The 115,343-nt window shown below is 41.3% G+C and carries 110 protein-coding genes, 3 tRNA genes and 1 pseudogene (1 of these 114 running past the window's edge); 23 read left to right on the top strand and 91 right to left on the bottom strand.

Annotation, left to right across the window (positions count from 1 at the left end):
• Together AC27EF_RS08525 and AC27EF_RS08520 are read right to left on the bottom strand one after the other, a co-directional pair.
• On the bottom strand, positions 1-1,587 hold the 5' portion of the coding sequence (locus tag AC27EF_RS08525) for an ATP-binding protein (RefSeq protein WP_487110291.1). 567 nt of this gene lie to the left of the window's left edge; 1,587 of the gene's 2,154 nt are visible here — the first part of the coding sequence; it begins with the start codon at positions 1,585-1,587; the stop codon falls past the left edge of the window.
• Between the two features lie 98 nt (positions 1,588-1,685).
• Complete coding sequence (locus AC27EF_RS08520) at positions 1,686-3,680, bottom strand: recombinase family protein (protein WP_487110289.1); 1,995 nt, start codon at positions 3,678-3,680, stop codon at positions 1,686-1,688.
• A 288-nt stretch (positions 3,681-3,968) separates the two neighbouring features.
• Between AC27EF_RS08520 and cptIN the strand changes: the two genes are divergently transcribed.
• A complete protein-coding gene (gene cptIN, locus AC27EF_RS08515) occupies positions 3,969-4,457 on the top strand; it encodes a type III toxin-antitoxin system CptIN family toxin (RefSeq protein ID WP_015528542.1) in 489 nt (162 codons plus the stop codon).
• A 39-nt stretch (positions 4,458-4,496) separates the two neighbouring features.
• Here the strand turns inward: cptIN and AC27EF_RS08510 are convergent, their stop codons facing one another.
• Entirely contained in the window at positions 4,497-4,631 is a 135-nt protein-coding gene (locus AC27EF_RS08510) for a hypothetical protein (RefSeq protein ID WP_004844681.1), read from the bottom strand.
• A 249-nt stretch (positions 4,632-4,880) separates the two neighbouring features.
• Here AC27EF_RS08510 and AC27EF_RS08505 point away from each other — a divergent pair, with 249 nt between their 5' ends.
• Positions 4,881-7,133 (top strand): tetratricopeptide repeat protein, encoded by a 2,253-nt coding sequence (locus AC27EF_RS08505; protein ID WP_487110286.1) that lies wholly within the window; start codon positions 4,881-4,883, stop codon positions 7,131-7,133.
• Between the two features lie 62 nt (positions 7,134-7,195).
• On the opposite strand, the gene AC27EF_RS08500 is transcribed toward AC27EF_RS08505, so the two are convergent.
• The 15 genes from AC27EF_RS08500 to AC27EF_RS08430 form a co-directional block, all read right to left on the bottom strand.
• Positions 7,196-7,963: a carboxymuconolactone decarboxylase family protein gene (locus AC27EF_RS08500; protein ID WP_195601721.1), complete on the bottom strand. Its 768-nt coding sequence runs from the start codon at positions 7,961-7,963 to the stop codon at positions 7,196-7,198.
• A gap of 15 nt (positions 7,964-7,978) precedes the next feature.
• The gene (locus AC27EF_RS08495) at positions 7,979-8,533 is read right to left on the bottom strand and encodes a flavin reductase family protein (protein WP_195601722.1); all 555 of its coding nucleotides are present in this window, start codon (positions 8,531-8,533) and stop codon (positions 7,979-7,981) included.
• Between the two features lie 21 nt (positions 8,534-8,554).
• A complete protein-coding gene (locus AC27EF_RS08490) occupies positions 8,555-9,400 on the bottom strand; it encodes an aldo/keto reductase (RefSeq protein WP_195601723.1) in 846 nt (281 codons plus the stop codon).
• Between the two features lie 97 nt (positions 9,401-9,497).
• Positions 9,498-10,013: a flavodoxin gene (locus AC27EF_RS08485; protein WP_330622266.1), complete on the bottom strand. Its 516-nt coding sequence runs from the start codon at positions 10,011-10,013 to the stop codon at positions 9,498-9,500.
• A gap of 14 nt (positions 10,014-10,027) precedes the next feature.
• Positions 10,028-10,756, bottom strand: coding sequence for a flavodoxin (locus AC27EF_RS08480; RefSeq protein ID WP_252198881.1), 729 nt, complete (start codon positions 10,754-10,756; stop codon positions 10,028-10,030).
• Positions 10,757-10,789: 33 nt separating this feature from the next.
• Positions 10,790-12,418: a flavodoxin gene (locus AC27EF_RS08475; protein WP_487110283.1), complete on the bottom strand. Its 1,629-nt coding sequence runs from the start codon at positions 12,416-12,418 to the stop codon at positions 10,790-10,792.
• A gap of 12 nt (positions 12,419-12,430) precedes the next feature.
• The gene (locus tag AC27EF_RS08470) at positions 12,431-13,432 is read right to left on the bottom strand and encodes an aldo/keto reductase (RefSeq protein WP_487110281.1); all 1,002 of its coding nucleotides are present in this window, start codon (positions 13,430-13,432) and stop codon (positions 12,431-12,433) included.
• A 112-nt stretch (positions 13,433-13,544) separates the two neighbouring features.
• Positions 13,545-14,735: an iron-containing alcohol dehydrogenase gene (locus tag AC27EF_RS08465; protein WP_215634580.1), complete on the bottom strand. Its 1,191-nt coding sequence runs from the start codon at positions 14,733-14,735 to the stop codon at positions 13,545-13,547.
• 30 nt (positions 14,736-14,765) lie between these two features.
• On the bottom strand, positions 14,766-15,452 hold the full coding sequence (locus AC27EF_RS08460; RefSeq protein ID WP_487110279.1) for a flavodoxin: 687 nt from the start codon (positions 15,450-15,452) through the stop codon (positions 14,766-14,768).
• A gap of 45 nt (positions 15,453-15,497) precedes the next feature.
• Positions 15,498-16,130 (bottom strand): flavodoxin family protein, encoded by a 633-nt coding sequence (locus AC27EF_RS08455; RefSeq protein ID WP_006427000.1) that lies wholly within the window; start codon positions 16,128-16,130, stop codon positions 15,498-15,500.
• A gap of 18 nt (positions 16,131-16,148) precedes the next feature.
• Positions 16,149-17,036, bottom strand: coding sequence for an aldo/keto reductase (locus tag AC27EF_RS08450; protein ID WP_215634682.1), 888 nt, complete (start codon positions 17,034-17,036; stop codon positions 16,149-16,151).
• Between the two features lie 117 nt (positions 17,037-17,153).
• Positions 17,154-18,080 carry a prolyl oligopeptidase family serine peptidase gene (locus AC27EF_RS08445; RefSeq protein WP_215634681.1) on the bottom strand — a complete coding sequence of 309 codons (927 nt, stop codon included), beginning with the start codon at positions 18,078-18,080 and terminating at the stop codon, positions 17,154-17,156.
• Positions 18,081-18,101: 21 nt separating this feature from the next.
• Entirely contained in the window at positions 18,102-18,788 is a 687-nt protein-coding gene (locus AC27EF_RS08440; protein WP_215634680.1) for a DUF4405 domain-containing protein, read from the bottom strand.
• A 3-nt stretch (positions 18,789-18,791) separates the two neighbouring features.
• Positions 18,792-19,850, bottom strand: coding sequence for an alpha/beta hydrolase (locus AC27EF_RS08435; protein ID WP_487110276.1), 1,059 nt, complete (start codon positions 19,848-19,850; stop codon positions 18,792-18,794).
• A gap of 114 nt (positions 19,851-19,964) precedes the next feature.
• A complete protein-coding gene (locus tag AC27EF_RS08430; protein WP_215634678.1) occupies positions 19,965-20,855 on the bottom strand; it encodes a LysR family transcriptional regulator in 891 nt (296 codons plus the stop codon).
• 234 nt (positions 20,856-21,089) lie between these two features.
• Between AC27EF_RS08430 and AC27EF_RS08425 the strand changes: the two genes are divergently transcribed.
• From AC27EF_RS08425 to mobQ, 6 genes are all read left to right on the top strand, one after another.
• Complete coding sequence (locus AC27EF_RS08425) at positions 21,090-22,007, top strand: ParM/StbA family protein (RefSeq protein WP_226815565.1); 918 nt, start codon at positions 21,090-21,092, stop codon at positions 22,005-22,007.
• 3 nt (positions 22,008-22,010) lie between these two features.
• Positions 22,011-22,394, top strand: a complete 384-nt coding sequence (locus AC27EF_RS08420) for an adenylate cyclase (protein ID WP_487110273.1) — start codon at positions 22,011-22,013, stop codon at positions 22,392-22,394.
• Between the two features lie 24 nt (positions 22,395-22,418).
• A complete protein-coding gene (locus tag AC27EF_RS08415) occupies positions 22,419-23,135 on the top strand; it encodes a replication initiator protein A (protein ID WP_226815567.1) in 717 nt (238 codons plus the stop codon).
• Positions 23,132-23,989 (top strand): ATP-binding protein, encoded by an 858-nt coding sequence (locus AC27EF_RS08410; protein WP_487110271.1) that lies wholly within the window; start codon positions 23,132-23,134, stop codon positions 23,987-23,989. The genes AC27EF_RS08415 and AC27EF_RS08410 overlap by 4 nt, the downstream gene beginning before the upstream one ends.
• Before the next feature lie 173 nt (positions 23,990-24,162).
• On the top strand, positions 24,163-24,384 hold the full coding sequence (locus tag AC27EF_RS08405; protein WP_005362330.1) for a DUF3847 domain-containing protein: 222 nt from the start codon (positions 24,163-24,165) through the stop codon (positions 24,382-24,384).
• 137 nt (positions 24,385-24,521) lie between these two features.
• On the top strand, positions 24,522-26,231 hold the full coding sequence (gene mobQ, locus AC27EF_RS08400) for a MobQ family relaxase (RefSeq protein WP_487110269.1): 1,710 nt from the start codon (positions 24,522-24,524) through the stop codon (positions 26,229-26,231).
• Positions 26,232-26,308: 77 nt separating this feature from the next.
• On the opposite strand, the gene AC27EF_RS08395 is transcribed toward mobQ, so the two are convergent.
• The 10 genes from AC27EF_RS08395 to AC27EF_RS08350 form a co-directional block, all read right to left on the bottom strand.
• A complete protein-coding gene (locus AC27EF_RS08395) occupies positions 26,309-26,680 on the bottom strand; it encodes a TnpV protein (RefSeq protein WP_487110267.1) in 372 nt (123 codons plus the stop codon).
• Between the two features lie 31 nt (positions 26,681-26,711).
• Positions 26,712-28,343 carry a 23S rRNA (uracil(1939)-C(5))-methyltransferase RlmD gene (rlmD, locus tag AC27EF_RS08390; RefSeq protein WP_487110312.1) on the bottom strand — a complete coding sequence of 544 codons (1,632 nt, stop codon included), beginning with the start codon at positions 28,341-28,343 and terminating at the stop codon, positions 26,712-26,714.
• Between the two features lie 142 nt (positions 28,344-28,485).
• Positions 28,486-28,992 (bottom strand): metallophosphoesterase, encoded by a 507-nt coding sequence (locus AC27EF_RS08385; RefSeq protein ID WP_487110266.1) that lies wholly within the window; start codon positions 28,990-28,992, stop codon positions 28,486-28,488.
• A gap of 10 nt (positions 28,993-29,002) precedes the next feature.
• A complete protein-coding gene (locus tag AC27EF_RS08380; protein WP_487110264.1) occupies positions 29,003-29,587 on the bottom strand; it encodes an XTP/dITP diphosphatase in 585 nt (194 codons plus the stop codon).
• Positions 29,584-30,732, bottom strand: a complete 1,149-nt coding sequence (locus AC27EF_RS08375) for a THUMP domain-containing class I SAM-dependent RNA methyltransferase (protein ID WP_487110262.1) — start codon at positions 30,730-30,732, stop codon at positions 29,584-29,586. Before AC27EF_RS08375 ends, AC27EF_RS08380 begins: the two co-directional genes overlap by 4 nt.
• A gap of 74 nt (positions 30,733-30,806) precedes the next feature.
• Complete coding sequence (locus tag AC27EF_RS08370) at positions 30,807-31,124, bottom strand: rhodanese-like domain-containing protein (protein ID WP_487110260.1); 318 nt, start codon at positions 31,122-31,124, stop codon at positions 30,807-30,809.
• Positions 31,125-31,457: 333 nt separating this feature from the next.
• Positions 31,458-31,607 carry a hypothetical protein gene (locus AC27EF_RS08365; protein ID WP_487110257.1) on the bottom strand — a complete coding sequence of 50 codons (150 nt, stop codon included), beginning with the start codon at positions 31,605-31,607 and terminating at the stop codon, positions 31,458-31,460.
• Between the two features lie 230 nt (positions 31,608-31,837).
• Positions 31,838-32,761 (bottom strand): DMT family transporter, encoded by a 924-nt coding sequence (locus AC27EF_RS08360; protein WP_487110255.1) that lies wholly within the window; start codon positions 32,759-32,761, stop codon positions 31,838-31,840.
• Positions 32,762-33,382: 621 nt separating this feature from the next.
• The gene (locus AC27EF_RS08355) at positions 33,383-34,210 is read right to left on the bottom strand and encodes a DUF1189 family protein (protein ID WP_487110253.1); all 828 of its coding nucleotides are present in this window, start codon (positions 34,208-34,210) and stop codon (positions 33,383-33,385) included.
• A gap of 4 nt (positions 34,211-34,214) precedes the next feature.
• Positions 34,215-34,766 (bottom strand): DJ-1 family glyoxalase III, encoded by a 552-nt coding sequence (locus tag AC27EF_RS08350; RefSeq protein WP_487110251.1) that lies wholly within the window; start codon positions 34,764-34,766, stop codon positions 34,215-34,217.
• A 174-nt stretch (positions 34,767-34,940) separates the two neighbouring features.
• Here AC27EF_RS08350 and AC27EF_RS08345 point away from each other — a divergent pair.
• Positions 34,941-35,014 (top strand) — tRNA-Arg (locus AC27EF_RS08345).
• Between the two features lie 252 nt (positions 35,015-35,266).
• Here AC27EF_RS08345 and AC27EF_RS08340 read toward each other — a convergent pair.
• Positions 35,267-37,486 carry a bifunctional diguanylate cyclase/phosphodiesterase gene (locus tag AC27EF_RS08340; RefSeq protein ID WP_487110249.1) on the bottom strand — a complete coding sequence of 740 codons (2,220 nt, stop codon included), beginning with the start codon at positions 37,484-37,486 and terminating at the stop codon, positions 35,267-35,269.
• A 168-nt stretch (positions 37,487-37,654) separates the two neighbouring features.
• On the opposite strand from AC27EF_RS08340, the gene AC27EF_RS08335 reads away from it, so the two are divergent.
• The gene (locus AC27EF_RS08335) at positions 37,655-38,569 is read left to right on the top strand and encodes a diacylglycerol/lipid kinase family protein (RefSeq protein ID WP_487110247.1); all 915 of its coding nucleotides are present in this window, start codon (positions 37,655-37,657) and stop codon (positions 38,567-38,569) included.
• Positions 38,570-38,590: 21 nt separating this feature from the next.
• Here AC27EF_RS08335 and AC27EF_RS08330 read toward each other — a convergent pair whose 3' ends face one another.
• The 3 genes from AC27EF_RS08330 to ung are packed head-to-tail and all read right to left on the bottom strand — an operon-like array spanning position 38,591 to position 41,195.
• Positions 38,591-39,709, bottom strand: coding sequence for a D-alanyl-D-alanine carboxypeptidase family protein (locus tag AC27EF_RS08330; RefSeq protein ID WP_487110245.1), 1,119 nt, complete (start codon positions 39,707-39,709; stop codon positions 38,591-38,593).
• A gap of 17 nt (positions 39,710-39,726) precedes the next feature.
• Complete coding sequence (locus tag AC27EF_RS08325) at positions 39,727-40,509, bottom strand: Cof-type HAD-IIB family hydrolase (RefSeq protein ID WP_487110243.1); 783 nt, start codon at positions 40,507-40,509, stop codon at positions 39,727-39,729.
• Between the two features lie 11 nt (positions 40,510-40,520).
• Complete coding sequence (ung, locus tag AC27EF_RS08320) at positions 40,521-41,195, bottom strand: uracil-DNA glycosylase (protein WP_487110242.1); 675 nt, start codon at positions 41,193-41,195, stop codon at positions 40,521-40,523.
• Between the two features lie 95 nt (positions 41,196-41,290).
• Here ung and AC27EF_RS08315 point away from each other — a divergent pair, with 95 nt between their 5' ends.
• Both AC27EF_RS08315 and AC27EF_RS08310 read left to right on the top strand, forming a co-directional pair.
• Positions 41,291-42,859: a ClC family H(+)/Cl(-) exchange transporter gene (locus tag AC27EF_RS08315; RefSeq protein ID WP_487110240.1), complete on the top strand. Its 1,569-nt coding sequence runs from the start codon at positions 41,291-41,293 to the stop codon at positions 42,857-42,859.
• Between the two features lie 81 nt (positions 42,860-42,940).
• Positions 42,941-43,153, top strand: coding sequence for a FeoA family protein (locus tag AC27EF_RS08310; RefSeq protein WP_487110238.1), 213 nt, complete (start codon positions 42,941-42,943; stop codon positions 43,151-43,153).
• Here the strand turns inward: AC27EF_RS08310 and AC27EF_RS08305 are convergent.
• Positions 43,086-43,898, bottom strand: a complete 813-nt coding sequence (locus tag AC27EF_RS08305) for a MurR/RpiR family transcriptional regulator (protein ID WP_487110236.1) — start codon at positions 43,896-43,898, stop codon at positions 43,086-43,088. The two genes, AC27EF_RS08310 and AC27EF_RS08305, sit on opposite strands and share 68 nt — an antisense overlap.
• A 46-nt stretch (positions 43,899-43,944) precedes the next feature.
• Entirely contained in the window at positions 43,945-46,527 is a 2,583-nt protein-coding gene (gene clpB, locus AC27EF_RS08300; protein ID WP_487110234.1) for an ATP-dependent chaperone ClpB, read from the bottom strand.
• Between the two features lie 119 nt (positions 46,528-46,646).
• On the opposite strand from clpB, the gene AC27EF_RS08295 reads away from it, so the two are divergent.
• Complete coding sequence (locus AC27EF_RS08295; protein ID WP_487110232.1) at positions 46,647-47,117, top strand: hypothetical protein; 471 nt, start codon at positions 46,647-46,649, stop codon at positions 47,115-47,117.
• Here the strand turns inward: AC27EF_RS08295 and AC27EF_RS08290 are convergent.
• Both AC27EF_RS08290 and AC27EF_RS08285 read right to left on the bottom strand, forming a co-directional pair.
• Positions 47,114-48,073, bottom strand: coding sequence for an L-lactate dehydrogenase (locus AC27EF_RS08290; protein ID WP_487110230.1), 960 nt, complete (start codon positions 48,071-48,073; stop codon positions 47,114-47,116). The genes AC27EF_RS08295 and AC27EF_RS08290 overlap by 4 nt on opposite strands.
• Positions 48,074-48,187: 114 nt before the next feature.
• Complete coding sequence (locus AC27EF_RS08285) at positions 48,188-49,120, bottom strand: alpha/beta hydrolase (protein ID WP_487110228.1); 933 nt, start codon at positions 49,118-49,120, stop codon at positions 48,188-48,190.
• 161 nt (positions 49,121-49,281) lie between these two features.
• On the opposite strand from AC27EF_RS08285, the gene AC27EF_RS08280 reads away from it, so the two are divergent.
• Positions 49,282-50,091: a DUF6612 family protein gene (locus AC27EF_RS08280; protein WP_487110226.1), complete on the top strand. Its 810-nt coding sequence runs from the start codon at positions 49,282-49,284 to the stop codon at positions 50,089-50,091.
• 55 nt (positions 50,092-50,146) lie between these two features.
• Here the strand turns inward: AC27EF_RS08280 and AC27EF_RS08275 are convergent, their stop codons facing one another.
• The 4 genes from AC27EF_RS08275 to AC27EF_RS08260 all read right to left on the bottom strand — a co-directional run bounded on the left by AC27EF_RS08275 (position 50,147) and on the right by AC27EF_RS08260 (position 53,854).
• On the bottom strand, positions 50,147-51,520 hold the full coding sequence (locus AC27EF_RS08275) for a citrate/2-methylcitrate synthase (RefSeq protein ID WP_487110224.1): 1,374 nt from the start codon (positions 51,518-51,520) through the stop codon (positions 50,147-50,149).
• Positions 51,521-51,551: 31 nt separating this feature from the next.
• Positions 51,552-52,313, bottom strand: a complete 762-nt coding sequence (locus AC27EF_RS08270) for an amino acid ABC transporter ATP-binding protein (RefSeq protein WP_487110222.1) — start codon at positions 52,311-52,313, stop codon at positions 51,552-51,554.
• A 12-nt stretch (positions 52,314-52,325) separates the two neighbouring features.
• Complete coding sequence (locus tag AC27EF_RS08265) at positions 52,326-52,982, bottom strand: amino acid ABC transporter permease (RefSeq protein ID WP_487110220.1); 657 nt, start codon at positions 52,980-52,982, stop codon at positions 52,326-52,328.
• Between the two features lie 71 nt (positions 52,983-53,053).
• Positions 53,054-53,854 carry an amino acid ABC transporter substrate-binding protein gene (locus tag AC27EF_RS08260; protein ID WP_487110219.1) on the bottom strand — a complete coding sequence of 267 codons (801 nt, stop codon included), beginning with the start codon at positions 53,852-53,854 and terminating at the stop codon, positions 53,054-53,056.
• A 208-nt stretch (positions 53,855-54,062) separates the two neighbouring features.
• Here AC27EF_RS08260 and AC27EF_RS08255 point away from each other — a divergent pair, with 208 nt between their 5' ends.
• On the top strand, positions 54,063-55,418 hold the full coding sequence (locus AC27EF_RS08255; RefSeq protein ID WP_487110217.1) for an N-acetylglucosaminidase: 1,356 nt from the start codon (positions 54,063-54,065) through the stop codon (positions 55,416-55,418).
• Positions 55,419-55,474: 56 nt separating this feature from the next.
• Here AC27EF_RS08255 and AC27EF_RS08250 read toward each other — a convergent pair whose 3' ends face one another.
• The 11 genes from AC27EF_RS08250 to AC27EF_RS08200 form a co-directional block, all read right to left on the bottom strand.
• Positions 55,475-56,812, bottom strand: a complete 1,338-nt coding sequence (locus AC27EF_RS08250; protein WP_487110215.1) for a sensor histidine kinase — start codon at positions 56,810-56,812, stop codon at positions 55,475-55,477.
• Positions 56,812-57,489: a winged helix-turn-helix domain-containing protein gene (locus AC27EF_RS08245; protein WP_487110213.1), complete on the bottom strand. Its 678-nt coding sequence runs from the start codon at positions 57,487-57,489 to the stop codon at positions 56,812-56,814. Before AC27EF_RS08245 ends, AC27EF_RS08250 begins: the two co-directional genes overlap by 1 nt.
• Positions 57,486-58,139, bottom strand: coding sequence for a phosphate signaling complex protein PhoU (phoU, locus tag AC27EF_RS08240; protein WP_487110310.1), 654 nt, complete (start codon positions 58,137-58,139; stop codon positions 57,486-57,488). Before phoU ends, AC27EF_RS08245 begins: the two co-directional genes overlap by 4 nt.
• Before the next feature lie 5 nt (positions 58,140-58,144).
• Positions 58,145-58,897, bottom strand: a complete 753-nt coding sequence (gene pstB / locus AC27EF_RS08235; RefSeq protein WP_487110211.1) for a phosphate ABC transporter ATP-binding protein PstB — start codon at positions 58,895-58,897, stop codon at positions 58,145-58,147.
• Positions 58,898-58,903: 6 nt separating this feature from the next.
• Entirely contained in the window at positions 58,904-59,806 is a 903-nt protein-coding gene (gene pstA / locus AC27EF_RS08230; RefSeq protein ID WP_487110209.1) for a phosphate ABC transporter permease PstA, read from the bottom strand.
• Positions 59,807-60,655 (bottom strand): phosphate ABC transporter permease subunit PstC, encoded by an 849-nt coding sequence (gene pstC, locus AC27EF_RS08225; protein ID WP_487110308.1) that lies wholly within the window; start codon positions 60,653-60,655, stop codon positions 59,807-59,809. It abuts the gene before it with no gap.
• A gap of 40 nt (positions 60,656-60,695) precedes the next feature.
• Positions 60,696-61,568, bottom strand: a complete 873-nt coding sequence (locus AC27EF_RS08220; protein WP_487110207.1) for a substrate-binding domain-containing protein — start codon at positions 61,566-61,568, stop codon at positions 60,696-60,698.
• Between the two features lie 206 nt (positions 61,569-61,774).
• Complete coding sequence (locus tag AC27EF_RS08215; RefSeq protein WP_487110205.1) at positions 61,775-63,040, bottom strand: dihydroorotase; 1,266 nt, start codon at positions 63,038-63,040, stop codon at positions 61,775-61,777.
• 16 nt (positions 63,041-63,056) lie between these two features.
• Positions 63,057-63,512 carry a hypothetical protein gene (locus tag AC27EF_RS08210; protein WP_487110203.1) on the bottom strand — a complete coding sequence of 152 codons (456 nt, stop codon included), beginning with the start codon at positions 63,510-63,512 and terminating at the stop codon, positions 63,057-63,059.
• 21 nt (positions 63,513-63,533) lie between these two features.
• The gene (gene ppk1 / locus AC27EF_RS08205) at positions 63,534-65,678 is read right to left on the bottom strand and encodes a polyphosphate kinase 1 (protein WP_487110201.1); all 2,145 of its coding nucleotides are present in this window, start codon (positions 65,676-65,678) and stop codon (positions 63,534-63,536) included.
• A 173-nt stretch (positions 65,679-65,851) separates the two neighbouring features.
• Entirely contained in the window at positions 65,852-67,240 is a 1,389-nt protein-coding gene (locus AC27EF_RS08200; RefSeq protein WP_487110199.1) for a glycine--tRNA ligase, read from the bottom strand.
• Positions 67,241-67,489: 249 nt separating this feature from the next.
• Between AC27EF_RS08200 and AC27EF_RS08195 the strand changes: the two genes are divergently transcribed.
• Positions 67,490-67,786, top strand: coding sequence for a helix-turn-helix domain-containing protein (locus tag AC27EF_RS08195; protein ID WP_487110197.1), 297 nt, complete (start codon positions 67,490-67,492; stop codon positions 67,784-67,786).
• A gap of 169 nt (positions 67,787-67,955) precedes the next feature.
• On the opposite strand, the gene recO is transcribed toward AC27EF_RS08195, so the two are convergent.
• The 7 genes from recO to AC27EF_RS08160 form a co-directional block, all read right to left on the bottom strand.
• Complete coding sequence (recO, locus tag AC27EF_RS08190; protein WP_487110195.1) at positions 67,956-68,678, bottom strand: DNA repair protein RecO; 723 nt, start codon at positions 68,676-68,678, stop codon at positions 67,956-67,958.
• A 2-nt stretch (positions 68,679-68,680) separates the two neighbouring features.
• On the bottom strand, positions 68,681-69,586 hold the full coding sequence (gene era / locus AC27EF_RS08185; protein WP_487110193.1) for a GTPase Era: 906 nt from the start codon (positions 69,584-69,586) through the stop codon (positions 68,681-68,683).
• 15 nt (positions 69,587-69,601) lie between these two features.
• A complete protein-coding gene (locus AC27EF_RS08180) occupies positions 69,602-72,502 on the bottom strand; it encodes an insulinase family protein (RefSeq protein WP_487110191.1) in 2,901 nt (966 codons plus the stop codon).
• A 59-nt stretch (positions 72,503-72,561) separates the two neighbouring features.
• Positions 72,562-73,479 (bottom strand): SufB/SufD family protein, encoded by a 918-nt coding sequence (locus AC27EF_RS08175; RefSeq protein WP_487110306.1) that lies wholly within the window; start codon positions 73,477-73,479, stop codon positions 72,562-72,564.
• A gap of 13 nt (positions 73,480-73,492) precedes the next feature.
• Complete coding sequence (locus AC27EF_RS08170) at positions 73,493-74,230, bottom strand: ABC transporter ATP-binding protein (protein WP_487110189.1); 738 nt, start codon at positions 74,228-74,230, stop codon at positions 73,493-73,495.
• Positions 74,231-74,917: 687 nt separating this feature from the next.
• Positions 74,918-75,634 (bottom strand): RNA polymerase sporulation sigma factor SigE, encoded by a 717-nt coding sequence (gene sigE / locus AC27EF_RS08165; RefSeq protein ID WP_487110187.1) that lies wholly within the window; start codon positions 75,632-75,634, stop codon positions 74,918-74,920.
• A 1-nt stretch (position 75,635) separates the two neighbouring features.
• Positions 75,636-76,427: a sigma-E processing peptidase SpoIIGA gene (locus AC27EF_RS08160; protein WP_487110185.1), complete on the bottom strand. Its 792-nt coding sequence runs from the start codon at positions 76,425-76,427 to the stop codon at positions 75,636-75,638.
• Between the two features lie 152 nt (positions 76,428-76,579).
• Between AC27EF_RS08160 and AC27EF_RS08155 the strand changes: the two genes are divergently transcribed.
• Positions 76,580-77,062 (top strand): DNA-deoxyinosine glycosylase, encoded by a 483-nt coding sequence (locus tag AC27EF_RS08155; RefSeq protein WP_487110183.1) that lies wholly within the window; start codon positions 76,580-76,582, stop codon positions 77,060-77,062.
• Here the strand turns inward: AC27EF_RS08155 and AC27EF_RS08150 are convergent.
• Both AC27EF_RS08150 and AC27EF_RS08145 read right to left on the bottom strand, forming a co-directional pair.
• The gene (locus AC27EF_RS08150) at positions 77,059-77,733 is read right to left on the bottom strand and encodes an MBL fold metallo-hydrolase (RefSeq protein ID WP_487110181.1); all 675 of its coding nucleotides are present in this window, start codon (positions 77,731-77,733) and stop codon (positions 77,059-77,061) included. The genes AC27EF_RS08155 and AC27EF_RS08150 overlap by 4 nt on opposite strands.
• A complete protein-coding gene (locus tag AC27EF_RS08145; RefSeq protein ID WP_487110179.1) occupies positions 77,730-78,632 on the bottom strand; it encodes a deoxyribonuclease IV in 903 nt (300 codons plus the stop codon). Before AC27EF_RS08145 ends, AC27EF_RS08150 begins: the two co-directional genes overlap by 4 nt.
• Before the next feature lie 183 nt (positions 78,633-78,815).
• On the opposite strand from AC27EF_RS08145, the gene AC27EF_RS08140 reads away from it, so the two are divergent.
• From AC27EF_RS08140 to AC27EF_RS08130, 3 genes are all read left to right on the top strand, one after another.
• Positions 78,816-78,900, top strand: a tRNA-Leu gene (locus AC27EF_RS08140).
• Positions 78,901-78,904: 4 nt separating this feature from the next.
• Positions 78,905-78,988 (top strand) — tRNA-Leu (locus AC27EF_RS08135).
• 163 nt (positions 78,989-79,151) lie between these two features.
• Positions 79,152-80,021, top strand: coding sequence for a helix-turn-helix domain-containing protein (locus AC27EF_RS08130; protein WP_487110177.1), 870 nt, complete (start codon positions 79,152-79,154; stop codon positions 80,019-80,021).
• A gap of 36 nt (positions 80,022-80,057) precedes the next feature.
• On the opposite strand, the gene AC27EF_RS08125 is transcribed toward AC27EF_RS08130, so the two are convergent.
• The 10 genes and pseudogenes from AC27EF_RS08125 to AC27EF_RS08080 all read right to left on the bottom strand — a co-directional run bounded on the left by AC27EF_RS08125 (position 80,058) and on the right by AC27EF_RS08080 (position 90,749).
• Positions 80,058-80,426, bottom strand: a complete 369-nt coding sequence (locus AC27EF_RS08125) for a helix-turn-helix domain-containing protein (protein ID WP_487110176.1) — start codon at positions 80,424-80,426, stop codon at positions 80,058-80,060.
• A 219-nt stretch (positions 80,427-80,645) separates the two neighbouring features.
• Positions 80,646-81,776 (bottom strand): C40 family peptidase, encoded by a 1,131-nt coding sequence (locus AC27EF_RS08120; protein WP_487110174.1) that lies wholly within the window; start codon positions 81,774-81,776, stop codon positions 80,646-80,648.
• 175 nt (positions 81,777-81,951) lie between these two features.
• On the bottom strand, positions 81,952-83,235 hold the full coding sequence (locus AC27EF_RS08115) for an amidohydrolase family protein (RefSeq protein ID WP_487110172.1): 1,284 nt from the start codon (positions 83,233-83,235) through the stop codon (positions 81,952-81,954).
• Positions 83,236-83,238: 3 nt separating this feature from the next.
• Positions 83,239-84,081, bottom strand: coding sequence for a purine-nucleoside phosphorylase (locus tag AC27EF_RS08110; RefSeq protein ID WP_487110170.1), 843 nt, complete (start codon positions 84,079-84,081; stop codon positions 83,239-83,241).
• A 142-nt stretch (positions 84,082-84,223) separates the two neighbouring features.
• Positions 84,224-84,580: a 50S ribosomal protein L20 gene (gene rplT / locus AC27EF_RS08105; RefSeq protein ID WP_487110168.1), complete on the bottom strand. Its 357-nt coding sequence runs from the start codon at positions 84,578-84,580 to the stop codon at positions 84,224-84,226.
• A gap of 28 nt (positions 84,581-84,608) precedes the next feature.
• Positions 84,609-84,806, bottom strand: coding sequence for a 50S ribosomal protein L35 (gene rpmI, locus AC27EF_RS08100; RefSeq protein WP_412229924.1), 198 nt, complete (start codon positions 84,804-84,806; stop codon positions 84,609-84,611).
• 58 nt (positions 84,807-84,864) lie between these two features.
• Positions 84,865-85,359: a translation initiation factor IF-3 gene (infC, locus tag AC27EF_RS08095; RefSeq protein WP_487110304.1), complete on the bottom strand. Its 495-nt coding sequence runs from the start codon at positions 85,357-85,359 to the stop codon at positions 84,865-84,867.
• Between the two features lie 234 nt (positions 85,360-85,593).
• Complete coding sequence (locus tag AC27EF_RS08090) at positions 85,594-88,257, bottom strand: hypothetical protein (RefSeq protein WP_487110166.1); 2,664 nt, start codon at positions 88,255-88,257, stop codon at positions 85,594-85,596.
• A 192-nt stretch (positions 88,258-88,449) separates the two neighbouring features.
• Positions 88,450-88,578 (bottom strand): annotated as a pseudogene (locus AC27EF_RS08085) (group II intron maturase-specific domain-containing protein); the annotation flags it as partial.
• Between the two features lie 578 nt (positions 88,579-89,156).
• Complete coding sequence (locus AC27EF_RS08080) at positions 89,157-90,749, bottom strand: peptide chain release factor 3 (protein WP_487110164.1); 1,593 nt, start codon at positions 90,747-90,749, stop codon at positions 89,157-89,159.
• A gap of 140 nt (positions 90,750-90,889) precedes the next feature.
• On the opposite strand from AC27EF_RS08080, the gene AC27EF_RS08075 reads away from it, so the two are divergent.
• Both AC27EF_RS08075 and mnmL read left to right on the top strand, forming a co-directional pair.
• Positions 90,890-91,771: an aldose 1-epimerase family protein gene (locus AC27EF_RS08075; protein WP_487110162.1), complete on the top strand. Its 882-nt coding sequence runs from the start codon at positions 90,890-90,892 to the stop codon at positions 91,769-91,771.
• 68 nt (positions 91,772-91,839) lie between these two features.
• The gene (gene mnmL, locus AC27EF_RS08070) at positions 91,840-92,763 is read left to right on the top strand and encodes a tRNA modification radical SAM protein MnmL/YtqA (RefSeq protein WP_487110160.1); all 924 of its coding nucleotides are present in this window, start codon (positions 91,840-91,842) and stop codon (positions 92,761-92,763) included.
• Positions 92,764-92,856: 93 nt separating this feature from the next.
• On the opposite strand, the gene AC27EF_RS08065 is transcribed toward mnmL, so the two are convergent.
• The 21 genes from AC27EF_RS08065 to fsa form a co-directional block, all read right to left on the bottom strand.
• On the bottom strand, positions 92,857-93,567 hold the full coding sequence (locus AC27EF_RS08065; RefSeq protein WP_487110158.1) for an HAD family hydrolase: 711 nt from the start codon (positions 93,565-93,567) through the stop codon (positions 92,857-92,859).
• On the bottom strand, positions 93,568-94,353 hold the full coding sequence (locus tag AC27EF_RS08060; RefSeq protein WP_487110156.1) for an HAD-IIB family hydrolase: 786 nt from the start codon (positions 94,351-94,353) through the stop codon (positions 93,568-93,570).
• Between the two features lie 17 nt (positions 94,354-94,370).
• The gene (locus AC27EF_RS08055) at positions 94,371-95,168 is read right to left on the bottom strand and encodes a Cof-type HAD-IIB family hydrolase (protein ID WP_487110154.1); all 798 of its coding nucleotides are present in this window, start codon (positions 95,166-95,168) and stop codon (positions 94,371-94,373) included.
• A gap of 68 nt (positions 95,169-95,236) precedes the next feature.
• Positions 95,237-96,676, bottom strand: a complete 1,440-nt coding sequence (gene gatB / locus AC27EF_RS08050) for an Asp-tRNA(Asn)/Glu-tRNA(Gln) amidotransferase subunit GatB (RefSeq protein ID WP_487110153.1) — start codon at positions 96,674-96,676, stop codon at positions 95,237-95,239.
• Positions 96,676-98,148, bottom strand: coding sequence for an Asp-tRNA(Asn)/Glu-tRNA(Gln) amidotransferase subunit GatA (gene gatA / locus AC27EF_RS08045; RefSeq protein ID WP_487110151.1), 1,473 nt, complete (start codon positions 98,146-98,148; stop codon positions 96,676-96,678). The genes gatB and gatA overlap by 1 nt, the downstream gene beginning before the upstream one ends.
• Positions 98,149-98,158: 10 nt before the next feature.
• Positions 98,159-98,452, bottom strand: a complete 294-nt coding sequence (gatC, locus tag AC27EF_RS08040) for an Asp-tRNA(Asn)/Glu-tRNA(Gln) amidotransferase subunit GatC (protein WP_487110149.1) — start codon at positions 98,450-98,452, stop codon at positions 98,159-98,161.
• A gap of 40 nt (positions 98,453-98,492) precedes the next feature.
• Positions 98,493-98,999, bottom strand: coding sequence for a gamma carbonic anhydrase family protein (locus tag AC27EF_RS08035; RefSeq protein ID WP_487110147.1), 507 nt, complete (start codon positions 98,997-98,999; stop codon positions 98,493-98,495).
• A gap of 2 nt (positions 99,000-99,001) precedes the next feature.
• Positions 99,002-99,502: a hypothetical protein gene (locus AC27EF_RS08030; protein WP_487110145.1), complete on the bottom strand. Its 501-nt coding sequence runs from the start codon at positions 99,500-99,502 to the stop codon at positions 99,002-99,004.
• 8 nt (positions 99,503-99,510) lie between these two features.
• Positions 99,511-100,146, bottom strand: a complete 636-nt coding sequence (locus AC27EF_RS08025) for a thiamine diphosphokinase (RefSeq protein ID WP_487110143.1) — start codon at positions 100,144-100,146, stop codon at positions 99,511-99,513.
• The gene (rsgA, locus tag AC27EF_RS08020; RefSeq protein ID WP_487110141.1) at positions 100,146-101,021 is read right to left on the bottom strand and encodes a ribosome small subunit-dependent GTPase A; all 876 of its coding nucleotides are present in this window, start codon (positions 101,019-101,021) and stop codon (positions 100,146-100,148) included. The genes AC27EF_RS08025 and rsgA overlap by 1 nt, the downstream gene beginning before the upstream one ends.
• 18 nt (positions 101,022-101,039) lie before the next feature.
• The gene (pknB, locus tag AC27EF_RS08015) at positions 101,040-102,884 is read right to left on the bottom strand and encodes a Stk1 family PASTA domain-containing Ser/Thr kinase (protein ID WP_487110139.1); all 1,845 of its coding nucleotides are present in this window, start codon (positions 102,882-102,884) and stop codon (positions 101,040-101,042) included.
• Positions 102,885-102,895: 11 nt separating this feature from the next.
• A complete protein-coding gene (locus AC27EF_RS08010) occupies positions 102,896-103,615 on the bottom strand; it encodes a Stp1/IreP family PP2C-type Ser/Thr phosphatase (protein ID WP_487110137.1) in 720 nt (239 codons plus the stop codon).
• 12 nt (positions 103,616-103,627) lie between these two features.
• Positions 103,628-104,659: a dual-specificity RNA methyltransferase RlmN gene (gene rlmN / locus AC27EF_RS08005; protein WP_487110135.1), complete on the bottom strand. Its 1,032-nt coding sequence runs from the start codon at positions 104,657-104,659 to the stop codon at positions 103,628-103,630.
• Between the two features lies 1 nt (position 104,660).
• Positions 104,661-106,004, bottom strand: a complete 1,344-nt coding sequence (gene rsmB, locus AC27EF_RS08000) for a 16S rRNA (cytosine(967)-C(5))-methyltransferase RsmB (protein ID WP_487110133.1) — start codon at positions 106,002-106,004, stop codon at positions 104,661-104,663.
• A gap of 1 nt (position 106,005) precedes the next feature.
• Positions 106,006-106,935: a methionyl-tRNA formyltransferase gene (gene fmt / locus AC27EF_RS07995; RefSeq protein WP_487110131.1), complete on the bottom strand. Its 930-nt coding sequence runs from the start codon at positions 106,933-106,935 to the stop codon at positions 106,006-106,008.
• 1 nt (position 106,936) lies between these two features.
• On the bottom strand, positions 106,937-107,416 hold the full coding sequence (def, locus tag AC27EF_RS07990; protein WP_487110129.1) for a peptide deformylase: 480 nt from the start codon (positions 107,414-107,416) through the stop codon (positions 106,937-106,939).
• 22 nt (positions 107,417-107,438) lie between these two features.
• Complete coding sequence (gene priA / locus AC27EF_RS07985; RefSeq protein WP_487110127.1) at positions 107,439-109,664, bottom strand: replication restart helicase PriA; 2,226 nt, start codon at positions 109,662-109,664, stop codon at positions 107,439-107,441.
• Between the two features lie 3 nt (positions 109,665-109,667).
• Entirely contained in the window at positions 109,668-111,017 is a 1,350-nt protein-coding gene (gene glmM, locus AC27EF_RS07980) for a phosphoglucosamine mutase (protein WP_487110125.1), read from the bottom strand.
• Between the two features lie 335 nt (positions 111,018-111,352).
• On the bottom strand, positions 111,353-112,291 hold the full coding sequence (locus tag AC27EF_RS07975) for a transketolase family protein (protein ID WP_487110123.1): 939 nt from the start codon (positions 112,289-112,291) through the stop codon (positions 111,353-111,355).
• A gap of 1 nt (position 112,292) precedes the next feature.
• Positions 112,293-113,114, bottom strand: a complete 822-nt coding sequence (locus tag AC27EF_RS07970) for a transketolase (protein ID WP_487110121.1) — start codon at positions 113,112-113,114, stop codon at positions 112,293-112,295.
• 18 nt (positions 113,115-113,132) lie between these two features.
• Complete coding sequence (gene fsa / locus AC27EF_RS07965; RefSeq protein WP_487110119.1) at positions 113,133-113,789, bottom strand: fructose-6-phosphate aldolase; 657 nt, start codon at positions 113,787-113,789, stop codon at positions 113,133-113,135.
• A gap of 338 nt (positions 113,790-114,127) precedes the next feature.
• Here fsa and AC27EF_RS07960 point away from each other — a divergent pair, with 338 nt between their 5' ends.
• Entirely contained in the window at positions 114,128-115,216 is a 1,089-nt protein-coding gene (locus tag AC27EF_RS07960) for a LacI family DNA-binding transcriptional regulator (RefSeq protein WP_487110117.1), read from the top strand.
• Positions 115,217-115,343: the final 127 nt, after the last annotated feature.

Here is a 115,343-nt window from a genome sequence, read left to right as displayed (position 1 = left end):
TTCTTCATCATTCACAACATCCCAAAGTTCATACCGTTTTAGCGCTTTTATAATATACTCAACATTTTCATCAATACTATTTCTGTCATTATACATTTCATGTGCAATGGATGTCGCTTTTAGTCCAGAAGTTGCCAGCATATTCAACAGCCGAATATCATATTTATATCTTCTTTCTGTTTCATCCATCTGCTTTTTACTTTCTGTATTTTCTTTTTTCATCTGCTCCAATTCATCCAAAAACAACTTCTTTTCCTCTAATGACAGTTCTGTCAATTTTTCTGGATTTTTCATTACACTATCAATAACTTTAGGTTTGTTTTCTTCTTTTGACTCATTATACTTATTTGCAATACAGCGAACTATACTTTGCCGATATCTTTCAAAACAATTTATCCCTGCAATAATAATTGCAACAAATACCTTATAAATATCATTTTCTACTAACCCCTGTCTATTCATCAAATCAGATAACCCTCTATTTTTCTTTTTATCAATAATAATTTTACCCGATATTTGATTTTCACGAACGCGCCATGATCCTGTAGGATGACTGGCCGCTGCTGGAGACTTTCTAACTCTTTTTCCAAATCCAAGCCAGTCTTTCTTACCTTCATAAGATGAAATACTAAATGCGTTTCTGTACAAAACAACACCCGCTTCATACCGATTATCCAATATTCTATGCTTATAAAAATACTTTTCCGCATCAAATTTAGAAGGGTTTTTTAAGGAAAAATATAATTCTGCCGAAAAATCCCCTACATTTTTCAAGATCTCTTTCCATTCTTCAACGGTTGATTCTTCAGATAAATCATTTTTCATATCATCAAGTTCGTCTACAATATTTAGTTCTATCTTCTGTGCCTTTATATCAATCTCTGGGCATAAATCTCTTACATTGTCTTTAAATTCGTCTGATTCTATATCACATACTAACCTCTGAAATTCCGCAAGATACTGAAGCCGTATTAAACTAACACAATTAACGCCTAACTGTATTTTTCCAAAATATCGCATCACATCTTTTCTGTCTTCTTTATACTCTACTTGTATCTTCATCTTATCATCATTATAGGTTCTAGACAAAAACTCACGCAAATTACGCACTCGTGCTTCTGTCCAGTTATCCCGAAGTTGCTCTATGACTATTTTGGTACCTCTTTCTTTTGGATTCTGATAAGATTCCAAAGTATTGGTATTCCAATCCGTCTTCCACAAAACAGCTTCTTGTTCATCCATTTTTGTATAAACACTGGCTTTTGCACCCAAACGAGCTATGGCAAATCTACCAACTCCTTTAGAACCTGCCAAGATCCTTGCAGCATCTCCCTCACCTATGAGGTATTCCTTATCGCTTATACCAACATGCATCCATGCCTCAAGTATTTTTTGACGATTCATCCCCATTCCATTATCTTCAATTATAATCTGAGCTTTGGAAATGATAATTATAACATCTAATGCCTGAGCATCGTATGCATTTTTTACAAGCTCTAGTACTGCTGATTCTTCATTTGTAAAATTCTGTACCCCTAGTACCTCTGCAATAGTACTATCTTCAATAATATATTTTAACCTTTCCATGAATCACCCTCCGAATCAACATCCAATTCTTTTACAATAATTATACCCTTTATCAGAAATTGATACAATCCTTCATACATCTATCAAAATAATCATATTTAAATTAATCCAAAATATTTCAAAGCATCCTTTATAGCTTCTACCTTTTCTATTGTAGGATGTTTCCTCGGCTGTTTCAGTTCTTCTACCGCATTAGGTGCATCATACATCGGCAAGCCCAAACTTCTCTTTACCTCCGCAATATAAGCAGTATGTACCTTGAAGCCATATTTCGCTTCTATGTACTCCTTTATCATTTTGTAGGTAACTCTCTCTTTCGGCTTGTACGCTTCGGCTCTTTTAGCAATATTATCAAGCGGTACTTTGCCCTCACCCTCGCCAAACTCGACTTTTACATTGATTACACTGTCAGGTTTTTTGTGGGAAAGCATTACAACCGTCTCAACGGTACTTTCGTTGTCCCAACAAAGTTCCTGTGTCTCCCTGTCTCCAAAATACACCGGAAAACGGAACTTTATGTGCTTCAGGAATCTGCCATCTGGCTGCTCCTGCTCGTAAATGTCCACCCGTTCTACAAAGCTGTTAAGAAATTCTTTCTTCTCCAGATCGGTGAACTTATCATATAGTTTATCAAAATATAAAAGAAATTGATAGACGTTTTCTTCTGATATTTTCTGTTGCTGGATATTCAACAGGCGATTCTTTACTTCCTCTATACTATTCTCCACGCCTTCAATTTCATCATACAGACGGTATAACCTTGTCTCCATATCCTGATATTTCTTCTCATAAAATTTATCCATGATGTCCAGGCTATCCATCTGCTGTCCAAGTCTTGCTTTTGCTCCGGTCAACTGCTTGTGCTGCTTTTCCAATCCTTCAATCTCTTTTTCTATTTCCTCTGTATCTATTCTTGAACCGATTTTATTCAGAATTGCTTCTTCAAATTTAGGATTTTTCACCAGTTTCCGAATAACTTCTTCCACTGCATTGTTAATCTTCTCCTCGCTCCATTGTTTACGATATCCACATTTATGACCATCTACCAGGCGACGATGTTTGCAGGCATAATAGAAATAATCCTTATATAAGGTTCCGTCTTTCTTTTTCTTTCGGTTTACGTTTCCATACATACCGCTTCCACATAACGGACATCTCAATATTCCGGATAAAATATGCTCATGATCCAGACTATGCGTCTTTTCATATTTCACACCTGTTTTTTCCCGTTTTTGATGTGCCAGCTCCCAATCTGTTTCTGAAATAATTCCTTCGTGGATACCATCATGCAGCATATAATTTTCCTGTTTTACAATGCGATATTCATTTCTTGTTCCTGAAACTTTCTCGTTCTTCCTTCGTCCATAAGCCAACTTTCCACAGTATACCGGATTATCCAGAACGCCTTTTATAAACGAAGAGGCAAATGCGTCCAGTGTATTATTCTGTCGTTTTTTCTTTTTATATCCATGCTGGTTCAGCCATGCGGCAATCGCAGAGATTCCCATATTGGTATGAATAAATTTGTCATAGATCAGACGAATAATCTCTGCTTCGTCCTCTGCAATCTGCAATTCTCCATTTACCAATTCATAGCCATATGGAGCAAATCCACCGTTCCATTTTCCTTCCCTGGCTTTCTGCTTACGTCCCTCCATTGTCTGAACAAGGATATTCTCTCGTTCAATCTCTGCCACCGCAGACAGAACAGAAATCATCAGCTTTCCACTATCTTTTGAGCTGTCAATTCCATCTTCAACACAGATCAGATTCACTCCAAAATCCTGCATCCTCTGCAAAGAATTTAAAACATCTGCCGCATTACGACCGAATCTGGAAAGCTTGAACACCAGTACAAACTGTACCTCATCTGTTCCATTCTCAATATTATCCAACATTCTCTGAAATTCCGGTCTGCCCTCTACGCTCTTTCCAGACTTACCTTCATCTGAATACTCATTTACGATTTCCATATTCTGAAATTCCGCATATCTCTTGAGTTTTTCTTTCTGAGCATCCAGACTGTAGCCATCTACCTGCATGGTTGTGGATACTCTGGTATATATATCGCATTTAATCTTTTTATTCTTCATAATCTTCCTCGCAGTATAACTCTGTTTCATTGTCCCAACCTTATTTTAGTACTTGTTCCAACTATTTTCAATACTTCTTTTTATTTTTTATTGACATATTTTCGTTACAACCATATAATAATGATAGAGACAGGATTTCTGTCATCGAAAATATTGTTCGCCCACCGTTGGCGGCTTATAAGTGATCGGCTCGAAAATATTGTTCGCTCACCGGAAGCGTCTAATAAATGTCCGGCTCGAAAATTTCGGCCCTGCCGCATGGCAGGGCTTATTTTATAGGTGATAAACATGATATATCAAGAAGGATACGTTTACCATATTAAAGATGAATACTTTGAAAAAGTACAGGATTCCAACTTAATGCAGAACAAAGAGGGCGGTACATACCGTCCTACTTTTTACTGTCTGCGTGACAATAAAACTTCTCTGTTATGGATGGTTCCACTCAGTTCTCGTGTAGAAAAGTTTAAAGCAATACACGATAAACAGGTGGCTAAATACGGAAAGTGCCTAACGATTGTTTTAGGTGAATTTGATGGAAAAGAAGCTGCTTTTCTTCTCCAGAATATGTTTCCAATCAGAGAGTACTATCTTGACCATATACATACTCGAAATAATAATCCGGTTCCTGTTAAGCATTCCATTCACAGGGAAGTAACAACACGTATGAAAAAAATTCGTCAACTTCATTCCAGAGGCAAAAAAGTGGTATTTCCAGATATTGACCGACTAGAGCAGATTATGCTTGCAGAAGTAAAAGATAACGCAACCGAATAATTTCACAAAAAAGCGACAGTCTGATTTACATTTTGTATTTCAGGAAACTGCCGCTTCTTTTTCTTCCTTATTCTGTTTTTCTTCCTCCAACTCCCGGAGGACTTCTTCGCCGTACTTATCAATCATCCGTACCAGAAAATCAATGCACCGCTCAAATTCAATATTCTGTTGCATAAGCTCCTCCCGTTATTGTTTGTTCTGAGCTTATTTTACAGAACCTGCCTGAAAACCACATTGAATAGAAATTGATTGTAAATTGACACAATCACTTTAAAAATATCCGTATTTCCTTGAATCGAATGTATGTTCGTGTTATGATAGATATACTCAATCTTAACTACGAAAGGGGAATTTCTATTGAATCGATGCGATTTTTCTTCTATTAGCACTTGCTTAAAAAATCATATCAGCGAAAGTAATCAAATGAGTCAGCCTGATTTTTTATACGAATTATTTGAAGATTTTATGGATGATCCGGCAAATCAGGATTTTTCAATGGATAACGGTCTGGTTTGCCGCTGGATGACTGGTCAGGCTAAAATCAGTCCTAAAATATCCGCTTACTATTCCAAGCCATCCAATCAGGAAAAATTAGCCCATACCATCCACCAGAATCTTCTTCCACTGATGTCTGACTGTAATATGGCTATACAAGATATTTACACTTTATTCATTCAGGATGACAGCATCTCAGATGCGAAAAAGAAAAATCTGACTCCCTTATATAAACCAGCCAGTTCAAGACTGCTGTTTCTTGCAAAACTGATTTCTTTTGGCATGGAACGCCAATTCATCAAACGTAATACCAAAAATCAGAAGCTGCTCGCCGGAGGCGCTTTATCCCCCATTGTGCTGGATTATATTATGGACAGTGAGGTTCCGAAACCATGCCGTCATTTTATCGGAAGAGATAAAGAACTGGAAGAATTATATACCATGCTTGAGGAAAACCGTCATGTTTTTCTTTGCGGAATCGCCGGAATCGGAAAAAGTGAACTTGCCAAAGCCTACGCAAAGCGGTACATAAAGCAATACACCAATATCCTTTATGTAGAATATACCGGCAATCTTCATCAGGATATTACTGACATGGATTTTATTGACGATCTGCCGGAAAGCACTGAACAGGAACGGTTTCAAAGACATAACCGTTTCCTTCGTTCCCTGAAATCCGATACTCTGCTTATCATAGATAATTTTAATGTCACTGCGACACAGGACAGCTTTCTGTCAGTAGTATTAAAATATCGCTGCCAGATTTTGTTTACAACCAGAAGCAAACTGGATGAATACTGTACTCTGCCATTAAAAGAAATAGAGGATATGAATGCTCTCTTCCAGCTGACATCGGTATTCTATTCAGAGGCAGACACGTACCGGGCAACAGTTGAAAAGATCATCGAAACTGTTCACTCTCATACTTTTGCCGTGGAACTGGCAGCAAAACTTCTGGAAAATGGAATCTCAACTCCAGACCAGTTATTAACAAGACTTCAGATGGAAAAAGCATCTTTCCATAACGAAGATAAAATTAAAATAATCAAAGATGGACAAAGCAGCAAAGCCACCTATTACAGTCATATCCATACGCTGTTTTCTTTATACACTTTATCTCTTGAACAGCAGGATATCATGTGTAATATGTGCTTTCTTCCTTCCACCGGTATTTCTGCCCGTATATTTGCCAAATGGCTGGAACTGCCCACACTAAATGAAATCAACGATTTAATTGAGACTGGTTTTGTCCAGACAACAAAACGTCGCACTATCTCCCTGCATCCGATGATTAAGGAAATTGCCCTTTCAGAGACAAAACCATCTGTAAGTAGCTGTCACATATTACTGGATTCTTTACAGAAAATATGTTTAATGCATGGAATGGAAGTAGATTATTACAAAAAGCTATTTCAAACAATCGGAAATATCATAGAATTGATTGAAAAGGATGATATACCAAAGTATCTGCTTTTTCTGGAAAATGCATTTCCATACATGGATAACTATAACTACCACAAAGGTATGAATGGAATCATTCAGGAACTGAAGGGGCTGTTAAAGACAAAAAACATTGGAACCGACTCTGACCGGGCATTATTACTGGATTTTCAGGCAACTCTTGAATCCAAACCTGAAAAAGCAATAAAACTGGAAAAGGATGCACTTGCCCAGATAGAAACTATCACTGCTGACAATGCTCGCCTTGTTTCCAATCTTCATGCCAATCTCGGTGGACTTTACCGCATGAACGGTCATCACGATCTTGCAAGAGAACACATGGAAAAAAGTATCTCACTGCTTGACCAATTTAACCTGCTTCATATAAATGACAGCATACCTCAGATTGCCAATTATGCAATGTTTCTGGCAGAACAGCAGGAACCCGAAAGAGGAATCTCCGAATTGCAAAAATTATCCGGCATCATCAAGGAATACCATTCCGATGACTGTCTGGATTATGCCAAAGTTCAGGAAACCCTTGCAACTATTTATCTGATGACCGCTAATCTTCCGCAAGCCAAAACACATTTTAAAAGAGCTTTCAAGATATATGAAAAGATCTGGGCTGATGAACCAGAAATGATTGAAGCAAAATATCAGGAAGTCCAAGAGTTATATCCACAGGTTGGTTTCTTTCTTGGACAACAGCTATCAGACTTTTTAACAAAACAGACATAATTTTACGGCGGACATAATTGTCCGCCGTAAAATTTCTTTTTCCCACTTTTGGGAGAAAGTACTTATTTCAGTTTTCCATATATCTCATCCGTTACTATTTCACACCATTCTGACGATGTTTCTTCTCCCGGTACTTCAATTGCCAGATGTGAAAACCATTCATCCGGTGCTGCTCCATGCCAGTGTTTTACTTCTGCCGGAATATTGATACAATCTCCAGGTTTCATTTCTACTGCTTCTTTTCCTTCTTCCTGATAGTATCCACGTCCTGCAATGCAGATAAGAATCTGTCCGCCTCCGCTTTTTGCATGATGAATATGCCAGTTATTCCTGCAACCAGGTTCAAAAGTCACATTGAAGATTCCAACCTGTGACGTAGATACAGGCGTCAAAAAACTTTTTCCTGTAAAATATTGTGCAAATTTATCATTTGGCTCTCCAATCGGGAATATCATCTTTTTAGCATGAGCTCTCATTGCTTCATCTTCATATGAAAGATCACCTTCATCTATACTCCAGACATCTTTTGCAAGATTGAATGCCGCCCATCCTTTCGGCCACCCTGCATAAAATGCTATATGTGTAATCACGGCTGCAATTTCTTTCTGAGTCACTCCATGAGCTTTTGCATTTTCAAAATGATGTACTAAAGATGTATTAATCATTCCAGAAGCGATAAGTGCTGCGACTGTTATAATACATCTTGTCTTTACATCAAGATCCTGATTATTCCAGTTTTCTCCAAACAAAACATCATCATTAAAATGTGCAAACTGTGGTGCAAATTCATTCAGTGCGTTTCTTCCTGCTGTCTGTACAATTTTTTTCACTTTAATCACCTGTCCTTATTTTAACTGTGCTCCATCCTTAAAAGCATTTCCCACACGTTCTCCAAGTCCATAATATCCGTGATGTACCGGATCGTATGTAATCGGTGTAAACTTATTAAGATCAATTTCTCCGTCATCACCCAGATATTTCTCATCTGCACTCACATTTTTAATTTCTGCAAGATACTTGCTGCCATCAATGACTTTTACAAGCTCACACTCGAGAGTCAATGGAAGTTCGTTGATAATCGGTGCATTTACAAATTCACTCTTTGTTGTTGTAAAACCTGCTTTTTTCATTTTATCCGGTTCTTTATTCGCAGATACAATTCCGACATAATCGCAGGCAACCAGATGTTCAAGGTCTGCCACACCTACTGTAAAGGCTTTATTTTTTATAATATTGTCGGTTGTCTTATGGGCTGACAAATCTACAATAATTTCATTTGCTCCTACAATTCCACCCCATGCGGCATTCATAGCATTTGCATTCCCGTTTTCATCATAGGTTCCAAGTATCATAACCGGCTGTGGATATAAAAATGGTTTTGCTCCAAAATTCTTTCTCATTGTCTTGTCTCTCCTTATCCCTTATTTCTGCTCATCTACCGGCGGTACCATTTCGGCATACTTTTTCAGCAATTCCGGTGTACTTGTATAATATCTTACATTTTTATCAAGCCCACTGATTTTTTTCATTTCATCCTCAGTCAGAGCAAAATCAAATAAATCGAAGTTTGCTTTGATATGCTCTGGGTTTTTTGAGCCTGGAATTACAATATTTCCAGCCTGAATATGCCAACGGAGAATAATCTGTGCTGTACTCTTCTGGTATTTTTTACCAAGTTCTACGATAGTCTCATCATTTAAAAGTGCTGCATCTCCATGTCCAAGTGGATACCACGCCTGAATTTTAATGTCCTCTTTCGTTAAAAATTCTTTTAATTCCAGTTCCTGAAAATATGGATGCACCTCTGTCTGCAATACTGTCGGCTTTACTTCGCAGATATCAAGAATTTCCTGAATCTGTTCCTTTGTAAAGTTAGAAAGACCGATTGCTTTTACTTTTCCTTCTTTATATGCCTTTTCCATAAGGCGGTAACCTGCCACATAATTTCCAGATGGCTGATGAATCAGAAGCAAGTCAATATAATCTGTATCCAGTCGTTCCAGTGTTTTTTCTACAGCATCTTCCTGCATATAAAATGATGGCCAGATTTTTGTCTCTAAGAAAATATCTTCTCTTGTAAGTCCTGACTTTTTCATTGCACGACCTACTGCTTTTTCATTTACATAGGCATTTGCTGTATCAATCAGTCTGTAACCGTCTTTCAGTGCCTCTAAAACTGCACTTTCTGCCTGATCCGGAGTCAGAAGAAAAGTTCCAATTCCTGCCATTGGCATTTTAATTCCATTATTTAATGTTGTATATTCCATGTTTCATGTACCTCCATTCTTTATTTTCTGCATTTATTATAAACAACTTATGCGTCTTTCAGAAGTTCCTGTTTGTTTCTCAGTCTTAACCTTATGGTTATTTGTTTAGCTCTACCTTTACCTGCTCAATCCATTCTGTAATCACATCTTCCGAAGTTTCCAGATGGTCCTTCCCATTAGAATCAAACTGAATCTGCATTTCATGCGCAAAGGTAGCTCCTTTACAATTTTCCTTCATATCTTTTATAACATGCCCCGGCCATCCACCATTTGTCATAAATGGAATCACTGTCTTTCCTGTAAAATCATTTGTTGTCAAAAATGTAAGCACTGCCGGTGCCATCGTATACCACCACGTCGGCGTTCCGATAGCAATCACATCATAATCCGCAAGATTTACAGATAACGGATTGATCCGAGGCATAAAGCCTGCCTCTACCTCTTTTTTCCCTTGTTCAACTACATCTTCATGGCTGCCCCTATATGGCTCTGTTGTTTCGATTCTTGCAATATCTGCACCTGTCTCATCCGCCAGCTGCTCTGCAATTTTTTTGGTGTTTCCATTTGACCAGGAATAATATACAACCAACATTTTCTTCATTTTTATATCCATTCCTTTCTTTCCTATTACTGAAATCCTTTCGCCCAATCAGTAATCTCCTGTTCACTGTCAGCTACATCATTTCTTGAAATACTTAACCCATCATCTTTTACAGTCGCATTGGGCTGCAATTTTTTTATCTCTTCTATCGTGTTAGAAAATCCACTTCCTCCATGGGAATTAAAAGGAATAATTGTTTTTCCCGAAAAATCATACTCTTCAAGGAACGTATATAATGGCTGTGGCATATCTCCCCACCAATTTGGATAACCTAAAAAAATTATATCGTATTGTTCCACATTTTCAATATGTGTTGCCAGTTCAGGCCTTACTTCTTCATTTTGTTCTTCTTTTGCCTGATTGACCAATGTTTCATGCTCTAAAGGATATTTTTCCTTTGTTTCGATTCTGAATAGTTCTCCACCGATTGCTTCTTGTATTGTCATCGCCATATACTGCATATTTCCAAGTACGTCCTTATTTTTTACTACTATACTTGCTCCGGAATTTGCATCAATTCCATCTGTGTCAACATTCTCCGGAACCGAAAAATAAGCAATTAGAATATTCTCATTGTCTGTATTATTTTGTACCGCCTCCGTAACAGCATTTGAAGAACTATTAATATCACTACTTTTTTCTGCAGAATCGTTTTTTGTTGTTTGATTATTTTTTGCGGAAGATGAGCCACATCCGGTAAACATACTGCTTATCACCACAACTGCTAGCATAATGGAAAATAGTCTTTTCAGCATAAGTCATCACCTTTCTCTTCTTGTATTTTTTTCTTACTGTGCATTCCAGAAAAATCGAAGTCCATTATATGTGTACTCATCACATGCTTTCTGATCATGTTCATAGCCTTCTCTCTCCAAAAAAGATAGATTGCCGTCTGTCTCATTATTTGCAAATCGAAACATTCCATCCGAATCCTGCGCCATTGCCATGATCTGAGCCTTAAATGCATGATACGCAAAATCATTTGTTCCAGAGGCAGAAAAGATAAAGAAATCATCTGAGCCATATCCCTGCTGTCTAACCAGATCTGCCATATACTGTCCATCTGTGCTGTAACTTCCACTCATCGGCATAAAATATCTGAAATAGTCCAGGCAATACCGAAATGTGTTCCAGGTATTTACAGACCCCATAGAAAAGCCTCCGAATCCTCTGTGATCACGTGAAGCCTCTAATCCTTCTTCCGTTACATTTTCCGCATATGTACTGAATTTGCTCTCTACTGCCGGAATCAAGTCACTTACAAGCTCGTTATGAAATTGATTGGTAAGCTGAATTGCAAGACTGTAATCTCCACTATCCTCTTCACTTGTATTATTATAGGTTGGTAAAACAATAATAAGCGGCTTGATTTTTCCATCCTCAATTGCATGATCCATCACATTTTTAAAAGAATGCGGATCTTTATCTGTTCCCATAATCGTCGTCTCATTGCTCCAGCCACCATGACTCAGGTAGAAAACATTATACTTTTCATTTTCATCATATCCGTATGGAACATATACCCATGCTTCTTTTGTGAGTTTCTGACTCTTTTGATCGTAAGTAAAGGATTCCCATGTATCATAAGTGATTTTCTGGAGACTTCCTTGCTGATCTGCCGGAGCTTCATATCCATCGGGGATATATTCCAGTTCATCAGGGATCGTTGCACTCTCATAGTTTTTATCTGATTTTTTTGTTTTCATTTCCAAGCTTCCTTCTGCGTTTTGGTTTTCTGTATTGTTGTCGTTTAATACACCAATCCTCTGAAGCCACTCTTTCACATCATCAACATCCGCACCATGTATCCGATATCCGTCCAGCACATTTGCTCCACTTGCAACTTCTTTTATATAATCCATACTGACGCTAATATCATTATCCTGGCTTGTACAAAATGGAACTATCGTCTTACCTGACAGATCATAACTTTCCAGAAAACTTCCAATTGCCATCGGCGCATTAAACCACCAAATCGGATATCCCACGTAAATTGCGTCATAATCATCCAGATTGTCCGGCTTTGCTGCAAGCTTCGGTCTTAAATTAAGCTGCTCTTCAATCCATGCAGTTGCAGCTGTTCCCGCAAAGGATTTTCTGTAGTAATGCTCAGTGTATATCTGATACAGGTCAGCACCCGTAAGACTCTGTATCATACGTGCAGCTGCTTCGGTATCGCTTCCATCCATACCTTCATTAGAATTCTGTGTTGCTGATGAAACTGCATCTACATTCCCCGGGATTTCTCCCTGCCTCGTAAAATAAATAACCAGAGACTTGGTACCTTCCTCTCCTTTTATTACATCATTGCTTACATTTTTAATTTTAGAACCCGTAAACAGATATATGTAACCCACCAATACTACTACCAATAAAGCCACTATTATACCTATGATTATCTTTTTCCCTTTTTTCATTGCTCACCTCTTTTATTTCTTCTGTATTTTCGAGCCTCCAAACACCTGCGACATCGGCATATGATTAAGTCTATCGTCAATAGATTTTACTTCATCCTGCGTCAGCTTTATATCTGCTGATTTCATATTTTCTTCCAGCCTGTTCACTTTTCTTGTTCCCGGAATTGGTACGATATACGGTTTCTTTGCACGCATCCAGGCAAGAGAAATCTGTGCCGGTGTGGCATTTTTTTCTTCTGCCAACTGCCTGATCCACAACATAAATCTTTCATTTTCTTTCAGTCCTTCTTCTGTAAACTGTGGCATCATGCTTCGATAATCTCCCGGCCGTTCAAATTCTCCATGAGAATGATATGCTGCTGTCAGTAAGCCATTTGCGAGCGGTGAAAATGCAACAAATCCGATGTTTAATTCTTCAAGCACCGGGAATAATTTCTCGTAATCCCTGTACATCATAGAATATCTGTTCTGGATTGCTGTGACCGGGCATACTTTATGCGCACGGCGGATAATGTCCTCACTGGCTTCCGATAATCCCCAGTGTGTGATTTTTCCCTGCTCCATTAACTCCTTCATAGCTCCTGCCGTCTCTTCAATCGGTACTGTCATATCAATGCGATGAATATAATATAAGTCCAGATGATCGGTATGAAGTCGCTGCAAAGATCCATTAATCGACGCTTTTATCGTCTCCGGTCGTCCATCGGGGATTAACGGTTTATTTACAGTTGTTGCAGTTTCATCAAAACGTATCCCGCACTTTGATGCAAGAACAATTTTGTTTCTGTATGGGCTTAACACTTCCCCAAGCAGTTTTTCATTGTGATGCGGATCTTCTGTTGTTCCGTATACCTCTGCCGTATCAAAAAATGTGCAGCCACAATCGACTGCTTTTGCAATCAGTTCTTCCGCTTCGTTCTGTGTCGAAACTGTTCCATATGCATGACTCATTCCCATACATCCAAATCCGATTTCTGATACTTCCAAGTCTCTTCCTAAAATTCTTTTCTCCATGTTTTCCTCTTCCTTTGTCACATATTTTCAAATTCTATTGTAAGATAAGTATAAGAAAAAGAGACTCCTGACAGAAGTCTCTCTTTGTTAGGCAGTTTAAACCTAAAGGTTATTACTTATAAGATTCCTGATAAATTGTAACACAATCTTCATTCGTAAGCTTGTACATATCATTTTCAAAGTTGATTCCAAGTGTAGCCCTTGCATTCTCTGCCATTTTCGGGAATTCTTCCGGTGTGATTCCGTAATCAGACATTTTCAGTTCTGCCACATTACAATCTTCCTGTAATTTTACAAGCATAGTAATAAAGTCTTCTGGCTTACTTGCATCTTCCATTCCCATCAGTTTTGCCATTTCAATGAAACGATCATCGCAGACATGTTTATTGATAAAAAAGCTGTAAAATGCTTTTGAGATCATAATCAGACCGGCACCATGCGGAAGTTTCTCATGATACGCAGAAAGCGCATGCTCAAGAGGATGTGCGCTGACGCACGTTCCGACTGTCATCTGAATGCCTGACAGATAACTTCCGAACGCAACATTGCTCATTGCCTCAATATTTTCAGGTTCACGGATTGATGTAACAAGATTACGGCTTACATTCTTAATCGCCTCTGCTGCAACCATTTTGCTGAATTCATTTCTATTTGCAGAAATATATCCTTCTGTAGAGTGGAATAAAGCATCAAATCCCTGATAAGCCTTGAATGCTGACGGAACACTTGTCATTAATTCCGGATCAACAATTGCAAGAACCGGCATCGTACCTGTACCGAATACTCCTGTTTTCTCCTGAGTTTCAGGGTTGGTAATCACACCACCTCCATCAGTTTCTGATCCTGTTCCGGCAGTTGTAGTGATGGCAACAATCGGAAGGGATGGCATTGGTGGCCACTGTTTCTTTCCTGTTCCAAACATTACATAGTCCCACAGATCATCGCTTTCATTGGTTGCCATAATACCGATTGCTTTTGATGCATCCATAACACTTCCACCACCTAAAGCAACGATAAAATCGCACCCATTTTCTTTTGCAAATCTTCCGCCTTCTTCTACAACTGGTTTCGTAGGATTGGAGCCAATCTTATCAAAAATCACATACTCCACATGGCTTTGCTTTAATTCATTTTCAAGCCTGTCTAAATATCCATTTACGCGAGTAGATTTACCATTGGAAATAACAACCAATGCTTTCTGACCATGTACTGCTCCCATTGGTGTATTGATCTGTGTATGTAGTTCTCCAAGTTTTCCAGATCCGAATAGTGCATTTGTTGGTACTGAAAAATTAAAACTCATTATGATTCCTCCAAATATTTTTATATTCTTTTATAATCCAAGACTGTCTATCCATGAACTGATATCTGATTCAGCCGCTCCACCATGGAATCGTTCCCCTTCTTTCCAGTCACCTGTTCCTGTCATCTCTTCCAGAAGATTACCGCTGTCACCGATTCCCGAGGTCGCTGCTGTACAGAATGGGATGACTGTTTTTCCTGTAAAGTCATTCTCTTTTACAAAGTTATCTACTGGCCATGCTGCAATTCCCCACCAGATAGGATAGCCAATGTATACCGTATCATATGAATCCCAGTTATCAACTGTTGTAGATACCAGTTCCACATCTCTTAAGCTCTCATCATCATGTTCTCTTGACACCCGGCTGTCATCATCTGTCCAGTCAAGGTCATCATCTGTATATGGCTCCACAGGCTCTATTTCAAACAGATCTGCCTCTGTAATTTTTGCTATCTTTTCAGCAACATCTTTTGTATTTCCTGAAGCTGAATAATATACAACCAATGTTTTTCCATTTCCTGTTGATGTATTTTCTGTTGTATCTGTAGTGTTTTCGGAATTTGTATCCGCTTCTTCATTTCCAGACTGGTTTGTACTTGTAGACTGGCTGTCATTATTAGAAGCAGACTGGTTGGTATTGCTTGCTCCACATCCTGCCATCAAACCGATTGCCACGATGCATGTTAAGAGTACTGCTGCTATTTTCTTTGTTTTCATTCTAAGGTCACCTCCTGTCGTATAAAATGTTTGTCACGCTAATTTCTATCGGATGAAATTGGTAAATACAAAATCCGGTGCCTTTGGCATTTCAATTCCCATTTTTGTCGCAACATTTTTACAGTTAATGAAATATGCCATATTGTTTCCAAGGATCTGCATAACCTGCATTCCTTCGAGATCCTGTTTTACTTCATCCGGATTCGTCCCATGTACCATATTCCAATATCTCGATGTGATAATCGGCATCTGCATCAGACCAAAATATTTATTTACCTGATCCCATGTGGCCGTTGTTCCGGCCCTTCTTGCTGAAATTACCACAGCGGCAGGTTTCAGGCGGAATCTGTCGCCGCCACCGTTTAAATCGGCATAAAAGACTCTGTCCATAAAGGATGTGATTGCCCCGCCTGCACCACCCCAGTGTACCGGAGTTCCAAATACGAATCCGTCATAATCCCCTGCTATTTCCAGAAATTCATTCACGATATCATCCAGGATGCATTTATTTTTTTCCTGACATTTTCTGCAGGCAATACATCCTGAAATCGGCTTGTTTCCAATCCAAAAAATATCTGTACTTATGCCATTTTCATTTAATGCACTGGATACTTCACAAAGAGCTGTATAAGTACAGCCATTTTTGTGTGGACTGCCATTGACAAGTAATACTTTCATTGATTTTTCCTCTTACGCTTACCAGTTCCTTTTTTCTTTTGAACTGTCATTATTCTTTTTTCTTTCCTCAACCATCTTCACGAACCATTCCACCATATTCGGATCCTGATGCGAGAAGAAGGAGCTTGTCTTCTTGTCCAGTTCTGCAATAGTCTTCATATCTTCATCAGAAAGTGTGAAATCAAAAACATTAAAGTTTTCTTCCATTCTCTCAATGTGTGTTGATTTCGGAATAACCACTACCCCTCTCTGAATATGCCAGCGAAGCATAACCTGTGCCGGAGTCTTCTGATATTTTTCTGCAATCTCTGCAATGACAGGATTCTCAAAGGTGCCTCCTCTGCCCTCGCCAAATGGTGCCCATGCTTCTAACCGGATATCATATTTGTCTGCCCATTCCTTCATCTCTTTCTGCTGATTGAAGATATGTGTTTCCACCTGATTTACCATAGGTTTGATACGGTTAAAAGATGCAAAATCAACCATTCTATCTACATAAAAGTTGGAAATTCCGATTGCTCTGATTTTTCCCTCATCGTACAGATCTTCCAATGCATGATAAGCACCGTAAGCATCTGAAAATGGCTGGTGAAGCAATACCAGATCCAGATAATCTGTCTTTAACTTTTTCATAGATTCAAGAACTGATTTCTTTGCTTCTTCATATCCATAATGTTCAATCCATACCTTTGTGGTAAGGAAGATTTCTTCTCTTGGAATGCCTGACTTCTGGATTGCATTTCCAACCTCTTCCTCATTAAAATAACTCTGTGCTGTATCAATCGCCCGGTATCCAACTTTTAAAGCATCAAGCACACATCTTTCACATTCATCTTTTGTTACCTGATATACGCCATATCCGAGTATTGGCATTTTTACACCATTATTTAATGAAACATATTCCATTCTCGTATCCTCCTTGTTTTCTTTCATTCATCTTACATTCATACTATAAGACTGATAGATTCCTTTGAGAAGTTTCGATAAGTTTTTCAGTCTTAACCTTTCGGTTTATTCTCATTTTCAATGATTGAACAGCCATCCCATAATTTCTTTGTCACGACAAAACAGATAGCCACCACCATGCTGATAAGTGACCGGTGTTCCTTCAAAGTAATCTTTATCTTTTACATCCAGTACCACCAGTTTATCAATCTCTGATTCCGATAATCCCTGTTCTTTGTAAAGCTCATGTATCTGCTGGTATGCCTCTTTAAAAGGTTCTGATCCATAGTATTCGTCGCTTTCGCCAATCACAAAATATACCGGCGTTTTCGTCTCCACAACCGGCTCATATGCACCATCCCACTGAGAACTGCACATAAGTGCCGCTGTATATAATTCCGGCTGCTTTGCCAATACCAGTGACAGGGTTTCTCCTCCTCCGGAATAACCATTAATATATACTTTTGATGAATTAATCTTGTAATGCGTCAGAAAATACTGTGTCAGCTCAATTGTCTGATCTACTGATGTCTGTTCCCAGTCATTTAACTGTGGAGCTACAATAATCATATCGTTGATATACTTCTGTGCCTCAAAGCCAAAATCTTCTGTCCGGATATTTTCTCCCACCCCCTGAAAATACAGTCCCTGATAACCAGGCAATGTTACATACAATGCATATTTCTTTGTCCCATCGTAAGAATCTGGGATATATACGTTGTAATGAATGTCCCCTTTATTTGGAGAATGTAAAACATTATCCAGAAGAAATCCCCTGTATTCCTCGCTTCCTGCCGTAACATTTTCCAATTCATCGCCTGATGCATTTACTTCTTCTTTTTCTGTTTCCGTATCTGCCTGTTGTATAGTCTGTGTTTGGCTCATGGTCTGCTGATTCACCTTCTTTTCATTCCTGCTGATTTTTGAGAAATGGACATATCCAAGAATCACCGCAACAAAAATAATCATACCAGTCACTGTGAATACTAATCTTTTATTTACCATAATACGTCACCTCTTTCAGTCTTAACTTTTTGGTTTTCTCTTACTTGTTTTCTTGAGCAGCAAGCCACCATAATATCCAATAAATGCTATCAATATCATTACCGCCAGATAATCTATGAGGAAAGGAAACACCCCCTCCTCATAATCATAAAATACAAAGTGCACCTTCATAAGCAGATAGTCTCCTATCTGTCTCCTGTAAAATGCATACAGACCATAACCTGCAATTACAGCTGCAACAGTTCTCACCATCCATTTTCTGATAATGGATGAATTTTTCCATAATCGTCCTGCCATTACTACCACGATATTCCAATGGAGTCCAAGATGTAGTGACATCACTACCAGTCCCCAGTATGCACAAAACATATGTATCTGTCTGGCTGTCATATATGATCCGGAAATCTCTATCCATTTAAATATATGATTTGATAACAATATTCCACTTATCATAGACCCCATCATAAGAATAAACATCATGATAACCAATACCGTCTGAGTAATCCTGAATGCATTATATTTTCCTTTACTTATAGATGTCAGCCATTTATGATTCAATATGTGATGTAAGATAAAAAGTAAAAGCATCACCATACCAATCCACTCATGTGCCGTCTCGCTGAGGAGACTATACGGCATAAGAAGAAGCAAACATATTGTCATTCCTATATCTATCAATATTTTTACTGTAAATCGCTTATTTTTCATATTCTACCTCTTATATGACGCACTCATATTTTCTTCCCAGAAAGATACCGCATGATCGATCCAGCCTTCTGCTACTGTTCCTTCTCCCAGTCCAAAACCATGAGACAGGCCTTTAAATACTTCTATTTTTGTATTCGTTCCATTTTGCTGTATCTGGGAAATATAACTTTCCATACTTCTGTACGATGCAATTCCGTCACTTGTTCCGACACAGGCATAAATTGGCGGTTCCATTCCTGTTACCTGGGAAAGTCCTGTATACTGCATAATCACCGCAGCCGGTGCCGGGTAATCTTTTTCTCCAAAATATGCTGTTCCATAGGAACCAAGCCAGGCCGCCATCCTCGCTCCCGCAGAGCCGCCCCAGAGAGAATAATCTGTCATATCAATCTGTAATTGCTCTGCATTTTCATGTAAAAATGCAATTGCTCTGGCAAGATCCTCACAGGCAGTCTGTGCTCCCGGACGATAAATAAGAGCAAATGCATTATGGCCTTTCTTTGACAATTCTAACGCATGAGGAAAGCTGTCATGTATTCCGGCTACATATACAAAGCCTCCTCCTGCATTGATAATCGCTGTTTTTGATCCTGCATTTCCCCGAAAGAAAAATAAACCTGTATCCTTTTTATCTGGGTCTTCCTGCATTTCTTCTTCACTGTATATTGGATAAAAAATCTTCTCACCATTCATTGCCTGATTTTTCATATAATTCACAATTTCTACTGTTTTATCGGTGTTTACTTCGCTGTACCACGGCAAAATAGAGCTGACATCTTTTAATTTCAGATTGTCCTTTATTTCCATATCTATCGGAAATATGAGTCTGCCATAATCATCGAAAGCTGAATCATGGATAACATCATTTATATTACTTTCTGCATTAAAACTTTCTTTTTCATTCATATTGATATCCTTCTCTGTCACGCTCTCTTGCTCTATTTTTCCTGTTTCCAGCGTTTTTTCTTCCCCGATTGCCAGGTTCTGCTCTGTTGTGCTACACCCACTGAGCATGATAACAGTCATAATGATTCCTCCAAGAGCTATCCTCTTTATCTGCATATAGTATCCTCCATTTTCACTTCAGCTAAAGTATAACAAAACGAGACTCCATTAGAAGTCTCGTTTTGTTATTCAGTATTAACCTTTAGGTTTCTACTCGCATGTATTCAATTTTTATTTTACCTTGTTAATAGCCTTGATTAATCGTTTCACCTTTGCAGATGGTGTTTTTGAATGAAGGATTCCAAATGGCATCTTATAATCCCATTCTACCGGAATGATTCTGATCAGTGGATGAACACTTTCCCAACTCTTAAATGCCAGTAATACCTCATTATTGTTTTCGCATCGGTTAAATGCTTCTACATTGTACAGATTAAAGTCTACAATATTGATTTCAGGATGATTTTTCATCATATCATCCCTTAGCATATCGCCATAATAACTCCATCCTCTTTGCATGAGCATAAGATTTTCTCCAGCCAGATCATCAAGTGTAATTTTTTCTTTTTTTGCCAGCCTGTGATGAATTGACACCGCCACACAAAATGGTTCTCTTAAAATCTCAGTGCCATCACAGCCTCTGAGTTCAAGCATTGTTTCATCAAAAATTCCAGCTATCACATCAATATTCTTTCCCATATTAGCCAGTATCTCTCTTGCATTCTCCGGTGTATTTTCAAATGTAATCAATTTAAATTTTATCTCCGGATATATTTTCTGTATCTTAGGCCAAAGTTCCACAAAAACTTCCGGTGGAGTCATCGGAGATATTCCAACACGAATGATTTCTTCATTATGATTCATTGCTTCCTGCGCCCGTATCAACGATTCTTTTGAATATTGAATCAGATATTTTGCATCCTGATAGAGCGATTTACCAGCTTCCGTAATAATAAGACCTCTGTGTGTTCTTTCAAATAATTGCAAATTTAAGCTGTTTTCCAAAGAATTTATCTGTTTAATAACCGCAGGTGCACTTATATATAATTCTTCTGCCGCTTTACTAAAGCTTCCAGCTTCTACAACGCAGATAAATGTATCAAGTTGTGGATTATACATCATGTAATTCACTCCTTTGTTCTTATATACACGTTAGCAATAACGTTTTTTATTTCTATTGGCTTAACACTTGATATTATACTTCAACTCAAAAAATATTGCATCTTTTTCTCAATTCCAGCTCAATTTCCCCTCAATGCCTTTTTCCTCCGATTTTCGTATGCTTATCTCACAGCAAAGCAGTACCACACCGGTACGACCTGCTGAATCAATCAATACGAAAACGGAGGTATTTTTATGCGAGAACTCAGAAACACAAAAATCATTGCTGTAGATCATGGCTACGGCAATATGAAAACAGCAAACACCGTCACCTCAACCGGCATCAAAGCCTATGAAACTGAACCGATCTTCACCGGGAATATTCTGGAATACAACGGCATTTACTACCGGATCGGCGAAGGACACAAAGAATTTATCCCGGATAAAGCTATGGACGAAGAATATTATCTTCTGACACTAATGGCTATTGCAAGGGAACTGAATGTCTTTTCCATCCGTGAAGCAGATGTTCATCTGGCTGCCGGACTTCCTCTCACATGGATCAGAAATCAAAGAGAAGCTTTTCGTTCCTATCTGCTCCAGAATCCAGAAGTCCATTACCTTTTTAACGGCAAAGAGTATCATCTCCGCTTTGTGGGATGCAGCCTTTACCCACAGGGGTATCCGGCTATCGTAAACCAACTAGGAAATTTCAAGGGAACCAATCTCCTTGCAGATATCGGAAACGGAACCATGAACATTCTGTATGTCAACAATAAGAAAGCGCAGGAGAGCCGATGCTGGACAGAAAAACTTGGTGTAAACCAGTGCATGATTGCCGCAAAGAACGCTGTTCTGGACAAATTCGGAGTGAAAATTGAAGAATCCACAGTAGAACAGATTCTGCGGTTTGGAACAGCTGACATTTCAGCACCATATCTGGATTGTATCAGTTCTATTGCCAGACAGTATGTGGCAGAACTTTTTTCCACGCTCCGCAAATATGAATACAATCCTGACCTGATGCGCCTGTATGTGGTTGGCGGCGGTGGATGCCTGATCCGTAACTTCGGAACGTATGACAAATCACGAGTCACAATCATTGATGACATCTGCGCCACTGCCAAAGGTTACGAATCTCTGGCTTATATGAGCCTGAAAAGGAGGGGATAAACTATGCAGAACAATATCCGCAACACAAACCTGCGCTTTAATCTGGACAAAGAACAGCAGCGGAGAGCCTGGGAATATTTACAGACGATGGACAGGCAGGATTTTAAATCTTACAGTCAGGTAATCTCTCTTGCACTGGTAAATTATTTTGACCGCTACTACCGCACACAGGCTGATCCTTATCTGGAAACAAGAGAACGGGAAGAACTTTTTGTGAAACAGATTGTAGATGCAGTGGAAAACAGTCTGAAACAGGCATTGCCACTTTTTCTTTCTGGACTGACTGCAGGCATGGCGCAAAGGGAGCCCCAAATCAGGGCGTCCTTTCCAGCACCTGAAAATTCACAGCCAGATAGTGATGTAGACTGGGATTTTCTTGGAGAATAAACCCTTTTGATTGGAGGTGAACACATGACTGACTTTCTGACAGCAGACACCAACCTGCCATCTTATATGATGTTTCCCCGTTTCCTTCTGGACATGGAAATAAACGAAACTGCCAAAATGCTTTATATTATCCTGCTCGACCGGGCAAGGCTTTCCCAGAAAAATGAGGGCTGGTCAGATACAGATGGTCATGTGTTCATTTACTTTACGATTGAAGCACTGGCAGAAGTTCTCCACAAAAGCCAGATGACTGTTAAAACTGCTCTGGCAGTACTGGAAAAACAGGAGCTTATCTTCCGAAAACGGCAGGGACCCGGACAGCCTAATCGGATTTATGTAAAACTCCCAAAAGAAACCATCCACTATACAGACAGATTTCTTTCCCTAAGACAGACAGAAAACTGTCCTATTGGCAGACAGGATTCTTTCCCTGATACAGACAGAAAACTGTCTGGTAATAAGAAAGAGATAAAAAAGAACAATTTAGCAATAAGAGGGAGTAAGGATCCACTCTCACCCTATGGAAAATTTCAAAATGTTTTTCTGTCAGAGAAAGAGCTGGAAAATATCCGGCAGACAATCCCTGACTGGAAGGATTATATTGAACGCTTATCCGGTTATATGGCTTCTACCGGAAAGCAATATCAGAACCACGCAGCTACCATCATCAGTTGGGCAAGACAGGATCATCCTGCTTCCCGGCAACGAAATTACGAAAGTGAGGAATACGAAACATTATGACAAAATTTATAGAAAAACCAACAGCTATAACCCCAAACAGAGAGCTTCAGTCTGATGAATATTTTAACGAAACAGACCACCTGATCTACTGTTCCAAATGCAATACGCCAAAACAATGCAGGCATGAATTACAGGGAAAGGTTCTTATTCCTTCCATCCGCTGTAAATGCCAGCAGGAAATCTTTGAGCAGGAAGAAGCCCAGAGAAAACTTCATGAAAAACAAATGGAAATAGAGCATCTTAAAACCAGCGGCTTACAGGACAAAGCACTCTATGACTACACTTTTGCCAGGGATAACGGCATCAATCCAGAAATAAAACTGGCACACAATTATGTAAGCAACTGGGAAGAGATGAAAGCAAACGCTTCCGGACTTCTCATCTGGGGTGATGTCGGTACTGGAAAATCTTTTTTTGCAGGCTGCATTGCCAATGCTCTTCTGGAAAAAGGCGTTCCTGTACTGATGACCAACTTTTCCCGGATTCTGAATACCCTTACCGGAATGCATTTTGAAGGCAAAAACCAGTTCATCAACAGCTTAAACCGCTACAGTCTTCTGATTATTGATGATCTCGGAATTGAGCGGAACTCTGACTTTGCACTGGAACAGGTATTCAATGTGATCGACAGCCGTTACCGCAGTAAAAAGCCCCTGATCATAACGACCAATCTCACTTTATCAGAACTGAATAACGCCTCTGATATCGCACACAAACGAATCTATGACCGTATTCTGGAGAGATGTATTCCTGTCCGTATCAATAACCGGAATATTCGTCAGGACAATGCAACAGCTAATTTAAAACAGGCGAAAAAAATCCTGTTGAACAATCATGTTCCGAACCAGAATTGACTCGAAGAAGTATAACACAATAATTACTTTTCACTGACAGTGGTACTACTTTCTTCCCTCATTATTTATTACCAGAAATATGCCACTGTCAGTTATCTAAAACCATAGTACCAAACCAAAAGATTTTAAAACCAAAACTGCCCGGATACGGGCATAAAAAGGAGGTGCCAGATATGGCAGATAAAAGAATCATGACACCGGAAGAAAAAGCACTTTTACAGGCAAGACACCGCCAGGAAGAAGCCGAAGCAAGAAACCGGAAAAAAGAACGTGATGCCAGAACACACCGATTAGTCCAGGAAGGAGCCATTCTGGAAAGTATTGTTCCCCATATTAAAGAAATGGATTTAGATTCCCTGAAACGGGAGCTGATGATCCGGCTACGGGGAATGTAAACGCACAAGTTCTACTCCCGAAGGGCGCACTTACTCACCACCTGATAAATCAGGCAGTGGTATCCCCTTCGGGGCTCGTGCGCTCTGCCGAGGGCTTTATCCGCTGTTGCAGGCAACATCGAAAGGAGGTGCTAGATATGGCAATTTATCATATGCAAGCCAAAGTCGTCAGCCGTGGTTCTGGTCGGTCTGCTGTTGCTGCTTCTGCTTATATGAGTTGTAGCCGGATGTACAATGATTATGATGGTATCCAGCATGACTATACCAGAAAGCATGGGCTAATCTATCAGGAAGTGATGCTTCCTCCAATTGCTCCATCCAAATGGATTGACCGGGAACAACTCTGGAACGCTGTGGAAGAAACCGAAAAGACCAAAGACAGCCGACTGGCAAGAGAATTTGTTGTCGCACTCCCTGTTGAGTTGGATAAAGACAGCAATATTTCTCTTCTTCAGGATTTTATTAAAAAGAATTTTGTAGATATGGGGATGTGTGCTGATTTTGCCATTCACGATACAGATGGTCACAATCCCCATGCACACATTCTTCTTACTGTCCGACCACTAAATGAAAATGGAACATGGCAATATAAAACAGAAAAAGAATATCTCTGTATCAAAGATGGAGAAGAAAAAGGATTTACTGCTTCTGAATTTAAAACCGCTCAGAAACAGGGATGGGAAAAGCAATATCGCTATAAAGTTGGGAAAAAGAAAGAATATCTGACTTCCTCTGTTGCACAGGAAAAAGGATATGAACGGATTGATAAACACCCCAAGAGCAGCCGATATGGCAGACAGAATCCTATTTCCGAACAATGGAACAGTGATGAACAACTTTGCATCTGGCGGGCAAACTGGGCAGATGCCGTAAATAAAATGCTTGCACGTAATCAGATAAATGCTACCATTGATCACCGCAGCTTTGCAGATCAGGGAATCACCGAACAGCCAACCATCCATGAAGGCTACATTGCCCAGAATATGGAAAAGAAAGGCATGATAGCAGACCGCTGTGAAATCAACCGTCAGATTCGTGCGGATAACAAAATGCTCCGAGAATTAAAAGCAAAGGTAGCAAAACTGGCTGAAGCTGTAGAAAAGTCTATTCCAATAATAGCTGAAACGTTAGAAGCGATCCGCAATCATATGATTTTTACACAGTATCATTTACTTCATAATGAGATGCAAAAAGAAGTAATTCATGATTGGATGAATCATTTTTATCCAATACTGAATAAATACAACACAGTTAAAAAGAAACTCAAAGCTAAAGTTACGGAACGGAAAGAACTGAATGTGCAAAAGGATAAAACCAGTATTTTGAATCCCATCCAGCATATAAAATTAAATCAGCAGCTTACTACTATTACCGAAGAAATCGAAGAACTGAAATCAAGGAAAAAGCAGCTAATCTTCCAGGCAGAATGCTCTACCGATAAAGATATGACGAATCTATCCCAAAAATATGACCAGATGAATAACAATCTTGATATCCTGGATTCTCAGGACATCTCGCTCAAAAAACAGCTTGAAAAAGATGCCGCCGCTTTCCGGGAAGAAAAATTTCGTCCTGAACCAGAACAGTATACAGAATTGCTGGACACCCGAATCCAGATACGTCCTGTTTTCCGGGATAAGCTGATCGAGCAGCTCAAAGGTACTTTTGGTAAGTATTATGACTATCACCGCCGTGATATTGCAGCCAATGAGGTAGATTATCTCAATGTGGAAGATCCTGATGTTTTTTCCCATCGTGCCTGGGAACTTGAATATCAGAGGAAACAGGAGATGCGGCGAAATCAGCCTGCTCGGACTAAGAAAAGGTCGTATGATATGGAATTATAATTTGGTTCTTCTTTGCCCATTATAAACACAAGAGCTGAACAAATAGGATTTTTCGTCCTACCTGTTCAGCCCTTTGTTTACCTGTAAATCAATTCTTTCAACACAATCTCTTCTGCAGCATTCCAGACATTATTTACCGCTCTGACCCATTCCATCTGGTCACAAGCTTTCAATTCTTCCGTAATGCCCTGCCTCTCCATCATCTGACGCACCAGAATATCCATTCTCTCCTGTGCTTCATCGTCCACAGTATTCAGATGTTCTGTCAGTCTGTCTTCCAACATATACATTGAATACATTGCCGGACGATGCTCTTTCAGATATGTTTTCCGCATCATTCCATATTTCCCATAATGCGGTTCTTCATCTGTACTGACAAGATTCGGATAGTAAATTCCGTCTGCGCCAAGTGTGTAGGTTCCACCCATTTTTTCAAATGTGCTTTTCATGTGTTATTCCTCCTTGAAATCAGCGATGTCCTTAGATCATCGCATAATATTTCAGGGCAGCCTTGATAGCATCTTCTTTCTCTTTCGGGCATTGCGGAACTCTTGCATTTTCTGATTTTGGAAGATTATAGTTTTCTCCCACTTCAATTCCACATTTGCGTTTTACCTGAGAAATATATAAACTTGAAACCTTCAAGCCAAATTCTTTCAGCACATAATCTTTGATTTCCTGATAGGTTGCTTTCAACTCGGCACTGGTGGCATCCAGCTCGTCCAGGTCTAAGTCGATCTCTATCGTGTCATCTGGTTTTTGTTGGGACAAAAGAACAACCGTCTCCACATGCCCCGTATTCGGAAACATATCCACGCATTTTCCTCTTTCCACTTGATATCCTGCTGCCCGGAACACTTCTAAATCTCTTGCCAGACTGGTTGGCTTACAACTGATATAAACCATTTTTTCCACTCCAAAATCAATAATTTTCTGAATTGCCTTTGGATGAATTCCGTCTCTCGGCGGATCCAAAACAATAAAATCCGGTTTATCTTTCAATTCATCCACAATTTTCAGTACATCTCCGGCAATAAATTCACAGTTATTCAGTCCGTTCAACGTCGCATTTTCCTTTGCTGCCTCTACCGCTTCCTCCACAATTTCTACTCCCACGACCTTTTGGGCAACCGGTGCCAACATCTGTGCAATCGTTCCTGTGCCGCTGTACAGATCGAAAATAACTTTGTCTTTGGTATCTCCCACAAACTCACGGGCAGTCTCATATAGGACTTCCGCGCCCAAAGAATTGGTCTGAAAAAATGAAAATGGAGAAATCTTAAATTTTAATCCGAGAATTTCTTCATAAAAATAATCCTGTCCATACAAAATCTTGATAGAATCTGCCTGCACTGCATCCGCCAAACGATCATTAATTGTATGCAAAATCCCCACAATCTTTCCACCACATGAAAGATGCAAAAGGGCGTCTGCCACAGGCTGTAAATCCACCTCTGCCTGAGAAGTCGTTACAAGATTGATCAAAAGATTCCCGGAATACTCCGATCTTCGCACAACCAAATGACGCCAAAAGCCTTCATGACGCATCTTATGATAAAACGGCTGATCCATCTTCTGTGTCACATCTAATACACATTTTACAATGGAATTATAATCCTGGTCCACAATTTTACAGTCTGTAATGTTTACAATATCATGAAATGTGTTCTTCTTATGCATTCCCAGCGCAAGAGGACCATCTTTTACCTCATCCCCAAAAGAAAATTCCATTTTATTTCGGTAAGCCCAGGCTTTTGGACTGCCTTTGATTCCCTCCCAAATTTCATCGGTTATATACTCCTTCAGCAAATCACGAACTTGTCCTTCTTTCACCTTTAGCTGATTTTCATAAGAAACCGTCTGATAAAAACATCCTCCGCAGGTCCCAAAATGCGGGCATGCAGGAACGGCGTCTTCCAATGGAGATTTTTCTAAAACTTCCATCAGCCGGATAACACAGCCACTTTTTCGTTTCTTTGTGATCTGCCCCCGTACGGTTTGTCCCGGAATCACACCCTTCACTGTAACTTTTTCATCTTCATACAAAAATGTACCCTTATTGGGAAATTCCGTCTTTATAATTTTTCCTTCTATAATATCCTTTTTCTTCATCATTCATCCCTTTCTTCCAACATATTTTTCATATGCACATCGTGTGCATCTCGCAAAGCTTTTTATGATGTAGGAAAGTGAAAACTTTCCTACATCATAAAAAGCGATGGAAATACCCATATCCATATTTCCATCGCTTCTCTTACAATAATAATTCCCCAAACTGCTCTCTATAATATCCATGGGCATAATGAGCCTCTCCCTCATCATCAATTTCCATCATCAGGAAGGTTGGTTTTCTTCCGGCCTGACGGGGATAGGAGATACTTCCCGGATTCAGAATTGTAACATCTTCTCCTATTTCAATAAATGGTACGTGGGTATGTCCGTACATTACCACATCATATCCATATTCCAGAGCATGTTCCCTTAAATAATCCACACCGGAATTCACATAATAATTATGACCGTGAGTCACCATTACTCTATAATCTCCAATCCGTATCTCCTGCTCGCTGGGCAGATCCAAATAGTAATCATTATTTCCTGCAACCATAACAACCGGACAACCTGCTATTTCACGTATGTAAGAATCTCCGCGCTCTACGTCCCCGCAATGAATCATCATATCAATATCACCCACCTGTTCCAGAACACCTTTGATATCGTCATTGCGTCCGTGAGAATCACTGATCACCAATATTCTCATAATTATCTCCTTAAAGAATTTCCTTCATTTTTCGCAGTGCCTTTCCGCGGTGGCTTAAACTGTTTTTTTCATCACTGCTAAGCTCTGCGCTATATTTTTTAAGCTGTGGGAGATAAAAGATCGGATCATATCCGAACCCGTTTTCCCCCTTTGCTTCATATCCTATAATCCCTTCCATAGTACCACGAGTCGTAAGGGTTTGTCCATTAGGAAATGCCGCTGCGATGGCACAGACAAATCTTGCCGTTCTTTTTTCTTCAGGAATCCCCCTCATTTTTTCCAAAATCACTTGATTTTTTTCCACATAAGACGTATGTTTCCCCAGATACCTTGCAGAATAAATTCCAGGTTCTCCTCCAAAAGCATCAATTTCCAATCCGGAATCGTCTGCAATCGTCAAAGCCCCTGACACCTTCATCACAGCTTTCGCTTTAATACGTGCGTTTTCCTCAAACGTTGTGCCATCCTCCACAATCTCCATATCAATGCCGGCTTCCTTCATGGATAAAATTTCAAATTCCTCTTCCCCCAAAATTTCTCGGATTTCCCGCATTTTATCTTGGTTTCCCGTGGCAAATATCAGTCTCTGCTTCATTTTATATTCCTCCTCGGTGGTTTTGGTCCAAGATATTGATAAAATTCTCCCCGAATCATACCATTGTATACCTTGCGTCTCTTTGTTGGTTTTCCCAAATACTTCTCCGTATCCGCATAGGATGTAATCACATACTTGGACCATGTGTCCAAGCGGTCAAATGCCTGCCGCATTTCCCGATATAATCCGGGCAGCGTCTCCTGATCTTCCAGACGCTCTCCATACGGCGGGTTGGCTATAATAAATCCATATGGTTTGCTGTGACTTAAATCCTTGACTTCCCGCTGCTGAAAATGAATCAAATGCTCAACTTCTGCATCCTTTGCATTTTGCCGCGCAATCTTTAGCATTTTAGAATCTTTGTCATACCCCTGAAGATCCATATCCACATCATAATTCACCAGGTCATTTGCCTCATCCGCAGCCTCATACCATACCTTTTTCGGTAAAAACTGCACCCAGTTTTCTGACTCAAAGGATCGATTCATCCCCGGAGCAATGTTCATTCCCATCATTGCTGCTTCAATTAAGAATGTTCCGCTTCCGCAAAATGGATCCACCAAAATTCGGTCTTTGTTCCACGGAGTCAGCATCAGCAGCGCGGCTGCCAGAGTTTCACGGATCGGCGCCTCGCTGACCAGCTTACGGTATCCTCGTTTATGCAGCGGCGTTCCGGTAGTATCCAGACTGACCGTCACCTGATCCTTTAAAATAAATACACGAATCGGATAATCACTTCCATCTTCCGGAAACCAGGAAACATGATATTTTCCTTTTAAACGCTCCACGACCGCCTTTTTCACAATCGACTGTATATCCGGACCGCTAAATAACCTGCTTTTGGCCGTGGATGCCTTTTTCACCCAAAATCTTCCATCTCTTGGAATATACGCTTCCCATGGAAGATGTTTGATTCCTTCAAACAGTTCATCAAAGGTCACTGCCTGAAAAGAACCGATCTTTAATAAAATTCGCTCTGCCGTTCTTAAAAATATATTTGCCCGGGCAATCCCATCAAAATCTGCCCGAAATGTGACTCTCCCATCCTCTACCTTTGCAATCTCATATCCTAAATCTAATATTTCTCTCTTTAATATTGCTTCCAGTCCAAAATGACATGGAGCAATGAGTTCGACTGTCCTCACATCGTTCTCCTTTGTGTTTTATTCTTTCCCTATTCTACCTTTTTCCTTTTTTTTCGTCAACCTTCAACTTCCAATCATTGCCGAAGCCCGCCGTCTTCCCACTCTTTCAAATGATAATACACTCCTCCTACAATATTATAAACTTGAAATCCTTCTTTTGCCAAATGTCTCGCTGCCATCATGCTCTGCCCGCCAAAATCACAGTAAACAATCATCTTTTTGTCCTTTGGAAGATCATCGCAGGGATTTGGGATACCATAGGGACAATTCTTTGCGCCGTCTAAATGCTCTTTTTTAAAACGGTCCGGTTCACGAACATCAATTAGAAGATATTTTTCTTTCTCTTTTGCCAGTTTCAGCCCTTCCTTTAACGAAATATTCTCAAATTCCATCAAACTACCCTTTTTCTATATAGAATATGCTAAAATTCTAAAAGGTTCACAATACAAACCGATGGGTCAGTCTTTATCCAATCGACTGAAAATCATTTCACTTCTTATAAAATAATTTTCAGTCATGAATTCAATCACCGGAAGTGCCAAAAGGCACATTCCGGGATTGTAAGCAGTCGCCAAGGTCTCAGGCAAGCCCGGACTTTGGCTCATCGTGTGCATCCCACGGAGCGTTTTTGTAATAATAATATAGGAAAGTCAAAACTTTCCTATATTATTATTACAAAAAAAGAGTCTTCAAATTTTCATTTGAAGACCCTTTTTTGCTAAAAACTAGTATTCATTGCGTGAATTCTGGCTTTTGTTTTGAGCCTTATTCTGGCTCTTGTTCTGACTCTTATTCTGAGTTTTGTTTTGTCCTGCGTTGTTTGCATTGTTAGAAGACTGATTTTTGTTTTTTGAACTTGAACAATTTTTTGCCATAATGATTCTCCTTTCTTTCAGTTACAATTTTATTTTGCACCAAAAGAAAGCAATCTATGTATGAACTTTTTTTCATTTTTTTCCAAAAAAACATTGATTTTTTTTTTAGAATCATTTATGATATTTACATCGAGGATATTCATATCTTTGATATAACCCCTTATTAATTTATTTATACTCCCCTCAAAAAGAGCAGATTCCCTATCTGCTCTTTTTATTGTCTAAAAATATCAAACACTTTCTTCCTTAACATTTCCGGGATCTTTGCTTCTTATATGTACCATCGCAATTCCACCGCAGACCAAGACAATCGAAAGAAAATATCTCAAATTCCAAATCTCTTCTCCCAGAAAAATTCCTGATAGAATTGTTCCGAAAATTGGTATTAGAAGATTATAAATTGAAATACTGCTGACAGAATTTCGGGATAACAGGTAAGTCCATACGGTAAACGCCACTGCAGATAACAAAGCCATATAAATTAAAAGCAGTGCTCCCGACAGACGCAATGGTAAAAATCCTCCGCTGATCCCTCCGGCTGCAATCAAAATGGTTCCTCCAAAAAGCAGCTGATATCCAGTGATCGTCATGACACTTAATGATCTGGCAAGTTTCTTACTATAAATAGAAGCCAAGCTTTGAGCCATCGCCGCAAAAACAGCAAATCCCTCTCCCGTCAAATGAAATCCCCCAAAATTTCCTCCGTCCAGATGAATCGTCACAATCCCAGCTAGCCCTAAAATACATCCCAAAATTTTATTTTTTGTCACCGAATCCTCCCGAAAGAAAAAAGGAGCCAGCAAAATTGGAAAAAAAGCCGTAAAAGAATTAATAATGGCACTTTTTGCCCCTGTTGTGTTCGCCAAGCCGATATAAAAGAAAATATATTGAATGGTTGTCTGCAAAATTCCGAGACACACAAGCCGTCCCCACATTTGAGCCGGAGCTATCACAGCTGTTCGATCCGTCACCGCCGTAAAACCTAAAACCATCAGTCCTGCCATTGTGAACCGTATCCCCGCAAATAAAAATTTGCTTCCGAGATCACCGGCTGCAATTGAAAAAATCTCATACCCTACTTTAATTGCCGGATAAGCACTGCCCCATAAAAAGGTTGCCAAAACCGCCAATATTACAACTTTATATTTCTTCATTCTTTATCTCCTCAACGATTCCATCCGGGGCGCTTGGAATTTCAATCGCTTCGTGCAAAACCAGCTTCCCTCAATCAGTTCATTATACCTTATAGAGCGAAGCTCGTCCAGCCGCTAAAACTGTGAATTTGCGCATGCCCTGCAGATATCGTTTTTCATCTTCACTATATCGAAAAACAACTGTCCAAGACACATTTTTCTTATTGTATCAAAAAACATACATTAAATTTTTTTCTTTTTATTGACAATCCCTTTTTGCAGAGTATAATAAAACTTGTTAAGAACAAAGACGTTCCAATAAAAGCGATTGGTGCGTCTTTTTTTATTTGCCCAGATTGAGCAAATAAAGTTTCCTTAAAACATTTTTACTGACAAGTTCTTGACAAGTTTTTGACAGAATAGCAGACATCCTGCAGACTCACTTTTGACTTGATCATTGACTGACTGGGACGACTAGTTTTTGACCAATTACCGACTTGCATAGAAGACAACAAAGTTCTGACAAAAACTACATATGACATTAGAGAAGCCGCGGACATTTGATCCGCGGCCTTTCTCTTTATTCTAACAGAAGTTAAACTGTAAAAGCTTTTCATCTCCCCACAAAATTCAGCAAACGATTTAAAACATTGGATCGGACGGCGCTTTTTTCTGAGGTTTCATCACTCCCATTAACAGCAATTCATAGCTGCCGAAATAAGAAATGAACATCCACACCATTCCTGAAAACATCGCAGCTCCCACCGTGATTCCAATGGTCTCAATCAACTGAAAGATCACTCTTGCATAGATGGAAAGTTTAAAAATCTTTCCGAAAGAAATATTTTCCCTCTCCTTCTCCGTTTGATCCAATCTTGTTTTTTGATTGAAATAAACCAGCATTGATATGAACACGCAAATTGACAAATAGGAAACCACATTGACTGCCCATTGTGCCAAAAACAGAAATCCGATCATTGCATATATCACCGGAATCAAAGCTGTCATCGCCTGATTATCAAATTCAACATTCTTCATTGTGGAAAACGGAATTCTGTTTACAACTTGCCCCACTGCTGTATTTTTCAAAATCATCTCATCTTTTGCAAAAGCAATTTCGATCGAATACTGCTGACTCAGATCATCCATCGAAACCTTATCTTCCTTTGTATTTGCAAGAAAATGAATTCCCGCGAAGGTAAAATCCATCTGCTGGTCCACATGAAGCTCTCCCTGTTTTAATTCAAACGCCGGAAGACGATGGAGAATAAAGTTTTTTGCCCCGCCAACACTGATTCCAAAACCAAGTACATCCAAACCAAATCCTAGAATCGTCGTAATCAGTGTAATGACCGTGAAAAACGCAACAACCCTCCCTTTTGCCACCTCCAGCAGACGCCGATACTGTCCGGGCTTTAAACAGGCAATTTTCAGCTGCTCCAACCAGCCAATCTTTTCTATCTTTTCCATCTCATCAATCTCCGTACACAATACTTTTCAATAATTCTTCTTTTTCTTTTGTGCCTCTTAAAATCTCTACCAATTTTGCAGCAAATTCAATGGCAGTTCCCAATCCCCGGCTTGTAATAATCTTGCCATCCACAACAACATTTTCTGTCTGATAATCCGCCGATGCTAATTCTTTCTCCATTGCCGGATAAGAAGTTGCCCTTTTGCCCTTTAAAATTCCATATTTCTCAAAAACTGTCGGAGCCGCACAAATTGCTGCCAGATATTTTTCGTCCCGATACGCTCTCTTCAGCAAATCCCCCAACCCTTTATGCTCTTTTAAATGAAGGGTTCCCGGCATGCCTCCCGGCAGTACATACATCGCTCCTTCCGGTTCCAGGACTTCATGAAACATCATATCAGCTTCTATTTCAATACGATGGGAGCCGGTAATTTTTTTAGAATCGCCAATGGATACCGTTCTCGTTTCAATATCCGCGCGACGCAGAAGATCAACTACAGTCAGTCCTTCAATTTCCTCAAATCCATCTGCTAAAAATACAAACACTTTATTCATGACCGTTTCTCTCCTTTTCTATGTTATCTTCCATTTTTCTTATTCTTATTTAAATTACTTTATAGAAAAACGAATCAAAAGTCAACCCGTCCTGCCGTTAATTCACATCAATTTCATACTTTATGATTGACATTTGCATAAAGAATCGGTAAAATAAAGAACGTTATAGTAATTGTTTCCGTAGCTCAGCTGGATAGAGCGACCGCCTCCTAAGCGGTAGGTCGGGTGTTCGAATCACCTCGGGAACGTCAGTGTACACGCTGTAAGCCTTTGTTTTCAATGGTTTGCGGCGTATTTTTTATGAAATGCTATAAATTTAAAAAACCTGTTCACGGGATTCTTCCCCTGTGACAGACCTGCAAGACAGCCATCCTTCACTCTGCCGCAGGGCAATCCTCGTAAAGCGTTTATGATATAGAAAAGTTCTCACTTTCCCATATCATAAAAAGAGAGCCCCTTCCGCCATTTTATGACGTTCGAGACACTCTATGTCAATATTTCTATCCTTTTTGTTCCATCCATAGAATAAATTCATCAAACGGCAATGGCTTGGAATATACATATCCCTGTATCAAATCACAGTGAATTTTTTTCAAAAATTCAACCTGCTCCAACTCCTCTACACCTTCTGCCACCGTTCCGATTTTTAATTCTTTCGACAGATGGATGACCGATTCTATGACCTTCCGACCTTTTTCATCCTCGTCCATGCGATCAAAGAACCGTTTATCAAGTTTCATATAATCAATATCAAAATCTGTCAGCATCCCCAGAGAGGAATACCCGGTACCAAAATCATCCATAGAACAAGTGAATCCCCTTTTATGGATTTGAGAAATGGCTTTTCTCATTTCTTTATCTGCTGAAAAGACGGATTCCGTCACTTCAAATTCCAGAAATCTGGAAGGAATCTGATATTTTTCCTGAATCTTTAAAAACGGTTCCAGAAAATAATCATTTTGAAAATGCTCTCTTGAAAGATTTACAGAAACCCGGAACAAATCCCTTCCTTGCTTTTTCAATTGCTGCAAAAATCTGCAAACTTCTTCAAAAACAAAAAGATCCAATTTTAAAATCTCTCCGCTTTTCTCAAAAATCGGTATAAAATCAGATGGATAAATCATTCCTTCTTTCGGGTGTCCCCAGCGAATCAATGCCTCTGCCCCTGCCAACTTTCCATCTTCCAGCGAAATTTTAGGCTGAAGAAATACTTTAAAATAATGATTTTCTATGGACTCTTCCAACAAATCATGCAGTTCTTTTTCCTTTTCTAAATTCCGAATCAAAGATTCGTCATAAAAACTTACCGCATTCGCCGCTCCATGCTTCTTATATTTACATGCCATATCAGCGCGGTCCTGAATGGTATCCATGGAAAGCTCCGGATCAAAGATCTGATAAGCACCATATTCAATAGAAAATTTATAAAACTCCTGAACCCCTCCGGGTCTGCTGATCTCATCCGTCAGCTGCATCAGCCGTGTTCGTATTCGCTGCTCGTGAGATTCTTTCAGACAAATATAAAAATGATCTGCGACATCTCTGGAAGCCAACTCATCCTCTCTTAAATTCTTTTCGATAATGGAAAGCACAGACCGAAGAATACGGTCTCCCTCCTCCACTCCATATTTTTCATTAATAATTCGAAAATTCTTAATATTCATAACCGCAATCGTATACGTACCCGGAGTCGCATTTTGAATCAATTCCGTACATACAATTTTAAAGCGATTGTTATTCATCTTCCCTGTCACAGGATCCAAAAATGCAAAAACCTCCAGAGACTTTTGATTTCGCTTCATTAGCCACATAATATACGCAGCTCCTGCCAGCAGCAGCATCGTAACGCCCGCTACAGAGACAAACGTAGCAAAAAAACGATTGCTGATCTTGACAAAAATCAAATCTGAAGGAATCAATGTAATAATTGACCAATTCTTAACCCCCATACCAGTCATGGCCAACATATATTCCTGTCCTCCGATTTTCCCCACATATATAATCGCATTTTTATTCTCTTTTAACTGCTTGCAAATATACTGCCGACGTTCTTTGGCACTTGAATTTCTCAACCCTTTCCGTAATTTCTGATATAAGGATTCATTCTCGGAACCTACCACGATATCGCCTTCAGAATCTGCAACGCAGGCTTCTCCTCTCCCATCAAATCCAATCCCGCGAATCAGTTCCTGCATATAACTCTTACTTCGTATCGCAACCAGTACGCTTTTCCCATGCACAGGATCATAATACGCTCTGGTATATGCAATCTCGTCATTTCCAAATTCATAGATATCATTTTTTCCGTTCAGAGCGCTTTTAAAACAGATCTCCTCCGAGATATCCTGAGTACTGCCGTCCGTAAAGATAACAATTCCATCAGTCCTTGCGATTCCTACCATCTGAAAATCTAAAATCTTCTGCTTTCTTTGCAAAAAACTGTTTTTTTGTTCATCCGAAGACATACGAATCAGACTGTCTGTCGTAGACTCCATCTGCTGCTTTGTCATCCGAAAACGCAGCCTTGCATTTTCTGTGGTTGTATTCGTCACATCCATCACATAATTGTTGGCGATTTTATCCGTTTCCGTCTGAAGCTTATACAAATTTGCGGTAATGATCCCAATCATACTGGCAATTAATATAAAAAACAGAACGACAATCCACCGAAACTCATGACGTTGTTTCAGCCTCGGATACCTAATTTTTTTATTTTTCATTTGTTTTCCACCATCCATATTTCCCTTTTATTATAATCAAAAGCCTTTTCTCTTTCAACAGATTTCTACCTTTGGGGTTTTTTACCATTTTCATTTGTCATTGTTCGTTTTTTCAATCTATGTTAGAATAAAAGGAATGATATAAGCATAAGTAGGAGGAATTATTGAATGAAGGGTTTATTTATTATTAATCCATCTTCTGGAAAACAAAATATAGAATCTATGCTCAAGGAAATCATGTCAACTCTGATTCTTGATCAGATTTCCCCCCAGATTGATGTATTTTATACAAAAAAGAAAGATGATGCTAAGAATCGGGCGGCAGAATTAAAACCAGGAGAATATGACTATGTTGTCTCTGTCGGCGGTGACGGAACCTTAAATGAAGTGGCAAACGGTCTGGTGCTAAGCCAAAGCCATATTCCTCTCGCCATCATTTCAGCAGGCACCGTCAACGATTTTGCTACATATATGAAACTCCCTCAGACGGCAGAAGGCTTCTGTCAGATGATGAAAGAATTCCAAATCAAAAAAGTGGATATCGGAAAAGTAAACAACGAATATTTTATCAATGTCCTCGCCGCCGGAATGCTGACAGATATTGCATATAAGGTACCAAAAGATAAAAAAGCAGTTCTGGGAAAGATGGCGTATTACATTGAAGGCGTAAAAGAATTTCCAAAACAATTGACACAGAATATGACATTGACTTTTCAGAGCAAAGAATATGAGGATACACAAGATATTATGGTCTTCTTAGTTGCCAATTCCAAGAGTGTCGGCGGTTTTGCGGATGCGGCGCCCCTTGCTTCCGTCTCCGATGGGTATCTGGATGTGCTAATTATTAAAAAAATGGCATTGCTTACGGAAGCGCCGGACCTGATTATCAAATTTTTTCAGGGAGAGCATCCGAAGCATCCTTCCATTGAGTATTTCCAAACAAAAGAGCTGCATGTTCTGCCGACGGAAAAAACAGCGGAAATTGCCATCGACTATGACGGAGAGATTCTCGCAGAAGGGCTCCCGGTGGATATCTCTATCGTACCAGAAGCCCTTGATCTCATCATTCTTCGTTCCAATTAAATATTCAGCGCAACTCCGTTCCTATTGAAGCTTCGCTGTGCCAATCCGCTTTCCTCTGTAAAAGATATTGTAATCGGTGCCGCTGCACTGATACGTCAGCCGGGAAGCGGATTCATTTTTTTCCAGCATCACCGTGATGTCTCCCAGATGCTTCAGGGGAAGTGTGTACGGAGACAAGCGATTCCCGGTTTTCAAAAAACCATAAGCATCTTCCTTCAGCGTTCTCTCAATTCCCCGAAATGGCACGACGGTTTTATAATGATCAAATCCATAGTCCATTAAGGTTATCGTATCTTCATATAGCTCCGTCAAATGTGCACAGAGCACAACGCTGATCAGTTCCTGATCTCCCCGCTTTGCAAAGGTAACAAGCGTCCCGCCTGCTTTGGTCGTATAACCTGTTTTTCCTCCCTCGACTCCATCATATAAATACATGGTTCTCTTTACCATCTTATGATGATTCCACAGTTCACGCCCCTTCTTCTCTTTGTTGGTCGGCGCCATATAGTAATTTGACTTGCAGGCAATTTGACGAAATGCATCATTTTCCAAAGCTGCCTTGGAGATTTTCGCCATATCTCTTGCAGTGACATAATGCTTGTCATTGTGCAGACCATTGGTTGTCACAAAATGAGACCCGGTACACCCAAGCTCTTTGGCTTTTTGATTCATGAGATCAACAAATTTTGGAATCGAACCTGCAGTATATTCTGCTGCACCATTGCATGCCTCATTGGCAGACTCCAGCATAATTCCATTTAAAACGTCAATGAGAGGAATCTTCTCCCCGGCTTTTATGCCGATATGCGTACTTCCCGGTTCAATGCTGTTGACCGCATATCTGGAGAATTTCACCTCACCATATAAATCTTTATTTTGCTCAATTGCCACTAACGTCGTTAAAATTTTCGTAATACTTGCCGGGTAATGGCGATCGTCGATTTTCTTTGCATACAAAATTTCCCCAGACTTGGCATCGATCACGATCCCGGATAAGGCGCGAATAGAAGGCTGTTTCTTTGTTGTCTTTGTTTTTGTTGCCACTGCATTTGCCGCCTGAATCTGCACCGCAGGCAGCAGCATAACAAACAGCAGCACACACATTGCTGACGCAATCATTTTCCGTAATCTTTTTTTCATCTCTTTCCTCTCTTGTACTAAATTAATCCAAAATTCTTTAATCCCTTTTCAATTCCATCCTGATCCGCTCTGGCAGTATGATACGGAGCAATTTCACGCAGCTCGGGCACTGCATTGCCCATTGCCGCTCCATATTGTACATAACGAATCATATCAATATCATTGGCGCTGTCTCCAAAAGCATAAGAATTCTCTCTTGCAATTTCCGTGTATTTCAAAATTTGCTCAATTCCCTTGGCTTTATTCACTGCTGCCGGAATGAATTCCACAGAATTTGCCGGAGCATGGTAAGTGCCTTTGTACCGTTTCCCCAGCATTTCCTCTACATGTGCTGTATATTCAGGATTCATATGATGATAGGTCCATTTGGGAATATCCTTTGCTTCACAGAGAGGATGCAGGATTGTCTCACAATCCCGTTCTGTTTTTTCTTTCATCGCAACATAATACTCTTCCGAATTTTCGGCATCATAATATCCATGATGCTCTCCTTCCAGAATGATCCCGATCTTCTGCTCTTTTCCCCAATGAATCACCTTTTGAACCTCCGCCTCTGTCATCAGCTCCCGATGAAGAACCTGATTCTCATATTCCACATAGGCACCTGCTCCTAAAATCATTCCTTGAAATCCCATATGAAAATATTCTTCCGGCATCATTCCTCTGCTTCGTCCGGTGCACATCACTGCCTTATGCCCATTTTGAAACAACTGCTCCAAAGCGCGTTTTGCCGAATCCGGTATTCCGATTCCGGAAACATGTAAAGTTCCGTCAATATCAAAAAATACAATTTTGCTCATCTTGCCTCTCCCTAAATATTTTCGATCTGCCAGTCAATGGGCTCCAATCCCTGCTCTTTCAAAAACTCATTGGCTTTACTGAAATGTCTGCATCCAAAGAATCCTCGATACGCAGACAACGGGCTCGGATGCGGCGCTTCTAAAATCAGGTGTTTTGGGTTATACAGCAGTGCTTTTTTATTCTGTGCCGGACGTCCCCAAAGCATGAAAACCATCGGACGGTCCTGCTCATTTAAAACACGGATTGCCGCATCTGTAAACTCCTCCCATCCGATTCCCCGGTGAGAATTGGCGCGGTGCGCCTGCACAGTCAGCACTGTATTTAACATCATGACTCCTTGCTTCGCCCATTTTGTCAAATATCCATTGTTGGGAATATCACATCCAAGATCCTCGTTCAATTCCTTATAAATATTTACAAGGGACGGCGGAGGCTCCACACCCGGTTTCACAGAAAAGGATAATCCGTGAGCCTGTCCGTCTCCGTGATATGGATCCTGACCCAAAATCACGACCTTCACATCCTTTACCGGAGTAAAATGAAACGCATTAAAAATATCATCTGCCGGCGGAAAAATCAGTTTCGTCCGATATTCATTCATAATTGTCTGATACAGCTTCCGATAATACGGCTTCCGATACTCTTCTTTTAAATATTCTGCCCAGTCATTGGTAATTGGCGGCATAATTCGACCTCCTTCGCAAAATCTTTTCCTATTATAGCATAGTTTTATGGTAAAATGAAACGTATATTGATGAAAAGAGCAGGAGGATAATTTATATGAAACAAAAACTTCACATTCTGGAAAATCCTCACGGATTTTCTGTCTCTCTGATTCTAAACGGTCTTCTTACCGGGCTGCTTGCCGGATGTGCTGCCATTCTTTACCGATTGCTCCTAAACTATGCCGAGAAATTTCTGTTTTGGATTCTCGATTTTACCAAAGGCGAGCTTCTTAGGATGACAGCATGGTTTTTCATTCTCGCTTTTATGGGATGGTTGTGCGGAAAGCTGGTCGCCTGGGAACCCATGAGTTCCGGCAGCGGAATTCCTCAAGTACAAGGAGAAATGAAAGGCTATTTAAACGCAAATTGGCGTCGGGTGCTGATTTCAAAAATCATAGGCGGAACCCTCTGTATACTGGGAGGTTTGTCTCTGGGCCGTGAAGGTCCTTCGGTACAGCTTGGCGCCATGGCAGGAAAAGGCACCGCAAAAATAATAAAAGCCGGAGCCACCAAAGAACGTTATATGACTGCCTGCGGCGCCGGAGCAGGACTTGCCGCTGCCTTTAATGCTCCATTATCCGGCGTTATGTTTACCTTAGAAGAACTGCAGAAAAATTTTAACAGTTCTATGTTGGTCTGCGTCATATCCGGATGTGTTGCTTCCGATTTTCTGTCCAAAAATGTATTTGGACTCCATCCGGTTTTCAATTTTCACCTAACTCGGGCGCTCCCCCTAAGTCACTACTGGATGCTGATTGCTCTCGGAATTCTTCTTGGCATATTGGGGACATTTTACAATTTTATAATGCTCAAAGGTCAGGATTTCTATGGAAAACTTTCCAAAATCCCCAGACAATATCGGATCATCCTGCCCTTTTTAAGCGCAGGAATCATCGGTTATCTTCTTCCTCCGATCCTTGCCGGCGGTCATGCCATGGTGGAACAGCTTGAGACACAGCAGCTGATGCTCGGAACGCTCGCGCTCCTTCTCATCTGCAAATTTCTCTATTCCGCATTTTGTTTTGGCTCCGGCGCGCCCGGAGGTATTTTCTTTCCTCTTTTAATTCTTGGCGCATATATTGGATGTATTTACGGAACCATTATGATTCAGGAAACCGGAATTGCCTCGTACTATCTTGTCAATTTTATTACAATTGCAATGGCAGGTTTTTTTACTGCCATCGTGCGCGCACCGATTACCGGAATTTTATTAATCGCGGAAATGACCGGAACCTTTGAACATTTTCTGTCTCTTGCTGTTGTCTGTATCATCAGCTACATCACTGCGCAGCTATTAAAAAGCGAACCAATTTATGAAAGTCTCTTGGGCAGAATTCTTGCCAGAAACGGTCTGGTCGAAAATGATACCCCCGACCAGAAAATCCTAAGAACTTTTGCCGTAGGAATGGCCTCCATGGCTGCTCATACAAAAATCAGGGACATCCCGTGGCCAGAACACTGTCTGATCGTTGTCCTACAAAGAGGCGAGGAAGAAATCATTGCCAAAGGCAGCACTATGATCTATCCCGGTGATCTGATAACCGCTCTGGTCGACGAAAACTACCTTGGCATGGTGACCGAAAGTATTCAGTTAATCTGTGGAGAAATCCAACACCCCCTTTAAAAATGTTGTTATTGACTAACCTCATTTCTTCCTTATAAAATAAAGAAAAACCGGGGATTCTATGTTCAAAGGAGGGATATTATGCAGCCATTAACAACAGCAATGCGAGGAACTGTTTGTACCGTCAAGTGGGCTTTGGGTCTGCCGGAAGTTGTGGAAAAGCTCCGCGAACTAAAAATTGAACAGGGCAGTCAGATTCAAGTCATTGAGAAATCCAGAGGCTACCTTATTGTGGGAATCGGCAGCCGCCGAATCGCCATGGATGAGTCTCTTGCCAGCAGAATCCAAGTATAAATAAAAGGGACATCCGTTTTTTCATAAAAAACAGCGGATGTCCCTTTTCTATCATACAGCTCTCTGCTTTATGACCAAAAATCTCCAAATAACTTTTTCCCCATTGACGGACGCACAATTTCCTGATAAATTTTGCTGGTTCCTTCCTTCGGCAAAACTTGATATTCTTTTCCCTGAATAAAAGTTGCATCGTTCTTAGGATATTAACATTCTCTCCGTATTTGGAGATTACGATCACAACATGATCCGATGGAAGATTAATTCCTGCAAACATCTGTAAACCTGCATTTCGATAGGCTGTCATCATTTTTCCTGCCTTCGCAAAATTGTAGCCGGCATACGATGCGATCTCAGAATTTTCATCATTGGCAGTTACGTCAATAAACATACACGGATCCAGCTTTTCAATCACCTTTTTTAGATATCGCGAGATTCCCTCTTTCGTCTGATTCAATATTGTCATTTTATTCATTAAATCCAACAGTTCATCATTTTCCGCCACATGAATTTCCTCCATCGAGTCGCTTCGGAGCCATCCATTGACATTCAGGTTAAAATCATTATAATTTTGAAAACCCAGCTTTTTAATACAGCGCAGAACCGCTGTGCTGCTCATAAAATTATGTCTCGCCAGTTCTCTGGACAACAATGAGGGCACCTCCTCCAAATGTTCTGAAATGTATTGAAGAAGCTGCCGCTCATTTTCATTTAAATTTGTATTAATCGCAATATCATCAAGAATCATAGGCTTCTCCTGTCTTTTCCATTACAGTTTCCGCCCTATCATATCGCTATTTTACTTTTGCTGTCAATGCTCCGTCATTTACATCCACAAGAATCGTATCCTGCGCGTCCACACCATCGCTTAAAATCAGTCTTGCCGCCAAGGTTTCCACACTCTTTTGCAGATATCTCTTCAATGGTCTTGCTCCGTACACCGGCTCATATCCATGATCTGCCACATATTCTTTGGCGGCCGCCGTAAGCTCCACCTTCAGCTCTTTGTCTTCCAGACGACGATTTAAATCTTTCACCAGCAGGTCAATTATATTTGTGATATTTCCTCTGGTCAGCGGTTTAAACAAAATTGTCTCGTCCAGACGATTCAAAAATTCCGGCCGGAAATGACTCTTAAGTTCCTCAAATACCATAGTTTGAGCTTCCGGTTTGATTTCCCCATTCTCATCAATTCCTTCCAGCAGATACCCGGAGCCAATATTGGACGTCATAATCAAAATTGTATTCTTAAAGTCTACGGTCTTGCCTTTGGAGTCCGTAATTCGTCCGTCGTCCAGCACCTGCAAAAGAATGTTAAACACATCCGGATGCGCTTTTTCGATTTCATCAAACAAAACGACTGAATAAGGTTTCCTGCGGACAGCCTCTGTCAGCTGCCCTCCTTCTTCGTATCCTACATATCCCGGAGGCGCTCCGATTAATCGCGCTACCGAATGTTTTTCCATGTATTCGCTCATATCAATTCGGACGATGTTCTGCTCATTATCAAACAAGCTCTCTGCCAGTGCCTTGGCAAGCTCCGTCTTTCCGACTCCGGTCGGTCCCAGAAACAGGAAGGAACCGATTGGCTTGCTTGGATCCTTGATCCCTGCTTTGGAGCGGATAATGGATTCGGTTACCAGCTCTACTGCCTCGTCCTGACCTACCACCCGCTCATGGAGCACACGGTCCAGATGCAGCGTTTTATTGCGCTCACTTTCCGTTAATTTCGCTACCGGAATACCGGTCCAGCGGGAAATGATTTTTGCAATTTCATCTTCCGTTACACACTCCCTTACCATCGAGCGATCTTCTCTGGCAACCCGTTCTTCCTCTTCTTCCAACTGCTTTTTAAGCTCAGGCAGTCTGCCGTATTGAAGCTCCGCGGCCTTATTCAGATCATAATTTCTTTGGGCAATCTGAATTTCACTGTTGACCGCTTCTATTTCTTCCCTTAATTTGGAAACCTTCTCTACAGATGCCTTCTCATTTTCCCATCTTGCCTTCCTTGCCTTAAAGTCTTCCCGCAGTTCCGCAAGTTCCTTCTGAAGCTCCGCAAGCCGTTCCCTGCTCAGACGGTCATCTTCTTTCTTTAGCGCAGCTTCTTCAATCTCCATCTGCATAATCTTTCTCTGTACCTCATCCAGTTCTACCGGAAGAGAATTCATCTCCGTCTTAATCATGGCACAGGCTTCATCCACCAAATCAATGGCTTTATCCGGCAAAAAACGGTCACTAATATATCGGTCCGATAAGGCTGCGGCAGCTACCAGAGAACTGTCTGTGATTTTCACTCCATGATAAACCTCGTAACGTTCCTTGATTCCACGCAAAATGGAAATGGTATCTTCTACCGTTGGCTGATCTACCATGACTGGCTGAAAACGCCGCTCCAAAGCCTGATCCTTTTCAATATACTGACGATACTCATCCAAAGTTGTCGCTCCGATGCAATGAAGTTCCCCTCTGGCAAGCATTGGCTTTAACATATTCCCCGCATCCATCGCTCCGTCCGTCTTTCCCGCACCTACAATGGTATGCAGTTCATCAATAAATAATATAATTTGCCCATCGCTTTTCTTAACTTCCTCCAGAACTGCTTTCAAGCGTTCTTCAAATTCACCGCGATATTTTGCCCCTGCCACCAAAGATCCCATATCCAATGAAAAAATCGTCTTATCCTTCAGCTGATCCGGCACGTCTCCGCGGACAATTCTCTGAGCCAGTCCTTCGACAACCGCCGTTTTTCCGACTCCCGGTTCTCCGATTAATACCGGATTATTTTTTGTTTTTCTGGAGAGAATCCGCACCACATTGCGAATCTCACTGTCACGTCCAATCACCGGATCCAGCTTCTGTTCTCTGGCACGTTTCACCAAATCATATCCGTATTTTCCCAGACTGTCATAGGTTTCTTCCGGCCGGTCGCTGGTAACCTTCTGTCCTCCGCGAATCTTTGAAAGAACCTGAAGAAAACGATCTCTGGTAATCCCATACCCTCGGAACAATTCCTTCACAGCTTTATTGGCATGTTTTATCATCGCAAGAAACAAATGCTCCACGGAAACATACTCGTCTCCCATGGCTTTCATCTCATCTTCTCCATGCAGCAAAACCTGATTCAGCCCCTGGCTCATATAAACCTGGCCTCCGGACACCTTCGGCTTCTTTGCAAGCAGCTCCTGCACCTGACTTAAAAAAGAATCCTTCTGTATTCCCATCTTCTCAATTAAACTGGCAACCAGACTGTCATCCACTGTCAGCAGACTATATAAAAAATGTTCCTGGTCAATCTCCTGATGTCCATAATCATAAGCAATCTTCTCACACTGATTTACTGCTTCGATAGATTTTTGTGTAAATTTATTAATATTCATCGTTGTTCCTCCTTCATCCGATAGACTCCTACCTCTTCTTTGTTTCCCATTTTGCTTATGTTCTATTCGTAATATAACACTCATTATTAGCACTGTCAATAGGTGAGTGCTAATTTTTTATGATATTAAGAAAGTTTTCCCTTCTCTATCTCAAAAGAAAAGCGCAAGTCATGTTCATCAATGACTTGCGCCTTCTTTGTGATGGCGATGCGCCAAAGTTCCGACTTGCCCAAAACCTTGGCGACCGCTTACAATCCTGGAATGTGCCTTTTGGCGCTTCCAGTACTTTTGATTTCGTCCATTTTTATCGTGCAATCCACGAAACAATTCCAATGACCACCAAAATCGGCAGTGCGATTGAGAGGAAACCTCCAAAGACCAATCCGATTAAAATTACCGGAAGAAATATAAAAGTCAGCAAAATCTTGGTAATTCCCCATGCAGCTTTGAATGAAAAAAACAGTAATTTCCCAAAAACACAAAACATTAAAAATATAAAAACTAACGTTAACATTTTGATCCCTCCCAAACATGATCTTACCACAAAATTTGCAGGGAATCTACGTTTCTTCTTATATAACTTCTTTTAATCACCTATTGTTAAATCCAAACCATCTGCCACTTCTTTTAAAGTTGCCGCTGATTCCTTTAACTGTTCCTGTTCTTTTGAACTTAACTCAATGGGTACTTGTGTTTCAATTCCGTCTTTGCCGACAATTGCCGGCATGCTGAGCACTACATCTTCGATTCCATAGGCTCCGTGAATCATTCCCGATACCGGAAGAATCGACTTTTCATCCTTTACGATCGCCTCGCAGATTCTTTTTACAGACATTGCAATTCCATAATAGGTGGCTCGCTTCTTTTCGATGATTTCGTAAGCACTTTCTTTCACATCTTCCGCAATTTGACGCATGGATTCTGTATGATTATAATGCCCGCGCATTTCACAGAAATCATCCAGCGGAATTCCAGAAACATTCACGCTGCTCCATGCGGCAATCTCACTGTCACCGTGCTCTCCAATAATAAACGCATGGACGCTGCGGCTGTCCACATCCAAATGTTCTCCCAGACGAAAGCGAAGTCTGGCTGAATCTAAAACCGTCCCGGAGCCAATCACACGATGTTCTGGAAATCCGCTTAATTTCAGCGCTGCATAAGTCAAAATATCAACAGGATTGGATACAATTAATAAGATTCCCTCATAATTTCTTTTGACAATCTCTCCAATAATATTTTTTAAAATTCCAACATTTTTATGAACCAAATCCAGTCTCGTCTCTCCCGGCTTCTGATTTGCTCCTGCCGTAATCACAATCACAGCAGCATCTGCAAGATCATCATAGTCCCCTGCATAAATTTTCATTCTTCCCACAAAAGGAGTTCCATGGGTAATATCCATCGCTTCCCCTTCTGCTTTATCCTGATCTGCATCCAGCAAAACCATTTCCGTAAATAACCCACTCTGCATTAAACTAAACGCAGAGGCAGATCCTACAAATCCACAGCCAATAACTGCTGCTTTTCGATTATTAATTGCCATTGCTTCGTGTCCTCCTTCTTTATCTTTCCATCTATCATACAGTATACATAAAGAAGACGCTATTTTCCGTAACATTTGTTACGTTTTTCGATCGCTATTTTCAATCGAAATCTTTCAGATATGACGATCCTTCTTTCCCACAGCTTCCAAAAAGGACCGAATCCCCTGATAAACCGTTTCTTTTCCCTCTTCGTTTAAAATTTCATGGCGTCGATTCCGAAATAAAACTCCCCGCACGTGATTATAGCCTCGCTTCTTTAAAAATGTCATTGCCTGAGCATACTGTTTCTTTGAACCGATGCACGGATCATCTGCACCGGCAATAAACAAAATCGGCAGCGAAGGATGTCCAAGCTGCCATCCATTTTTACTGTAAGTTCGGTGCATTAAATGAAATAGATTTAAAAAACCGTTATTGGTAAACAAAAACCCATCCAACGGATGTTCATCATAAGCTTTGACATTCTCCTCTTGATAACTGATCCATGCATTTTGCGATTCTCCGCTCTTTAACATTCTCCTGTATTTTCCAAACGCCAGTTGATCCAACAGTCTTCCTGGCTTGTGCTCTCGAAATTTACACGCAGATTTTGCCAGAAGAATTCCTGCCTTTGCAGCCGGATTCTCACTGGGGCTTCCGCATACAATCAATGCATCCAGATCTTTGTCATACTTTTTCAAATAACATCGGGCCACCAAAGAACCCATACTATGACCAAATAAATAAAACGGCAGACCCGGATATTGCGCCTTCATCCACATCGTAACCTGATGCGCGTCTTCCACAATCATTTTTCCCTCCGTATCATAAAAATATCCAAGATCTCTGGAATCTTTTACACTTTTTCCATGTCCCCGATGGTCATGAATGACGCAGGCAAACCCATATTGATTCAGCTCTCTCATAAACGGCTCATAGCGTTCTTTATGTTCTGCCATCCCATGACAAATTTGAACAATTCCCTGAAGCTTCCCTTCCGGAACCATAAGCAGGACATGCAGCTTCAATCCGTCTGCCTCTGATACCATATAAAAATTTTTTTTCATAGCTCCTGCCTCCTGTTGATTCATTGATAGTTTCAGTTTAAATCTTGGGTGCCCCGATGTCAAATTCATTTCCGATTCTCACACTTTCTATTTACCAAAATCCATTTATACTGTATAATTATGAGTACAATCTATTATTTCTATTCTAAGGAGGAACGAGTATGAAGAAAAGGTTAAAAAAGATTTTAGCGCTGATGCTGACATGTCTTCTGGTTTTTTCCATCACGGCATGTACCAAAAAAATGAGCGCGAAAGAAGTGATGCAGGAGAGCATGAAACAAAGTAAAAAAATGAAAGATTTTGATATGTCCGGGGAGATGAATTATAAAATTGAATCCGGTGAAGCAAAATCCGGCACTTCTTCCATCGAACTTGGCATGAACTTTGATGCCAAAGTAAAAATGTCCGATGAAGATAAAATTCAGATGAACATGAAGACTACCACAAATATGTTTGGACAGTCTCTGAGCGTCAATGTTTTCTATACGGACGGATATTACTATATGGAAAACAACGGTCAGAAAATGAAAATGAAAATGGATATCGAGGAACTGCAAAAACAAATTGAAAGTACAACCGGACAAAACTCTCTGCCTATCAAATATTACAAAGATCTGAAACTGGAAGAAAAGGATGACCAGAAAACAATTCAGTATAGTCTGAACGAGGAAGGTTTCAACCAATATTTAAAAGAAGTGATGTCACAGATGAGTTCCATCACAGGCACAACTTCAACCGATGAAATTAAGATTACCTCTTTCTCCGGAACCAGAACTGTCAATGAAGATTTTTATCCGGTCAAAGAAAAGATCAAAATGGTACTGGAGAGCAAAAAAGAAGGACTGGGCAAAATCAGTGTCGATATGACCATTACTTATAAGAATGTAGGCAAAGAAGTAAACGTCACTCTTCCAGACGATTTATCCTCTTATCAGGAAATTTCATCACAAAGCAGTCAAACAGTAAATTAATTATGAAAAAGCAGAGATGGAACCTTTGATTCCATCTCTGCTTTTTCCATTCCTTTTAGGCATCCCTATCTCCAATCGGTGTATAAGCTCTTCTCGGCGCCACACCTTTATATGCCGGACGAATAATGCGATTTCCATTGATCAGCTCTTCCATACGATGTGCAGACCATCCTGCAATACGCGCAATTGCAAAAAGCGGCGTATATAACTCATGAGGAAGCCCCAGCATACTATAAATAAAACCACTGTAGAAGTCAATATTTGCGCTGACTCCCTTATAGATCTTTCGCTCTTTCGCAATCACTTCTTTTGCCAGACGCTCCACAGTTGTATAAAGATTATATTCATCTTCCCGTCCTTTTTCCTCTGAAAGCTGCTTCACGAATCTTGAAAGAATTTTGGAACGTGGATCTGAAATGGAATACACCGCATGACCAAGACCATAGATCAGCCCTGCCTTGTCAAACGCTTCTTTATTTAAAAGCTTCATTAAATATTCCCGAATCTGATCTTCGTCCTTCCAATCCGTCACCTGCTGTTTTAAATCATCAAACATCTGAACAACCTTTATATTCGCTCCTCCATGTTTCGGTCCTTTCAAGGAACAAAGCGCCGCTGCAACCGCAGAATATGTATCGGTTCCGGAAGACGATACAACATGCGTTGTAAAGGTTGAGTTATTTCCTCCTCCGTGTTCCGCGTGCAAAACCAATGCCATATCTAACAGCTGAGCTTCCAGTTTACTATACTTGCTGTCCGGGCGCAAAAGATACAAGATATTCTCCGCCGCAGACAGGTTTTCCTGCGGCAAATGGATAAACAGACTTTCTCCGCATTCATAATGAGCATAGGCCTGATACCCATAGACCGCTAAAACCGGAAACAGTGCAATCAACTGAATGGACTGACGCAGTACATTGGGCAGAGAAATATCACTTGCATAATCATCATAGGAAAACAACGTCAGAACGCTTCTGGATAACGTATTCATCATATCACGGCTTGGCGCTTTCATAATAATATCCCGCACAAAGTTTGTCGGAAGCTGACGATATTCACTTAACATTCCTTTAAACTGTTCCAGCTCTTTTTGTGTCGGAAGATTTCCAAACAAAAGCAGGTATGCAGTTTCCTCAAATCCAAAACGATCTTCGGAAATAAATCCTTTTACAATATCTTCAATGTCAATCCCGCGGTAATACAGCTTTCCCTCACATGGAACAATCTCACGATCCACCATTGTATACGACTGAATCATGGAAATATCGGTAAGTCCGGCAAGAACTCCCTCCCCGTTTTTTTTGCGCAGTCCACGTTTTACATCATACTTTGTAAATAATTCCTCTGATATTTTTTTATCACACTTTTTCGCTAACTCTTTGATTTCAGGGGTTACCTCTGAAAACTTATTCGGCATGTCTTTTACCATTGTTACTCCCTTCCAGCATTTCGCTTCTCTGTCAATTCACATCATGATATTTCCCAAGGAACTCCCTGGTTCTCTCATTCGCTGAGTGGAATACCTCTTCCGGAGCTGCGTCCTCAACAATCACTCCCTGATCCATAAAAATAATTCGATCTGAGATTTCCTTTGCAAAAGCCATCTCATGGGTTACAATGACCATTGTCATATGGAGATCGGTCAATGATTTTATAACCTTTAAAACTTCCCCGGTTAGTTCCGGATCCAGAGCAGATGTGGGCTCATCAAAAAACAGAATCTTCGGTTCCAACGCCAATGCTCTGGCAATGGAAACTCTCTGCGACTGCCCTCCCGACAGTTCACAGGGATATGCGTCGGCTTTGGATTCAAGACCAAGTTTTTTCAGCAATTCCAATGCCTTTGTCTTTGCTTCTTCTCTGGGAATTCCCGCAACGCAGACCGGAGCCTCCATGACATTCCTTAACACACTGTAATGAGGAAACAAATTAAAATTCTGAAATACAAATCCTGTTTCCATTAAAATTTGTTTTTGAACCTCTCCTCCGGCATAGACCGGAGTTTCGTTTTTTGTCTCCACCAAAACCTTCCCATTGATTTCTATCTTTCCGGAGGTTATCTTTTCCAATTGATTCATACACCGCAGCAGGGTGGATTTTCCGGATCCAGAAGAGCCGATAATCGAGATGATCTCTCCGTCATTGATCTGAAAAGAAATATCCTTTAGGACGGTCAGCTCCCCAAACTTTTTTTGCAGGTTTGTCACTGATAAAATACTCATTTCTCTTCCTCCTTAACGATAGTAATTCATCTTCTTTTCGATAACATCAAATATTTTGGAAACAATCGTATTCATAACCAAATAGAAAATACCTGCTACTACAAGATAAATCATTCCCCGGCTTCTTGCCATCTGGTTGGTTGCTACTACATAAATCTCCATAACACCGATGACGTGTGCCAAAGAGGTATCTTTCACTAACGTCATACACTCGCTTCCAAGAGACGGCGTAATAATTTTCACAACCTGCGGCAGAACAATTTTAAAGAAAGTCTGTGCCTTTCCAAACCCAAGTACCTTGGCGGCCTCATACTGCCCCTTGGGAATTGCCTGTATTCCGCTTCGGTAAATCTCAGCAAAATATGCCGCATAGTTTAAGGAAAAACTAATGACAGCTGCCGTCATACGATCCAGACTTAACCCTGCCACATAGTAGAGACCAAAATAGAACCCATACAGCTGAAGAATCAATGGGGTTCCTCTCATGATTAAAAGGAAAAAACGCACCGGTATCTGAATCACCCAAAATCTGGTCATACGCCCCTTTGCAAGCACCAGACCTAAGATTAATCCCAAAATCAAGGTCAGAAAGAACAGGGTCAACGTCTCCTTCAATCCGTGTTCGATTAAAAGCTTTACAATTTCCGAAAAACTTTGTATTCCATCCATAATTCATCTTACTCCTATACTAAATGAAATAAAAAGGGGCTTTGTGAACAAAAGCCCCTTCTGTATTGTTCTTATCGAATGGTTGTAATGTCTTCATCAAACCATTTGGTACTGATTTTCTTTAGTGTGCCGTCCTCTGCCATTGCCTTTAGCTGCTTCTCCACCTCCTTGCAGAGCGCTTTGTCATCTTTTCTAAATCCAATCACATATTTTTCAGTGGCAAGACTTGCATCCAGTACCTTATATTTGCCTTTGTCTTTGCTTGTGTAATACTTCGCCACAACCTCATCCATTACCGCTGCCTGAAGCCCGTTGCCCAAGTCATTTAAAATCTGCACATTATCTGCCATGAGACGAATATCCGCATCTTTTAACTCTTCTGTTTTATCAACAGCGTCTGCTGCCGTAGATCCTTTTTGTACTCCCACAGACTGCTTCTTAATATCTGCCAGAGATTTAATCTTGCTATTTGCCGGAAGAACCAGAACCTGATGATTATCCATATAAGATTCTGAACACAGCATATTTTTTTCTCTGTCTTTGCTGTAGGTCAGACCATTCCAAATACAGTCAATATTTCCTGTATCCAATTCCTGCTCCTTTGAGTCCCAGTTGATCGGCTGCAGCTTTAACTTGATATCCATTCTCTTGGCAACTTCCTTCGCCAAATCAATGTCAAATCCGATAATGTTTTGCTTTTTATCTGTAAATCCCATTGGAGGGAAAGATGCATCCAGTCCCAATACCAGCTCTTTCTTTTCCTGTACGTCCTTCAGAGAGTTGTCTTTCTTGCTCTTTTCCTCTTTGCCGCATCCTGCCAGCATAGAAGCCGCCAGTGCGATCGTTAATAAAACAGTAATTATTCTCTTCATTCTTTTTCTTCCTCCATCTCTATTCTTTCAGCACACTACCATACTAAAGTGCTTTTTTTTTATAATAGCAAAGTTTTCATTCCTTGTCAAACCCAAACCCAGAAATTTCAAGATTCCCCAGTAAATTATTACATTTTTATTACATATTTATTGAATCTCTATAAAATGTATGGTAATCTTAAACAAGATAAAGGAGGAGTATTTTACTATGCGTTATAAGAAAATTCTTGCCGCTGCATTAACGGTGGGCTGTATCGGAGGGATCCTTCCATCCGGTCTGGCAGAAGCCGCCAGCCTTAAAATTCGCTACAGCGGCAAAACAAGATACTATACAGGAAAACAATTAAAATTCAGCTACGGAACCAAAAGTCTTTCACTCAAGTATGCCGGAATTCAGATGAAAAAAGGCAGTACTTCCATCAACATGATTCCATATTACGATTATCTGGTCAAACAGGGGCCGAAAGTAAAACGTTCCTATTCTAAGAAAACAGGAAAACTCGTATTAAAGAACGGTTCCAAGACACTCACAGCCTACGTTGGCAAGCGGACCTACTATTTAAATGGAAAAAAGAAAACCTTTTCCATTGCGCCAACCAAAGTCAAATACTATAAAACAAACAAAACCGTCATTTTGCTTCCGGCAAAAGCACTGATTACAAATCTGGGACTCCGCTATACCTACAGTTCCTCTGCAAAGAGAATCTATATCAATAAACCGGTATCCCAGCCGTCTGCATCAAAACCGTCTGCTTCTGCCAGCGGCTCAACGACTTATACCAAATATAATAAAACCTTATCCAGTTATATCAGCGCTGAAAAAAAACAGCACCCGACCTATGGCGGAAAATCAATCAGCACATCAACTTACAAAAAATATATTGATCCATCAACGGATCAGACCCACAATTATCAGTTTCTTCGCTTAGACACCTACCGCAGCGTCAATACTTCCGCTTACAGTTCTCTGTTAAACAGTAAGCTCAAATCCGGAAGTGTTCTGAAAAACAAGGCAAATGTTTTGATCTCCGCTGCAAAAACCTATGACATTGATCCGGTTTATTTTCTGTGCCAGACCATTCTTGAAACCGGCTACGGCACCAGCGAATTATCTCAAGGAAAATATGTCACAAAAATCGTCTCCGGCGCTTCTGTCATAAAAGATAAAAACGGCAATGTTACAGGGTTCCAAAAAGTAAAAGGGAAATATATAACCAAAACGATTTCCAAGCGGAAGCTGTACAATCTTTACGGAATCAAGGCATATGACAGCGATCCGCAGCTGTGCGGATTCAGTTACGCGTACTATCAGGGATGGACAAGCGTTGACAAAGCAATTTCCGGCGCTGCAAAATATGTCAGTCAGGAATACATACATAGTGGAACCCATAAGCAAAATACATTGTATAAATTCCGGTATCATCCAAATACCGCCAACCTGTGGCATGAGTATGCAACCGATCCGGCTTACGCTCATAAAATTGCGTCCATTATGTACAGTCAGTTTCGCTCTGTCTATGCATCCGGTGTATCCATGACTTACGACAAACCATTGTTTCAATAAAAGTAAAAACAAGAGTCGGCAGAAATTCAATTTCTGCCGACTCTTGTTTTTTACTCTTAATTTTTAGGAAAAATCACCGTAATTTTGGTTCCCTCTCCCATTTCACTTTCTACTTCCATCAATGCTTTATGAAATTTTGCTCCGTGCTTTACAATGGACAGCCCCAATCCCGACCCTTCCTTTTGATTGGAATGGCTCTTATCCACCCGATAAAACCGCTCAAAGATCCGATCAAGATCCTCTTTTGGTATTCCGATTCCTGTATCCTCCACAATAACGGTCGGATACTCATTCATGGATGCCACGGTAAATACAACCTGTCCCCCCGGATGATTATATTTTATTGCATTTTCACACAAATTAAAGAACATTTCATAAAGAATCTGGGAAACCCCCTGTATTTTTGTATGAATTCCACGAATATGAATGGAAACATTCTCCTCTTCCATTCTTCGTTTCAGATCATTTTTGACACGAAATGCAAGATCGTAAAGATCGACCTCTTCCCACTCAAGCTCTACCCGATTTTCATCTAATCGCGATAACTTAATAATTCCCTCAATCATGGAAATTAAGCGTTTCGCTTCCTCGTAGATAGTTGCAGAGAACCGTCCCATATCTTCCGGTTTTACCAATCCATCTTTCATCAATTCTGCATATCCCGAAATCGTTGTCAATGGTGTCTTTAATTCGTGGGATACATTGGCAGAAAATTCTTTCCTCATATTTTCTGCCTCTTTAATTTCCTCAATCTGATGTTCAATATCAATATTTTGTTTTTCTATCTTATCAAGCAAAGGCGTCAACTCACTATAGGTTCTGTTCTTTTTTGGATGCACCAAATCAATTTGATTGATTGGCTCTACAATACGTTCGGTAATAATTTTAGAAAGAATCACTGCAAGTATGAGAACAATTCCCATCATCAGAAAAAAAACGGGGATAATATCTTCCATCTGCTTCAAAATCGTCTGAGTTCCCCTGCTCATCCGAAGAATGGTTCCATCCTGCAGTCTGATTGCATAATAGTAGGTCTGTGTTTTTAAAGTTTTGGAAATTCTGGTATCTTCTCCCACCCCCTTTAAAACAGCCTCTCTTACTTCTTTTCGATTTTTATGATTGGACATGCTTTCTTCTTTTCCGGCGCTGTCATAGATCACAACCCCATTTGAATCAATCCATGTAATTCTGCTGATTGTAATCCCCTTGTAAGCATCCAGATCCTGTTTATCGTGGAGATTCAGCGATGTCGCCATATAAGCCGCTTCATCCCGTATTCCACTTTTTATTTGATGCATGTATCGGTAATAAGTCAGCATTCCCAGAAGGGTGGTCGTTATCAGGACGGCAACTAAGGCAATGTACACCATGTTGCTGAAAATTTTCCGCTTCATTACTCATTGCCTCCGATACGATATCCTATTCCGCGGACTGTCTCAATTAAATGTCCACATTCTCCTAATTTTTGCCGGAGAGATCGAATATGAACATCCACCGTTCTTGTCTCTCCGTCAAAATCATATCCCCAGATATTGGTCAGCAGCTGATCTCGATTCAGGACATTTCCTTTACTCTCAACCAAAAGGCAAAGCAGCTTAAATTCTTTATTGGTCAGTTCTACCTTCTGCCCTGCCGCTTTTACTTTATGCTTCTGAGGATAAATCTTTAAATTTCCCACTATAATTTCATCTTTTTGGTCTCCACGCCTGGACCGCCGCAGAACCGCTTTTACTCTGGATACAAGCTCCATCATTCCAAAAGGTTTCGTAATATAGTCATCGGCGCCGCTGTCTAATCCCAACACCTTATCATATTCCGTTCCTTTTGCTGTCATCATAATGATCGGCAAATCTTTTGTTGCTGACTTTCCCCGGAGTTTTCCCAAAATTGATATGCCGTCTTCCCCCGGAAGCATAATGTCCAGCAAAACCAACTCCGGCATCACTCCCTCTTTCATAGTTTTTAAAAATTCTGTTCCGTTCTCAAAACCATGAGCTTCAAACCCGGTGCTCTGTAAAGTATAAGTCACCAGTTCTCTGATATTCGGATCGTCTTCCACAACAAAAATCACAAGCTTCCTCCTTTATATTCCCCTGTAATTGAAAATTCGACCCACTCAGCGATGTTTCCGGCATGATCGCCGATTCTCTCAAAATACTTTGCGATCATAACGATTGCAACGTACTCCTCTCCTTTTTCAGGATCTTCATGAATTAAAGAAATTGCCTCTTTCTTTACCTGACTGAACAATTCGTCTACCAAATCATCCTGTTCTATAACCTCACGGGCAATCTGAAGATTCTGTTTTACAAAGGATTTTACACTTCGGCTGACCATATCAATGGTCGCTTTCGCCATCTTATCCAGATGTGTGTGTTCCCTTAAATCCAGAACTGCCGAATCCTTGCGGATAATCCCGGAAATATCACATGCCTGATCTCCGATACGTTCCATATCAGATACCATCTTCAGCGCTGCGGAAATCACACGAAGATCTGTTGCCACCGGCTGCTGCTGCATCAGAAGTTTCATACAGATACGTTCAATATCCCGTTCCTTCTGATTGATCTCCTCTTCCATACTTTTCAGGTCCTGCATCAGTTCTTTGTCTCTTGTCGCCACAATTTTAGCTGCGGCGGTAATCATCTCCTCGCAAAGCGAACACATCTCAATCATTTCCTGATTCAGACGCAGGAGCTGTCTGTCAAAACGATTTCTCATAACGATCACCCAAACCTTCCTGTAATATAATCTTCGGTTCTCTTATCCTGCGGCATAGAGAACAGCTCATCTGATTTTCCGAATTCTACCATCTCTCCCAAAAGGAAAAACGCCGTATGATCGGAAATACGAACTGCCTGCTGCATATTGTGGGTCACCATGATAATCGTATACTTTGATTTTAATTCTAACGCAAGATCTTCAATTTTGGAAGTAGAAATTGGATCTAATGCAGAAGTTGGCTCATCCATCAGTAAAACTTCCGGTTCCACAGCCAGCGCCCGGGCAATGCAAAGACGCTGCTGCTGTCCTCCGGACAGACCAAGAGCGCTCTTTTTCAAACGATCCTTAAGCTCATCCCAGATTGCTGCATTTCTCAGGGATTTTTCCACAATCTCATCCAACTGCGCTTTATTGTGAATCCCATGGGTTCTCGGTCCATAGGCAACATTATCATAAACGCTCATCGGAAACGGGTTAGGTTTCTGAAATACCATTCCAACTCGTTTTCTTAAGACATTTACATCCATATCTCCGTAAATATCTTCTCCATCCAAAGTCACTTTTCCGGTAATTTTGCATCCTTCCACCAGATCATTCATTCGGTTTAATGATTTTAAAAGTGTAGACTTTCCGCATCCGGAAGGTCCGATAAACGCGGTGATCTGGTTTGTAGGTAGATCGAGATTAATATCTTTTAATGCCTTGAACTTTCCATAATATAAATCTAAATTTTCAACTTTAATTTTGGTCTGCATGTTTCTTTACCCTTTCGTAATTCGTTTTGCGATAAACGATGAAATCGCATTGATCAGAAGTACTGTAATCAAAAGTACCACAGCGGTGGCGTATGCCTGATTAATATGCAGTCCCTCACAGGAGAGCACATACATATGAAGCGCTAAAGTACGTCCGGATCCCAGGATATTGGCCGGAATCTCAGCAACAGTTCCTGCTGTATACATCAACGCCGCCGTTTCTCCGACAATACGTCCGATTCCAAGGATCACACCGGATAAAATTCCCGGTACTGCAGACGGCAGAACGATCCGAAAAACTGTTCTTAATTTTCCGGCGCCCAATCCAAAGCTTCCCTCCCGAAAAGAATCCGGAACAGATTTTAAGGCCTCCTCGCTGGTACGCATAATCAGAGGAAGAATCATAATCGCCAGAGTTCCTGCGCCGGAAAGAATCGACAATCCAAGCTTTAAGGTATTGACAAAAAACAGCATTCCGAACAATCCATACACAATGGATGGAATTCCCGACAGGGTTTCCGCCGTCACTCGAACAATCTCCACCAGCCTATTTCCGCGCTTTGCGTATTCTACCAAATAAATCGCCGCAAAAATACCAAGAGGAACAGCAAAAATCAAAGCCAGAACCGTCATCATCAATGTATTGACAATTGCCGGGAACATAGATACATTTTCTGTTGTATAAGTAAAGTCAAAAAGATCTTTATTTAAATACGGGATGCCGTTGATTAAAATATGTCCAATCAAAAAAAACAGAACCGCTACGGTTACCAGCATTGCCAGATTTACAAGCAGCCATAAAACAAAAGACAACGGTGTTCTTTTGTAGGACTTCATCCTTTGTTTCCAGGTAACCTGATTGATTCCCTGAATTGTTTCTGTTATTTCCATTTTTTTCACCGCTTCCATTTATTGGCCCTCCTTATGCTTTAATGCTGCAAAAGAAAGATTGATTAACAGAATAAATACGAACAATACAACAGCAGTCGCAATCAATGCCTCTCTGTGAAGATCCGTGGCATAGCCCATCTCCAATACGATATTTGAGGTTAAGGTGCGGACTCCTGAAAACAGACTGTCCGGTACAATTGCCTGATTTCCCGCAACCATAACCACTGCCATGGTTTCTCCGATGGCACGGCCGATTCCCAGAACTACGCCTGCTAAAATTCCTGATTTTGCTGCAGGAAGCACCGCAAAAAAAACACTCCGCTCATGACTGGCTCCCAGTCCCAGGGATCCTTCATAATAACTGTCCGGTACTGCGCGGATAGCGCTTTCTGACACTCCGATGATCGTCGGGAGAATCATGATCCCAAGCAAGATTGATGCGGTAAACACACTGTTTCCATTCCCAAACATATCACGAAACATCGGAACGAGAACAACCATTCCAAAAAACCCGTAGACAACAGATGGAATTCCTGCCAAAAGCTCTACAGCCGGTTTTAATACTTTATAAATTTTATCATTGCAAAATCTTGCCATGTAAATTGCCGCCAGAATTCCGATGGGCACACCTACAACAATGGCTCCCGCCGTCACATAAAGACTTCCTATAATCATCGGGAAAATGCCAAAGATTCCGCTCTTTGGCATCCAAGTCTGACCGGCAATAAATTTCAGCGGTCCGATTTCCCCGATGGTAGGAATTCCGTTTACGAATAAGAAGGCACAGATCAGTATAACTGCCAGAATGGAAGCACATGCTGAAATCAAGAACACAGCGTCCATTACTTTTTCAAAAGATTTCTTCATCGTTACAATTCCTCTTATTTTACTCATATCCTGCGATCTGTTATTTTACATCAGACCATTTTGTGGTTTCTCCTGTATAGATTGCTTTTACCTGATCACTTGTCAGTTCATCCACATCACTGTCTTTATTTACAATCACCGCAATACCGTCCTGTGCGATAACTGTGGCTTTCACACCTTTCTTTGTCTCGCTGTCTGCCAGCTCACGGGAAGCCATACCAATATCGCAGGTACCTTCGATGGCATTTGTAACACCTGTGGTAGAATCGCTCTGCTGAACTTCAATTGTCACATCTTTGTTCAGCTTTGTATAAGCTTCTTTTAATTTTTCCATAACCGGCGTTACAGAAGAAGATCCGCCCACTACAACTTTTCCTTTGGCGCCGTTGGATTTAAATGCCGCCGCTTTTTCATCAACCTTGATATATCCGTTATCTTCTACAATTTTCTGTCCTTCGGCGCTCATAATAAAGTTTTCAAAATCCTGCGCCTGCTCGCTTAATTTATCCTTTGTTACAATGTTAAATGGACGTACGATCTTGTAAGATCCATCCTTTACAGTCTCAACACTCGGCTCGGCTCCGTCAATTTTTACTGCCTTCACTGTATCATTTAAAGAACCTAAAGATATGTAACCAATTGCCGCCTTGTTCTCTGCCACCGTTGTCATCATAACAGAAGTTGAATTGGTAATCTGTACAGAGGACGTTGTCTTATCTACTTTATTACCGTCTGCATCCTTTTCTTCAATTCCGAACAATTCGATAAACGCTCCTCTTGTTCCGGAACCGTCTTCCCTTGAAACTGCTGTAATTTTATCATTTGCTTCCTTGCTGTTTCCATTTCCACATCCTGTCATAAGGCTGGAGGCCGCAACTGCTGCAACTGCTAAAGTTAAAATTTTCTTTCTCATAATGTTCTCTCCTTTTTATGCGTATCACTTACAAATCTAATCTTACCGACGTTATGTAAAATTCAAAAGAAGCTTTCTGTAAAGTTTGTGTTAAATGTAAAGTCTTTTTGATGAGTTTTGTAAAAAAAGAGTCCCTGAGAACCGACAAGCACTGATCGATTCCCGGGGACTCCTTCCTCCTGATGCACAAAGAACCTATGAAATTTTTATGATCTGTATACAATCTCTCCATTGCAGATGGTATACTTTATTTTTCCTTTTAATTTCCACCCGGTAAACGGCGAATTGGATGCCTTGGACTTATATTCTTTTACAATCCATTCTTTTGCCGGATCAAATAGTACTAGATCCGCCGGTTTACCTTTCTGAAGCCTTCCCTGCTCCATACCGTAAAGCCTTGCCGGATTTATGGTCATTTTCTCCAGAAGCTCCATCAACGTCAGGTACTGTTTCTCCACCAGCTCTGTAATTCCAAGACCAAGAGCAGTCTCAAGTCCGGTAATTCCACTTGGAGCGTCTGAAAGACTTCTTTCTTTTTCTTCTTTGGAATGAGGCGCATGGTCCGTTGCAATGATCTCAATGGTTCCCTCCTGAAGTCCTTTGATAATTCTCTGGCGATCCTGCTCTGTACGCAGCGGCGGATTCATCCTCGCCAATGTTCCGTATTTCAGCACTGCCTCCTCTGTCAAAGTAAAATGATGCGGTGAAGCCTCCGCTGTCACCTTTGCTCCCTGTTCCTTCGCTTCTTTCACATATTCTACCGCCTGAGCTGAGCTGATATGCTGAATATCCACACATGCTCCTGTCTCCAGAGCCAGCCGACAATCCCTTTTTACCATCACGGCTTCTGCCATGTAAGAAGCTCCCCCGTAGTTTAACTGCTTCGCCACCTTTCCCTGGTTGACTCCGGGCTGTTTGATGTAAGCGGGATCTTCTTCATGAAGACTGATGGGAACCCCCAGTTGACGAACCTTTTCCATGGCTTTTTTCACCAGCGCCTGATCCATCAGCGGAAGACCGTCATCGGTAAATCCACGCACCCCCGCTTTATAGAGGGCATCCATATCTGTCAGCTCCTGCCCCAAAAATCCCCTGGACACAGCGGCTGCCTGCCAGACCCTGATGGGAAGTGTCTCACATCTTCTGGCAATTTCCTGATAGATTTCCACAGAATCTACCACCGGTTTCGTATTCGCCATACAGACTACCGTCGTGAATCCTCCGGCTGCGGCTGCAGCTGCTCCGCTGTTTAAATCTTCTTTGTAAGTAAACCCCGGATCCCGAAAATGAACATGAACATCAATCAGACCCGGAGCCGCAACCAGTCCTTCGGCGTCCAATACCGCGTCAAAGGTTCCATCATCCTCGGTTTCACCAATTTTTACAATCTTATCTTCTTTGAGTACCAGATCCGTTATCTGATCAAATCCCGTTTCCGGATCCATCACTCTTGCCTGTTTTATTAAAATCATACGTGCGTCTCCTGTTCTAATTCACCTGATCTTTCACGGCATCTGCCACCTCACTCAGTTTCTCTCTGGTCAACTCTTTTTCTGATTTTACAATAATCACATAGTTTTTTCCGCTCCTTGACGTGATGCCCCCGAAGGCATTGTATGCTACTTCATCATCAATTTCTTTCACCATCGGCACAAAGGAAACATGATCTGTCTCAATGCTGTCGCCAAATTCATAGGTTTGACCCTTTTCTTCCAGAGCCATCACTTCCTCGGAAATGGTCTCATCGATATCCTCTTCCATAATTTCCTGTGACTTCCCCTCGCACTCTTTGATACTCACATTCATTCCATGAATTTCAAAACTCTCATCGGATGCCTTGGTATTGACGCGGTGTTTTATGACAAAACCTCCCACTACCCCTGCAATGGTCAGACAGGCGCCTGCCGCCATTAAGAACTTTTTATTAAATCTGATTTTGCTCATCTTCTTCTCCTTTTTCATCTTCTATTTCTTCTTTCTGCTTTTCTTCCCATCTGTAAATAAAGATTTCACATAAGTAAATAAATTCTTTTTCCGCGGTATGGACTTTTTCTGATTTTTTCTGGACTCATTTAACAGATAGATTTGAGAGTTGATTTTCTCTGCGCCGTTTCGTTTCTTTGAGATATATTCTCCGTTGGATTTTAACCAAACCCCCTGTACATTATCCTTCTTCAAAATACCGATCATAGCTTTCATTCTGTTTTTCAATGCCGGGTCACGCACCGGACATGCAACCTCCACCCTTCGTCTCGTATTGCGCGTCATCATATCCGCGGAAGAAATATAAATCTCCATCTCATCTCCGACACCGAAACAATAAATCCGTGAATGCTCCAAAAATCTCCCAACGATACTTTCCACACGGATATTTTCCGTTTTCCCTGCCACTCCCGGTTTGAGGCAGCATATTCCACGAATCAGCAGAAAAATCGGAACTCCCGCGCAGGAGGCTTCGCACAGTGCATCAATCACCTTACGGTCTGTTAAAGAATTCATTTTCATAAAAATTCCGGAAGGCTGAAAACTCTCTGCTTTCATCTTCTCTCGCTCAATGCGGTGAAGAATATTGTTTTGCAAACTGGTCGGGGCAACCCAAAGATGTTCATAGCTCCCATCCAGATTGAAAATGGACATATTGTGAAAAAACTTTGCCGCATCCCGCCCAATTTCTTTGGATGCCGTGATCATACTTAAATCGGTATAAATCTTAGACGTACTCTCATTATAATTGCCTGTGCCGATTTGTGTAATATAGTAAATTCCTTTACTGTTCTTCTTGGTAATTAAGCACACCTTGGAATGAACCTTATAATCCTCCATTCCGTACATGATCTTACACCCTGCTTCCTCAAGAATCTCCGAGTAATTAATATTATTTTCCTCATCAAATCTTGCCCTCAGCTCCATCAGTACCAGAACTTCTTTTCCATTCTCTGCGGCTTCGCAGAGATATTTCACAATCTTTGCCTGCTTTGCCAGACGATAAATAGTGATTTTAATGGATATTGTTTCTCTGTCTCGGGCGCTCTCCCTGAGCAGTTCGAGAAAGGTGTCCATCGTATCAAAAGGAAAGGACAGCAGTTTGTCTCCCTGAAGAATTTGCTTTGTGACACTGACCCCGGGTATAAAATCCCGATTTAATGCCGGTGTAAAAACGCGGTAGCATCCGATCTTTTTCTGCTCTCCGGGCATCCGCTCAATCAGCGGATAGACATATTTTAAATCTAGCGGAGCTTCGCTGCTGAAAATCTCCTGCCCGGACAGATCCAGACGTTCAGATAAATACTCTCTTATCTGCCGGTTTTGTGTTCCCTGCAATTCCAGACGAATCGGAGACAGCCTTCCCCGCATCTTTATAATCTTTTTCATGTGCGTCCGATAGTCATCTGTAGATTCATAAATTTCATCATCGGGATTAATATCCGCACTTCTCGTCACACATAAGATACATTTTTCTTCCACCGAATAATTTTCAAACATTTCATCGCAGTATTCCAGCAGCAGATCTTCTAAAAGTACATACCTCATTTTCTCTCCCGACAGGAAAATCATACGTTCCAAATCTTTCGGAACCGGCAGTATCCCAAAGGACTTTTTCTCTTTTTTGCGAAGCATCAAACCGATTTGCAGAATTTTATTCGGAATATGAGGAAAAGGATGCTGTTTTCCAACCACAATCGGAGACAAAACGGGACGAATCATTGCCTGAAAATAATTTTTTAAATATTTTTTATCTTCTTTGGGAAGTTTCTTCACAGAAACTCTCTTTACTCCCTGTTGTTCCAGCTCTTTGGACACATCCCGAAAAATCCGATCTCTGAGTTCATAGAGAGGACACACAGCTTCTGTAATCTTCTCCAGCTGTTCCTCCGGCGTTAAATTTGAACGAATATCCCGATGATCGTCATGAATGACACTCATCTCGTGAATGCTTCCCACACGAACCATGAAAAATTCATCCAGATTATTCGTAAAGATTTCAAGAAACCTTAATCTTTCAAAAATCGGAACACTTTTTTTCCCCGCTTCCCCGAGCACCCGCTCATTGAATTTCAGCCATGATAATTCCCGGTCCTGCGTGTACGAATAATCATATTTTTTCCCCATCTTCTTCCTCCATTTAACCAAAAATGAACTTTCCCATATTAGAACCAAAATCCGGAGATGATTCCCCGGATTCTTTTCATATTACACGAATCATGAGACAAAATCCAAGCGTACTTCATCCCCTGGCAAATACTACGGGAATCAACGAAACAAGCAATCGGCGTTTCATCTTGTTAGTATGCAAATTTTTCCTCAAAATATGCCTTCAAATCTTCAATTTTTACACGCTCCTGCTCCATAGTATCCCGATCACGGACCGTCACTGCATTATCTTCCAAAGAATCAAAGTCAAAGGTAACACAATATGGTGTGCCGATCTCATCCTGACGGCGGTAACGTTTTCCAATATTTCCTCTCTCGTCAAACTCACAGTAATACTGCTTGGATAATTCTTCATAAACCTTCATGGCGCCGTCGCTTAATTTCTTAGACAACGGAAGAATTCCGATCTTCACCGGCGCCAGAGCCGGGTGGAAATGGAGAACCGTTCTTGTATCTCCGCCTTCCAGCTCTTCTTCGTCATAGGCAGCACACAAAAATGCCAAAGTTACACGATCCGCTCCCAAAGACGGCTCGATAACATATGGAATATAACGCTCTTTTTTTACATCGTCAAAATATGTCAGATCTTCTCCGGAAGTATTCTGATGCTGAGTCAAATCATAATCTGTGCGGTCTGCAATTCCCCACAGCTCACCCCAGCCAAACGGGAATAAGAATTCAATATCCGAAGTCGCCTTTGAATAATGAGACAGCTCTTCTTTCTCATGATCTCTGACTCTCATTTCATCGTCTTTGATTCCCAGCGTTTTCAGCCAATCAATGCAGTAATTTTTCCAGTACTCAAACCATTCCAAGTCTGTATCCGGCTCACAGAAGAATTCCAGTTCCATCTGTTCAAACTCACGGGTCCGGAAGGTAAAGTTTCCCGGCGTGATTTCATTACGGAATGATTTTCCAACCTGACCGATTCCGAACGGAATTTTTTTTCTGGAAGTTCTCTGTACATTTTTAAAATTTACAAAAATCCCCTGTGCCGTCTCCGGACGCAGATAAACCGTACTCTTGGCATCTTCTGTCACTCCCTGAAACGTTTTAAACATCAGATTAAATTCACGAATCTCTGTAAAATTCTTTTTCCCGCAGGAAGGACAGGAAACCTCATGTTCTTTGATAAAACTTTCCATCTCCTCCTTAGACCATGCATCCACAGAACCTTCCAGTTCCATTCCATGTTCCTGCATATAATCTTCAATCAGTTTGTCCGCCCGAAAACGTTCATGACAGTCTTTACAATCCATCAAAGGATCGGAAAAACTTCCCAAGTGTCCGGATGCCACCCATGTTTGAGGATTCATCAGAATCGCACAGTCCACTCCCACGTTGTACGGACTCTCCTGAATAAACTTTTTCCACCATGCTTTTTTTACATTGTTTTTTAGCTCGACGCCCAAGTTTCCATAATCCCATGTATTGGCAAGACCTCCGTAAATCTCGGAACCACTGTATACAAATCCGCGTACCTTTGCCAAATTGACGATTTTTTCCATTGTTAATTCCATAATGACCCATACCTCGTTTAAATTTGTTATATTCTATCATTGTATCTTGTAACCGATATTTTTTCAAGATTTATTTGCAGCCTTCCACCGCAATAACCTTGTCTCTCGTTTCAGTATACTAAATATATTAAATAAATATTACTTTTTTGTTTTCTTTATATTATAATAGTTTATGTTATTATATAGGAGATATGAAGAAAGGGAATTTACACCATGTATCAAATTGATTATACCAATGTTGGTAAACGAATGAAGACACTACGTAAACAGGCAGGCTACACCCAAGAGCAGATTGCAGATGCTCTCGATGTTACCGTAGCGTTCATCAGCAACATCGAAAATGATCGTGTTAAGATGAACCTTCGCGTTCTGTCTTACTATGCAAAACTTCTGAATGTATCTATTGACTATTTGCTTCGCCCGGAATCCGATGAAAACGGCGAAAAAGATAATGTATTAAACAAGGAAATTCTTCGTCTTCTCGAGAAATTCTCGACCGACGACAAAGAAAAGTTTGTAAAAGTACTCCGCATTCTGTGCAAATAATACAGATACAGAAATTTTAATTCGTACTATGAAAAAACGTTAAAGTTTTTGCTTGCTCCTATATACGCAAAACTTTAACGTTTTTTATCTTAATAATCGGTTTCCGTTCTGATATGTGCTGCCGACCAAAGTTTTCCGAGATACCTCGTGCATATCCTCCGGAACATTTTTATAAAAAGATCAATGATTTAAATTCATGATTCAGGTGAATCTTCATGTACTGTCCCGCAATTTTTTTTAATTCCCAGAAAACCTGATCGGTTACCCGAAAAGTGTAAAGCTTCTCAATGGTACTGCACAATATAAACTGCAAAGTATAAAGTGCCGCGGGGCTGACTTTTTTGCTTCCTGCAGCACAGTCCTCGCACAGCACACCGCCTTCTACGGCGTCAAACCCCTTCAGCGGTTCTTTCCTGCCGCATTTTACACACTGAAAAACTTCCATTCCCAGTCCATATAACGCCAGAATTTTTATTTCAAAAATATGACGAATCAGTTCTTTGGCAATTGTTCTCCTTTCCAATGCCCGAAGACTCTGATATAACAGCTTCATAATCTCGATCTCATCACTGTTTTCTCTCGTTAAATAGGATGCGACCTCACAAAAATAGCTGGCATAATAAATCAGATCTAAATCCTGTTTCAGCGATTCAAAATAGTTTTCCACATTCGCCCACATCAGATTAAAGGAAGATTTTCCCTCATAAAGACCAAATTGCCCGAAGGTAAACGGCTGACAGGCGGCAGCATACGGGCTGGTCGCTTTTTTTGCTCCCCGGGCAAAGGCGGAGATTCTTCCCCGCTCTTTTGTCAGCAATACAATCCGACGATCATATTCTCCCAGATTCCCCGTCTGAAGCACCAGACCTGTTACCTTAATTTCCTGCCCCATTTTTACACTTCTTTCTTATCATATCCATAGTTTTTCAACAAAAGATCGCTGTCTCTCCAATCCTTTTTCACCTTCACCCACAGCTGCAAATTCACCTTCATATCCAAAAGATTTTCCATTTCAATTCGCGCCTTGGTTCCAATCTTTTTGAGCATCGCCCCTTGTTTTCCAATGATAATTCCCTTGTGAGAATCCCGCTCGCAGACAATGGTTGCATCAATATCTACGATATGTCCATGCCGCCTTACTTTCATAGAATCAATGACAACTGCAATCCCGTGTGGTATTTCCTGGCTTAACAGCCGAAGAGCTTTTTCTCTGATTAATTCTGCGCAAATCTGTCTTTCCGGCTGATCTGTAATTGTATCTTCGTCAAAATACATCGGCCCCTCATCCAGATACTGAAAAATGCTGTCAATGACATCCTCCGTATTTTTTCCCTTTAATGCAGATACCGGAATAATCTCGGCAAATTCGCAGACATCTTTATAAGTATCAATTGCCTCAAAAATTTCTTTTTCCGACACCGTATCAATCTTATTTATAATCAGCAGAATCGGCGTTTTAATTTTGGAAAGCTGTTCAATAATATAGCGCTCTCCTCCCCCGATAAACGTGCTTGGCTCAACCAGCCAGAGAACCACATCCACCTCATTTAGGGTTCTTTCCGCCACTTGAAGCATATAATCTCCAAGTTTATTTTTCGCGCGGTTAATTCCCGGTGTATCGAGAAAAATAATCTGTCCCCGATCATCCGTAAATACTGTTTGAATCCGGTTTCTCGTAGTCTGCGGTTTGCTGGAAGTAATTGCGATTTTCTGACCAATCAGCCGGTTCATCAAAGTTGATTTTCCGACATTGGGACGTCCGATCAGCGTTACAAACCCTGATTTGCATACATTTGTCATATTCTTTCCTTTCTCTTACAGTACATATTTCATTTGATCAAAATATTCTTTATTTTGTCTTATTTTCTCCTCATTTCCGACACAGCAGCGGTTTCCGGCATTTACAACTGCTTTTACATAAGGCTCCAGTTTCCGAATATCTTCTGCCGTGCATTGCAGAACCTGGTCCCGGTCTTTTTGAAGATCTTCTTCCGTTTTTCTCATAAAATATGCGTGGAAACTTCTGCTTCCCATATCCTCTGCTTCCATTGGAAGATCCATATTTCCAATGGTTCCGATGATATATTTCTTCATATCCCGGGAGTCTGCCTCAAAGGACGCCACATAATCCGCTGCTTTGTCATAGACTTCATATGTTTCCGCAAGATTCGGGTCACGGTAAGTTACAAACATGGAGTCCCCCTGCGTCCCGAAGCTGCACATACAGCCGTAGGCTCCGCCCTTCACTCTTAACTGAATCCACAGATATTCATACGAAAATATCATCTGAAGTACTTTCAGCGCTCCGGTATATTCAAGCCCCTGATCCATAAAATTTCCTGCACAGGCTGCATACTGCACACCGCCTGCTGTGGCAAATCCTTCATTCTTCCTCTCACATTGGATTTGTACTTTTTCCGTTTGTTTCTGCTCCGGATACAGCCGATCAACAAAATGCTGAAGCTGCGCTTCCATAAATTGCGGTTCTTTTTCTTTTCCGGTATAGCTCACAGTCAAATACTGTTTCTGGAAAATTTCTTTTGCCGTCCGCTTCAGCCCCTCAGCAATTTTTTCCCATTCTGTCTCAAAATGATCGTACCAGTATTTTACAGTTTCAAACATGGTGATTCCCTGAATCGCTTCTCGATAAGCCGCATATTCTGAAAAATATGACATCGCACGGGCAGAAGCTGTTTTATGTCCCGTTTCCGTCAAGCTGATCTTTAAATTGCTATAAATCTGACCGATAATTTCCTTCAAACGTTTTTTGTCTTCTAACCGACTTTCAAAGGCAACCTCTTCCAATAATTCAAAGGCTCTCTTGATATTCGGATAAAAACACTTCATCTTCAGCAAAAACATCGGCAGAAAATCATGAGCATCCTGAGGCACCACATCCATCGTGGCTGCAATTCCTCCGGTTTCAATACTGATCTCGTTCCCCAGCTCCAAATACGTATGCTGCTCTGTATCCACACTGGTTAAAATTTCCGTCAGCAAAGAGGCATACGGAACCAAATTCATTGGCACACAGCTCATATCAAATGCCAGCTTTAAATAACAGATTTGATTTGTAAAATACGGATGCCACAGTACCTTGACGCCGCAAAGCTCCTGTTCTTCATTTGCCAGCGGCTTTACATCCCTCCGAATATCTGAAAGATCAAGCACCGGGATTTTTTCTAACTCTTCTTTGGAGGAAGGCTCTTCCTGCAATTCTTTTAACCGAACCGTTTCTTCTGCCAAACGGCATACTTCCGCTTTGGAAAGTGAATCTTTATATTCCTTTAGCTTCTTTGCTTCCTCCTGATCTTTGATTTTTTGCAATCCTTTTTTTGGCTTCATAACTACAATGGACTTGTGAGAATGGTTCAACAGATATTTTTTTATTAACTCTTCAAAATATCCTGTCTCCATCTCTTTGCGAAGCAGAGCGAAGGTCTCATTGGTTGTAATATGCAGAAACGGCTTCTCATCATCGTAGAGCCAACTGTCATACATTTGAAGACCATACATTAATCCTTTCGGAAAGCGTCCGAAATTTGCTTCCCGGTACTTAAACTCATAAAAATTAAATGCTGCTTCCAGACTGCGTTTTGGAATTCCCTGTTCTGCGATCTCGCAAAGCTTCTGCTCAAGAATCTGAACAAACGCTTCCTCCTTCTCGTCCCGAGCTTCCTGAGCAATGACAGAGAAGATCGGTTGTTCAATTCCATTATCGTAAGAACTCTGGATATCTTTTCCGATTTCTGCATCCATTAACGCCTTTTTCACCGGAGCTCCCGGCGCTGTGAACAACGCACGATTTAAAATTTGAAATCCCAAATATAATTTTGGATCAAGGCTGGTTCCAATGACCGCATTATAAGATAAATACGTTTTATTGTCTTCGGAATCATTTTCCCCAATTGGATAAACCTCTTCCACTCGTTTTACCTGGCTGAACGCTTTTTGCATTTTCCAGGAAGCATCCACTGTCTTTTTCTCAAAATCTTTTAAGTAATGTTCATGAAGAAATTCCAAGTATTTTTCCATATCCATATCACCGTAAAAGTAAATATAGCTGTTGGACGGGTGATAATAGGTCTTATGGAAATCCAGGAACATTTCATAGGTTAAATCAGGAATTGCCTGTGGGTCTCCCCCTGATTCAAAACCATACGGAGTATCCGAAAGCAGTGATTTTTGGATCAATCTTGCCAGCTGCTGATCCGGAGATGAAAATACACCTTTCATCTCATTAAATACCACTCCGTTGTAAGTCAAAGGCGCATCTTCCGATTCCAAATCATAGTGCCACCCTTCCTGCTTTAAAATTTCCGGTTTCTGATAGATATTTGGGTAAAATACAGCATCCAAATAAACATGCACCAGATTAAAAAAGTCCTTGTCATTTTGACTTGCCACCGGATATACGGTTTTGTCCGGATAGGTCATTGCGTTCAAAAATGTATTCAGAGATCCCTTTACCAGCTCCACAAACGGATCCTTCAGCGGAAATTCTCTTGAGCCGCACAATACAGAATGCTCCAGAATGTGCGGAACTCCAGTATCATCCTTCGGCGGTGTTTTAAATCCGATCTGAAACACTTTATTATCATCTTGATTAGATATTACAACAATCCGTGCCCCGGTTTGATTATGGCGGAGCAAATAACCTGTTCCATCCAACTCTTCTAATTTTTTTTCCTGAATCACTGTATAATTTTTATTCATAGCCGTCTCCTTTTTCGTTGAAAAAAGACGCCGTAAAACTCTACAACGCCTTTTCGATTTTATTTTAAGAAGCCATTGATAATCTGCTCTTGTGCCTCTTCTTCAGTCAGACCCAAAGTCATCAGCTTCCTCAGCTGTTCTCCTGCAATTTTCCCGATTGCCGCCTCATGAATGAGGGATGCGTCGGAATTATTCGCACTGATTTCAGGAATTGCGGAAATCTTTGCGTCTCCCACAATAATTGCATCACATTCCGTATGTCCGCTGCATTTGGCATTGCCGTGTACCTTTGAAATAAAGGTCTGAGAAGAATGATCTCTGGCAACCGATCTGGATACAATATGAACTCCTGAATCCGCTCCGTTTAAGCAAACTTCAAACTCACTGACTGCATCCTGCTCGCCATGGGTCATTAAACGTTCCATTACAGTCAGCGTCGCACCTTCTTCCAATTTTGCCGTGGTCAAACGCCGGGTTGAATCAACCCCTTTAATCTGTGCAGTATCCATTTCCATATATCCATTTTTCCCGATCTCCACAACCGTTTCCGGATTCATCACCCGTTTTCCGTTGCCATCGCCGGATCCATAGTGTTTTTCCACATAGCGGACTTTTGCATTCTCCTCTAAGAAAAATCTGTGAATTCCATCATGCTTGCTGTCCGCTGTTCCGCTGTTATGAATTCCACAGCCGGCGATGATGGTTACATCTGCATCTTTCCCAATATAGAAATCATTATACACAACCTCGGTAAGCCCTGCCTGACTTAACACCACAGGAATATGGACACTTTCATTTTTTGTTCCGGGCTGAATCCTAATATCAATTCCGGTTCCGTCATCCTTGGGAATAATCTCAATATGTTCGGAGTTGTGTCTCGCAATTCCCTGCCCATTGGCTCTGATATTAAATGCACCCACTGGAATCTCATGCAGTCCTGAAACTGCCTCCAACAACTGTTTCTGAATCGGATCCATCTTTATTTCCATCTTAACATCCTCCATTCTTCCAGCATCCGCATCCGGTTTGATCAGCGCTGCTTAACAGTCTCGGAAGAAAACTCTGCGCATCTTCATGCTCCATAATTTCTCCGTCTGCAATGACAATAATCTCATCTGCAATTCTTAAAATTCTTTCCTGATGAGAAATAATCAAAATAGAACCCTGAATATCTTTCCTCATCCGCTCAAATACCTGAATGAGATTCTGGAAACTCCAGAGATCAATTCCTGCTTCCGGCTCATCAAAAACAGACAACTTTGTTCCACGAGCCAAAATAGTTGCAATCTCAATTCTCTTCAATTCCCCTCCGGACAGACTTCCGTCCACCTCACGGTTCACATAATCTCTGGCGCACAGACCGACCTCAGAAAGATATTCACATGCCTCTCCCCTGGTAATTTCATGCCCGACTGCAAGCCGAATGAGATCGTATACCGTAATTCCTTTAAACCGCACCGGCTGCTGAAAAGCAAAACTAATGCCAAGCCTGGCACGTTCGGTAATATTTAAATCTGTGATATCCCTGCCATTCCAGATAATCTGCCCGGACGTCGGACGCTCGATTCCCGCAATGATCTTGGCAAGAGTTGACTTCCCTCCCCCGTTGGGTCCGGTAATGGCAACAAATTTATGATCTTCCAGTGTCAAACTGATATTCTTGATAATAACCTTTTCTTTCTCCTTTTCATCTGTCACTGCAAATGAAATGTTCTTTAATTCTAACATCTTTCCTCCATCTAAAGAATGACTGAACCCCATTCCTTCCTTGGTTTTTCCAGAGTATTTTGTTAACGTCCTCTGACCTTTTTATGCTACTACAAATGGAACAGAAAAAAAAGGGGTGTCTTGTATTTTTTTCTAATTTTAGCAGCGATTCGGCTCCGCACCCTGCACATCCCCACAAAACGTTTTTATTTGACCGGAAATTGTCAAAAATTCCCCAATATCCACCAAAAGAAAAAGACGGCAGATGCCGCCTCTCTCTATATTAGTACTCGAAAAACTCAATTATGTTTTAATAGATTTCACTGGGAAATATCCACCTGCAAATCTTTTCTCAGGTTCCCATCCTTAGAACGCCAGCTGCCGGCACGCTCTTCCCTCACTGTGCTCTTTTGCGCTCCCTATACAATACATGCCGGCAAAAGCGATACTAAGACACTGATCAGCAGCATCAAAAGACCTACCACCAGCCCCAGGATCATTCCCACCTTTTCACTTCGTTTCATATCTCAAAATCCTTTCACGTTCTCCCCATGTTCACAGCTTAATACCAGAGGTAACAGATCCCGCAGCGAAATCCGCAGCGTATGACCTTCATCCTATCTTATATTTTTATTATAGCATAGAACATTTTCAGAAAAAGTGAATTATTTCTTAAGTTTTCCACATGATTCTGCACTTTTCTCCCTGTTATACACACCCCATTCTGGTCATCTCCTTTTTTAACCGACGGATGATCTTTTTTTCCAGTCTTGAAATATAAGATTGGGAAATCCCCAGAAGATCTGCCACTTCCTTCTGGGTTTTTTCCTCTCCGTCTTTCTGATTAATTCCAAAGCGCAGTTCTATAATCTTTTTTTCCCGCTCGGTCAGAATCTTCATCGCTTTCATTAACAGCTTTCGGTCTACCTCATGTTCCAAATCCCGATAGATAATATCTTCATCTGTTCCGAGAATATCTGACAGCAGTAATTCATTTCCGTCCCAATCCACATTCAGCGGCTCATCAATCGAAACTTCCATTCTTGTCTTGTTATTTCGGCGCAGATACATTAAAATCTCATTTTCAATGCACCTGGAAGCATAGGTTGCCAGTTTAATCTTCTTTGCCGGGTTGAATGTATTAATTGCCTTAATCAGTCCAATGGTTCCAATGGAAATTAAATCCTCTACACCAATCCCCGTATTATCAAATTTTTTTGCTATGTAGACCACCAGACGCAGATTGCGCTCAATCAGCATTGATCTTGCTCCCGCTTCCTCCCCGGTGCCAAGCATACGAATCATTCTCTGCTCCTCCGAAGCTTCCAGCGGTGCCGGCAGAATCTCGGTTCCTCCGATATAATGAATTTCATTTCCTTTTGCAAAAAATGTTTTCCGCCCGTTCTTTAAATTTAATTTTAACACTTTATAACCTCCCACATTTGATCAGATCCGGGTGAAGCAAAAGCTCATAATTTCCGCCGGAAGACAAAGCTTCCTTTGAAATTCCGACCATCCCTTTTTTTGCCTCTGCTTTTTGATTTCCATTTGTAATCTGAATATTTTTCACGAGAATTCCCGGCATCATGCCTTCTTCACACCCTACACTGCGATATGGAATCATCCGGATATTCCCCACATCTCCATGTTTTATCAATTCCGTTAACGGTTCATCAAAATATCTTAAAAAGGCTTCTTCTTCCAAAACTGACACCGGCATATGACCAATGGGTTCATATAAAAAATTTCCGGTGTCCAAAAAAGCACACACTTTGATCGTCTTCTGGTTCCACTCAAAAGCTACCTCATACAAAAAATCTTTCTGCTGCCGGAAGTTCTCCCAAAAAATCCGAAAAAAAATCCAGCAGGCTCCTGCGCTGATGACAAAAACAACCATCCACGGCAGTGGAATAAAGCCGGAGCATGCCGTCCAAATTCCCCCGAGCATTCCGGCTCCCGCCAGTATATACCCCGTAAAATACAAACATTTTTTCTTTTTGACCAAAAAAGCAACTCGCACCGTTACCCAAACAGAAACAATCAAAAAAAGGAAACGAAGCAGATGCCATCGCCAAAACCACTGAATTCCCATGCATCCCAGACTACTTCCGATTGCGGCTGCCAGAAACATTCTTTTGACGGAACTTTCTCTTTTCAGTATCTTTGAAAATAATAAAATTAAAAAAGTCAATACCAACCATTGTTCCACAAACATCATGATAAAAAACATAATGCAATTATATGAAATTTCATGGGAATACTTTGTCAAAAAATAGGAGTGAAACATACAATGTTTCTACAAATTTCGCAGTTTTTTCATTTACAAACCGTTTGAATTCTGTTAGAATCGTCCAAAAGGAGGAACCAACCATGGAACACGTGATACATCAGATCCCGCCGGTCTTTGATTCCGCTTCTCAGATATTAATTCTGGGCTCTTTTCCATCTGTAAAATCCAGAGAAGCGCATTTCTTCTATCATCATCCGCAAAACCGCTTTTGGAAGGTACTCGCTGCATTGTTTCGTGATGATCTTCCAGACACCGTGGAACGCAAAAAAGAGTTCTTGAAACGTCATCATCTTGCGGTCTGGGATGTTATCGCTTCCTGTGATATTCAGGGTTCCAGTGACAGCAGCATTCAAAACGCAGTGCCAAACGATATTTCCGAGATTTTAAAAGCGGCCCCGATCCGTTGGATTTATACCAACGGCGGAACCGCCTATAAACTTTACCATAAATATTGCGAACCCCAAACCGGTCAAAAAGCCATAAAGCTTCCGTCAACCAGTCCTGCCAACGCATCCTTTTCACTGGAACGACTCATCAGAGAGTGGAAGGTTCTGTCAGATTAAATCTCAAAAACCTCCCCGGGACCATCAATTATTTTTACAATTTGATTCCAGCGCCGTCCGTCATCACAATTCACATAATGCCGGGAGATTTTATAATTTCCAAAACAGTGCATTGGAAATACTACCGTCGGATGCAGATGCTCAATAAAATAATTCATTCCCCAACAATATTGATCTTCCTGCCTTGGATCCAGCAGCAAGAATGCCAGGTCAATCTTTTTGCCTTTTAATAATTCCATTTCTTCCATAAATGTCTTCTTATAGTATTCATTTTCCTCTTCCGGTTCTCCATTCCAATGCCACCAGTTCAAATCACCGGCATGATAAATCTTTTTCCCCTCTGCGCAAACCAGAAAAGCAACTCCCAGATCATTGGATTGGAGTGTTTCGATTTTGACCCCGGACACCTCCCTCGTCTCATGTGCTTTCATTACGACGGCATCCTGGTTTGCCGGAACATCTTCTGCAATGACATACCTCACATTCTCATATTTCTTCTTCAGATCCCAAATTTGGGAATTATAATGATCTGAATGACTGTGAGATACAAAAACGGCCAAATTTTTTTCTTTGGAAAGCTGCGGCAATTTCCCCTTAACATAATCAAATAACAAAATGGTATGTTCCAGTTCTACACAAAATCCACTGTGTTCAATAAATGTCACTTTCATTTTCCCTTCGCCTCCAATATATTCTCTTTTAATTTAGGATCAAATTTCTGTTTTTTCAGCATTTCAATTTCGAAACGATAAGGAGGATAGGATTTTTTCCCATCCTCTTCCTTCACATACGGTGTTTCCAAAATTTTGGGAACCATTTCAAAATCTTTATGGTGAACCATTGCATTTAACGACTCAAATCCAATTTCTCCGAATCCCAGATTTTCATGGCGATCCTTGGCAGCGCCCCTTGGATTTTTACTGTCATTGATATGAAATACTGCAATCTGATCTTTTCCCACCGTCCGGTCAAACTCTTCCATGACCTGATCAAACTCTTCTTTGATATTCCTTCCGCTGTCATGTACGTGACAGGTATCAAAACAGACCCGAAGATACTCCGGATATTTTACCCCCTGATAAATCCTCTGTAATTCCTCGAATTCCCTGCCGATTTCACTTCCTTTTCCTGCCATTGTCTCCAAAGTGATAAAAACCGGCATATCCCGGTACATCACCTGATTCAGTCCCTCTATGATTCGATGGATTCCCGCATCAACACCGGCTCCCACATGAGCTCCCGGATGAAGAATCAGCGTCCTGCTTCCCATCGCCTTCGTGCGCTCCACCTCCAATTCCAAAAACTCCACCGCCAGCTGAAACGTTTCCGGCCTGACTGTATTTGCCAGATTAATAATATAAGGCGCATGAACCAGAAACGTATGCATTCCATATTCCTTCATCAGTTTCCATCCCGCCTCAATCTTTAACTCCTCCACCTTTTTCCTTCTGGTATTCTGCGGCGCTCCTGTATATACCATAAAAGTATTTGCACCATAGGAAATGGCTTCTTTTACCGAGCCAAGAAACATATCCTTCCCCTTCATCCCCACATGAGATCCTATCAACATTTACCTATCTCCTTTAACTTTCATAATTTATTTCTTAATTCTTTTCACAATTATAAGAGAATTGCTTTTTGGTTTCAAGAAATATCCCCGAATTTCCTGAATGAAATTTTTTTCTAAAACATCAAAAAAATCCAATTTTTTTATTGACACCAACATACAATCGTGCTATTATAACTTTGTTGCGCAGTTGTGGCGGAATTGGCATACGCGCTAGACTAAGGATCTAGTCCGGGTTAACTGGGTAGGGGTTCAAGTCCCCTCAACTGCACTTTGCCGATGTGGCGGAATTGGCAGACGCGCTGTGTTCAGGTCGCAGTGAGCTTACGTTCGTGCGAGTTCGAATCTCGCCATCGGCAGGATCTTTTTACCGAAGCTTTGAAAGCTTCGGTTTTTTTGTGATCGTAATGCAAAACAACGTTTCTTACCTTCACACTCTATCTTAATATACCGAAAAACCCTGATTATTCCGAATCCATCTTATGGTATGATATGGTTAACAAAAAGAAAGGAGGGCTCCCTATGGAACACATGAATCCTTTTATATCAGAACATCATCCGGATTTGGAATTTATTCAGACTTGCTGTAAAAATTACTACTGCAGCAACTTATCCGTTTTACATCTGGTCACCAAACAGAATCATACTTCTCCCCCTCATTGCCACAGCCATGAAGATTATGAATTTTTGATTCCGCTGACTCCTTTTCCGGTATTGATCCACGGCGACTCTCTCCATTTCGGAGAAGTTGGATACTGTTATCCTTTTGAGAGCCGACAGTCACACGGATCCAAATTTTGTCTCTCCGATGCTTCCTATGACAACATTATCATTAAGAAAACATTTTTTGAAAAAATTGCACAGGAAAAAGGATTGGAACAGCTTCACTTTGGAGAAAGGTTTTCTGTTTCCGAGGAATTAAAGTCTTATATTGCTTTTTTCAAAGAAGAATATTCCAAAGGCGTCTACCGGGATTCCAAGAAACTCGATGCGCTCGCTTTTTTAATTGCATCTATTTTGCTGGAGGACAGTACAAATTCTAACGCAAACTACAACCAGCAGCCATCTGCTTACCAGAAGGGCATTTATCAGGTCGTTTCTTATATTCACGCAAATTATCACAAAGACCTTATGCTGGATGATCTGGCTTCTATGTGCAATTTGTCAAAGAATTATTTTATCACCGCATTTAAGAAATACATCGGAACTTCTCCATATTTTTATATCAACCGTCTCCGTATTTCAAAAGCAAAAGTCCTGTTGGATTCTTCCAATTTTTCCATTCAGGAAATTGCAAAAAAGTGCGGTTATCAGCGGAGTAATTCGTTTACAACAACATTTAAATCTTTTACAGGTTTGACCCCTTCCCAATACCGAAGAAAGGAAAAATAAAAATCATCCGTAAATTTTTTATTTTACGGATGATTTTTATTGATTTTTCTTGAAATTCCCTCTGCGGTTTTCCATAAGACTGCCTGCCAAACTCGCCACTGTATCAACAATAATTCTCCGTTCCCCTGCCTCACATTGTTCCAGAACGATTCCAAGTTCTGTCATCAGAACATCCTGCTCCTTATGCTCCGGATAGCTGTCCGCCAACAGCTCATCCAGAGTTACATCCAACGCCTGCGCAATGGACATCAATACACTGAGCGAAACCGTTTTCTTAGCTCTCTCGATATTCGACATATACGGTACCGAAATATCAATCTTTTCTGCCAGCCGCTGCTGCGTCATTCCTCTCCGTTCTCTAATTTTCCTGATCCTTACTCCCAGAGCTTTATAATCTACTGCCATGTCTACTCTCCATTTCATTCTTCTACTCTGATTTTAGTATGAATCACAAACACAGAACATAATCCAAAAGAATACCAATTTTTCTTATAGAAAATCAAGAGAAATTTCCCACAGAAAGAACCAAGCGGACAAGTCCGGACTTTAGCCCAGCCATCACAAAAAGTCTCAGCTATTACTTTTATAGCTGAGACTCCCAATTCCTACCAGTTAATTTTCGTATTAAAGAATTCTTCTGGCACATACAGGTGTTCTGTAATTTACACTTGAAATTTTAATTCCTCCTTTTGGATATGGAGCTGAATTGCTGGCATGAACCACCTGTCCGCCGCCAATGTACAAAGCTACATGATTAATTCCTCCGCCATTTCCATAAAAGACCAAATCTCCCGGCTGCAAATTGCTTGTGGAAACACTGACTCCGTTTCCAGCCTGAGAACTTGAAGTACGACTGATACTATATCCGAATTTTGCATAAATCTGCTGTGTAAATCCAGAACAATCAATTCCGTTGGTTAAACTGTTTCCTCCATAACGATATGGATTTCCGACAAATTGCTGTGCATAGCTGGCAATTCGGCTTCCTGTTGCGCTTCCCTTCGCAGAAGATACAGCGCTGGATCCTGCGGAAGAACTTCCTCCCTGAGATGAGCTTCCAGAAGAACTGCTCTGAGAAGTTCCTGAGGACTGCTCTGACTCGGAAGCGCTTTGCGCTGCTCTGGCTGCCGCCTCTTTTGCTGCCTGTTCTTCTCGTTTTCTCTGCTCTTCTGCTCTGATCTGTTTCATAGATTTGGCTTTTCCGAATTTATACGTCACTTTTGCATAATCTTTTGAAACATATCCTGTCTTGCCGTCTACCTTTACTTTTGCCCACTCATCGTTCTGATTCTTTACTTTCAGCTGTTCATCTTCAGAAACCAATGTGACAATATCGGAATCCGTGGAAGCCTTCTGACGCACCCTTAAGGTCTCTGTCTGAACCTTTGCAACCTTTTTTACATTTTTCTCTGCAAACTGCTCCACATCTTCTCCAAAAACAAGATAATCATTTTTCACATATCCTGTCACACTGCCGGATTTAATTTTGGACCATTCCTGTCCTTTCTCTAAAACTTCCGCCATGTTTCCTTTTTTCATTTTTCCTATGATTTTGGCATTGAGACTTCCTTTTTTTCGGATATTTAATGTAGTATTGGAACGAACGTCGGCAACTGCCTTGTTCTCATAAGCGCTTTCCTGTTTCTGCGCAGAAGCTTCATTTTTTTTCTCGGCAGCTGCTGCCGGAGTTGTCATCAATACGGATGCCGCCATAGCGGTAACCGCCATTGACAATCTCATTTTCTTTGCAATCATTGTTCTCCTCCTGTAAATGTTACATTTTTGTTAACTCGAACATGATTGTATTATAGCACGTTTTCCCTCTAAGTCAACCTTTTATTCAATATTTTTGTAATAATTTCGTAATAATTATTTGTTATTTTGTAACATATTGTCAAGAATTGGAACTTTGTGTAAACCAAGGAATTTTTTAATGTGATCTGACAATCCGATTCACAATTTCTTCCGCCTTTGCATAGACCGACTCTGGATCACTCCCAATATAAAATTCTCCGTCCTCATATAGAATTTTCCCCGCCACCATTGTCAGTTTTACATTCTGCTTGCTTCCACTGTAAACAAGATTTTTCGATAGATTGTAAAGCGGTCGCATATTCGGCTGCTGTAAGTCAATCATAATCAAATCTGCCTGCTTTCCTTCTGCCAGAATATCACATTCGGTCAAATTCATCGCCTTGGCTCCTCCTGTTGTCGCCATGTGAAGAACCCGGTCCGCATCCACTGCACTCGCATCCCCCTCTCTGTATTTCGCCAGCGCCGTGACCAAAAACATTTCCCGAAACATATCCAGACAATTATTGCTTGCAGGCCCATCCGTTCCAATCGCCAACGAAATCTCCTTCTCCATCATCTGCGCGATCGGCGCTATTCCGCTGGCAAGCTTTAAATTGGAGGCAGGATTGGTAATCACTGCCATTTTCTTCTCTCTTACAATTTCCAGGTCTTCCTCTGTCATATGGACACAATGATAGAATCCGCCGCCATGGTCCAACAATCCCAGATGCTCCATGTATGCAGTGGGCGTCATCCCCGTTTTTGTTATGCATTGCTCAACCTCCGATCGACTTTCGGAATTGTGAGTGTAAACCGGAGCAGAATATTTCTTGGAGAGTCCGGCAATTCCCTCCAACGTCTCTCTGCGGTTGGTATACTCAGCATGAAAACCCAGTTCAAAATGAATCAGATCATGATTTCGGTGAAATTTCTGATACCACCGCTCCAATTCTTCCACAGACTGAGTAAAGTCGTTCACCGCTCCTACAATCACCGTCCGGTATCCACAGTCCTCCGATGCCTGTGCAATCGTATCCGGAGTCAGATACATATCACAATTTGCAGTTATCCCGCTGGTTAAATACTCCATCACAGCCAATTTGGAAAGATGATAAATATCCTCCGGCGTTAGTTTTGCCTCGTAGGGAAATACCTGATCATTCAGCCAGGAAAGAAGCGGCAGATCATCCGCATGGGATCTCAAGAAAGTCATCGCCGAGTGGGTGTGTGCATTTTTAAATCCCGGCAGAATCAAATTTCCTTTTACATCCATCTGTCGCTCCCACTTGTGTTGTGCCGCTTCCTTTTCCGCAGGTTTCCCTACATATCGTATTTTACTTTTATCAATCCACAGTTCTCCGTCAAAAGGTTCTCTGCCCATTTCCATCGTCAGAATTTTTGCATGATACATTCGGATCATCTTCTATTTCTCCTTCATCCACTCTCCGATCTTAACAATTGATTCCGTCACCAGCTTTTCAAACTGCGGAGCCGCTTGATCTGCCATTTTCTGTACATCCTCATGGCTCAGAGATTCACCGGAAAGCCCGGCAGCCTGATTGGACACACAGGAAATTCCGCAAATTTTCATTCCCATATGATTTGCCGCAACCGCTTCACATGCAGTGCTCATCCCAACAGCATCTGCCCCCAGCGCCCTGCACATTCTGATTTCTGCCGGAGATTCAAAGTTCGGACCGCTCAACTGAATATAAGTGCCTTTCTTCAAAGAAATATGGAGTCTTTTGGCGCTGTCTTTCAAAATCTCCTGTAATTCTTCATCGTAGATATGACTCATATCCGGAAACCGCTCTCCCAGCTGTGAAAGATTGGGACCGATCAGCGGAGATGGAACAAAACTTGAAATTTGATCGGTTATCATCATAAAATCTCCCGGTCCGAGATCCTCGGCAATTCCGCCGGAGGCATTGGTCAAAAACAGGACCTCGGCGCCCAGCATCCCCATCAGACGAATCGGCAGTACCACATCTTCCATCGAATATCCCTCATAATAATGAACTCTGCCTTCCATAACCACCATCGGCACTCCCTGCACATATCCCAACAAAAAACGCCCTTTATGTCCGGGAACCGTAGACACTGGAAATCCTTCTATCTCATGGTAATCCACAATACATTCCACTTCCACATTATCTGCATATCCCCCCAGTCCTGATCCGAGCACCAAAGCCACCCTTGGACGAAATTCTGTTTTCTTTCGCACACATTCAAAACATCGTGTTAATTTTTCACAGGCCTCTGTCATTTTTCCATCTTCCTTTCTCTCACTTTGAACGAAACAGACAGCTTCGCTCAGATTTGCATGTCCCCACGCTCATTCTTTTTCCAAAAGAAAAAGAGCCATGATAACTTCCATATCATAACTCTCTTTTTGTGATAGCGCTTTCTTAAGCTAATTTTTCTTTTGCCACTGCTACCAATGCTGTGAATGCTTCCGGCTCGCTGATTGCCATCTCGGACAACATTTTTCTGTTCACTTCAACACCGGCTAATTTTAATCCGTGCATAAACTTACTGTAAGACAGACCATTCATTCTTGCTGCTGCATTAATACGAGCAATCCATAACTGTCTGAACTGACGTTTTCTCTGTTTTCTTCCTGCATAAGAACTGGTTAAAGCTCTCATCACAGACTGTTTTGCAACTCTGTACTGCTTAGATCTTGCTCCTCTATAACCTTTTGCCAGTTTTAATACTCTATTGTGTTTTTTCTTTGCGTTCATTCCGCCTTTAATTCTTGCCATCTCTTACGTTACCTCCTTAACAATCAATTTACAGATATGGTAAAATCTTCTTCATATTCTTTTCGTTTGTTGCATCTGTCATTGCAGATTTCCTTAAATTTCTCTTTCTCTTTGGAGATTTCTTTGTTAAGATATGGCTCTTGTATGCCTTATTTCTTTTTAACTTTCCAGTTCCTGTTTTTTTAAATCTCTTTGCAGCTGCTCTACATGTCTTCATTTTTGGCATGGTAATTTCCTCCTTAATCCTTCTTGTATCTACTCATATTTGAATATCTGCTTCACTCCTAATTTTTCGGAGCTAAAAACATCGTCATGCTTCTTCCTTCAAACTTCGGTTTCTTATCCACAGTGGCAACATCTTCCAGAGCCTTTGCAAAGTCATCCAGAATCCCTTTGCTGGAGTTCACATGCGCAAGCTCTCTTCCTCTGAATCGAAGTGTAACCTTCACCCGCGCTCCTTTTGTCAAGAATTTCTTTGCATGATTAATCTTTGTATTCAAGTCATTCGTGTCAATATTCGGTGACATGCGAACTTCCTTGATATCGATGACTTTCTGTTTTTTCTTTGCCAGCTTTTCTTTTCTGGTCTGTTCATATTTATACTTCCCGTAATCAATAATCTTACAAACCGGTGGTTTTGCCTTCGGAGAAATCTTTACCAGATCTAATCCTGCCTCATCTGCCAATTTCTGCGCTTCCCTTGCGGACATAATTCCAAGCTGTTCGCCATCATTTGCGATCAGACGTACTTCCTTATCTCTGATCTGTCCGTTAATCATTAACTCGCTAATAATTACACCTCCATAATTGTGATAAAAAAAGTGGATAGTTATAAGACTATCCACAATAAATTCAAGCATGATCAAGATACATCATATTCTTAAATATTAACCCAAGTCACTTCCATTGCTCTTATGTGCTAAGGTGAGAGTGGATACTCTTCTTTGTTGTTCCAGTTGTTTCATACAACTTCTGATATCATACCATGTTTCTGATATATCTGTCAACTATTTTTATTTCTTTTTTGCAGCAATGGTTGTATAAACCCGTTTTCCATTTTTCATTTTATAACCTTTTAAACGGAATCTATAACTTGTTCCAGTTTTTGCCTTCTTGCTTGTATAAGTAATTGTACCACCTTTTTTGATCGTCTTGACTTTCTTATACGGTTTTTTCCCAGACTTCAAATACAGAACATATCCATCATAACCTGCAATATTTTTATAGGTTACTTTAATCGTTTTTCCTTGGTTTTTACCAGTTGCACGGTAAGCTTTCCAGTATTTCCGTACCGTTTTCTTTCCTTTTTTCAAGTTGCGGTAAGGTTTTACCTTAAATTTATAAGATTTTCCTGATTTTACATAAACCGTTGCAGATTTTTTCTTACCGACTGTTTTGATCTTCTTATATTTGCCATCTCCTGCTTTTGCATAGATTACAAATCCATCGGCACTCCTCTTTCTCCACCATGAAACTTTGATTTTTCTGGTAGAAGAATAGTGATATGTCGGTTTAGCCACAGGTTTTGTTGGTGTCGTTGGTTTGGTTTCCTCTTTGGTATCCGCATACACCAACGCATAGGTTGAAAACTTATCTGTCTCAAATGTTACAATTCCTTTTTCATATTTGGTTGTCAGTTTTTCCGCTTTTCCATTATGTACTCGTACTACACTAAAGGTTCTTCCATCTTTCTGCAAATCTTTTGGCACTGCAATCTGGAATCTGATAGGTTTTGCAAGCTGTGTTAAGTTTCCGATTTCCTGATTCTCTATCTTTAACACAACTGATAAGTCCAAATAAGAAGCTACAGTTTCATTTTTTGCAGCCTGTGCAATCTTTTCTACCTCTGCTTTTGGGACATCAGCTTCTTTCACTTTTTCTACAACGATTTCTGAATTAATTGTCTGATTTTCACTCACTGCTTTCTCAATTTTCTCAACCGTCGCCTGATCCAAACCTGTACTCTGGTCTCCTGTAATGACCTTAGATACAAGATCTTCTACTTCCGATTTAACTACATCTGCGGCTGTCCCATCCGTTCCGATTTCCACCTGATCTACCGGTTTTGACGGATCAATAGAAGGAATTTCCGGTTCATTGACTTCATATCCTGCAATTTTTACCGGTGCAATTTCTTCTCCCTTTTGTGCAAATGCGGTCTGACCACCGACTACGACTTTCGCGTCTTTCGCTATCCAGCTCCAACCATCTGCTAAAGGAACATTTCCTAAGACTGTACCTTCTTTTGCAACTACAGATTCAATCTTTGGTAATTCAAATGTCTCCCCTGTTTGCTGTTTCAGTTTGTTTATCAAGCCACCATTTTTGTCATATGCAAACACCTCTAAACCTGATTCTCTGGCAGTATTGGAAGATGCCGCTCCTTCATCTTTTCCATGAAACGTATAATCAATATTCTCTCTTTCTGGATTCAATGCGTAATAAGTTTTTCCATCCACAGTGACTGTTCTGGTATTACCATTTAGTCCCGTTGTTCCAAAGATTCCAGTATCAGAATCATGGAATTTCACTTTTCCAAGAGTTGAATAATAAGTATTCACCCCGTCTACTTTCTCAATTTTCTCCACTGCAGAGTGCTTTTGTGTACCATTATACACTCCATGATCAAAGACAGAACTATACACTTCGGAAACCACAAGAAAATATGCAACATTCTCGCTGAAAGAAGCATCGTCAACTGAAATCTTCAGCTGTTTGTCATCATTCAGATGTGCCGTACACCCCTTGATTTCCTCCGCTTTTTTCATATTGTCATACCCGGTCACACCGTTTTTCAACTGAGCTTCTAATGTATCGTAGTTCTTACTATTATAGGAAACTCCACATAGTAAATGCGGTATTGAATCAGTCGAAAGCATCTGTGCTTCAGATAAATCCAGACCTGTTACTTCTACAGATGATGTCTTACTAATGCTATCATAACCGCTCACGTTCTTCACATGCTGCAGTCCGTAATCACTGCTCGTAGATACAGAACCGTTTCCAAATAAAATTCCAATATCTTTTCCTCGATAGGTTCCTTTGATCTTACAGTTATTAAATTTATAAGTACTATTTTTACATGGCTCATATCCAATCAGCAAACCATGGTATGTAGGACTGTCCATGGTAAGATCCAATGTGACGTTGTTCATTGTTGTATTGCCGGCAGGATACACAAGCACCGGAGACTCATTATTGGTGCCGGATTCCCATTGTAACTTTCCCGTGACCGTGATACCTGTATACTTATGGTCTGTTCCTCCCTGATCATAAGCAATTCTCGCATAGCCATTGTCAATATTGAATGTGAAGTTCTTTAGTTCTCCCCCATAAAACTTCTCAATTAAGTTACATCCCTTGGCTGCGTTGGAAATCACATACCCGTTTCCATCCAATTCCCCTTTAAATTTCTGAATATAACACTGATAATCCCTTCCTTCCATTAAAGTCCCCTGAGACAAATCAATATTATTTTCCAGCTGCGCATAGATGTATTGATCTTTTTGATTCAAGACACTGAGTCCTGCCGCACTGGAAATCTTGTACGGATTTTCCTTGGTACCACTGCCGGTGACTCCGCTTTGCGCAGCCATCGCAGGCACTTGATACGACAAGACCATCACAACTGCCAAACCCAGCGCAAGAATACGCTTACATACTTTTTTCATGTTCATAATTCCCTCCTTAATCTCTTTATTTATTATTCTAAATCTAATTATAGTCTTAATTATCTCTGTAGTCAAGTTCCGTTCCCCCTTTCATTTCGTATATTAATTTTAAAAAATATTCCAAGAACAATTCTAATACGCTCTCTTTTCGGAAAACACGTAAAATTAAGAAACTGTTGAGTATGCTAACTTCTTGTATACTCCTAGCTTTATTAAATTCTTCGCACGATTCTGTGGAGTTTTCCAGTGTTTCCATATACACATGCGTAATCGAAATCTTATATTACGGTCAAGCATGGCACATAGTCTCTTCATACTACCTATCTGCTTCATTAGATTACCTGTGTCCATGCGTTCTTTCCTTTCCGTCTCGCTTGATTTGACCACCTTTTACCCGACTGGTTACGGCAGATGTTGTCATTTCTGCAATACGAGACATACTCAAAAACTGATTGATTGTTCGCCCCTTCGCTCCATCCCCATTACAGAGACTTCTCCACTACTACGGACTTGGCTGACTTCTCACAGTTCATTGTTACTAGGCTAATGAAACCTCTATGAGACCTCCTCGCTTAAGGTGCGCGCTCTTTGCCTCCATATATCCGCCGCATTTGCTCTGCTGCTACAAATATGGTAGTTATTAGACTTCGTTGCTTCTAGCCAACTTATCTCTCGCAGCCTAGCCTTATATGCGATTTCTGTCCGTCGGACCAAAGGTTTGTTTACAGCTTCCTTCAGATTCCACCTCTCAGTGGACGCCCTTGCTGTTCGGCTATACATTTCCCACTACCTGAGCATGTTCGGGACTTACACCCATTAGAGCGCGCCCATGGCGCGCAAACTAAAAAAACTGCCACCAGTTTATCTAGTGGCAGAAATAGCTTTTTAACCTTCTGAAATTTTCGTTACTCTCTGCTGAATTCTTCCAACTCCAAGCCTTCATTTCGATCCAGTACAAATTGAATTCCCCATTCATTTTTGAACAAAAGAAGTGGATTCCCTTTCATATCCTTTACTTTCTTCACTTCTGCAACTCCGCGCAGCTTATTCATATCGGTATCTCGATCTTTGATCCAGCGAATTGCCTGATATGGAAGAGGCTCCAGACGAATCTCGCAATTATATTCATTTTCCAGACGGTACTTTAAAACATCAAACTGCAGAGTTCCCACAACTCCCACGATAATTTCCGCAAACCCGGCTTCATGCTCCTGGAAAATCTGAATCGCACCTTCCTGCGCAATCTGCTCTACTCCTTTTACAAACTGTTTTCGTTTCATGGAATCCAATTGGACGACACGGGCAAAATGCTCCGGCGCAAACGTCGGAATCCCTTCATATTCAAAATCATCTTTCGGAAGACACACCGTATCTCCAATGGAAAATACCCCGGGATCAAACACTCCGATAATATCTCCGGCATATGCCTCACTGACAATCTTTCGCTCCTGCGCCATAATCTGCTGTGGCTGTGACAGGCGCATTTTCTTTTTGGACTGTACATGTTTAACTTCCATATTTGCTTCAAATTTGCCGGAGCAAATCCGCAGAAAAGCAATTCGGTCCCGATGATTTTTATTCATATTTGCCTGAATCTTAAATACAAATGCAGAAAAGCCATTTTCAACCGGATCCACATCTTCTCCCTTAGAACTCCTTGAAAGCGGCTGATTTGTCATCTTAAGAAAATGCTCCAAAAACGGCTCGACGCCAAAATTGGTCAGTGCTGAGCCAAAAAATACAGGAGACAGCGCACCCTGCTGTACTTTTTCCATATCCAATTCTGCCGCTGCGCCGTCCAAAAGTTCAATTTCTTCCATGAGATTTTCATAGAAGTCTTCCCCGATCAGTTCTGCCGCATTCGCATCATCGGCGGATACAATCGTCTCTTTTGCCTCTTTTGCTCCCCCAGTGGAAACCGCCTCAAAACGGAGAATATTTCTGGAGGCTCTTTCAAAGACTCCTTTAAATTCTTTTCCACATCCAATCGGCCAGTTGATCGGACAAGTTTCGATCCCCAAAACCTTCTCAATATCATCCAATAATTCAAAAGTATCCTTGGCTTCCCGGTCCATTTTATTGATAAATGTAAAAATCGGAATATGACGCATGACACAGACTTTAAATAATTTTATTGTCTGCGGCTCCACTCCCTTGGAAGCGTCAATGACCATGACAGCACAGTCTGCCGCCATCAGGGTACGATAGGTATCCTCTGAAAAGTCTTCATGCCCCGGAGTGTCCAAAATATTAATGCACTTTCCTTCATATTCAAACTGCAATACAGAGGAGGTAACAGAAATCCCTCTCTCCTTTTCAATCTCCATCCAATCAGAAACCGCATGTTTTGAATTTGCTTTTCCTTTCACAGATCCTGCCGTATTGATTGCTCCGCCATATAACAGAAACTTTTCAGTCAATGTCGTTTTTCCCGCATCCGGATGCGAAATAATTGCAAAGGTCCTTCTGCGGCTGATTTCCTGTTCTATATTTCCCATGATCCAATCCTCTTTACCACTCTATTTTTTTGCATACTTAAACATATTAGCACAATTTTGTCAAGATTTCTACCGTCAGCATAAAATTTCATGTTATAATAAACATATCATTTTGACCAACTTTTCAAAGGAGGACGTATATGTCTGAAATTACTTTAAAAAATCAGAAAATCTCGGCTGTCTTTCGCTCCCTTGGAGCAGAATTGATTTCCCTCAAGGATCATGATCAATGCGAATATCTCTGGCAGGGAAACCCGGATTTTTGGAGCGGACAAGCTCCCGTACTTTTTCCGATCGTCGGATGTCTGAGAAACAACACCGCATCCATTTCCGGAAATAAAACCTGTTCTTTTCAACGACACGGTCTGGCAAGAAAATTAGAATTTTCCCTGCTTTCTCAGGAAGAGAACCGTGTCGTTTTTTCTCTGCGCGCCGACAAATCCACCCATACCGCCTATCCGTTCGATTTTGAACTGCAAATGATTTACCAGCTATTGGAAAAAGGCATTCAGGTGACACATAAGGTCATCAATCATGACACCAAAGAGATGCCTTATTTCGTAGGCGGACATCCTGCCTTCAACTGCCCTCTCTCTAAGGAGGAATCCTTTGAAGATTATATTGTAGAGTTTGAATATCCAGAAACCGCACAATGTGCCAGATTAGATAACAATGGACTGATTAATAATGCGGATCGAATTACAATCTTGCAGCAGTCATCGTCCCTGCCAATGAAGCACTCTCTTTTTTATGCAGATGCTTTAATCTTCGACCAATTAAAATCAAGAAAAGTGTCTTTAAGGCATAAGACAAAACAAAAAGGAATCTGCGTTACTTTTCCTGACTTTGATTATCTCGGTGTCTGGTCCAGCGCCAACGACGGACCTTTCGTTGCGTTAGAACCATGGAGCGGTACTTCCACCTGCAGCCATGAAGACGATGTATTTGAACACAAACGCAGCGTTCGCATATTAAAACCGCAGGAAGAAGAATCTCTTTCCTACGCCATTGAAATTTTATGAGATCTGCAAAAAATCGGTTAAAATATTCTTGCAGGAAAACAACAATTTTTGATACTTAGGAGAAACTTATGAATTGGCATGGCAGACGCTATTACTCTTTTGACAGCTTTTTAAAAAATTATTTTGGCAGAAAACTTTATAAGGTTTCTCTGGACGGAGGCTTCACCTGCCCCAATCGAGACGGAACCTTAGGAAGCGGAGGCTGTATTTTTTGCAGCGCCGGAGGTTCCGGTGAATTTGCCTCCGATCACCGACGTTCCATTACAGACCAAATCACTCAGGGAATCGGACTTGTCTCTCATAAAACCGACAGCACCCAATATATTGCATATTTCCAGGCATTCACAAATACCTACGGTCCAATCGAAAAGCTTCGTGCACTTTTTTATGAAGCCATCCGGGACCCAAGAATTTCTGCCCTTTCCATTGCCACAAGACCGGACTGCCTCTCCCCGGATGTTTTAGAGCTATTGCAGGAGCTTTGTCAGGAAAAACCAGTGTTCGTGGAATTGGGGCTGCAGACAATTCACCCAGACACCGCAGAGTTTATTCGGCGGGGATACCCATTATCCTGCTTTGAAACGTCTGTACATCATCTTCAAAAGATCGGTGTATTTATCATTGTTCATCTCATCTTAGGGCTGCCGGGCGAAACCGAAGAAATGATATTGGAATCCGTGCGATACTTAAATCAGCATCCCATTCACGGCGTAAAATTTTCTATGCTTCACATTCTGAAAAACACGGATCTGGCTGAACAATACCGAAAACATCCATTTCCCATTTTTACACTGGATGATTATGTTCAGCTGATTATAAAATGTATTGGAAATTTAAGAGATGATATTGTCATACACCGGCTCACCGGTGACGGTCCTAAGAATCTGCTGATTGCTCCCAGATGGAGTCTTCAAAAAAGAAAGGTACTAAATGAAATTTCTCATCAGTTAAAGATTCAAAACCTTCGTCAGGGAGATGCTGTTCAAAAATAAACAAAAACTACTGAAAGAAACGTCTTATCAAAAATACTCGAAGAATCTCCTTAACAGATTCTTCGAGTATAAAAACTTTCATCTGACATCTCTTCAGCATTCAGACACAATCTCTTGAATTTCTTTTCTCAATTCTTCTATATTTGAAACTTCGATCTCGGGTTTTATTCTGCCTTCCGGCATCGGTCGTCTCCGGTGGTTCATCCAGATCACATGCCATCCCGCATTTTTTGCTCCCACCACATCGACCTCAAAGGTATCTCCAATAAACCACGTATCCTTCGGCTCCAGTCCCATACTCTTCTCAACCGCATAAAATGCACGGGGATCCGGTTTCACAGCTCCGATAACATCAGAAATAAACATTGCCTCTTCGGAAAACCAACGATACAAATTTAAATTTTCAAGTTTCTTTCCCTGATTTTGGGCGGTTCCGTTGGTCAGAACTCCCATCCTGATGTTTCGACTTTTTAACCACTCCAAAATTTCCTGCATCTGTTCCGGTACGCAAATATGATTTTGATAATAACGATAGCGTTCTTCAAACTGTTTTGCTTCATCTCGGCTGACAGTTATTCCAAACTTCTCATAGGACTTTATCACTCGATAGGCAAACTCATCTTCTTTGGAAAGTTTTCCTTCCCGCACCATATAAAAAGCTTCATCACTGTAAATTCTGGACGCTTGAAACAATTCCCCGCAGTCTGCCTCTGTTCTTTGAGCAAACAGCTCCTCATGGGCTTTTTGAAATGGTTCCATCAAATCATACAGCGTATCATCCACATCAAAAATAAGATATTTCATTTAAATCAACCCCAGCTTTTCCAATCCCTGTGTAATTCCTTCTTCTTTCACAGTTCCGGTCACCATCGAAGCGGCCTGCCCGGCTTTGACACTATGTTTTGCCATCACAACTCCGGTTCCAACCATTTCCAGCATCTCCACATCATTATCAGAATCTCCGAATGCATAACTATCCTTTCGCGCAATCTCATAGTGATCAAGAGTCTGGGCAATGGCATCCCCCTTTGTAATCCCTTTTAAAGTCACATCAAAAAGCGGCTCACCCTCAAAAGGTTTGACAATGTGAAACTGATCGGAATATCGTTTTTTAAAATCCTCAAAAACTCTCTCATGCTCATAGTAGAACACAACCTTTGTTACATGCTCCTTCCAGCATTCCTTTCCGAACCTTGCAAACCAATGATCCGGAAAATCTAAAAATCGGCGAAATCTTTCATAGATTTCTCTATGTTGGAAAGCACTATATGTAACATTTTGGGTTTCCATCTGAATGGATACCCTCTCCGGCAAATAGCGTTCTAAAATTTCCCGAATCTGATGTTCTTTCAGGCATTCATCCCGAAGAATCTGCCCGTCAGCTTCGGCATAAGCTCCATTGCATGTAATTGCTCCCTGAAACAGATTCAGATCCTGTTCCAAAAAACGTTTGCTTCTTCCGGAACAGACCATCGTTAAATATCCATTGTTCTGCAATTTCTCCAAAGATCTCTTTGTTGTAGGAGTCGCAGTTAAAATCTGCTCCTCCGCGTCAATTGTTGTAAAATCATAATCAAAAAAAAACAACACCCTGATACTGTTTCATCTTAAATCAACCCCAGCTTTTCCAATCCTTGAGTAATGCCTTCTTCTTTCACGGTTCCGGTCACCATTGCGGCAACTTCGCCCACTGCGTCGCTATGACGTCCCATAGCAATTCCCGTACCTACGGCTTTCATCATCTCCACATCATTATCTGCATCCCCAAAGGCATAGCTGTCCTTCGGATCAATTCCAAGCTTTTCAATGAGTTCTGTAACTGCGTCTCCTTTGGTTACACCTTTTAACGTGATATCGAAGAAATTCTCTCTCACATGCTTTGCACATTCAAAATCATTGACAAATTCCTTCTTAAAATCTTCAAAAACGTCCGGTGACTTATAATTCATAACTAATTTTGCAATATGATTTTCTGTCTTTCGGAATTTCCATGGCGCATACCAGTGATCCGGCAGATTAAACAGACGGCAGAAATATGCAAAAAATTCCGCATCATTATGAAGATAATAAGTAACATCCTGTGTATCCATCTGAATGATCGTATCTCTCGGAAAATATTCATCAATCACTCGAAACAGCAATTCATCCGGAATGTAAATATCACGAATCACTTCCCCTGCAACCTCTGTGTAACTTCCGTTACAGGTAATTGCTCCCTCAAATTTCTCAATATCGTCCTCCAGAAAACGCTTGGTGCGCCCGGAACACAACATCGTCAAATATCCGTTTTGCTTTAATTTCTGCAGAGATTCCACAGTTGTCGCAGTTGCCGTTTTGATTCGGTCAACCTCATCAACCGTCGTTCCGTCATAGTCAAAAAATACAACACCTTTATATTGTTTCATAATACCTCTTTTCATTTACATTAAAAGCGAGCGCCCCGCTTCCAAAGTCCAAAGGGCGCTCGCTGATGTTACAGATTTCCTAAAATTTCATTTAAAATCTTATTTACCATTCCCGGATTTGCTTTTCCCTGGGTTGCTTTCATCGTCTGTCCTACGAGAAAACCAATGGCTTTTTTCTTGCCCGCCTTATAATCTTCCACAGACTTTGGATTCTCAGCCACAATCATCTCAATGGTCGTCCGCAAGGCGCCTTCATCATTCATTGATTTTAATCCGTGCGCCTCCACATAAGCTTCCGGATCAATATTCTCTTTAAAAATACGTTCAAAGACTTCTTTTCCGACCTTTCGGTTAATTTCATTTCCCTGAATCATTTGAATCAGCTTTGCCAGATGTTCCGGGGCAAATGCGATATCATCCAAGTCTGTTCCCGATTCATTCACCAGACGGATCGTCTCCCCCATCAGCCAATTGGATACTTCTTTCGGGTCAGAACCCAATGCAATGGTCTGTTCAAATAAATCTGCCAGATGTTTTGAGCCCGTAAGAATATCAATGTCATATTCTGGAAGATCGTATTCCTGTTTATACCGAATCTTTTTCTCATCCCGGAATTCTGGTTGTGCTGCTTTGATTTTATCAATCCATTCTTCGTCAATTACAACCGGAGGAAGATCCGGATCCGGGAAATAGCGATAATCCTGGGCATCCTCTTTTGACCGCATTGCATAGGATGCACCTTTGGCATCATCCCAACGCCTTGTTTCCTGAACCACCGGTTCCCCTGCTTCCAGTAAATCAATCTGGCGATTCTTTTCTCCCTCAATGGCTCTGCTGATCGCTTTAAAGGAATTCAGGTTTTTCATCTCTGTACGAGTTCCGAACTCCTCTGTTCCTGCTTCACGCACAGACAAATTCACGTCAGCTCTCATAGACCCCTCCTGCAGTTTGCAGTCGGAGGCTCCCAGATACTGGATCATTAAACGCAGTTTTTCAAGATACGCAATCACCTCATCTGCAGATCGCATATCCGGTTCTGAAACAATCTCGATCAGCGGTACTCCGGAACGATTAAAATCTACCAAGGAATCCCCAGTCCACGGATCATGTACTAATTTTCCGGCATCCTCTTCCATATGAATCTCATGAATCCGTATTGCCTTTTTCTTTCCCTCTGTCTCGATCTCTACTTTTCCGTTCCGACAGATCGGAAGATATAATTGGGAAATCTGATAATTTTGAGGATTATCCGGATAAAAATAATTTTTCCGGTCAAATTTACAAGTTCTTGTAATCTCACAGTCTGCCGCCAGTCCCACTGCCACGGCATATTCTACCACCTGTCGGTTTAACACCGGAAGAGATCCGGGCATTCCGGTACATACCGGACAGGTATGGGTATTTGGCGCTCCGCCGAATTCCGTACTGCAGCCGCAGAAAATTTTTGTCTTTGTCGCTAATTCTACATGAACTTCCAATCCGATGACTGTCTCATACTGTTTGCTCATTATCTGGCACCTCCCCTGCTTATCTCCGGAGCCTCATAGGTTCTCGTCTGTTCAAAGGCATAAGCCGTTCTGATGATTTTCTTTTCCTGGAAACAATCTCCGATCAGCTGCAGTCCGATCGGCATACCGCCTTGGTCCCTGCCGCATGGAAGAGAGATTCCCGGAAGTCCTGCCAAGTTCAGAGAAATCGTATAAATGTCCCCTAAATACATCTTAATCGGGTCATTTAGGCTTTCTCCTAAATTCGGCGCAGTAGTTGGTGCAGCAGGTCCTAAAATCACATCGTATTTCTCAAATGCTTTGTCAAACTCTTTCTTAATTAACGCTTTTGTCCGCAGCGCTTTTAAATAATATGCATCGTAATAACCGGAGCTTAATACAAAGGATCCAAGCATAATTCTTCGTTTTACTTCCGCTCCAAATCCTTCGGATCTGGTCTTTTTGTACATATTATGAAGTCCCTCGTAGTCTTTTGTGCGGTATCCGTATTTGACACCGTCAAAGCGGGAAAGATTCGAGCTTGCCTCTGCAGAGGCAATGACATAGTAAGCCGGAATCGCATATTCCACCAAATCCAGATCAAATTCCTCCACAACCGCGCCTTTTTCCTCTAATTTCTTTGCTGCCGCCAAAACGGCTTCTTTGACCTCGGCGTCTAATCCCTCTCCGAAATACCCTCTTGGAATACCGATTTTCATACCCTTTACATCATCAACTAAAGCCGAAGTAAAATCGTAATCTTCCAATTGCACCGACGTTGCATCTTTTGGATCATGCGACGCAATCACCTCCAGCAATGCCGCACAATCCGTAACGTCTTTGGCAAGCGGTCCGATCTGATCCAAAGAAGAACCATAGGCAATCAGCCCATAACGAGACACCGTTCCGTAGGTTGGCTTGATTCCTGTAACTCCGCAGTAAGAGGCAGGCTGACGGATGGACCCTCCGGTATCAGATCCCAGCGCCATAAAGCATTCATTGACTGCAACCGCTGCCGCTGATCCGCCGGAAGAGCCACCCGGGACTTTTTCCAGGTTCCATGGGTTCTTAGTCGCTCCGAATGCAGAGGTTTCTGTCGTACTCCCCATGGCAAACTCATCCATATTTGTTTTGCCGAGAAAAACGACTCCTTCTTTTCTTAAATTTTCCACAGCCTGTGCAGAATACGTCGGAACAAAGTTCTCTAAAATCTTTGAACTGCAGGTTGTCCGATACCCTTTGGTACAAATATTATCTTTGACTGCCATCGGTACCCCTGCCAGAGGCCCCGTATAGATCCCCTCCTCAATTCCTTTCTGCACTTCTTGCGCCCGCTTCAGTGCGCTTTCTTCATCATAAGAAACGTAACTGTTGATCTTCGGGTCCAGTGTCTTTATTTGAGCCAGCGCAGCCCTTACCGCTTCTTCCACGGAAATTTCATTGTTTTTTATCTTCTTGCCTAATTCAACGGCAGTGAAATCTAATATGTTCATTTTCTGCCTCCTAAATAATTGTCTTCGGCACGACAAAGGAACCATCCTGTTCCTGTGGTGCATTCTTTAATGTTTCTTCGCTTCCATCTCCATTGGTTACCACATCCTCACGGAACACATTATGAATCGGAAACACATGAGACATGGGTTCTGCACAGTCGGTATCCAGTTCATTTAATTTATCGACATAATCCAGCATGCTTTCCATATCTTTCTTTGCCTGTTCTTTTTCTTCCTCAGACAGCTCCAGCTTTGCAAGAATTCCAACATACTCAATTGTCGCATCATCAATATGATTTGCCATAGATTTTCCTCCTAATTCTTTGCCTATTTTATTTATGTTCTTATAAAATCCCATCTTTCTCCAACTGCTGTCCCACTTCCAGATATTCTTCTTCACTGCCTCTGATATAGCTCTTTTCTTCCTCTGTCAGCGGTCTCCTGATTTTTGCCGGGCTTCCCATCACAAGCATTCCGTCCGGTATTTCCACATTCTGCGTGACAAGACTTCCGGCGCCGATCAAACATTCTTTTCCGATCTTCGCTCCGTCCATGACCACGGAACCCATTCCGACAAGCGTATGATCCCCAATTTCACAGCCATGAATCACAGCATTGTGCCCTATGGTCACTCCATCTCCAATGACAACAGAGTATCCCTCTCCCACATGAATGGTGCAATTTTCCTGAATGTTGCTTCGTTTTCCGATCCGAATGGTTTCCTTTCCCTCACAGCGTATCACGGTATAAAACAGAACGACACTCTCATCTCCAATGGAAATATCTCCCAACAGCACTGTTTCTTTTGCAATTTTAGCTGAATCTGCAATTTTTACCTGACGATAACTCATTCTTATTTCCCAACTTTCTTCTTATTACTTTTCTGAGAATAGTTCATTCGGCCTTCTTTCCATCCCTTTTTATCCGTCTTATCCCAATCCAGATTATCTCCGTAGATATATCGGGTCATCCACAGAAGACTTAAGGTCGGAACAACCACCCAAAAGACACGGTTATTCACAGTCATCAGAAAATCCAAAAACTGCACGCCCAGATAATGGAGAATTAAAATCAATGCCCATGCCATAATGAGCCAATATCCGATGTTAAACACAAGCGGCATATCTCTTCCCATTTCTTTTCCGAAATAGAACCGCTCCGCTGTTAAAATAATCACTGAAAAAATGGTCATCTCAAAACAAATCTGATAAAACTCTGATCCTTTCATATAAGCGCCGAGAAACATTCCCGCCACAGATACGATAAACATTAGAATCAGACAAGTCCAGAGGATTTTCTCCAGTTTCCCTTTTAGATTGCTTTTTTGTTGTCTTGTTTCATTTGTACGTTTCATGATTCACCTCAATCTTTGCTTTCTATTAAAATCAGACGTCCCTCCCGGAAAGAAATCTGTCCTTCTTCTTCCTTCAGTTCATTGCTGATCCCCCAGGATTCATGAAATACCAGCGTATCTTCATGAAGAAGGTATTTAAATCCCCGCAGTGTCACGCCTTTTGCTTCATACATCGGAATCAGCGAGATATAATTTCCGAATACATCTTTTTTGGCAATCCGAGTACTGTGCTTTAAGACCCGAATGCGGTTATGCGCGTCAATTAGCTGTGCTCTCACGCCTTTTTGTTCCGCGTAAAATAACTGACCAATATTTCCGAGCACATGATCCATCCTTGTGCCGATTCCTCCCGCCAAAAGAATTTCCTGCGCGCCTGATGTGATCGCATGCTCTACTGCCAGTCCGGTATCCGTATCATCCTTTTCACATGGAACAACAATTTTATCTCCCTCTGCAAATTCCTCCAAAACGCTTCGGTCGCAGCTGTCAAAGTCTCCCAGCATCACGTCAGGGCAAACCCCCAGCGCTTTTGCATGTAATAATCCGCGGTCTGCGGCAATGATCCGATCCGGTTTCCATTTTTCGATATATTCTGAAACAAATTTCTGATCAAAATCTCCGCCTGTAAGAATTAATACCTTCATTACCATTTTCTCTTTTCTTTTAATTCTGTATAAATATTTACATAATTATCATACCGAATCCGACTGATTTTGCCCTCCTCCAACGCCTTTTTGACTCCGCAGTCGGGCTCATGAGTATGACTGCACCCCTGGAATCGGCACTGATCTTCGTATGGAGCAAATTCCTGAAAATAATCCCGGATTTCATCTTTCTCAAACATATGGACAAACAAAGAGCTAAATCCCGGAGTATCCAAAACAAAGGTATCGCTCTCCACACAGATCAGCTCCGAATGTCTTGTAGTATGACGTCCTCTTTGAATTTTCTGACTGACTTCCCCGGTCTCCATCTGCGCCTGCGGATGAAGGACGTTCATCAAAGAAGATTTTCCGACTCCGGAAGGTCCTGCAAGAACCGTTGTCTTTTTCAGAATCAAGCTGCGGATTTCGTCAATTCCTTCTTCCTCTTTTACACTCATAAATTTTACCATATGTCCGCAGTGCTCATACACGGACTCCAGCAATTTTAAATCTTTTTCTTTTGCAAGGTCGACCTTATTAAAACAGACAATCACCGGAACCCCCTGCTTTTCCATCATCATTAAAAACCGGTCCAACAGATTATAATTGGGGTTTGGATTTTTTGCCGCAAAAATAATCAGCGCCTGATCCACATTGGAAACAGCGGGACGAAGCAGTTCATTCTTTCTTGGGAAAATCTTTACAATATTTCCTTCCTGATCTGCCTCATCCAAAACATCAATTTCCACATTATCCCCCACTAAGGGTTTCATCTTCTTATTGCGGAAAATACCTTTTGCTTTGCATTCATATAATTTGTCTTCCGTCTGCACATAATAAAACCCTGCAATTCCTTTGATGATTTTTCCCTGCATGAAACTTCAACACTCCTGTTATTCTTCCGACTGAATATCGTCTTCGGTACTTTCCGTAGAACCGGTTCTGGGTCCCTGACTGATATAGATTCCCACAGCCGTTCCCTTCTTCACCCTGGTTCCCGCACTGATCGTCTGACGGATGACCAGACCCCTTTCCACAGTATCACTATACTCTGTTAAGACACTTCCGAGACTCAGTCCCATATTTCTTAACTGCTGTCTCGCCTCGGACTGTGTATAATACTTCAAATTCGGCACAGTCACCTTCTCGACTTCCTTCTCGCCTTTGCTGACGGTAATGATAACAGAGGAACCCTTCTGCATCTTCGTTCCTCCCGACGGAGACTGAGAAATCACATACCCTTCCTTCACATCAGAACTATACGCCTGCTTTACCTTTACGCGGAATCCAAGCTCATTTAATGTACTTTTTGCGGAGGATTCGCTCCTGTCTTCCACATCCGGTACTGCCACTTCCTCTTTGCTCGGATCTCTTCCTTTGCTGACCGTCAGAGTAATCTCAGTGCCTTTTTCCACTTCCACGTCACTCTCCGGACTCTGAGCTGCTACCATTCCTTCTTCATATCCATCGTCATATTTTTCCACTTTTTTAATTTTTAAATTATCTCCGATCAGCTCTTTTGCCGCATCGTAAGACATACCCACAACCTTCGGAACAAGATACGGTTCGTTATCTTCTGTAGTTTCCATAGATTCCGTGGTCACGGATACCTTCGTCGTTCCTGTACTTTTTCCGGATTTAAACAGTCCGGAACTGCGGACAACAAAAACCAAAACAGAAATTAAAATGATCGCGCCCACAACTGCTGCCAGCACAATCACCAGTTTTTCCAGCTTTGAATTCATTCCTCCCTCATCTTCTTCGTCGAATCCGTCCACATACGCATTTTCATGCCCGTTTTCCAACACAGAATCCTCAGTGATTTCCCCTTCCTCCTGTCCGAGCTCACTTTGATCAATCATAATCGTCGGCGAATCATCCATAGCCGGCATAACGCCGATATATTCCCCTGACGTATCCTCAAACACCAATTTCAGATCACTGATTAATTCTTCTGCTGTCTGATAGCGTTCTTCCGGTTTCTTCATGGCACATTTCAAAATAATCTTTTCCAGACTATCCGGAATATCTTCCCGAATCTGACTCGGCGGAACAATTTCATTCTGCAAATGCATCAGCGCAATGGTTACGCCATTTTCATGGTCGAACGGCACATGACCGGTTGCCATCTCATACATCGTAATTCCAAGAGAATAGATATCGCTCTTCTCATCGCAAAACCTTCCCTTTGCCTGCTCCGGCGAAATATAATGAACAGACCCCATGGCCGTTGCCGTGGAGGTCACCGTATTATTGTTGGCTGCCTTGGCAATGCCGAAATCTGTCACCTTAATATTTCCGCTTTCGGATACCAGAATATTCTGAGGCTTAATATCTCTGTGGATAATATGATTTTTATGCGCATGGGAAATTGCCGAAGCAATCTGCAGAGAAATCTCTACCGTCTCCTTTGGAGACAGATATCCCTTGCGCCGAATATAATCCTTGAGAGTCATTCCATCCGCCAATTCCATCACAATATAATTCACGCCGTCTTCCATCCCCACATCATAAATATTTACAATATTGGGATGGTTCAGGCGAGCCACTGCCTGTGCTTCTATCTCAAATTTTCTTAAAAATTTCTCATCTTCTACGTATTCACTTTTTAAAACTTTTACTGCTATCTTTCGATTTAATTTATGATCTTTTGCCATATATACATCTGCCATTCCGCCGCTGCCGATTCTTTTCAAAATCTCATAGCGGCTTCCCAGCATCGTACCCAATTCTAACATCCGTCCTCACCTCATCTCCTTAAATCCACAATCACCAGCGAAATATTATCCTTCCCGCCGTACTCATTGGCACGGGCAATCATCTGATTGGCTTTCTTTTCGATCTGGCTGTGATCTAAAAGAAGTTCTTTTAATTCGTCATCAGCTATCATATTGGTAAGTCCATCGCTGCAGAGCAGCAGGTATCCTTCCTTAGCTTCCAATTCAAAGAAATCTGGAACTGCGGTCTGTCCTCCCACTGCTCTTGTAATCAAATTCTTCTTCGGATGAAACCTTCCCTGTTCTCTCTTCAGCACCCCCGCATGAATCAATTCTTCCACATAGGAGTGATCTACGGTAATCTGCTTAAGCTCTTTCTCTCCATAATACAATCGGCTGTCTCCGATATTCATCACTGTAATTTTCTCATCCGAAACCTCTGCCGCCACAAACGTCGTACCCATTCCGGCATATTGAACATCATTTCTGCATTTGTCTGAAATTTCCTGATTCACTGCAGCAATCGCTTCTCTCATACACTCTATCGTATTTTTCTCCTCAGAGGCTTCCACCAATTCCACAAAGCGTTTGACAGCATAATCTGCCGCATACCCTCCGGACTGATGTCCTCCCATTCCGTCTGCAACAATATACAGACTTTTCAAATTGCCTACCGGCTGATCGCTAAAGAAAATTCTATCTTGATTTTCTGTACGGACTTTTCCGATATGTGAGGCTCCTACGGATCGCATCTTCGTTCTCCTTTACACTCTTGACTGCAGTTTCTTTCGTCTAAGCTGTCCACAGGCTGCATGAATATCTGCGCCCATTTCCCTTCTTATGGTAACATTTACACGATTTTTTTCAAGTATCTTTTTAAATTCCATGACAGATTCCGGTACGGACTGCTTAAAATCCCTCTCTTTGATGGGGTTTACCGGAATCAGATTGACATGACATGCAAACCCGGAAAGCCTTGATGCCAGCTCTCTGGCATGTTCCGGACGATCATTGACCCCTGCTACAAGACTGTACTCAAAGGTAATTCTTCGGTTTGTCTCCTGGAAATAAAAATGGCAGGCATCAAAGAGCTCCTCCAGGGAATATTTGTTTGCAATCGGCATCAGCTCTCTGCGCATGGGATCATTGGGCGAATGAAGTGAAATTGCCAAAGTAATCTGAAAATGATGCCGTGCCAGTTCTATAATCTTTGGAACAATGCCACAGGTGGAAATCGTAAGATTCCTCTGGCTGATCTTTAATCCATCCTCAGAAGTAATCAGTTCCAAAAATCTTAAAACATTTTCAAAATTGTCCATAGGTTCTCCGGTTCCCATCATCACCACATTGGATATTCTTTCCCCGAGATCCCTTTGAATATAATAAATTTGAGACAGCATCTCTGAAGGCTCTAAATTTCGGTCCAGTCCGCCCAGAGTCGACGCGCAGAACCTGCATCCCATCCGGCATCCTGCCTGCGAGGAAATGCAGACAGAATTTCCATGCCGGTATTTCATTAAGACACTCTCAATGATATTTCCGTCATATAATTCAAACAGATACTTTCTTGTTCCATCTAATTTTGAAATATAACAATCCAGAGGCTTCACCCCGTAAATACTTCCATTTTGCGCAATTTTTTCTTTCAACGATTTGGGAAGATTGTTCATTTCCTCCATCGACAATGCCAAATGTTTATGAAACCACTGAAACACTTGCCTGCCTCGAAACTTTTTCTCTCCAATCGCCTCCATGTATTCGCAAAGCTCGGGAAGTGTCATTGACTTTAAATCCATCTTATCGTCTCCTTAACTTTCCGACAAAAAATCCATCACACGGATGAATTCCCGGCAAAAGCTGCAGATACCCCTTTGCCGCCGTATCAATCTCTAATCCCTCCGGCAGCTCCTGTCGCAGATCTACCGGTTCATAATCGTAATTTTCTAAAATCCAATGGTAATTCTCTTCGTTTTCTTCCGGATTGATCGTACAAGTGCTGTACAATAGAATTCCCCCCGGTTTTACATATTTCACAGCATTCTCAAGAATCTCTCTTTGTAATTTCACCAGATCTTTCATTCCTTCCTCAGAAATATGGTATTTAATATCATTTTTTCTTCCCATAATTCCAAGACCGGAACACGGTAAATCCGCAATTACCGCATCTGCCCGATTCAAAAACTCTTCATCCAGTTCTCTGGCGTCAAATACCTGTGTCCGAAGATTTTTAAGCCCTGTGCGTTCTATATTTTCCTCCACCAGATCAACTTTATACTCTGTCAAATCTCTGGAAAAAACCATTCCGCTTCCCTTCATCTGATCTGCGGCATAAATAGCTTTCCCGCCCGGTGCGCTGCAAAGGTCCAGAATCGTCTGTCCCTCCTTGGCATCCAGCAGCGATGCTGCCAGCATAGAGCTTTCATCCTGAACGATGCACTTTCCTTCTCGAAATGCCTCCAGACGATATAAAAAATCATAGCCTGAGATACGGAGAGCATTCTCAAGAAAACTGCCATCCTCCACTGTCACTCCCTCTTTGACAAGAGACCGTCTGATGTTTTCTTTCTCGTCTCTGGAAATGAGACAACAAAGCGTTGTTTTCTTTTCCTCTAAATAAGAAGCAAGAATCCTCTCAACCGTCTCCAGATCATAGGTCCTGTGAAAAAAGCGAACCAGCCACTCCGGCATGGAATAGACAACAGAAAAATAGAGAAACGGGTCTTTTTCTTTTTCCGGAAACTTTATTTGCTCTTTCTTTCTGGAAATCGTTCGCAGCACTCCGTTTACAAATCCGGATAATCCGGAAAATCCACGTTTTTTCGCTAATTTTACTGCCTCATTGCAGACGGCGGAATCCGGAACCTGATCCATATATAAAATCTGATAAATGCTCATGCGCAGCAGGCTGCGAATCAAAGGCTTGCATTTTCGGATTTTTATTTTAGAAAACTGATCTCCAATGTAATCAATGGTGATCTGCCGCTCTAAGGTTCCCTCGGTAAGCCTTGTAAAAAAAGCTCTGTCCCGCTTTGACGAAAACTGATATCTTTCCAGTACATTTCCAATGGCTATGTGTGATAATTCCTCTTTTTTATCCACCCGGATCAGCACATTCAGTGCACATTCTCTTGGATTTTCCATGTTAATCTCCCAACTTGATTCCTTTTTCCACCTGAGTTCCAAGCAAAAATGCGGAAACCTTCATTCGTTTTTTCCCTGCCATTTGAATTTCCTGCAGCTTCAAAGCTCCCTCTCCGGCAGCCACAATCATAGCATCCTTGGTCACATCCAGAATGGTTCCCGGCTCTCCGTCCGAATATCCGTCAACAACCTCCGCCTCCCATATTTTCAATGTTTTTCCGTGAAAAAACGTATAGGCGCTTGGCCACGGATTCATTCCCCGGATCAGACATTCAATTTCTCCGGCAGATTTTGAAAAATCAATCTGTCCCATCTCTTTAGTCAGCATACTGGCATAAGAACTCTGTGCATCTTCCTGTTTGATGCGAACTGCCGTTCCATCCTCCAGTTTTTTCAGAGTTTTTAAAAGCAGCTCTGCTCCCGCTTTCATCAATTTATCGTGAAGAGATCCTGCCGTTTCTTTTGGGGTCAGAAAAATCTCTTCTTTCTCAATCATATCTCCGGTGTCCAAACCTTTTTCCATGTACATGGTAGTGATTCCGGTTTTTTTCTGCCCATCTAAAACTGCCCACTGAATCGGGGCTGCCCCCCGATACTTTGGTAGAAGGGAGCCATGGACATTGATGCATCCGTACTTTGGAATTTTCAAAATACTCTCCGGAAGAATCTGACCGTATGCCACAACTACAATCACATCCGGATTTATATTTTGAAGAATCTCCACAAATGCTTCATCTCTTGCTTTCTCCGGCTGATACACCGGAATATTGTACTCTGCCGCTTTTTCCTTGACCGGAGGAAACTTCCATTTTTTTCCCCTCCCGCTTTGTTTATCTGGCTGTGTGACCACAGCCTCCACCTGATGATGATCGATCAGAGCCTGAAGTGTCGGTACCGCAAACTCCGGAGTTCCCATAAATACTGCTCTCATTCTACTCTCCTTCTTCGTATGCAACCTCTTTTACCGGTCCCTCTGCCACATCCGGATAGAGTACTCCATCCAAATGATCCAGCTCATGACAAATTGCCCTGGCAAACAGACCGAATCCCTCGACTGTGACCGGATCCATATTTTCGTCATAGGCGCTGCAAATCACGTGATCCGGCCGCTTCACAACGGCTACTTTTCCCGGAAGACTTAAGCACCCTTCTTCTCCGATCTGTTCTCCGTCTCTGTGAATAATTCTCGGATTTACTAAGGTGACCCGCTCTCCCTCTTCTCCGGTATCAATCACTACGATTCTTTTCAAAATCCCGACCTGAGGCGCTGCCAGTCCAACTCCCATCGCCTCATACATTGTTTCATACATATCCTCAATTAAGGTCTGAATTCTAGGTGTGATCTCTTTGACTTCCTTTGCTGTTTTTCTGAGAACATCGTCTCCCATCACTCGTATTTTCCGAATTGCCATTTTATTGCTCCTTCCTACTTATTTAATAACTATTCATTGGATTAAAATCGAAATTTACTAACAAATTTCTGCGGATTTTTTTTTGTTCGATCCACTCTTCCAGACGGTCTTTTGCCTGAATTAATATTTCAATTTTTTCGTTTTTTATATAAATTACCCATCGATACTGATCATTGATTTTTCCAAAGCTGGCCTCGCTTGGTCCGACAACCGCAAGATCCATGTGCCGGATTACCGCTGCCATCGCCTGAGCTGCAGATGCTACCTGTTTTTGATCTTCACCGGAAATAAAAACTACCAGCATCTGCCACTGCGGCGGATACCGAAGCAGGGTCCGATAACTTATTTCTTCCTGATAAAATGCCTGATAATCTTGTTTTGCCGCAGCTGCAATGCTGTAATGCTCCGGAGAATAGGTCTGAATCACAACTTCCCCCTTTTTTTCTCCCCGTCCGGCTCTTCCCGCCGCCTGCGTCAAAAGCTGAAAAGTTCGCTCCCCTGCCCGGTAATCACTGGCGTGCAATGACAAATCTGCCGCAAGAACCCCAACCAGCGTCACATTGGCAAAATCATGCCCTTTTACAATCATCTGGGTTCCCACCAGAATATCTGCTTCTCCTTTGGAAAAGGCGGTTAAAATCTGCTCATGGCTATGTTTCTTTTTTGTGGTATCCATATCCATTCTCAAAACTTTCGCATTGGGAAATTCCCGGTGCAAAGCCGCCTCCACTTTTTGCGTTCCCAGCCCAAACGCAGCAATATAGGGACTGCCGCACTGGGGACAGATCTTCACCATCGGCTGTTGGAAACCGCAATAATGACACTTTAGCATCCCCTCTCTGTGATAGGTCATCGACACATCACAGTGCGGACATTGAATCACATGTCCGCAGCTTCGGCAGGAGACAAACCCCGCATACCCTCTGCGGTTTAAAAACAACATCATCTGCTCGCCCCGCGCCAATCGCTCTTCCATCAGCGCCTTTAATTTTCGGCTGAACATACTTCGGTTTCCGGCCTTTAATTCTTCCCTTAAATCTTCAATATATACCTGAGGCAAGATTGCTTCTTTTGCCCGCTTTGTAAGCTCCCAAAGCCTGTAGCGCCCCTCCAGCGCATTTTTATAGCTTTCCACCGAAGGAGTCGCAGAACCGAGAATCACCGATGCCCCTTCCATTCTTGCTTTCTCAATTGCCACTTCTCTTGCATGATATTTGGGTGTCTGCTCACTTTTATAGCTTCCTTCGTGTTCCTCATCTATAATAATGAGTCCCAGATTGGGAAACGGCACAAACAATGCCGACCTCGGTCCGATGATAACATCCACTTCTCCCCGCTTTGCACGCAGCCACTGATCGTATTTTTCGCCTTTCGACAATCTGGAATTTAAGATCGAAACCTTCTCTCCAAACCGCTCCATAAACCTTACAACCGTCTGATAAGTCAGAGCAATTTCCGGGATTAAAACAATCACCTGCTTCCCACAGGCAAGAACCTCTTCGATGGCTGCCAGATATACTTCCGTCTTGCCGCTTCCGGTCACTCCATGCAGCAGATAAGTTTTCCGATCCCCCCGTGAAAAATCCTCCCGAAACTCATCTGCCAGCTTTTGCTGCTGATCATTTAATATGTTCGGTGGTTTTCCTCGCTGAATCACCGGGTTCGGATTGCGGTAACAGGACTCTGTCACAATCCGGAGAATTCCATCCTCCTCCATACGATCTGCCGTACCTTTTGAAATCTTTAAATCCTTTGCTGCCCTTTCCCACGAAATTCTTCGATTATCCAGCAACGCCGCCAAAAGCCTTGCTTTTGCGGTATAGTGCTTTGAAAAATACTCCTCCAGCAAAGCCTGTCCATGGACAGGATCTATGGAAAGTTCTAAATATTTATGCACTTTTCCGGTTATTTTCTCCTGCACAGGAAGCACCGTCTTTAACGCCTGAATCATGGTAGAACCATAATTTCGCCGAATCCATGCGGCAAGTTCCATCATCTTCGACTCCACGCCTACGTGGTTTGTTTCAATCCGAAGAATCTCCTTCACTTTGCTTTCATCATAATCAATCGAAGATGCAAGACGTACAACATATCCTTTCTGTTCTTTATTGGAACACCCAAATGGAACAACAACCTGCTGTCCCACCCGGATTTTGCTCATTAAGGAAAAAGGCACTTTGTATCCAAATACCCGATCCAGTGCCTCATGAGAAATATTAATGATAATATCTGCATATAACTTTTCCATAAATTATTTGACGACATGACCTTTCTGTCTTAAAACCTTCACCACTCGATCCACCTGACTCCTGCAGATTTCATGACTTCTTGCCTCTACCATCACACGGATCAGCGGTTCGGTTCCGCTTTCGCGAACCAAAATTCTTCCGTCATCTCCCAGTTCTTTTTCTACTTCCGCAACCACTGCTCTGACATCCTCATCTTCCTGTGCGGCTTTCTTATCTTCCACTCGGACATTTTCCAGAATCTGAGGGAAAATATCAACCGGTTCAATCAACTGTCCCAGTGTCTGCTTCTGTTCCATCATGGCTTCCATAATCTTAAGAGAAGTTAAAATTCCATCCCCAGTCGTTGCAAACTTTCTGAAAATAATATGCCCGGACTGCTCTCCTCCCAGCGCATGCCCATTTTTCACCATATTCTCATTGACATACTTATCGCCTACTGCTGTTTTCTCATAACTGATTCCCGCTGCATCCAACGCCTTGTAAAGCCCAAGATTTGACATCACTGTTGTAACAACCGTATTGTTGTTCAATTCTCCATGCTTCTTCATATACTGACCGCACACATAAAGAATCAAATCTCCATCCACAACTTTCCCGTTCTCATCCACAGCAATACAACGGTCTGCGTCTCCATCATAAGCAAATCCCACATCCAGATGATTTTCTTTAACATATCCCTGTAAAATTTCAATATGTGTAGATCCGCAGTTGGTATTAATATTGGTTCCATCCGGGTCCTGATTTATGACGTAAGTCTCTGCCCCCAAGGCCTTAAACACATTTTCGGCGATGGCAAAGGAACTTCCGTTGGCGCAATCCAGTCCAACCTTCATTCCTTTAAAAGAACGATCCGCAGAAGAAATCAAATATCCGATGTAGTGATTTCTTCCCGCAGAATAATCTTTTGCCCTTCCTATCTCTTTTTTTGTCGCAAATGGAAGTTCTTCGATTTTCCCATCAATGTATGCTTCAATTTTTTCCTCAACCTCTGCTTCCATTTTGTGGCCCTTGGCATTTATTAATTTGATTCCATTATCATAAAACGGATTATGACTGGCAGAAATCATAATGCCGCAGTCAAACTGCTCTGTTCTTACTACGTACGCTACACTCGGCGTTGTGGTAACATACAGCATATAAGCATCCGCCCCGGAAGCTGTAAGCCCTGCCACCAAGGCATTCTCAAACATATAGCTACTGCGTCTCGTATCCTTTCCAATCACAACCTTTGCTCTGGCTGTTTTCTGATTAAAATACCACCCGATAAAACGCCCCACCTTATATGCGTGTTCCACAGTTAAATCTATATTCGCTTCTCCCCGAAATCCATCTGTTCCAAAATATTTTCCCATCTTAAACTCCTTAATTTTTATACCTTATCGGACAAAGTCCACCCAGCCGCAGGGCTTTGAATTTACGCGTGCCCTGCGGTATACGTTTCTGACATAGCTTTTATTATAACATGATTTTTTCTTACGATCAAACCAAAGACATCACCAAATCACCGGAAGTGCCAAAGGCACATTCCGGGATTGTAAGCTTTCGCAGCTTTCCTCTGCACATCGTGTGCATCCTGCGGAGCGTTTTTGTAATAGAGGAAAGCAAAAACCATAAGTCCACCTAAAAAAAGAGAAGATCTGCTGTCAGAGCAAATCTTCTGCTTTTTATTTTTTCTTATTCTTATTATTTATCTCACAAAAGCTTTTACTTTTGCCGCAATGCTGTCTGCATCCAAACCAAATTCTTTGATCAATTCAATCGCAGGTCCGGAATGTCCGAACTCATCATTCACACCAATCTTTAATACCGGTGTCGGTGCCTTTTCTGCCAGAACATCACATACAGCGCTTCCCAGTCCGCCGATAACGGAATGTTCTTCTACAACAACGACTTTTCCGGTCTCTTTTGCTGCTTCCAAAACCAACGCGTCATCCAACGGTTTTACGGTTGCCATATTAATGACTTTCACATTGATGCCGTCTGCTTCTAATTTCTTTGCTGCCTCCATAGCTTCTGCCACACAAAGTCCATTTGCAATGACTGCAACGTCAGAACCTTCTTTTAAGACCTTTCCTTTTCCGATTTCAAACTTATAGTCTTCATCATTAATTACCGGAACTGCCAAACGTCCGAATCTCATATAAACCGGACCATCCATTTCCGCTGCTGCCTTTACGGCTGCCTTTGCTTCAATATCATCAGAAGGAACAATCACTGTCATTCCCGGAATTGTGCGCATTAAAGCAATATCTTCACAGCACTGATGCGTAGCTCCGTCTTCTCCTACAGAGATTCCGCCGTGAGTTGCCCCGATCTTCACATTCAGATGAGGATATCCAATCGAATTTCTCACCTGCTCAAAAGCACGTCCTGCTGCAAACATTGCAAAACTGCTGACAAACGGAACCATTCCTGCTGCTGCCAGCCCTGCTCCGATACCTACCATGTTGCACTCGGCAATTCCACAGTCAATATGTCTTTCCGGAAACGCCTTCTTAAATACGCCTGTTTTTGTTGCAGCGGCCAAGTCGGCATCCAAAACTACAACATTAGGGTTTTCATTTCCTAATTCAACCAAAGCATTTCCATAGCTTTCTCTTGTCGCAATCTTCTTTACATCTGCCATCTTACTCGCCCACCTTTTCTAAATCTTTCAGTGCCTGTTCTAATTGTTCATCGTTTGGTGCAGCCCCATGCCATGAAGCCTGATTTTCCATAAAGGATACACCTTTTCCTTTGACGGTTTTCATCACAATTGCAGTTGGCATTCCTTTGCATTCCTTCGCCTGCTTAAATGCATCTGCAATCTGATCGAAATCATGTCCGTCGATTTCAACGACGTTGAAATTAAAGGCTTTAAACTTGTCTGCAATCGGATATGGAGAGCAAACATCTTCAATATTTCCATCAATCTGGAGACCATTATTATCAACAATCACGACCAGGTTATCCAGTTTTCTCGCTCCTGCAAACATTGCGGCTTCCCAAACCTGACCTTCCTGAATCTCGCCATCTCCAAGAAGTGTATAGGTGCGGTAATCTTTGTCCTGTAATCTCGCAGCCAGTGCCATACCGACAGCTGCTGAGATTCCCTGTCCGAGAGAACCGCTGGACATATCAACACCAGGAATTTTCTTCATATCCGGATGTCCCTGCAAATAGGATCCTACATGTCTTAAAGTTAACAGATCTTCTTTCGGGAAGAAACCTCTCTCTGCTAATGTTGCGTAATATCCCGGCGCAACATGACCTTTGGATAATACAAAGCGATCGCGATCCTCATCTTTTGGATTCTCCGGATCTACATTCATCTCAACAAAATATAAATATGTAAATACATCTGCTGCTGATAAAGATCCACCCGGATGTCCGGATTTTGCGGCATGCGTTGATTTCACAATGCCCTTACGGATCTCATTGGCTGTTTTCTTTAATTCTGCGGTTGTCATCGTGTATACCACCCTTTCTTATTCTCCGAATACTGCTTTATAGTCTGCCTGGAATTTCTCAATTCCCTGATCTGTCAATGGGTGTTTCATCATCTGCTCAAATACACTGTAAGGTACTGTTGCAATATCTGCTCCCATCTTAGCGCATTCAATCACGTGGATCGGATTACGAACACTTGCGCAGATAATCTGTGTATCAATATCTCCCGCCATATCAAAAATTTCTTTAATATCGGCAATTAAATCTAAACCGTTCTGAGAAATGTCATCTAATCTTCCAAGGAACGGAGATACATAAGTTGCTCCCGCTCTTGCTGCAAGAAGCGCCTGATTCGGGTTAAAGATCAATGTTAAATTTGTCTTAATTCCTTCAGAAGCCAAAACCTTTGTAGCTTTTAATCCTTCAATTGTTGTAGGAATTTTAACCACCATATTCGGATGAATTTTTGCGATTTCTCTTCCTTCTTTAATCATTCCCTCTGCATCTGTGGTTGTCGCTTTCACTTCTCCGCTGATCGCTCCGTCCACAATGGAAGTAATTTCCTTGATGACATCATCAAACTGTCTTCCTGATTTTGCGATTAAGGAAGGATTTGTTGTTACTCCACAGATTACTCCCATATCGTTTGCTTTGCGAATCTGATCTACATCGGCTGTGTCTACAAAAAATCTCATAATTCCATTCCTCCTAAAAAGTGTTGGTTTTCGTTTCTGTTATCATTTAAACACGGATGTGCCCTCTTGTCAAACTCTAAAAAACCGCTTATTTCCGTATGTTTATGGGTTTTCATTAATATTTTTTTAATTTATTAACGGCACATTTGATTTCTCCGATCAAAAGATCTGCACAGCCTGTCATCCGTTCCTGAAAAAAGCCTGATTTTCTCTACCTTTTCTTTTCCTTTTGTGTTATGATACATTTAATCTGATTAATATTTATCATTTTATTACTAATAAAATTTATTTTTATTAATCGCAATTAATTAATTAAAAAATTTTGATTAGGAGGAGTTATGGCCAACAAGAAAAAGATCACAACAAAAGATATTGCCAGACATGCGGGAGTCTCCCAATCTGCGGTTTCCATGATTTTAAACAACAAAAGCGGCGTTTCCTTTTCCGAAGAAACCAAACGCAGAGTCTTTTCCGCCGCCGGCGATCTGGGATATCAAAAAAAGAAATCGAAAATTTCTCACTCCAATGCACTTTCAAAAGTTATCATCATCATGTGTCCGTTCCTCTCAAACCACTATTATACAACTCTGATTCATTCCATCACAGAACGGGCTCATGATTACGGATATGTTACCTTTGCCGCACCAACTCTCAGAAACCCAAGTACCGAACAATATTATCTGGATATGGTCAAAGACAATCTGGATACCGCCGGCATTGTCTATCTCTATCCAACCTCATTTCTTCCGGAAGTCAATGAAATGTCCAAGCAGCTTCCCATTGTGAATATTGGAGATAAAAACGATGACATTGCCTTCGATTCCATTCATGTCAGCAGCCTGAAACCGGCAAGGCTGGTAGCAGAACATCTGATATCGCTGGGGCATACAAAAATCACGTATATTTCCACTCCCATTAGCAGCATTGAGCGCTCCCGCTCCAAACGATACGATGGTCTTGTAAATACATTTTTGGAACACGGTCTTGGAGAACATTGTGTTGAAATACGTTCCCTTTCTCCGGGGGAATATAATCTCCTGTCCCCAAACCTTTTGGAATACTCTTCTGGATATAACCTAACCAAACAAATTCTTGAAGAGGGAACCTCTTCCACCGCATTTGTGGGCTACAACGACATGGTTGCATTCGGAATTCTCGACGCTCTCTATGAAATGAAGTATAAAGTTCCCTCTGATTTTTCTGTTTGTGGATTTGACAATATTCCGATGGCAGATATGAACCGCATCTCACTTACCACTGTGGAACACTCCATCGAGGCAAAAGGACGAGAGGCGGTAGATATTATTGCAAGGCTCCGAGATTCCAAAACAAAAAACCAACCAAGAAGCTTTGTTACAAAGCTGGAGTTTGAACCATTTATTGTAAAACGAAAAAGTACCGGATCGAGTAGGAGAAATTCCTCTTAGGCGAGAAATTTCGACCTCTCACACCACCGTACGTACGGTTCCGTATACGGCGGTTCAATCAACTTAACAAGTAACACACCTTTTGGTGTAGTAATTTAACATTGAGACTAATCCAAATTGGGTTAGT

The organism is Anaerostipes stercorihominis (assembly GCF_057535655.1).
The sequence above is the reverse complement of the archived record's forward strand: the minus strand, read 5'-3'. Positions and strand labels throughout refer to the sequence as shown.

Bases quoted from the DNA above. Each gene is read 5' to 3' on its own strand.
- AC27EF_RS08090 (WP_487110166.1), bottom strand. From the start codon at position 88,257: ATGAACATGAAAAAAGTATGTAAGCGTATTCTTGCGCTGGGTTTGGCA.
- pstA (WP_487110209.1), bottom strand. From the start codon at position 59,806: ATGGAAGCGGTGAAAAAAATGGAAATAACAGAAACAATTCAGGGAATC.
- AC27EF_RS08380 (WP_487110264.1), bottom strand. From the start codon at position 29,587: ATGAAGCAGAGACTGATATTTGCCACGGGAAACCAAGATAAAATGCGG.
- clpB (WP_487110234.1), bottom strand. From the start codon at position 46,527: ATGAATATTAATAAATTTACACAAAAATCTATCGAAGCAGTAAATCAG.
- AC27EF_RS08415 (WP_226815567.1), top strand. From the start codon at position 22,419: ATGACTGACTTTCTGACAGCAGACACCAACCTGCCATCTTATATGATG.
- AC27EF_RS08395 (WP_487110267.1), bottom strand. From the start codon at position 26,680: ATGAAAAGCACATTTGAAAAAATGGGTGGAACCTACACACTTGGCGCA.
- AC27EF_RS08430 (WP_215634678.1), bottom strand. From the start codon at position 20,855: ATGATGTATAATCCACAACTTGATACATTTATCTGCGTTGTAGAAGCT.
- AC27EF_RS08455 (WP_006427000.1), bottom strand. From the start codon at position 16,130: ATGAAAGTATTACTTGTCAATGGCAGTCCACACAAAAATGGCTGTACT.
- fmt (WP_487110131.1), bottom strand. From the start codon at position 106,935: ATGAGAGCAGTATTTATGGGAACTCCGGAGTTTGCGGTACCGACACTT.
- rsmB (WP_487110133.1), bottom strand. From the start codon at position 106,004: ATGGAAAATCCAAGAGAATGTGCACTGAATGTGCTGATCCGGGTGGAT.
- AC27EF_RS08460 (WP_487110279.1), bottom strand. From the start codon at position 15,452: ATGAAAACAAAGAAAATAGCAGCAGTACTCTTAACATGCATCGTGGCA.
- AC27EF_RS08030 (WP_487110145.1), bottom strand. From the start codon at position 99,502: ATGAAACGTACAAATGAAACAAGACAACAAAAAAGCAATCTAAAAGGG.
- rlmD (WP_487110312.1), bottom strand. From the start codon at position 28,343: ATGAAGAAAAAGGATATTATAGAAGGAAAAATTATAAAGACGGAATTT.
- AC27EF_RS08115 (WP_487110172.1), bottom strand. From the start codon at position 83,235: ATGATCCGAATGTATCATGCAAAAATTCTGACGATGGAAATGGGCAGA.
- AC27EF_RS08220 (WP_487110207.1), bottom strand. From the start codon at position 61,568: ATGAGAAAGAAAATTTTAACTTTAGCAGTTGCAGCAGTTGCGGCCTCC.
- fsa (WP_487110119.1), bottom strand. From the start codon at position 113,789: ATGAGATTTTTTGTAGACACAGCCGATGTAGATCAGATTCGCAAAGCA.
- AC27EF_RS08170 (WP_487110189.1), bottom strand. From the start codon at position 74,230: ATGTTAGAATTAAAGAACATTTCATTTGCAGTGACAGATGAAAAGGAG.
- pstB (WP_487110211.1), bottom strand. From the start codon at position 58,897: ATGCAGACCAAAATTAAAGTTGAAAATTTAGATTTATATTATGGAAAG.
- AC27EF_RS08505 (WP_487110286.1), top strand. From the start codon at position 4,881: ATGAGTCAGCCTGATTTTTTATACGAATTATTTGAAGATTTTATGGAT.
- AC27EF_RS08435 (WP_487110276.1), bottom strand. From the start codon at position 19,850: ATGCAGATAAAGAGGATAGCTCTTGGAGGAATCATTATGACTGTTATC.
- def (WP_487110129.1), bottom strand. From the start codon at position 107,416: ATGGCAATTCGGAAAATACGAGTGATGGGAGACGATGTTCTCAGAAAA.
- cptIN (WP_015528542.1), top strand. From the start codon at position 3,969: ATGATATATCAAGAAGGATACGTTTACCATATTAAAGATGAATACTTT.
- AC27EF_RS08110 (WP_487110170.1), bottom strand. From the start codon at position 84,081: ATGACAGAGGCCTGTGAAAAATTAACACGATGTTTTGAATGTGTGCGA.
- AC27EF_RS08035 (WP_487110147.1), bottom strand. From the start codon at position 98,999: ATGAGTTATCGTCAGGTAAAAATTGCAGATTCAGCTAAAATTGCAAAA.
- AC27EF_RS08495 (WP_195601722.1), bottom strand. From the start codon at position 8,533: ATGAGAAAGAATTTTGGAGCAAAACCATTTTTATATCCACAGCCGGTT.
- AC27EF_RS08270 (WP_487110222.1), bottom strand. From the start codon at position 52,313: ATGAGTATTTTATCAGTGACAAACCTGCAAAAAAAGTTTGGGGAGCTG.
- mobQ (WP_487110269.1), top strand. From the start codon at position 24,522: ATGGCAATTTATCATATGCAAGCCAAAGTCGTCAGCCGTGGTTCTGGT.
- AC27EF_RS08290 (WP_487110230.1), bottom strand. From the start codon at position 48,073: ATGGCAATTAATAATCGAAAAGCAGCAGTTATTGGCTGTGGATTTGTA.
- AC27EF_RS08125 (WP_487110176.1), bottom strand. From the start codon at position 80,426: ATGGCAGTAGATTATAAAGCTCTGGGAGTAAGGATCAGGAAAATTAGA.
- glmM (WP_487110125.1), bottom strand. From the start codon at position 111,017: ATGGGAAAATATTTTGGAACAGATGGATTTCGGGGAGAAGCGAATATA.
- AC27EF_RS08075 (WP_487110162.1), top strand. From the start codon at position 90,890: ATGTCTGAAATTACTTTAAAAAATCAGAAAATCTCGGCTGTCTTTCGC.
- era (WP_487110193.1), bottom strand. From the start codon at position 69,586: ATGACAAATGTATGCAAATCAGGGTTTGTAACGCTGATCGGACGTCCC.
- priA (WP_487110127.1), bottom strand. From the start codon at position 109,664: ATGGAAAAGTTATATGCAGATATTATCATTAATATTTCTCATGAGGCA.
- AC27EF_RS08145 (WP_487110179.1), bottom strand. From the start codon at position 78,632: ATGTTGATAGGATCTCATGTGGGGATGAAGGGGAAGGATATGTTTCTT.
- gatB (WP_487110153.1), bottom strand. From the start codon at position 96,676: ATGAGCAAACAGTATGAGACAGTCATCGGATTGGAAGTTCATGTAGAA.
- pknB (WP_487110139.1), bottom strand. From the start codon at position 102,884: ATGTTAGAATTGGGTACGATGCTGGGAAGCCGCTATGAGATTTTGAAA.
- AC27EF_RS08365 (WP_487110257.1), bottom strand. From the start codon at position 31,607: ATGGCAAAAAATTGTTCAAGTTCAAAAAACAAAAATCAGTCTTCTAAC.
- AC27EF_RS08425 (WP_226815565.1), top strand. From the start codon at position 21,090: ATGCGAGAACTCAGAAACACAAAAATCATTGCTGTAGATCATGGCTAC.
- AC27EF_RS08130 (WP_487110177.1), top strand. From the start codon at position 79,152: ATGGAACACATGAATCCTTTTATATCAGAACATCATCCGGATTTGGAA.
- AC27EF_RS07975 (WP_487110123.1), bottom strand. From the start codon at position 112,291: ATGGCAGATGTAAAGAAGATTGCGACAAGAGAAAGCTATGGAAATGCT.
- AC27EF_RS08450 (WP_215634682.1), bottom strand. From the start codon at position 17,036: ATGGAATATGTTTCATTAAATAATGGTGTAAAAATGCCAATACTCGGA.
- AC27EF_RS08420 (WP_487110273.1), top strand. From the start codon at position 22,011: ATGCAGAACAATATCCGCAACACAAACCTGCGCTTTAATCTGGACAAA.
- AC27EF_RS08055 (WP_487110154.1), bottom strand. From the start codon at position 95,168: ATGAAACAATATAAAGGTGTTGTATTTTTTGACTATGACGGAACGACG.
- phoU (WP_487110310.1), bottom strand. From the start codon at position 58,139: ATGAGAAATCGTTTTGACAGACAGCTCCTGCGTCTGAATCAGGAAATG.
- pstC (WP_487110308.1), bottom strand. From the start codon at position 60,655: ATGAAGAAATCTTTTGAAAAAGTAATGGACGCTGTGTTCTTGATTTCA.
- AC27EF_RS08305 (WP_487110236.1), bottom strand. From the start codon at position 43,898: ATGATTCTTGATGATATTGCGATTAATACAAATTTAAATGAAAATGAG.
- AC27EF_RS08440 (WP_215634680.1), bottom strand. From the start codon at position 18,788: ATGAAAAATAAGCGATTTACAGTAAAAATATTGATAGATATAGGAATG.
- mnmL (WP_487110160.1), top strand. From the start codon at position 91,840: ATGAATTGGCATGGCAGACGCTATTACTCTTTTGACAGCTTTTTAAAA.
- AC27EF_RS08160 (WP_487110185.1), bottom strand. From the start codon at position 76,427: ATGATGTTTGTGGAACAATGGTTGGTATTGACTTTTTTAATTTTATTA.
- AC27EF_RS08510 (WP_004844681.1), bottom strand. From the start codon at position 4,631: ATGCAACAGAATATTGAATTTGAGCGGTGCATTGATTTTCTGGTACGG.
- AC27EF_RS08275 (WP_487110224.1), bottom strand. From the start codon at position 51,520: ATGGTAAAAGACATGCCGAATAAGTTTTCAGAGGTAACCCCTGAAATC.
- AC27EF_RS08255 (WP_487110217.1), top strand. From the start codon at position 54,063: ATGCGTTATAAGAAAATTCTTGCCGCTGCATTAACGGTGGGCTGTATC.
- rplT (WP_487110168.1), bottom strand. From the start codon at position 84,580: ATGGCAAGAATTAAAGGCGGAATGAACGCAAAGAAAAAACACAATAGA.
- AC27EF_RS08285 (WP_487110228.1), bottom strand. From the start codon at position 49,120: ATGAAAAAAAATTTTTATATGGTATCAGAGGCAGACGGATTGAAGCTG.
- recO (WP_487110195.1), bottom strand. From the start codon at position 68,678: ATGGGGCAGGAAATTAAGGTAACAGGTCTGGTGCTTCAGACGGGGAAT.
- gatC (WP_487110149.1), bottom strand. From the start codon at position 98,452: ATGGCAAATCATATTGATGATGCGACAATTGAGTATGTTGGAATTCTT.
- AC27EF_RS08485 (WP_330622266.1), bottom strand. From the start codon at position 10,013: ATGGATATAAAAATGAAGAAAATGTTGGTTGTATATTATTCCTGGTCA.
- AC27EF_RS08355 (WP_487110253.1), bottom strand. From the start codon at position 34,210: ATGGAAAAGATAGAAAAGATTGGCTGGTTGGAGCAGCTGAAAATTGCC.
- AC27EF_RS08315 (WP_487110240.1), top strand. From the start codon at position 41,291: ATGAAACAAAAACTTCACATTCTGGAAAATCCTCACGGATTTTCTGTC.
- AC27EF_RS08155 (WP_487110183.1), top strand. From the start codon at position 76,580: ATGGAACACGTGATACATCAGATCCCGCCGGTCTTTGATTCCGCTTCT.
- AC27EF_RS07960 (WP_487110117.1), top strand. From the start codon at position 114,128: ATGGCCAACAAGAAAAAGATCACAACAAAAGATATTGCCAGACATGCG.
- AC27EF_RS08385 (WP_487110266.1), bottom strand. From the start codon at position 28,992: ATGAGAATATTGGTGATCAGTGATTCTCACGGACGCAATGACGATATC.
- AC27EF_RS08295 (WP_487110232.1), top strand. From the start codon at position 46,647: ATGATATTAAGAAAGTTTTCCCTTCTCTATCTCAAAAGAAAAGCGCAA.
- rlmN (WP_487110135.1), bottom strand. From the start codon at position 104,659: ATGGATTTAAAGTCAATGACACTTCCCGAGCTTTGCGAATACATGGAG.
- AC27EF_RS08150 (WP_487110181.1), bottom strand. From the start codon at position 77,733: ATGAAAGTGACATTTATTGAACACAGTGGATTTTGTGTAGAACTGGAA.
- AC27EF_RS08490 (WP_195601723.1), bottom strand. From the start codon at position 9,400: ATGGAATATACAACATTAAATAATGGAATTAAAATGCCAATGGCAGGA.
- AC27EF_RS08410 (WP_487110271.1), top strand. From the start codon at position 23,132: ATGACAAAATTTATAGAAAAACCAACAGCTATAACCCCAAACAGAGAG.
- gatA (WP_487110151.1), bottom strand. From the start codon at position 98,148: ATGAACATATTAGATTTCACTGCCGTTGAATTAGGCAAGAAGATAAAA.
- AC27EF_RS08280 (WP_487110226.1), top strand. From the start codon at position 49,282: ATGAAGAAAAGGTTAAAAAAGATTTTAGCGCTGATGCTGACATGTCTT.
- AC27EF_RS08025 (WP_487110143.1), bottom strand. From the start codon at position 100,146: ATGAAGGTATTAATTCTTACAGGCGGAGATTTTGATCAGAAATTTGTT.
- AC27EF_RS08405 (WP_005362330.1), top strand. From the start codon at position 24,163: ATGGCAGATAAAAGAATCATGACACCGGAAGAAAAAGCACTTTTACAG.
- AC27EF_RS08210 (WP_487110203.1), bottom strand. From the start codon at position 63,512: ATGAGCAAAATCAGATTTAATAAAAAGTTCTTAATGGCGGCAGGCGCC.
- AC27EF_RS08330 (WP_487110245.1), bottom strand. From the start codon at position 39,709: ATGAAAAAAAGATTACGGAAAATGATTGCGTCAGCAATGTGTGTGCTG.
- AC27EF_RS08335 (WP_487110247.1), top strand. From the start codon at position 37,655: ATGAAGGGTTTATTTATTATTAATCCATCTTCTGGAAAACAAAATATA.
- AC27EF_RS08080 (WP_487110164.1), bottom strand. From the start codon at position 90,749: ATGGGAAATATAGAACAGGAAATCAGCCGCAGAAGGACCTTTGCAATT.
- AC27EF_RS08175 (WP_487110306.1), bottom strand. From the start codon at position 73,479: ATGGATCCGATTCAGAAACAGTTGTTGGAGGCAGTTTCAGGACTGCAT.
- rpmI (WP_412229924.1), bottom strand. From the start codon at position 84,806: ATGCCAAAAATGAAGACATGTAGAGCAGCTGCAAAGAGATTTAAAAAA.
- rsgA (WP_487110141.1), bottom strand. From the start codon at position 101,021: ATGCAGGGAAAAATCATCAAAGGAATTGCAGGGTTTTATTATGTGCAG.
- AC27EF_RS08370 (WP_487110260.1), bottom strand. From the start codon at position 31,124: ATGGAATTTGAGAATATTTCGTTAAAGGAAGGGCTGAAACTGGCAAAA.
- AC27EF_RS08325 (WP_487110243.1), bottom strand. From the start codon at position 40,509: ATGAGCAAAATTGTATTTTTTGATATTGACGGAACTTTACATGTTTCC.
- ung (WP_487110242.1), bottom strand. From the start codon at position 41,195: ATGCCGCCAATTACCAATGACTGGGCAGAATATTTAAAAGAAGAGTAT.
- AC27EF_RS08310 (WP_487110238.1), top strand. From the start codon at position 42,941: ATGCAGCCATTAACAACAGCAATGCGAGGAACTGTTTGTACCGTCAAG.
- AC27EF_RS08445 (WP_215634681.1), bottom strand. From the start codon at position 18,080: ATGGTAAATAAAAGATTAGTATTCACAGTGACTGGTATGATTATTTTT.
- AC27EF_RS08475 (WP_487110283.1), bottom strand. From the start codon at position 12,418: ATGAAAAAAGGGAAAAAGATAATCATAGGTATAATAGTGGCTTTATTG.
- AC27EF_RS08470 (WP_487110281.1), bottom strand. From the start codon at position 13,432: ATGGAGAAAAGAATTTTAGGAAGAGACTTGGAAGTATCAGAAATCGGA.
- AC27EF_RS08010 (WP_487110137.1), bottom strand. From the start codon at position 103,615: ATGCGATCCGTAGGAGCCTCACATATCGGAAAAGTCCGTACAGAAAAT.
- AC27EF_RS08340 (WP_487110249.1), bottom strand. From the start codon at position 37,486: ATGAAAAATAAAAAAATTAGGTATCCGAGGCTGAAACAACGTCATGAG.
- AC27EF_RS08120 (WP_487110174.1), bottom strand. From the start codon at position 81,776: ATGATTGCAAAGAAAATGAGATTGTCAATGGCGGTTACCGCTATGGCG.
- AC27EF_RS08465 (WP_215634580.1), bottom strand. From the start codon at position 14,735: ATGAGTTTTAATTTTTCAGTACCAACAAATGCACTATTCGGATCTGGA.
- AC27EF_RS08180 (WP_487110191.1), bottom strand. From the start codon at position 72,502: ATGAATAAAAATTATACAGTGATTCAGGAAAAAAAATTAGAAGAGTTG.
- infC (WP_487110304.1), bottom strand. From the start codon at position 85,359: ATGATTAACGGACAGATCAGAGATAAGGAAGTACGTCTGATCGCAAAT.
- AC27EF_RS08200 (WP_487110199.1), bottom strand. From the start codon at position 67,240: ATGGAATTAACAATGGAAAAAATCGTCAATTTGGCAAAGGTACGCGGA.
- AC27EF_RS08520 (WP_487110289.1), bottom strand. From the start codon at position 3,680: ATGAAGAATAAAAAGATTAAATGCGATATATATACCAGAGTATCCACA.
- AC27EF_RS08360 (WP_487110255.1), bottom strand. From the start codon at position 32,761: ATGAAGAAATATAAAGTTGTAATATTGGCGGTTTTGGCAACCTTTTTA.
- AC27EF_RS08265 (WP_487110220.1), bottom strand. From the start codon at position 52,982: ATGGATGGAATACAAAGTTTTTCGGAAATTGTAAAGCTTTTAATCGAA.
- AC27EF_RS08065 (WP_487110158.1), bottom strand. From the start codon at position 93,567: ATGAAATATCTTATTTTTGATGTGGATGATACGCTGTATGATTTGATG.
- ppk1 (WP_487110201.1), bottom strand. From the start codon at position 65,678: ATGGGGAAAAAATATGATTATTCGTACACGCAGGACCGGGAATTATCA.
- AC27EF_RS08195 (WP_487110197.1), top strand. From the start codon at position 67,490: ATGAAGACACTACGTAAACAGGCAGGCTACACCCAAGAGCAGATTGCA.
- AC27EF_RS08480 (WP_252198881.1), bottom strand. From the start codon at position 10,756: ATGCTGAAAAGACTATTTTCCATTATGCTAGCAGTTGTGGTGATAAGC.
- AC27EF_RS08250 (WP_487110215.1), bottom strand. From the start codon at position 56,812: ATGAAGCGGAAAATTTTCAGCAACATGGTGTACATTGCCTTAGTTGCC.
- AC27EF_RS08260 (WP_487110219.1), bottom strand. From the start codon at position 53,854: ATGAAGAGAATAATTACTGTTTTATTAACGATCGCACTGGCGGCTTCT.
- AC27EF_RS07970 (WP_487110121.1), bottom strand. From the start codon at position 113,114: ATGACAACCGCAGAATTAAAGAAAACAGCCAATGAGATCCGTAAGGGC.
- AC27EF_RS08215 (WP_487110205.1), bottom strand. From the start codon at position 63,040: ATGATTTTAATAAAACAGGCAAGAGTGATGGATCCGGAAACGGGATTT.
- AC27EF_RS08350 (WP_487110251.1), bottom strand. From the start codon at position 34,766: ATGAATAAAGTGTTTGTATTTTTAGCAGATGGATTTGAGGAAATTGAA.